This window comes from Nitrincola sp. A-D6 (assembly GCF_000764495.1).
Taxonomy (GTDB): Bacteria; Pseudomonadota; Gammaproteobacteria; order Pseudomonadales; family Balneatricaceae; genus Nitrincola.
In genome coordinates, this window is the sequence record NZ_JRLB01000031.1 from 1 (window position 1) to 94,376 (window position 94,376).

General features: G+C 49.8%; 88 protein-coding genes, 1 tRNA gene and 8 pseudogenes. 56 read left to right on the top strand and 41 right to left on the bottom strand.

Annotation, left to right across the window (positions count from 1 at the left end; translation table 11 throughout):
• The 9 genes from LH51_RS20760 to LH51_RS22290 all read left to right on the top strand — a co-directional run.
• A partial coding sequence (locus LH51_RS20760) for a hypothetical protein (RefSeq protein ID WP_052063494.1) occupies positions 1 to 446 on the top strand: 446 nt, incomplete at its 5' end.
• A gap of 228 nt (positions 447 to 674) precedes the next feature.
• Positions 675 to 1,850 (top strand): extracellular solute-binding protein, encoded by a 1,176-nt coding sequence (locus tag LH51_RS06050; protein ID WP_235263561.1) that lies wholly within the window; start codon positions 675 to 677, stop codon positions 1,848 to 1,850.
• A gap of 6 nt (positions 1,851 to 1,856) precedes the next feature.
• Positions 1,857 to 2,942 (top strand): ABC transporter ATP-binding protein, encoded by a 1,086-nt coding sequence (locus tag LH51_RS06055; RefSeq protein WP_036520726.1) that lies wholly within the window; start codon positions 1,857 to 1,859, stop codon positions 2,940 to 2,942.
• Positions 2,935 to 3,822 (top strand): ABC transporter permease, encoded by an 888-nt coding sequence (locus LH51_RS06060; protein WP_036520728.1) that lies wholly within the window; start codon positions 2,935 to 2,937, stop codon positions 3,820 to 3,822. Before LH51_RS06055 ends, LH51_RS06060 begins: the two co-directional genes overlap by 8 nt.
• A 79-nt stretch (positions 3,823 to 3,901) precedes the next feature.
• A complete protein-coding gene (locus tag LH51_RS22275) occupies positions 3,902 to 4,150 on the top strand; it encodes an ABC transporter permease (RefSeq protein WP_235263562.1) in 249 nt (82 codons plus the stop codon).
• Complete coding sequence (locus LH51_RS22280; RefSeq protein ID WP_235263563.1) at positions 4,144 to 4,644, top strand: ABC transporter permease; 501 nt, start codon at positions 4,144 to 4,146, stop codon at positions 4,642 to 4,644. Before LH51_RS22275 ends, LH51_RS22280 begins: the two co-directional genes overlap by 7 nt.
• A gap of 38 nt (positions 4,645 to 4,682) precedes the next feature.
• Entirely contained in the window at positions 4,683 to 5,414 is a 732-nt protein-coding gene (locus tag LH51_RS06070; RefSeq protein ID WP_036520730.1) for a glycerophosphoryl diester phosphodiesterase, read from the top strand.
• A 63-nt stretch (positions 5,415 to 5,477) separates the two neighbouring features.
• Positions 5,478 to 6,356 (top strand): glycerol-3-phosphate dehydrogenase, encoded by an 879-nt coding sequence (gene glpD / locus LH51_RS22285; protein ID WP_235263564.1) that lies wholly within the window; start codon positions 5,478 to 5,480, stop codon positions 6,354 to 6,356.
• 32 nt (positions 6,357 to 6,388) lie between these two features.
• Positions 6,389 to 6,973 (top strand): glycerol-3-phosphate dehydrogenase C-terminal domain-containing protein, encoded by a 585-nt coding sequence (locus LH51_RS22290; protein WP_235263565.1) that lies wholly within the window; start codon positions 6,389 to 6,391, stop codon positions 6,971 to 6,973.
• A 17-nt stretch (positions 6,974 to 6,990) separates the two neighbouring features.
• On the opposite strand, the gene rluF is transcribed toward LH51_RS22290, so the two are convergent.
• From rluF to coaE, 6 genes and pseudogenes are all read right to left on the bottom strand, one after another.
• Complete coding sequence (rluF, locus tag LH51_RS06080) at positions 6,991 to 8,016, bottom strand: 23S rRNA pseudouridine(2604) synthase RluF (protein ID WP_052063495.1); 1,026 nt, start codon at positions 8,014 to 8,016, stop codon at positions 6,991 to 6,993.
• 145 nt (positions 8,017 to 8,161) lie between these two features.
• A complete protein-coding gene (locus tag LH51_RS06085; RefSeq protein ID WP_036520797.1) occupies positions 8,162 to 8,371 on the bottom strand; it encodes a cold-shock protein in 210 nt (69 codons plus the stop codon).
• A 674-nt stretch (positions 8,372 to 9,045) separates the two neighbouring features.
• The gene (gene cls, locus LH51_RS06090; protein ID WP_036520732.1) at positions 9,046 to 10,485 is read right to left on the bottom strand and encodes a cardiolipin synthase; all 1,440 of its coding nucleotides are present in this window, start codon (positions 10,483 to 10,485) and stop codon (positions 9,046 to 9,048) included.
• A 54-nt stretch (positions 10,486 to 10,539) separates the two neighbouring features.
• A pseudogene (galU, locus tag LH51_RS06095) lies at positions 10,540 to 11,411 on the bottom strand (UTP--glucose-1-phosphate uridylyltransferase GalU).
• A gap of 24 nt (positions 11,412 to 11,435) precedes the next feature.
• A complete protein-coding gene (locus LH51_RS06100; protein ID WP_036520734.1) occupies positions 11,436 to 11,642 on the bottom strand; it encodes a DNA gyrase inhibitor YacG in 207 nt (68 codons plus the stop codon).
• Between the two features lie 15 nt (positions 11,643 to 11,657).
• Complete coding sequence (coaE, locus tag LH51_RS06105; protein WP_036520745.1) at positions 11,658 to 12,266, bottom strand: dephospho-CoA kinase; 609 nt, start codon at positions 12,264 to 12,266, stop codon at positions 11,658 to 11,660.
• A gap of 116 nt (positions 12,267 to 12,382) precedes the next feature.
• Here coaE and LH51_RS22295 point away from each other — a divergent pair, with 116 nt between their 5' ends.
• The 5 genes from LH51_RS22295 to LH51_RS06125 all read left to right on the top strand — a co-directional run bounded on the left by LH51_RS22295 (position 12,383) and on the right by LH51_RS06125 (position 18,347).
• Positions 12,383 to 13,219: an MATE family efflux transporter gene (locus tag LH51_RS22295; RefSeq protein ID WP_235263566.1), complete on the top strand. Its 837-nt coding sequence runs from the start codon at positions 12,383 to 12,385 to the stop codon at positions 13,217 to 13,219.
• 47 nt (positions 13,220 to 13,266) lie between these two features.
• The gene (locus LH51_RS22300; protein ID WP_235263567.1) at positions 13,267 to 13,731 is read left to right on the top strand and encodes an MATE family efflux transporter; all 465 of its coding nucleotides are present in this window, start codon (positions 13,267 to 13,269) and stop codon (positions 13,729 to 13,731) included.
• 119 nt (positions 13,732 to 13,850) lie between these two features.
• Positions 13,851 to 14,933 (top strand): zinc-binding metallopeptidase family protein, encoded by a 1,083-nt coding sequence (locus LH51_RS06115; RefSeq protein ID WP_036520748.1) that lies wholly within the window; start codon positions 13,851 to 13,853, stop codon positions 14,931 to 14,933.
• 136 nt (positions 14,934 to 15,069) lie between these two features.
• Positions 15,070 to 16,293: an ATP-grasp domain-containing protein gene (locus LH51_RS06120; RefSeq protein WP_036520749.1), complete on the top strand. Its 1,224-nt coding sequence runs from the start codon at positions 15,070 to 15,072 to the stop codon at positions 16,291 to 16,293.
• A gap of 32 nt (positions 16,294 to 16,325) precedes the next feature.
• Entirely contained in the window at positions 16,326 to 18,347 is a 2,022-nt protein-coding gene (locus LH51_RS06125; RefSeq protein ID WP_052063497.1) for a hypothetical protein, read from the top strand.
• A gap of 61 nt (positions 18,348 to 18,408) precedes the next feature.
• Here the strand turns inward: LH51_RS06125 and LH51_RS06130 are convergent.
• A pseudogene (locus tag LH51_RS06130) lies at positions 18,409 to 20,107 on the bottom strand (L-lactate permease).
• A 328-nt stretch (positions 20,108 to 20,435) separates the two neighbouring features.
• Here LH51_RS06130 and phbB point away from each other — a divergent pair.
• On the top strand, positions 20,436 to 21,185 hold the full coding sequence (gene phbB / locus LH51_RS06135; RefSeq protein WP_036520750.1) for an acetoacetyl-CoA reductase: 750 nt from the start codon (positions 20,436 to 20,438) through the stop codon (positions 21,183 to 21,185).
• A gap of 43 nt (positions 21,186 to 21,228) precedes the next feature.
• On the opposite strand, the gene LH51_RS06140 is transcribed toward phbB, so the two are convergent.
• The 4 genes from LH51_RS06140 to LH51_RS06155 all read right to left on the bottom strand — a co-directional run bounded on the left by LH51_RS06140 (position 21,229) and on the right by LH51_RS06155 (position 25,418).
• The gene (locus LH51_RS06140; RefSeq protein WP_036520751.1) at positions 21,229 to 23,220 is read right to left on the bottom strand and encodes a DUF349 domain-containing protein; all 1,992 of its coding nucleotides are present in this window, start codon (positions 23,218 to 23,220) and stop codon (positions 21,229 to 21,231) included.
• A 134-nt stretch (positions 23,221 to 23,354) separates the two neighbouring features.
• Entirely contained in the window at positions 23,355 to 23,627 is a 273-nt protein-coding gene (locus tag LH51_RS06145; protein WP_160173686.1) for a hypothetical protein, read from the bottom strand.
• A gap of 127 nt (positions 23,628 to 23,754) precedes the next feature.
• Positions 23,755 to 24,927, bottom strand: a complete 1,173-nt coding sequence (locus tag LH51_RS06150; protein ID WP_052063498.1) for a hypothetical protein — start codon at positions 24,925 to 24,927, stop codon at positions 23,755 to 23,757.
• Positions 24,928 to 24,989: 62 nt separating this feature from the next.
• Positions 24,990 to 25,418 (bottom strand): YchJ family protein, encoded by a 429-nt coding sequence (locus tag LH51_RS06155; protein ID WP_036520753.1) that lies wholly within the window; start codon positions 25,416 to 25,418, stop codon positions 24,990 to 24,992.
• Between the two features lie 99 nt (positions 25,419 to 25,517).
• Here LH51_RS06155 and sbcB point away from each other — a divergent pair, with 99 nt between their 5' ends.
• Genes sbcB through LH51_RS06165 form a run of 3 tightly spaced genes read left to right on the top strand, consistent with a single transcriptional unit; the run spans position 25,518 to position 27,547 of the window.
• Positions 25,518 to 26,189 carry an exodeoxyribonuclease I gene (sbcB, locus tag LH51_RS24090; RefSeq protein ID WP_327124414.1) on the top strand — a complete coding sequence of 224 codons (672 nt, stop codon included), beginning with the start codon at positions 25,518 to 25,520 and terminating at the stop codon, positions 26,187 to 26,189.
• The gene (locus tag LH51_RS24095) at positions 26,168 to 26,974 is read left to right on the top strand and encodes a hypothetical protein (RefSeq protein WP_327124416.1); all 807 of its coding nucleotides are present in this window, start codon (positions 26,168 to 26,170) and stop codon (positions 26,972 to 26,974) included. Before sbcB ends, LH51_RS24095 begins: the two co-directional genes overlap by 22 nt.
• A gap of 3 nt (positions 26,975 to 26,977) precedes the next feature.
• Positions 26,978 to 27,547 (top strand): hypothetical protein, encoded by a 570-nt coding sequence (locus tag LH51_RS06165; RefSeq protein WP_036520754.1) that lies wholly within the window; start codon positions 26,978 to 26,980, stop codon positions 27,545 to 27,547.
• Here LH51_RS06165 and LH51_RS23465 read toward each other — a convergent pair whose 3' ends face one another.
• From LH51_RS23465 to LH51_RS23475, 3 genes are read right to left on the bottom strand one after another with little or no spacing between them, the layout of a single operon-like run.
• Positions 27,548 to 28,939 (bottom strand): insulinase family protein, encoded by a 1,392-nt coding sequence (locus LH51_RS23465; RefSeq protein WP_327124447.1) that lies wholly within the window; start codon positions 28,937 to 28,939, stop codon positions 27,548 to 27,550.
• On the bottom strand, positions 28,873 to 29,514 hold the full coding sequence (locus LH51_RS23470) for an insulinase family protein (RefSeq protein WP_327124448.1): 642 nt from the start codon (positions 29,512 to 29,514) through the stop codon (positions 28,873 to 28,875). Before LH51_RS23470 ends, LH51_RS23465 begins: the two co-directional genes overlap by 67 nt.
• Entirely contained in the window at positions 29,427 to 30,368 is a 942-nt protein-coding gene (locus tag LH51_RS23475) for an insulinase family protein (RefSeq protein ID WP_052063501.1), read from the bottom strand. Before LH51_RS23475 ends, LH51_RS23470 begins: the two co-directional genes overlap by 88 nt.
• Before the next feature lie 276 nt (positions 30,369 to 30,644).
• Here LH51_RS23475 and LH51_RS22310 point away from each other — a divergent pair, with 276 nt between their 5' ends.
• The 3 genes from LH51_RS22310 (at position 30,645) to LH51_RS06185 (ending at position 33,594) form a co-directional block, all read left to right on the top strand.
• A complete protein-coding gene (locus tag LH51_RS22310) occupies positions 30,645 to 30,890 on the top strand; it encodes a DUF6394 family protein (RefSeq protein WP_235263573.1) in 246 nt (81 codons plus the stop codon).
• Positions 30,891 to 30,892: 2 nt separating this feature from the next.
• Positions 30,893 to 32,584: a potassium channel family protein gene (locus LH51_RS06180; protein WP_036520755.1), complete on the top strand. Its 1,692-nt coding sequence runs from the start codon at positions 30,893 to 30,895 to the stop codon at positions 32,582 to 32,584.
• 131 nt (positions 32,585 to 32,715) lie between these two features.
• Positions 32,716 to 33,594: a Tim44 domain-containing protein gene (locus LH51_RS06185; RefSeq protein ID WP_036520756.1), complete on the top strand. Its 879-nt coding sequence runs from the start codon at positions 32,716 to 32,718 to the stop codon at positions 33,592 to 33,594.
• A gap of 84 nt (positions 33,595 to 33,678) precedes the next feature.
• On the opposite strand, the pseudogene yaaA reads toward LH51_RS06185, so the two are convergent.
• Together yaaA and LH51_RS06195 are read right to left on the bottom strand one after the other, a co-directional pair.
• Positions 33,679 to 34,451 (bottom strand): annotated as a pseudogene (yaaA, locus tag LH51_RS24670) (peroxide stress protein YaaA).
• A gap of 44 nt (positions 34,452 to 34,495) precedes the next feature.
• Complete coding sequence (locus LH51_RS06195) at positions 34,496 to 34,729, bottom strand: DUF2789 domain-containing protein (RefSeq protein ID WP_036520757.1); 234 nt, start codon at positions 34,727 to 34,729, stop codon at positions 34,496 to 34,498.
• A 145-nt stretch (positions 34,730 to 34,874) separates the two neighbouring features.
• Here LH51_RS06195 and LH51_RS06200 point away from each other — a divergent pair, with 145 nt between their 5' ends.
• Both LH51_RS06200 and LH51_RS06205 read left to right on the top strand, forming a co-directional pair.
• Complete coding sequence (locus LH51_RS06200) at positions 34,875 to 36,152, top strand: tryptophan--tRNA ligase (RefSeq protein ID WP_036520759.1); 1,278 nt, start codon at positions 34,875 to 34,877, stop codon at positions 36,150 to 36,152.
• 1 nt (position 36,153) lies between these two features.
• The gene (locus LH51_RS06205) at positions 36,154 to 36,558 is read left to right on the top strand and encodes a tetratricopeptide repeat protein (protein ID WP_052063502.1); all 405 of its coding nucleotides are present in this window, start codon (positions 36,154 to 36,156) and stop codon (positions 36,556 to 36,558) included.
• On the opposite strand, the gene LH51_RS06210 is transcribed toward LH51_RS06205, so the two are convergent.
• The 7 genes from LH51_RS06210 to LH51_RS06240 form a co-directional block, all read right to left on the bottom strand.
• A complete protein-coding gene (locus tag LH51_RS06210) occupies positions 36,548 to 37,375 on the bottom strand; it encodes a DUF4139 domain-containing protein (RefSeq protein WP_036520761.1) in 828 nt (275 codons plus the stop codon). The two genes, LH51_RS06205 and LH51_RS06210, sit on opposite strands and share 11 nt — an antisense overlap.
• Positions 37,333 to 37,956 carry a hypothetical protein gene (locus tag LH51_RS20765; protein WP_036520763.1) on the bottom strand — a complete coding sequence of 208 codons (624 nt, stop codon included), beginning with the start codon at positions 37,954 to 37,956 and terminating at the stop codon, positions 37,333 to 37,335. Before LH51_RS20765 ends, LH51_RS06210 begins: the two co-directional genes overlap by 43 nt.
• A 16-nt stretch (positions 37,957 to 37,972) precedes the next feature.
• Positions 37,973 to 40,042, bottom strand: a complete 2,070-nt coding sequence (locus tag LH51_RS18900; protein WP_052063503.1) for an SUMF1/EgtB/PvdO family nonheme iron enzyme — start codon at positions 40,040 to 40,042, stop codon at positions 37,973 to 37,975.
• A gap of 34 nt (positions 40,043 to 40,076) precedes the next feature.
• Positions 40,077 to 40,925 carry a 3-deoxy-8-phosphooctulonate synthase gene (gene kdsA, locus LH51_RS06225; protein ID WP_036520765.1) on the bottom strand — a complete coding sequence of 283 codons (849 nt, stop codon included), beginning with the start codon at positions 40,923 to 40,925 and terminating at the stop codon, positions 40,077 to 40,079.
• Positions 40,926 to 41,011: 86 nt separating this feature from the next.
• Complete coding sequence (locus LH51_RS06230) at positions 41,012 to 41,932, bottom strand: GIDE domain-containing protein (protein ID WP_052063504.1); 921 nt, start codon at positions 41,930 to 41,932, stop codon at positions 41,012 to 41,014.
• A 9-nt stretch (positions 41,933 to 41,941) separates the two neighbouring features.
• Positions 41,942 to 42,514 (bottom strand): LemA family protein, encoded by a 573-nt coding sequence (locus LH51_RS06235; RefSeq protein WP_036520767.1) that lies wholly within the window; start codon positions 42,512 to 42,514, stop codon positions 41,942 to 41,944.
• Between the two features lie 73 nt (positions 42,515 to 42,587).
• Complete coding sequence (locus LH51_RS06240) at positions 42,588 to 42,788, bottom strand: DUF2788 domain-containing protein (RefSeq protein ID WP_036520769.1); 201 nt, start codon at positions 42,786 to 42,788, stop codon at positions 42,588 to 42,590.
• Positions 42,789 to 43,023: 235 nt separating this feature from the next.
• On the opposite strand from LH51_RS06240, the gene dauA reads away from it, so the two are divergent.
• Positions 43,024 to 44,676 (top strand): C4-dicarboxylic acid transporter DauA, encoded by a 1,653-nt coding sequence (gene dauA, locus LH51_RS06245; RefSeq protein WP_327124430.1) that lies wholly within the window; start codon positions 43,024 to 43,026, stop codon positions 44,674 to 44,676.
• Positions 44,677 to 44,740: 64 nt separating this feature from the next.
• On the opposite strand, the gene LH51_RS20435 is transcribed toward dauA, so the two are convergent.
• From LH51_RS20435 to LH51_RS06260, 4 genes are all read right to left on the bottom strand, one after another.
• A complete protein-coding gene (locus LH51_RS20435; protein WP_327124450.1) occupies positions 44,741 to 46,714 on the bottom strand; it encodes a putative bifunctional diguanylate cyclase/phosphodiesterase in 1,974 nt (657 codons plus the stop codon).
• Positions 46,711 to 47,946, bottom strand: a complete 1,236-nt coding sequence (locus LH51_RS20440) for a DAHL domain-containing protein (protein ID WP_052063506.1) — start codon at positions 47,944 to 47,946, stop codon at positions 46,711 to 46,713. The genes LH51_RS20435 and LH51_RS20440 overlap by 4 nt, the downstream gene beginning before the upstream one ends.
• Complete coding sequence (locus tag LH51_RS06255) at positions 47,946 to 48,926, bottom strand: cytochrome-c peroxidase (RefSeq protein ID WP_144244193.1); 981 nt, start codon at positions 48,924 to 48,926, stop codon at positions 47,946 to 47,948. Before LH51_RS06255 ends, LH51_RS20440 begins: the two co-directional genes overlap by 1 nt.
• Before the next feature lie 121 nt (positions 48,927 to 49,047).
• Positions 49,048 to 50,784 (bottom strand): DEAD/DEAH box helicase, encoded by a 1,737-nt coding sequence (locus LH51_RS06260; RefSeq protein ID WP_036520770.1) that lies wholly within the window; start codon positions 50,782 to 50,784, stop codon positions 49,048 to 49,050.
• 84 nt (positions 50,785 to 50,868) lie between these two features.
• Between LH51_RS06260 and LH51_RS06265 the strand changes: the two genes are divergently transcribed.
• Entirely contained in the window at positions 50,869 to 51,354 is a 486-nt protein-coding gene (locus LH51_RS06265; RefSeq protein ID WP_036520772.1) for a GNAT family N-acetyltransferase, read from the top strand.
• A 123-nt stretch (positions 51,355 to 51,477) separates the two neighbouring features.
• On the opposite strand, the gene luxS is transcribed toward LH51_RS06265, so the two are convergent.
• Both luxS and LH51_RS18910 read right to left on the bottom strand, forming a co-directional pair.
• Entirely contained in the window at positions 51,478 to 51,999 is a 522-nt protein-coding gene (luxS, locus tag LH51_RS06270; RefSeq protein WP_036520774.1) for an S-ribosylhomocysteine lyase, read from the bottom strand.
• A complete protein-coding gene (locus LH51_RS18910) occupies positions 51,927 to 54,797 on the bottom strand; it encodes an EAL domain-containing protein (RefSeq protein WP_052063507.1) in 2,871 nt (956 codons plus the stop codon). Before LH51_RS18910 ends, luxS begins: the two co-directional genes overlap by 73 nt.
• Before the next feature lie 238 nt (positions 54,798 to 55,035).
• On the opposite strand from LH51_RS18910, the gene LH51_RS06280 reads away from it, so the two are divergent.
• The 4 genes from LH51_RS06280 (at position 55,036) to LH51_RS23480 (ending at position 60,888) form a co-directional block, all read left to right on the top strand.
• A complete protein-coding gene (locus LH51_RS06280; protein WP_052063508.1) occupies positions 55,036 to 57,108 on the top strand; it encodes a putative bifunctional diguanylate cyclase/phosphodiesterase in 2,073 nt (690 codons plus the stop codon).
• Between the two features lie 113 nt (positions 57,109 to 57,221).
• Positions 57,222 to 57,929 carry an SDR family oxidoreductase gene (locus LH51_RS06285; protein WP_036520776.1) on the top strand — a complete coding sequence of 236 codons (708 nt, stop codon included), beginning with the start codon at positions 57,222 to 57,224 and terminating at the stop codon, positions 57,927 to 57,929.
• A gap of 119 nt (positions 57,930 to 58,048) precedes the next feature.
• Positions 58,049 to 60,403, top strand: a complete 2,355-nt coding sequence (locus LH51_RS18915; protein WP_052063509.1) for a bifunctional diguanylate cyclase/phosphodiesterase — start codon at positions 58,049 to 58,051, stop codon at positions 60,401 to 60,403.
• The gene (locus LH51_RS23480) at positions 60,388 to 60,888 is read left to right on the top strand and encodes an EAL domain-containing protein (protein ID WP_052063510.1); all 501 of its coding nucleotides are present in this window, start codon (positions 60,388 to 60,390) and stop codon (positions 60,886 to 60,888) included. The genes LH51_RS18915 and LH51_RS23480 overlap by 16 nt, the downstream gene beginning before the upstream one ends.
• A 19-nt stretch (positions 60,889 to 60,907) precedes the next feature.
• Here the strand turns inward: LH51_RS23480 and LH51_RS06295 are convergent.
• Together LH51_RS06295 and LH51_RS06300 are read right to left on the bottom strand one after the other, a co-directional pair.
• A pseudogene (locus tag LH51_RS06295) lies at positions 60,908 to 61,890 on the bottom strand (calcium/sodium antiporter).
• A 44-nt stretch (positions 61,891 to 61,934) separates the two neighbouring features.
• Positions 61,935 to 62,282, bottom strand: a complete 348-nt coding sequence (locus LH51_RS06300) for a metalloregulator ArsR/SmtB family transcription factor (RefSeq protein ID WP_052063511.1) — start codon at positions 62,280 to 62,282, stop codon at positions 61,935 to 61,937.
• 111 nt (positions 62,283 to 62,393) lie between these two features.
• On the opposite strand from LH51_RS06300, the gene LH51_RS06305 reads away from it, so the two are divergent.
• The 9 genes and pseudogenes from LH51_RS06305 (at position 62,394) to LH51_RS06335 (ending at position 68,681) form a co-directional block, all read left to right on the top strand.
• Positions 62,394 to 62,481 (top strand) — tRNA-Ser (locus LH51_RS06305).
• A 176-nt stretch (positions 62,482 to 62,657) separates the two neighbouring features.
• Complete coding sequence (locus LH51_RS20445) at positions 62,658 to 63,797, top strand: hypothetical protein (RefSeq protein ID WP_144244194.1); 1,140 nt, start codon at positions 62,658 to 62,660, stop codon at positions 63,795 to 63,797.
• Positions 63,737 to 64,201 (top strand): autotransporter outer membrane beta-barrel domain-containing protein, encoded by a 465-nt coding sequence (locus LH51_RS19915; protein WP_081960701.1) that lies wholly within the window; start codon positions 63,737 to 63,739, stop codon positions 64,199 to 64,201. The genes LH51_RS20445 and LH51_RS19915 overlap by 61 nt, the downstream gene beginning before the upstream one ends.
• A 397-nt stretch (positions 64,202 to 64,598) precedes the next feature.
• The gene (locus LH51_RS23485) at positions 64,599 to 66,167 is read left to right on the top strand and encodes an autotransporter outer membrane beta-barrel domain-containing protein (RefSeq protein ID WP_144244195.1); all 1,569 of its coding nucleotides are present in this window, start codon (positions 64,599 to 64,601) and stop codon (positions 66,165 to 66,167) included.
• Complete coding sequence (locus LH51_RS06320) at positions 66,146 to 66,742, top strand: autotransporter outer membrane beta-barrel domain-containing protein (protein WP_036520780.1); 597 nt, start codon at positions 66,146 to 66,148, stop codon at positions 66,740 to 66,742. The genes LH51_RS23485 and LH51_RS06320 overlap by 22 nt, the downstream gene beginning before the upstream one ends.
• Before the next feature lie 173 nt (positions 66,743 to 66,915).
• Positions 66,916 to 67,193: pseudogene (gene ppiC / locus LH51_RS06325) on the top strand (peptidylprolyl isomerase PpiC).
• Positions 67,194 to 67,330: 137 nt separating this feature from the next.
• A complete protein-coding gene (locus LH51_RS19920) occupies positions 67,331 to 67,582 on the top strand; it encodes a TIGR03643 family protein (protein WP_081960702.1) in 252 nt (83 codons plus the stop codon).
• A 1-nt stretch (position 67,583) separates the two neighbouring features.
• On the top strand, positions 67,584 to 68,387 hold the full coding sequence (locus LH51_RS06330; RefSeq protein WP_052063514.1) for a CLCA_X family protein: 804 nt from the start codon (positions 67,584 to 67,586) through the stop codon (positions 68,385 to 68,387).
• Positions 68,388 to 68,453: 66 nt separating this feature from the next.
• A complete protein-coding gene (locus LH51_RS06335) occupies positions 68,454 to 68,681 on the top strand; it encodes a hypothetical protein (protein ID WP_327124438.1) in 228 nt (75 codons plus the stop codon).
• Positions 68,682 to 68,806: 125 nt separating this feature from the next.
• On the opposite strand, the pseudogene LH51_RS23495 reads toward LH51_RS06335, so the two are convergent.
• The 4 genes and pseudogenes from LH51_RS23495 to LH51_RS06345 form a co-directional block, all read right to left on the bottom strand.
• A pseudogene (locus tag LH51_RS23495) lies at positions 68,807 to 69,714 on the bottom strand (ATP-dependent DNA helicase).
• 41 nt (positions 69,715 to 69,755) lie between these two features.
• On the bottom strand, positions 69,756 to 69,986 hold the full coding sequence (locus LH51_RS22320) for a hypothetical protein (RefSeq protein WP_235263568.1): 231 nt from the start codon (positions 69,984 to 69,986) through the stop codon (positions 69,756 to 69,758).
• The gene (locus LH51_RS22325) at positions 69,983 to 70,861 is read right to left on the bottom strand and encodes a hypothetical protein (protein WP_235263569.1); all 879 of its coding nucleotides are present in this window, start codon (positions 70,859 to 70,861) and stop codon (positions 69,983 to 69,985) included. The genes LH51_RS22320 and LH51_RS22325 overlap by 4 nt, the downstream gene beginning before the upstream one ends.
• A 150-nt stretch (positions 70,862 to 71,011) precedes the next feature.
• Entirely contained in the window at positions 71,012 to 72,784 is a 1,773-nt protein-coding gene (locus LH51_RS06345) for a VRR-NUC domain-containing protein (RefSeq protein WP_200881887.1), read from the bottom strand.
• 39 nt (positions 72,785 to 72,823) lie between these two features.
• Here LH51_RS06345 and LH51_RS24675 point away from each other — a divergent pair, with 39 nt between their 5' ends.
• From LH51_RS24675 to LH51_RS06370, 7 genes are all read left to right on the top strand, one after another.
• Complete coding sequence (locus LH51_RS24675; RefSeq protein WP_081960704.1) at positions 72,824 to 72,967, top strand: cold shock domain-containing protein; 144 nt, start codon at positions 72,824 to 72,826, stop codon at positions 72,965 to 72,967.
• Positions 72,968 to 73,082: 115 nt separating this feature from the next.
• Positions 73,083 to 73,442, top strand: coding sequence for a DUF1294 domain-containing protein (locus LH51_RS19930; RefSeq protein WP_081960705.1), 360 nt, complete (start codon positions 73,083 to 73,085; stop codon positions 73,440 to 73,442).
• 117 nt (positions 73,443 to 73,559) lie between these two features.
• Entirely contained in the window at positions 73,560 to 73,793 is a 234-nt protein-coding gene (locus LH51_RS24680; RefSeq protein WP_160173690.1) for a DUF1016 N-terminal domain-containing protein, read from the top strand.
• Positions 73,702 to 73,998 carry a DUF1016 N-terminal domain-containing protein gene (locus LH51_RS18940; RefSeq protein WP_442934815.1) on the top strand — a complete coding sequence of 99 codons (297 nt, stop codon included), beginning with the start codon at positions 73,702 to 73,704 and terminating at the stop codon, positions 73,996 to 73,998. The genes LH51_RS24680 and LH51_RS18940 overlap by 92 nt, the downstream gene beginning before the upstream one ends.
• Before the next feature lie 38 nt (positions 73,999 to 74,036).
• Positions 74,037 to 74,453, top strand: a complete 417-nt coding sequence (locus LH51_RS06360) for a YccF domain-containing protein (RefSeq protein ID WP_200881889.1) — start codon at positions 74,037 to 74,039, stop codon at positions 74,451 to 74,453.
• 199 nt (positions 74,454 to 74,652) lie between these two features.
• Positions 74,653 to 75,735, top strand: coding sequence for an efflux RND transporter periplasmic adaptor subunit (locus LH51_RS06365; protein ID WP_036520783.1), 1,083 nt, complete (start codon positions 74,653 to 74,655; stop codon positions 75,733 to 75,735).
• Positions 75,735 to 78,773: an efflux RND transporter permease subunit gene (locus tag LH51_RS06370; RefSeq protein ID WP_036520785.1), complete on the top strand. Its 3,039-nt coding sequence runs from the start codon at positions 75,735 to 75,737 to the stop codon at positions 78,771 to 78,773. Before LH51_RS06365 ends, LH51_RS06370 begins: the two co-directional genes overlap by 1 nt.
• Positions 78,774 to 78,793: 20 nt before the next feature.
• On the opposite strand, the pseudogene umuC reads toward LH51_RS06370, so the two are convergent.
• Positions 78,794 to 80,073, bottom strand: a pseudogene (umuC, locus tag LH51_RS06375) (translesion error-prone DNA polymerase V subunit UmuC).
• 5 nt (positions 80,074 to 80,078) lie between these two features.
• Complete coding sequence (umuD, locus tag LH51_RS06380; RefSeq protein ID WP_052063517.1) at positions 80,079 to 80,525, bottom strand: translesion error-prone DNA polymerase V autoproteolytic subunit; 447 nt, start codon at positions 80,523 to 80,525, stop codon at positions 80,079 to 80,081.
• 186 nt (positions 80,526 to 80,711) lie between these two features.
• On the opposite strand from umuD, the gene LH51_RS21240 reads away from it, so the two are divergent.
• From LH51_RS21240 to LH51_RS06395, 4 genes and pseudogenes are all read left to right on the top strand, one after another.
• On the top strand, positions 80,712 to 81,101 hold the full coding sequence (locus LH51_RS21240; RefSeq protein ID WP_200881890.1) for a hypothetical protein: 390 nt from the start codon (positions 80,712 to 80,714) through the stop codon (positions 81,099 to 81,101).
• On the top strand, positions 81,044 to 81,535 hold the full coding sequence (locus tag LH51_RS21245) for a hypothetical protein (protein ID WP_200881891.1): 492 nt from the start codon (positions 81,044 to 81,046) through the stop codon (positions 81,533 to 81,535). Before LH51_RS21240 ends, LH51_RS21245 begins: the two co-directional genes overlap by 58 nt.
• Before the next feature lie 181 nt (positions 81,536 to 81,716).
• A pseudogene (locus LH51_RS21255) lies at positions 81,717 to 82,207 on the top strand (LysE family translocator).
• A 30-nt stretch (positions 82,208 to 82,237) separates the two neighbouring features.
• A complete protein-coding gene (locus LH51_RS06395) occupies positions 82,238 to 82,480 on the top strand; it encodes a hypothetical protein (protein ID WP_036520787.1) in 243 nt (80 codons plus the stop codon).
• On the opposite strand, the gene LH51_RS19935 is transcribed toward LH51_RS06395, so the two are convergent.
• Both LH51_RS19935 and LH51_RS18945 read right to left on the bottom strand, forming a co-directional pair.
• Positions 82,437 to 82,850 (bottom strand): antitoxin Xre/MbcA/ParS toxin-binding domain-containing protein, encoded by a 414-nt coding sequence (locus LH51_RS19935; RefSeq protein ID WP_081960707.1) that lies wholly within the window; start codon positions 82,848 to 82,850, stop codon positions 82,437 to 82,439. The two genes, LH51_RS06395 and LH51_RS19935, sit on opposite strands and share 44 nt — an antisense overlap.
• The gene (locus tag LH51_RS18945; RefSeq protein ID WP_052063518.1) at positions 82,847 to 83,521 is read right to left on the bottom strand and encodes a TetR/AcrR family transcriptional regulator; all 675 of its coding nucleotides are present in this window, start codon (positions 83,519 to 83,521) and stop codon (positions 82,847 to 82,849) included. The genes LH51_RS19935 and LH51_RS18945 overlap by 4 nt, the downstream gene beginning before the upstream one ends.
• Positions 83,522 to 83,544: 23 nt before the next feature.
• On the opposite strand from LH51_RS18945, the gene LH51_RS06405 reads away from it, so the two are divergent.
• The 4 genes from LH51_RS06405 (at position 83,545) to azu (ending at position 88,178) form a co-directional block, all read left to right on the top strand.
• Positions 83,545 to 84,555, top strand: a complete 1,011-nt coding sequence (locus LH51_RS06405; protein WP_144244196.1) for an efflux RND transporter periplasmic adaptor subunit — start codon at positions 83,545 to 83,547, stop codon at positions 84,553 to 84,555.
• A 31-nt stretch (positions 84,556 to 84,586) separates the two neighbouring features.
• Positions 84,587 to 86,650 carry an efflux RND transporter permease subunit gene (locus tag LH51_RS06410; RefSeq protein WP_235263570.1) on the top strand — a complete coding sequence of 688 codons (2,064 nt, stop codon included), beginning with the start codon at positions 84,587 to 84,589 and terminating at the stop codon, positions 86,648 to 86,650.
• A gap of 94 nt (positions 86,651 to 86,744) precedes the next feature.
• Positions 86,745 to 87,626 (top strand): efflux RND transporter permease subunit, encoded by an 882-nt coding sequence (locus LH51_RS22330; RefSeq protein ID WP_235263574.1) that lies wholly within the window; start codon positions 86,745 to 86,747, stop codon positions 87,624 to 87,626.
• Between the two features lie 123 nt (positions 87,627 to 87,749).
• Positions 87,750 to 88,178: an azurin gene (gene azu, locus LH51_RS06415; protein ID WP_036520788.1), complete on the top strand. Its 429-nt coding sequence runs from the start codon at positions 87,750 to 87,752 to the stop codon at positions 88,176 to 88,178.
• 49 nt (positions 88,179 to 88,227) lie between these two features.
• Here azu and LH51_RS06420 read toward each other — a convergent pair whose 3' ends face one another.
• Positions 88,228 to 88,839: a DUF938 domain-containing protein gene (locus tag LH51_RS06420; RefSeq protein WP_036520790.1), complete on the bottom strand. Its 612-nt coding sequence runs from the start codon at positions 88,837 to 88,839 to the stop codon at positions 88,228 to 88,230.
• Positions 88,840 to 88,921: 82 nt separating this feature from the next.
• The gene (locus LH51_RS06425) at positions 88,922 to 89,815 is read right to left on the bottom strand and encodes a ZIP family metal transporter (protein WP_052063519.1); all 894 of its coding nucleotides are present in this window, start codon (positions 89,813 to 89,815) and stop codon (positions 88,922 to 88,924) included.
• A 235-nt stretch (positions 89,816 to 90,050) separates the two neighbouring features.
• Here LH51_RS06425 and LH51_RS18950 point away from each other — a divergent pair, with 235 nt between their 5' ends.
• The 3 genes from LH51_RS18950 to LH51_RS06435 all read left to right on the top strand — a co-directional run.
• Positions 90,051 to 92,057 carry a bacteriohemerythrin gene (locus tag LH51_RS18950; protein WP_052063520.1) on the top strand — a complete coding sequence of 669 codons (2,007 nt, stop codon included), beginning with the start codon at positions 90,051 to 90,053 and terminating at the stop codon, positions 92,055 to 92,057.
• A complete protein-coding gene (locus tag LH51_RS06430) occupies positions 92,057 to 93,346 on the top strand; it encodes a putative bifunctional diguanylate cyclase/phosphodiesterase (protein ID WP_052063521.1) in 1,290 nt (429 codons plus the stop codon). The genes LH51_RS18950 and LH51_RS06430 overlap by 1 nt, the downstream gene beginning before the upstream one ends.
• 256 nt (positions 93,347 to 93,602) lie before the next feature.
• Positions 93,603 to 94,376 (top strand): hypothetical protein (locus LH51_RS06435; protein WP_144244197.1); only part of this gene is annotated, 774 nt, incomplete at its 3' end.

Genomic DNA, 94,376 nt, shown 5'->3' on the forward strand with positions numbered 1-94,376 from the left:
CTAAAGAAGCCGTTAAGCTTCAAGTGGAATTTCTGAAAACACTGGACTCCAAATTTACCGATGTTGCTGAAAAAGAACTGGCAACTCTGACAGACGCTAAAGACAAAATCACCGACATCGTTGAAAAAAGCATGTCAGAGCTGGGTGATGTTCCCTTTATGTCAGAGTTAAAACAGTTTGATCTGAGTAAATTTGATCTGTCTAAACTAATTCCGGGCAACACCCAAACCAAGCCAAAAGCGGCCAGCAAGCCAGCTGCAGCAGCCAAACCTGCCAGCAAGCCAGCAGCCAAACCGGCTACTGCACGCAAGGCAGCAGCCCCAGCTGCAAAACCGGCTGCACCGGCAGCAAAACCAGCTGCAAAACCAGCAGCGGCAGCTACTCCTGCTGCCAAGCAAGAAGCAGCTCCTGCAAAGCCAGCCGCCAAGCCTGCTGACAAAGCCTGATCTTATTGATATTCAGTAGGAGCTGGAGGTCTTCGTGCGAATTTATCGCCGAGGACCCTGCTCCTCTCTCCCCTCTTTCTTAATCGCTCCAATCCCCAGCCTTTAAAATCAAAATACTGATCATTCAATTCTCATTTGTGCCCGTTATTTAACAAAAACTTCACTTTAGTTAAATATGATCTAGTCTTGATGGATAACTCTACGCTTAACTAACATCAGGAACTCGCCATGACAGTCTCTAGACGCCAATTTTTAAAAGGTGCGGCTGCTGCCGGTACCTTAGCAGCGGCTACCCCGTTTTTTATTAACTCCACCCTGGCCGCTTCGAAAGAGCTGCGCATTTATGCCTGGGCTGGATATATTACCGACGAGATGCTCGCCGACTTTAAGCAAAAGACCGGTATTAATGCGACCTTTACCCCCTACGGCACTAACGATGAGTTGATGAATTCGCTGCGTGCTACCGATGGCACTGGCTTTGATATCATCATGCCGACGGTTGACCGGGTTCCAGGTTATATTGAATATGATCTGGTGCAACCACTGGATACCAGCCGCATCAACTGGGATGGTGCTCTGGACAGTGCTATTGCAGGCTCGGAAGTCGGTGGTGTTATAGATGGAAAGCGCTACTTTGCGCCCTCCGACTGGGGTACTGAAGCCATCTGCTACAACAAGGAGCTGACCAATATTGATCGTAACAATCTAAGTTACGGTGATCTGTGGACACCTGAGCATGGTGATGGCGTAACAGTTCGTGGGCACTCGGCACTGGTCGGCATTGGCCTGTGGCTGGAAAAAGCAGGCAAGCTCCCCTTCCCACTGCTGGACTCCTACAAAAGCGAACAAGCCATGCGCGCCAACTTTGATGTTATTCTGAAAGTGGCCACTGAACACAAACACATGATTGCGCAGTTCTGGTCAACTGAAAACGAAGCGCAAGGTGCCTTCCTGGCTAATGGTGCTGTGATCGGCCAAACCTGGGACAGCACTGCGTTCAACCTGATTAAAGAAGGCGAACCCATGGGTTATGCGGCACCTAAAGAAGGTGCCATGGCGTGGATGGAGGGCTTTGTCATTCCTAAAAATGCCAACAATGTGGATGCTGTATACGAATTCATTAACTGGTATTACACCCCTGAAGCTGGCGCCATGTTCGTTAAGGCTACAGGATATAACTCTACCTCCAAAGGTGCATCCGATTTACTGCCGGAAGAAACCAAGCAGTTTTTCCTGGACTCTTACACCGAACAGGATTTAAATAATCTGTGGTGGTGGCCCATTCAGGAGCTTGGTACGTTGCGCTACGCAATGAATATCAGGATCGTTACCTCTCCGCCTGATGCAAATCTGATCTCTCTGACACATGACCCGATAGCGGTCATGTGCACTGACTCACTGTGAGACTTTATGGATAGTAGTGTTCACCTTGATAATGTCATGATGCAATTTGATGACTTTGTAGCGGTTCAAACCACCGATCTGAAAATCGAATCTGGCGAATTTTTCAGCTTTCTGGGCCCATCCGGCTGCGGCAAAACCACACTACTGAACATGATTAGTGGCTTCCTTGATCCAACTGAAGGTTGTATTCATATTGGTGGTGAAAATATGCACCACATACCGGCCAACAAACGTCCCACCTCAATGATCTTTCAGAACCTTGCGCTTTTTCCGCTCATGACTGTTGCAGAAAATATTGAGTTTGGTCTTGAGGTCCGCGGTATTAAAAAAGCCGAACGCAAAAAAACCTCTGATCGCCTGCTTAATCTGGTTGCCCTGCCGGAATGTCGCGATAAACGCATCGCTGACCTCTCTGGTGGTCAGAAGCAGCGCATTGCTATCGCACGCGCGTTAGCGGTTGAGCCCAGAGTACTGCTGCTGGACGAGCCCCTCTCCGCACTGGATCTCAAGTTACGCCAGCATATGCGCACTGAATTGAAAGCGATCCAGCGTAAAACAGGGATCACCTTTATTTATATTACCCATGACCAGGGCGAAGCACTGACCATGTCTGACCGGGTTGGCGTCATGTCTGCCGGCAAGCTGCAGCAAGTAGCTGATCCTGTCACCCTGTATCGTGCACCAGCAACCCCCTTTACGGCGTCATTTGTGGGTGAGAACAACCGCATAGAGGGTAAGGTAATCAGTATAGATGCCAATCGGGTTAACCTGGATTGTGGTGATTTGGGCCTGTTGTCAGGAATCAGCGTGCATGAACTGTCTGTTGGTGAAAACGCCCTGCTGTTTATCCGCCCCGAGCTCCTTAACCGTCGAACCACAATCAGCGAAAACTGCTTCACCGCACAGGTACAGGAACTAAGTTTTGAAGGAGCCTACCTGATGATGGAGGCCACACCGATCAATGCTCAAAGCCGTATCCGTGCGCAGCTGCTCAGTGATGTGAATATAGGCGACCTGTCCATTGGCAACCAGGTTATCTTTGGCTTTAATAGTCAGGATGCCATTATCATGGCGGCAAAAAGCGATGTATAAACAACTTTCACAACGCTTCGGCCCCCTGATTACCTTCGGCATCCTGCTACTGATGCTACTCTGGCTGGTGATGCTGGTTATCCTGCCGCAGATCCTGATGATCGATTATTCATTCAGTCCCAACCTGCCCCCAAGTCAGCTAGGCGGACCCGATGATAACTACACCCTGAGCAACTACGCGACCTTGCTTGATAACCAGATCCATCAGAGCATTTTCTTTAAAACCATCTGGTCAAGTGTACTGGTTACCGTCTGTACCCTGATGCTCTGCTACCCGCTTGCATTTTATCTGGCCAAGGTGGCTACGCCCCGACAAGCAGCACTCTGTGTTCTCCTGCTCATTATTCCGTTCTGGATCAATGAAATCCTGCGTACGTTTTCCTGGTATATCATTCTCTCCTATCGTGGCCCATTAAATGCCATGCTACTCAGTCTTGACTTGATTGATCGCCCCATACGCTTTTTATCCGGTGATGCTGGTGTCATTATCGGTATGGTCTATGCCTACATTTTGTTCATGGTGTTCCCGCTTTACAATGCCATAGAAAGCCTGGATGGCAATCAGATCAAAGCGGCCAGAAACCTGGGTTCAGGCTGGATCAGAACCCATTACCGCATTGTCATTCCACACGCCAAACCCGGTATTGCTACGGGTTGTATTATGGTATTCATGCTCTCTGCTGGTAGCTATGCTGTACCGGCACTTCTGGGCTCACCCGGAAGCCGATGGTTCACGCAAATTATTTACAACTGGTTTTTTGAAGGCGGTGACTGGAACCAGGGGGCGGCCTATGCGTTTATTTTGCTGCTGCTCTGTATCGGTTTTATTGTGCTGGTGATGCGCCTGTTTAGGGTTGGGCTGGGAGATATTGCACGATGACGTCCAATAGCATCCTGAAATGGGGTATCCGCTTCTATATCACCCTGTTTTTTCTTTACCTCTTCACCCCCTGATTATCATGTCGGCGGCCACATTTAATGACAGCCGCTTTCCCACCATATCACCCTGGCGCGGTACTACACTTAAGTGGTTTGAGGAGCTTTGGCAGGATTCCGGTATGTGGCAGGCACTGAGCAATAGCGCCATGATTGCTGCCGGCGTTCTGGTGATCGCCGTACCTATCGGGGTAGCCTGCGCGCTGTTTCTATCCACCTACCGGGGTGGCGGCAAGAACTTCATTTATGGTTTGATGCTATCCCCTTGCTGACACCCGGGGTCATCATTGGTATTTCAACACTGATTTTCTGGCGCAGCATGGGTGTCAGTGGCGGTATTTTGCTCACTATCATTGCGCAAACCACCTTTATCGCGGCCTATGTCATGCTGATGATCCTGGCGCGTATGCAGCGTTTTGACCGCACCCTGGAGAACGCGGCATTCAGCCTTGGTGCCACTCACCTGCAGGTATTCAGACGCATCACTCTGCCCTATCTGATGCCCGCCATACTCTCGGCAGGTGTCATCGCTTTTTTACAGTCCTTTGAAAACTACAATACAACGCTATTCGTCAAAGGTCATGACACAACGCTCACGGTGTATATCGCGTCAAAAGTCAGAACCGGCCTGACCCCGGCTGTTAACGCGCTGGGACTCGTTCTGATCGTCATTACCATCCTGCTCGCAGCGGCCTATGAGCTAAGGCGTCGACACGAAGTAAAAAGCGCTGAACTAAGAGCAGTACAAATTGAACAAGCTGACTGAAGCCTTAATAATTTAATAGTCTACCTGCAGGAATCACTATGCTCGCTAGTCGTATAATCGCCCACCGCGGCTGTTCCTTACTCGCACCCGAAAATACACTGGGTGCTATGGCACTGACTAAAAAATTGGGCGTCGACTGGGTGGAAATAGATGCGAACCTGTTGGGCGATGGGACGGTGGTGGTATTTCATGATGACCGCCTTGAACGCCTGACCAATGGCCGGGGCAAACTGATGGATCTGGGCATCAGGGATATAGCCGGGCTGGATGCTGGCAGCCATTTTTCGCAAACTTTCCAAGGTGAGCCTATCCCCACCCTGGATCAGATGCTGATACAGCTGGATCGGGATCAGCTAGGCCTGAATCTGGAAATTAAATGCTACCCCGACTTCACGCCGAAACAGATTGTTATGCCGGTTATCGCTTCTCTTGAACGTCACTGGAAGGCGTTTGATCGCCTGATTATTTCCTGTTTCGATACACAGGTACTGACATTGATTCGACAGCATAAACCAGACTGGCAACTCGGCCAGCTATGGGAAGCGTTACCGAGTGACTGGCAAACAACCGTGGCTCAACTTAATGCGGTCAGTGTGCACCTGGACCATAGCACTTTAACCAACGCACAAGCCACAGCGATTAAACAAGCCGGCCTGGATTTATACGTTTATACCGTGAACGACAAAGTGACAGCAGAGCAGTTATTTGCAATGGGTGTTGATGGCGTATTCACGGATGACCCACCCTGTTTTAGCTATTTTCTTTGTTAACCCTTTTTTTTGTTAACTCTATAGTCAGCAACTAGCCAGCCAGTTTGTTTGGAGCACAAATACATGAACGAAAAACTTCATGACCTGATCGTCATCGGTGGTGGTATCAATGGCGTGGGTATTGCGGCGGATGCTGCCGGGCGTGGATTGTCGGTGGCTTTGCTGGAAGCTGCTGATCTTGCCAGTGGTACCTCATCCTGGAGCTCCAAGCTTATTCACGGTGGCTTGCGTTACCTTGAAACCTATCAGTTTCGTTTGGTAAAAGAGTCACTGGCCGAGCGTGAGGTGTTATTAAAAATGGCACCCCACCTGGTAACGCCACTCAAATTCAAAATGCCCCATCATCCCGGCATGCGCCCAGCCTGGATGATCAGTATCGGGTTGTTTTTATATGACCATTTGAGTAAACGGGTTTCATTGCCTGGATCCAAACGTATTCGCTTTGCGGCTGATAGCCACCTGCAAGCCAAATTTAAACACGGCTTTGAATACAGTGATTGTCGAGTAGACGATGCGCGCCTGGTGGTAATGAACGCCAAGCTTGCTGAGCAAAAAGGTGCTGCAATCCTTACACGCTGCCAGGTAACCGGGGCTAAGCGACATAAGGGTATTTGGTTGATTTCAGCAAAAACACCTGAGGGTGACGTATCAACATTTAAAGCCAAAACCCTGGTGAATGCAGCGGGCCCTTGGGTCAGCCAGGTAATAGCGCAAATCCCGGAGGTTAGCCATAAGCATCGGCTGCGCCTGGTAAAGGGCAGCCATCTGCTTGTGCCGCGTATTCATGATGATCCAGCCGCCTATATCCTACAGAATGATGATGGACGAGTTGTCTTCATTATTCCCTATCTGGACGACTACTCGCTTATAGGCACAACCGATGTTGATTATGCCGGTGACCCCGTACTGCAGAAATTGACGATGCTGAAATTGATTATCTGATCAAGGTAACTACGGATTATTTTCCTTGTAGCTTGACCCGCGAAGCGATCGTCTGGACCTTCTCCGGTGTACGTCCACTGATGCAAGGTGAGCACGAAGCCAGTAAGTCTGCCACAAAAATCACCCGAGATTATCAGCTTGAACTCGATCTGCAGGCAAATCAGGCGCCGCTGTTATCGGTCTTCGGCGGCAAGCTTACTACCTATCGAAAACTCGCAGAAACAGTGATCAACAAGCTGCAACCCTACCTGCCTCCTATGGCTGAAGCCTGGACAGCGTCTGCAATCTTACCGGGTGGCGAAGGCGTAAGTTCGCCGCATGCCTACGCCCAGGAACTGACAAAGCATTACCCCTTTTTGGATCAGCAACAAGCACGTCGCCTGGCGTTTACCTATGGACGTCAATGTGAAATCTGGCTGGCAGGGGCGGCTTCGCTGACTGACTTAGGCCTTCGCTATGGGGATTTATTTGAGCGGGAGGTTAAATACCTGATCGATGAAGAGTGGGCACAGAGTTGTGAAGATATCATCTGGCGTCGCACTAAAGTGGGTATCAGCCTGTCTGAAACTGATACACAATCCCTGGAACGATTCGTCAAAACCTACCGTAAAGGGTGATTCTAATCTATAACGGATTAACGTCTTGCAGATTTTGGCTTTGCCGACACGGGTCTGGACGCGGATCTGGCCTTTCCTTTTGTGGCGCTGGTCCTTTTTGCAGAGGTCGACTTGATACCAGGACGTGCCGCTTTTTTCGGATTAGCGCGTGAATCACTTCGTCCTCGGGCACTGGACGCAGATCCGGAACTTCGGGACTTAGCCTGACCTGCCGAGACTGGCTTGCGTGAGTTACCGGACGCTTTTTTAGCCGTTTTAGCTGTTTTTTTAGATGCCGGTGCCGCCTGAGTATCTGACTGGGCGGTTAGCTTGGCGATAGTGTCAATTTCAGCACTGGTTAAATCACGCCAGTCTCCCAGCGCCAGGCCTTTTAACGACACATTCATAATGCGTACACGTTCCAGGCGGGTGACCTGATAGCCAAAATGCTCGCACATACGCCGGATCTGGCGATTAAGCCCCTGCACCAGAATAATTTTAAAGACAAAGGTCGAAACCTTTTCTATTTTACATTTTTTGGTTACCTGCCCCAGGATGGGTACACCAGACATCATCCCCTGTAGAAAGCTATCTGTTATCGGCTTGTTAACTGTAACCATGTATTCTTTTTCGTGATTATTACTGGCCCGAAGAATCTTATTGACCATATCACCATTGTTAGTCAGGAAAATCAGCCCTTGTGAATCCTTATCCAGGCGTCCAATCGGAAAAATACGCACACCGTGATTCACAAAATCGACAATATTGCCCTTTTCTGATGCCTCGGTAGTACTGACAATCCCCACGGGCTTGTTCAGGGCAATAAACACCAGGTCATCTTCTTCATAGGGCTCGAGTGTTTGACCATTCACCTTGACGATGTTGCCAGGGAAAACCTGATCTCCGGTTGTCGCGCGCTTACCATCAATAAACACATTACCCTGCTCAATATAGCGATCAGCTTCACGACGCGAACACATACCACTTTCGCTGATGTACTTATTGATACGAGTTGATAGTTTTAAAAACCATATAACCTTCCGAATAGGCACACAACTAAGCATACACCGCTCCTGCACCCACGGCATATAGCGCCACGGACGGCGCCTATGCAGAAAATGCAGGAGCAGTTTTCTGTCCGTACATCCTGTACATAACTAAAAACGGGCCACTAGGGCCCGTTTTTTATAGCGTCGCTGAACTCGGGGTTCAGATCGCTACGATGTTTTCCGCCTGAGGACCTTTCTGGCCCTGAGTAACAGCAAACTGTACTTGCTGACCTTCGGTCAGGGTTTTGAAACCTGAACCAGAGATGGCGCTGAAATGGGCGAAGACGTCCGGTCCAGACTGCTGTTCAATAAAACCGAAACCTTTAGCTTCGTTGAACCATTTAACTGTACCAGTAGTGACGTTTGACATAATATTAATCTCGATCAAAATATATAAATTGTGAATCAATAAGCAAAATTGCTATAAGGATTCGGTCATGCTTTAAGTAATGTAGAACTTATGGTTTCAGAACGAGGGTCATACTATGATGCAGGACGTCGAAATGGTGCATAAATACAAGCTACTTTAAAAACAAGTTAAGTATACACCCTATTTTGTTGTTGTCAAAGCTTTATTTCACTATCAGTTAAGGATAGTTGCGATATCTTTCATTAGCCCATAACAATGAAACCCAAGACCACTTTTACTCCTGTGCTAATGGGCCAGATCTGGCTGACACGCCATGAACACATCCCTGTGGGCTCCAGCGCGCCATCCCTGGCGCACAGGGTCAGCCAGATCCGATCCCATCAGCCCTCCCAAACCTGGGTGCCCGCGTACAGACGGTTTCAAATCGGTATTTGCGCAAATCTCTTATCAGACTGAGAGTTTGAATCTCAATTCAACGATCTATGCCGTGGCCATGCTGCTTGCTCTGTCCCAATCGATAGTTGGACTGGCACTGGGTTTTGGCGGGGTGGTGGTATCGCTTTGGAGTGACCGTCTGCCGCCAGGACGGCGGCAGTCGAGCGGCCAGGGATGGCGAAAAGCGCGTCACACCAAAGCGATACCACCACCCCAGCGTGGCACTACCCAACGTGGCACTAAAGATAAGGTGACAACAACCCCGCCGCTGCATTACGCAAGCGTATTGGCAGGGATTGTTGTTGCAGGTCACTCAGTGTTACAGGTGTGGCTTGGGCAAACTGCGTATCAAAATGCTGATTCAACTGCTGCGTCAGCCAGTTATCATAACACTCCACATTACACTCAAAATTCAACGCCAGGCTGCGGTTATCCCAGTTGGCTGAGCCGAACAGTGTCCAGCTCTCATCCAGCATAAACAGTTTGGAATGAATAAAACGCTCTGAGCTGAATCTGACTTCCACCCCCTGACGGACCATTTCCAGCAGATGGTGACGGCACGCCCAATCGACCAGTTTAAGGTTGTTGCGTCCGGGTAACAGCAACTGGATTTGGATGCCCCGTAGCGAGGCGGTAATCAGGGCTTCTTCCAGGCTGGCATCTGGTACAAAATAGGGAGTCATGATGCGTATCCGGGTTTGCGCTGACCCTATCGCCCCCAGCATCAGCTGTCTCAACATGTTAAAGCGATCATCCGGGCCATCAGCAATTGCGCGAGCGAGGGTGCTGCCGGGTGTTTCTGGGGTACTGAACCAGAGAGCACCCTCTAGCTCTTCACCAGTGCTTGAATACCAGTCTTCAGCAAAGATACTTTGCAACTCAGTTACGACGGGGCCTTCAACTAAAAAGTGAATATCTTCAATGGGAATGCACTGACGGCTATCACGGCAGTGATGGTCGCTGATATTCATGCCACCGGTAAAGCCTGTGCGGCCATCTACGATGAGTAGCTTACGGTGGTTGCGCAGGTTGAGAAAAGGAAAGGTACGCGGCCAGTTAGGCGGCATAAATTCAGCATATTGCAGACCGGCCTTTTTAAGGCGTTTTTTCAGTGTTGGAAAGGAATAGCGAAAGCCCATGTAATCCACCAGCAGGCGAATGGATACCTGGCGTTCGGCCGCTCGACTCAACGCATCAACGAATTGCTTGCCAAGTTTGTCATTACGCAGAATAAACGTACTCAGCGTGATGCTGTGTTCAGCAGAGTCAATCGCTGCCAGCATACGTGGATAAGCCTCATCACCGTTGAATAGTGGTGAAATCGCATTACCAGCCAGCAGGGGTTGATTGGAGACCTTGTCAGCCAGTCGCGACAAGGTTTGCATGGGTTCAGGTACGCATTGTGCGAGCATATCAGGTAGAAATGGCTGTAGGCTATCACGGCGGTTATCGGCCAGCTTTTTTTTCCATTCATTGGCACGAGAATGCAGGCGATTGATACCAAATAGCAGGTAGGTTAACGCCCCCAGTACTGGGGCAAGCCAAACCAGTCCCATCCAGGCAATGCTGGCGCGACTGTCACGTTTGGTCAAAAGGATGTGAGTTGAACAGACCAAGGACAGAGCGAGCGGAATTCCGACTAGTAGTAGGATTATGAAAAGGTCGAATAAACCAGTCATTTCATAAGGAAGTTATCAATTGGGTCCGACCCCGCTACGGGGTCGGATTGGCATTTACAGTGTGTCAAGATAAGCGCGCAGCGCATCAGCTGTTTCAGGGTGTTGCAGGCCAAAGGCTACATTGGCTTGTAACAGTCCAGCTTTGTTGCCGCAGTCGAACAGTTTACCTGCCATGGAGTAGCTTGGAGGCCAGATTCTGAAAGCAGAGTCTGCAGAGCATCAGTTAACTGTATTTCGTCGCCGGCTCCTGGCTGAGTATCCTTGAGCAAAGACATGATACGCGCAGGTAAAATGTAACGTCCTACAATGGCGAGATTGGATGGCGCGGAGGCAACATCCGGTTTTTCAACCATGCCGCGGATATCGGCACTTTCGCCAGGGCTTACTGCAACACCGGCACAGTCGACGATGCCGTAGCGCTGTACCTGGTCTTCTGGTACGCCTTCAACCATGATCTGTCCCAGTCCGGAAGTTTTCCAGGCGGCTGCCATAGAGGACATATCGCGCTGTTGACCGGCATTATCAATAAGCATATCCGGTAACATCACCGCAAAATCCTCGTTGCCGACTATCGGCGCGGCGCAGAGTACCGCATGTCCCAATCCCAGTGCCTTGGGTTGTCGCACGCTAATCACTTCAACCCCGGCGGGTAGAATGTCACGAATACTTTCCAGCAGCGCGGTTTTACCCTTGCGGGCCAGCTCAGCTTCCAGCTCATAGTGATGGTCGAAGTGATCTTCAATAGCCTGCTTGCCACTGCGAGTAACCAAAATAATCTCTGTAAAGCCTGCGGCAATAGCTTCTTCAACAACATGCTGAATTACCGGCTTGTCAACCACGGTCAGCATTTCCTTGGGAACAGCTTTACTGGCAGGTAACACCCGGGTCCCGAGTCCGGCTACGGGAATAACAACTTTACTTAACATCCTTGGCTTCCTTGTGGGTAGTATTTAATGACGTGTGAGTGGCGGGTGCTCAATATCAGCCGATGAAAAGTCATCCAGACTGGGTTCTACCGGTATCTGGTAACTTTCACTGGCCCATTCACCCAGATCGATTAAACGACAACGTTCACTGCAAAAGGGGCGCGAAAGATTCTCTGCTGCGTAGAGTGTTGGTTTGCCACACTGTGGGCAGGCGATTTCACGTTTTGTCATAATAGTCCATGTACATCATGTGCTTTGGTTAATGGCCCTGGTTATAAGTTGTTGGTGAAGCGCGTTTACCTGTGCTTCAAGACTGGTCAGGCTACCGCTATTATCCAGAATATAGTCGGCGCTTTCCACCCGTTGCTGCCGGGGCATTTGTGCAGCGATAATTTTACCTGCAGCGTCTGTCGTCATTGCATCACGCATACAACTACGCTGTAGCTGAAGGTTTTCGGGCAGATCAACCACTATAACAGCCTGTGTCAGCAAGTGCTGATCGGTTTCCAATAGTAGTGGGGAAGCTAAAATAACATAACTTTCCTGCTGCCGGGATGCTAACCAGTCAAGGATTTGCTGACGTATCAACGGGTGTAATAGCGCTTCAAGCCAGTGGCGTTTGTCTGGATGATCAAACACCTGTTGGCGCAGCCAGCGCCGGTTCAATTGACCGGTGTTATCCAGTGCCTCCTTGCCGAATTCGGCTTGAATAGCCATCAGGGCCGGTTCATCCGGTGCGACGACATCACGAGCCACCTGGTCGGCATCAATCACGGCGACGCCCAATTGTTCAAACAGTCTGGATGCAGCACTTTTACCGCTGCCGATCCCACCGGTTAATCCTACAGTCAACATACAGTCTAACACTCCTTGGTTAAGGGCAAGATTAGCATTTAAAGCATTACAGACAAACTGCATTGGCTGTTTTTAAATGCTAAAATAGTGCATTTTCTGTTGGGTTACCCAGGTTAATGAACCGCTCTCCTGATCTTTTGAACGGACCGATGCGCAGTGTGTTGGTGCAGATGACCATCCCGATGATGTTCGGGATTGTCAGCATTATGCTGTTCAATCTGGCCGATATCTGGTTTGTCGGACAGTTAGGTACCTTGCCCATGGCAGCTTTGGCTTTTACCTTTCCGGTTTCCTTTGTGGTAATCAGCCTGGCGATTGGGTTGGGAATAGGAACGTCAGCAACATTGGCGCGGCGCATCGGTCAGGGCGATACCGGGTCGGCGGCACAGGTAGCTACCTCAAGTTTGTTTATAACCACGATTCTGCTGGTGATCGTGGGTTTTGCCGGGCAATTTGCCATTGAGCCCGTGTTTAAGTTGATGGGTGCCGAAGCAGAACTCCTTCCCCTGATTCGCGCCTATATGCAGATCTGGTTTGCAGGTTCCGTGTTTATGGTGTTGAACATGGTATGTAACAGCATTTTACGTGCAACCGGAGATGTGCGTGGCTCGGCGATGATTATGCTATTGGCTTCACTGTTGAATTTTATATTAGATCCCTTGCTGATCTTTGGTTTGGGTCCATTTCCGGCCTTGGGTATACAGGGTGCAGCCCTGGCCAGCGTCATCGCTTGGGGGATCACTACGCTAGTTGCATTGCACCTGTTACATCATCGTCGCCATATGCTGACTTTACGCTTTCCATCCCTGCTGACGCTGCTACGCTACTGGCGTGAACTCTTCAGTATTAGCGTGCCAGCCGCACTCTCCAATATCACTACACCGGTTGCTAACGGGGTGCTGACCGCTATGGTCGCCCGGCACGGTGCTGAGGCGGTGGCGGCCTCGGGGTAGGGAATCGTATTGAATCCCTGGCATTGCTGGTGTGCCTGGCTTTATCCATGAGCTTGCCTCCTTTTATTAGTCAGAATTTCGGTGCGTCCCAGCTGCTACGGATTAAAAAAGCCTATGCGCTGGTGATTCGCTTTGCATTAGCCTGGCAGGTAGTTATTTACTTATTTCTATTGATTTTTTCGGCACCGTTGGCGGCGCTTTTCAGTGATGATCCTGAAGTGACCCGGCTTATCCGCTTATGGATATTGATAGTGCCGTTGGGCTTTGGTTTTCAGGCGACAACCTTCCTCAGTGCATCAGCTTTCAACGCCTTGCATCAGCCTCTGCTGGCACTCAAAGTCAGCCTGATCCGCTTGTTTCTGATGTATTTACCCTTGGGCTGGTTAGGTAATCAGTTGTTTGGATTGGAGGGACTGTTCAGCGCGCTGGTGCTGGCTAATATACTCACAGCAATTATCGCCTGGTCGTGGATGCGGCAGAAGTTGACTGGCCTGCTTCATGCCGGGGCTTAGGTACGCTGAAGATAGGTTCGCTGAAGATAGGTGCGCTGTATAACTGTCGCCGGGTACATGAAGCGAGTAGGATGGGGTTTTGGCTTTTGCACTGTTGCAAAATCTAGAGGCCTGTTCCAATGAAACTCTTTACCTGTACGGCTTGTGGCAATTTAATCTACTTTGACAATGTGTGTTGCACGCAATGTGGAGCCACCCTGGGGTTTCTGCAGGATACTCAGCGTTTAAGTGCCCTGGTACCCGCTGGAAATGGACTCTGGCAACCTGTTGGTGATACGCGCCTTTACCGTATGTGTAACAATTATACAGGTGCAGGGGTGTGTAACTGGATGATAGAAGCTGAAAATGAGCAGCATTTCTGTCGTGCCTGTGATTTGAATCAAACCATTCCGGATCTGTCTGTACTCGGTAATACCGAACTTTGGCGTATTATGGAAACAGAAAAGCGCCGTTTGGTGTATTCCTTGCTGCAACTCAATCTGCCGTTAATGTCACTTAAACATCATTATCGTGGTATGGCATTTGATTTTCTGGCAGACCCTCATCCAAGCTTCAGTGAGCGCTCTAAAGTTTTGACCGGTCACGATCAGGGTTTGATTACCATCAATCTTGCTGAAGCCGACCCGGCAAAGCGTGAACAGATGCGCGAGCAGATGGATGAACCCTATCGCACCATATTGGGCCATTTTCGGCATGAATCAGGCCATTATTATTGGGACCGCCTGGTAAGAGACAGTCAGTGGTTACTTCCTTTCCGTGACCTGTTTGGCGATGATACCCAGAACTATGTGCAGGCGCTGGATAATCATTACCGCTTTGGTGCTCCAGTCGACTGGCGCACACGTTTTGTCAGTGCCTATGCCAGTTCTCACCCTTGGGAAGACTGGGCTGAAACCTGGGCTCACTATCTGCATATCGTCGATACGCTGGAAACCGCTTACGAATATGGCCTGCAGATACACCCACGTGTCGGCAGTCAGCATTCCATGAAAGTCAGCCATGATTTTAATGCCTATCATGAGGGAGCATTCGATACTCTGATTGAGCATTGGTTGCCCCTGACGTATGTGATGAACAGCCTGAATCGCAGCATTGGTCATGATCATGCTTATCCCTTTGTACTGGCACCGGCTACCATTGAAAAACTCCGCTTTGTGCACCGTGTTGTGCATGGCAGTAACCTGACTGCAGCCCCTGAATAAGAATAACTTTACCTTGACAGCTGGGGGGGCTGGCTTGTTAGGGTCTAAAGGCAAATTCTTAATTAATGAAGTTTATTGGCTCGTATAAAGTACTTGATAGGAGTTATTTGAATTTTCAGGCTACAGGAGATACATAATGGAAAAGAATCTGGATAAAGGTTACATAGCCCTGCTGGGCTGGAGCCTGAGTGCTGTGGAAGCGGCAGAGAAATTTGATCGCAGGTATGTGGTTGTAGCCCCTGATTGGGCTGAAGAATACTGCACACAACACAATATTCCCTATGTTGCCTGGAATTTTGAACGCCTGAATGACCGTTCAATGGAAATTGCTGAAACCCTCAAAGAGATGGGGGTGGATGTAGCCATTCCCATTTTTGAAGAAACTGTGGAGTGGGCTGGTGCCATCAACTCGGTACTGCTGGATAATCCGCGCTTGTTAGGCCAGGCGATGTTGATGCGTGATAAATCTCTGATGAAACGTCGTGCTCAACTGGGTGGGATTCGTGTCGGTATTTTTGAGGAAGCGCATGATCGAGAAGATGTCGTGCGTTTTCTGCGCCGCGTTAATCAGACGTTGCTGAAGCTTGATGGCGACCCGAATGACCCAATTCATTTCAAGGCGTTTGATAAGGCTGGTTGTTTAGGGCACCGGGTGGTGCGCACACCGGATGATGTTGATGCTATTCCCGATGATGAGTTTCCAGCGTTGATGGAGTCCCATCTGGATGGCTGGGAATTTGCCGTTGAAGCCTGGATCCATAATGGCAAAATTTGTTTTTTGAATATTTCTGAGTACGTCACGCTGGGATATTCCGTGTTTGTACCCGCTTCACCGGAGCTGGAAAAATACCGCGATCAAATTAAACATCAGATCGAAAAACTGGTCAAAACCTTTGATATTGAATTTGGGATGATTCACCCTGAATACTTTGTCACCAGCGATGGTGAGATGTACTTTGGCGAAGTGGCTTATCGTCCGCCTGGGTTCAAAGTGTTTGAGCTACTGGAGCGGGTGTATGGCTTCAACGCTTATCAGGCCAGTATGTTGGTGTTTGATCCGAAAACGACTGAAGACGAGATCCGGGAGTTCTTTCCGAAGGAAGTGGTCGATGCCAAGGGGTTTGCCGGTTGCTTTGGTGTTTACCCTCGACGCCGGGTTGTCAGCCGCCTTGAGATTCCTGAAGAAACCGAGGATCACCCCTATTTTGAGTCACATGAATTAACCACGCCGGCTCAGGAAACCGTGACTAAACGCACAGCGTTTGGTACGCATTGGGGCTTGGTGTATTTTGTCGGGTCTGAAGCTGATGAAATGAAACGTTTACTCAAACATCAGGAAGAGCTGGATTTTTATATCTGATGTTGGATCGGTAGTCATAAAAGGATGAGCAAGTGAGTCAGGGTATTGAAGAAGTAGAGCAGACTAACCCGAAGCTTGATGCCTTGCTGCAAAAGCTGGATGCAGGTATTGAGCGCCTGGCGCAGGCACCTGAGTTTGCCAAATATGACAAGCTGGTGGTTGTGCTGGATCTGGTCAGGCGTGTCTTGCTGCAGCCAGGTGGCTGTGCCGCGTTAGAAAGCCGAGCTGAAGGGATAGAGCAGGCTGGCGTGTTTGCCGGTTCTGACTGGCAAACGCCGCAGTTTTTGGTGCCTTCTCTGACCTCACATTCATTGCAGAGTGCGGATGCCAACTTGCTGGTGATCGAGTCACTGAGTGAAATTCGTCTTCTGGCAGTTGCCATGGATGGCTATCGCCATCCACTGATCTCTGCTGAACAGGCTCACCACTACCTGACACAGGTCATGGCGATTAATCTGGCCTTGTTATTCACACCACCCAGTGAAGCCGAGCGTGAAACTCAGGGGCGTTTAGCACAAATCCCACGGCTATTGTTCGAGTATCTGGCGCATCGGATAGGTTATGAGCATGTAATTGATCAGTTGGTTGATGAAATCTGGCGCATCCTGCAACAACGCCCAATTCAGGTGGATGCGGTCAAACGCATGGTGACTCAGATTGCGATCTGCCAGCATAATCCGGATATAGATCTGGGTAGCAGTGGGCAGGGGGCGGCCCGGTTAGTCAGTAGTCTGTTTGGCACCACTCAGGCGTGTCGTGAAGATCCGGGTGTTGATGTCTACAAAGACAGGCTAGCGAGTATGGATAATCAAGCCTTGCAGTCAGAAGCAACTGGCTTTGCCAGAGCCATGCACGACACAGGTTTGGTGTCACCTTATCATGCTGTGTTGCTGCGCCACCTGCTGGCGGTGGATGACTACTTGCTGATTGAAGCGCTGGGCTTGTCTTCAACCGGTCGGGATTGTTTTATGTGTTTCCGCCAGTTGATCCAGGCACTGATCCGTCAGGTGATTCTCCCGGCTACGGCTCAAGGCATTTACGGCCTGTCATTGATGCTGGAGCGCGGCATTCTCTATCAGCCTCCGGTCGCACCGGCGCTCTGGCGGCAGTTAGGTCTACCCTTGTGCAAAGCAGCGCAAACACGCTTAACCTTAGCCTTTGGCGATCAGGTATCCGTCAATGCGCGTTTACTGGAAGGCGTGCTGTGTATTCTGGGGCAACCACTGGGTGTTGGACAGGGTAACAGTCCAACCTGTCAGTCAGCCCGAGCCCTGTCCATGTGGGCTTACAATGATCCGGATTATCTGTTGCAGATGCTGGTCTGGGCGGCCAGGGATGATGAAGTAGTTATGCACTTTGAGGGTCAGCCTATTTCATCTCGCGATTGCCAGGCCGGCATTGCTGGAGAAACGCCCATAGATCTTGATCCGGTTTCCTTGCTGTTGGTCCCCCATCTTGATCGTATCTACGCCGAGATGGGGCGCCGCTGTATTGGTCGGGAGGGCGATCCACATCGCTGGGTCAACCCCGAGTTTCATGGCTGGTGGTCAGGACGTGGATTTCGCATCAATGTTGATGTTGCCACCGGTAAGTTTCAGGATCTGGATGAGTTTATCCGGGCATTTTATGCCTGTTACCATCCTTATTTTAACGGCAACCAACCACTGATTCATCCGCAACCTGCCGGTATTGCCATTACTGACTCAGCCGCGCGTTTTATTGGCTGGCATGCAATCACTCTGTTGCGTGTGGCACTGGATCCTGAGGATGTCATGCGGGTGTATTTCTATAACCCGAATAATGACAGTGGGCAGAACTGGGGTGATGATGTGGTAGTGAGCACGGCGGGAAAAGGTGAACGCTTTGGTGAAGCCTCTTTGCCCTTTGCGCAATTCACGTCACGTTTGTATATCTTTCACTATGATCCACTTGAAGGCGGGGCTTTGGCAAAAGTGCCGCAGGATGAGCTGGATGAAGTACAGGGTTATATGCTAAGAAGTTGGGGAATGGACCGTCAACCTCCTGATGTAGCGTTGCAAGCGGCTGTACAATAATCTACTGATATTGAACTGAAAAAGGGGCCATCCATGAATGGCCCCCGGCAATACAGGCTTGTTATTGCGCCATCAATGGATCACTCATACCTACCAGATGCAGAGCGATGAGCGTAATCAGGCCTGCCATGATCAGATAATAAATCGTCGGAATAATGGTCAAACGGATTGTTTGGCCCTCACGTCCGAGCAAGCCCACGGTTGCTGAAGCCGCAACGATGTTGTGGATGGCAATCATGTTACCGGCAGCGGCACCGACAGCCTGAGCGGCGATCAGCATGGCGCTGGAAACACCGATTAACTGGGCTGTGTCAAACTGGAACTGCGCCATCATCAGATTGGATACTGTGTTTGAACCGGCGATGAAGGCTCCCAGCGCACCCACAGTGGCAGCAAAGAAGGGGTAAACATCACCGACACTGCCGGCCACCAGTTCTGCCATAGCACGGGGCATGGAGGCAAGTCCCCCAGGTTAACGCCTGAGTTAATCAGGATACGCACCATCGGGATGGTGAACAGCAACACAAATCCGGCTCCCAGCAGCGTTTTGGACGACTCGCTTACCGCTGCGCGTAGCTCACCGAACTGCATCCGATGGAGCAGGAAGGTAGCCAGTACCACCATAATCATGATGCCGCCTGGCAAATACAGGAACTGTATACTGCCGGATACGCCAGCTTCACCGAGAATATTCTGCCAGCCCAGTACCAGGTTTTGGGTGAAGAAGGCCTTTACATCCGCATTGACGCGGGATAAAACCAGTAATACACCCAGCAGCAGGTAGGGAATCCATGCCAGTGCCATCGACATGGGTGCTTTAGCCGTCAGACTATCGAGTTTAATTTCGATATTTCCCATCCACTCCACTGGCCAGTCTCTGGCATCAGCAAAGTCCCAGGTCTTTTTAGGTAGCAAGAAACCGGCTTTAGCCGCAGGAACCACAATAATCAGGCCAACCAGGGCGCCGATCATGGATGGGAATTCCGGCCCAAGGAATACACCGGCTGCAGCATAAGGAATAACAAAAGCGATACCGGCAAACAGGGCAAAGGGCGCCATTGCCAGACCTTCACGCCATGAACGGTTTTTACCGAAAAAGCGCGTCAGCATCATGACCATAAACAGTGGCATAAGCACACCGATCAGTGCATGTATGATGGCGACTTCGGAGGTAATCAAACGATAGAAGGTGTCCCAGTCAGAGCCCTGAGCAATCAATGCTTCAGTAATGCCTGCACGATCCAGCCCGCCAGTCACACCTACGACGATCGGTGTACCCACCGCACCGAAGGACACCGGCGTAGACTGAATCATCATGCCTACCATGACTGCACCGAGGCAGGGAAACCCAGAGCAACCAGTAACGGGGCAGCTACAGCGGCTGGTGTGCCGAAACCGGAAGCCCCTTCAATAAAGCAGCCAAACAGCCAGGCTACAATGATGACCTGAACACGGCGGTCCGGGCTGATATTGGAAAACCCACCACGAATCGCGGTGATAGCACCGGAATGCTTAAGGGTGTTTAGCAGCAGGATGGCGCCAAAAATAATCCACAGGATGGCACCGGTAAGAATTAAGCCTTGTAGGGTTGAGGCCAGTACGCGGTTAAACGTCATTTCCCAAGCGGTGAGGGCGATCACAGCGGTAACGACAAAGACTACAGGCATGGCGCGTTTGGCAGGCCAGTGCAGTCCGACCAGCAAAATAGCCGCCAATACAAGCGGTGCAAATGCCAGCAACGAGAGCAGGGTGGAATTCATAAAACGTTCTCTAGTCCAGTTAATTGTGTATTTATACTTAGTTGGGTAAATTGGTATTACCAATTTACTCGTGTAGGCAATAAGGTTAGGGGCTTGTTACAAGCGAGTCAATCAATCTGAGCCAAACTTAGACCTTTGTCTAGATTAGTGAATATCCATATTTTTTTCTCAATATAGACTAGTCCCGTCATGATTGAGGGGCTATGCTTAAAGGGAAAGGCTTGCAAAAGATTGAGTTGCCGTACCTCGGTATGAAGTGCAATGCTTCGTTATGCCCTCAATGGCCGGCAATAACAATAAAACCGACAGTGTAAATGGGATGTGAACTATGACAAAAAGAGTGGCTTTGGTTACAGGTGGTACAGGCGGTTTGGGTACCTGGATTTGCCGATCGCTGGCAGATGCTGGTTTTCGCGTTGTGGCGGGTTATAACAGTGGTGGTAATCACGATAAGGCTAAAACCTGGCAAGAAGACCAGCGTCGTGATGGTTATGAAATAGATGTTGCCTACGGTGATGTGACCAATTCAGCTTCCTGTGCTGATTGCATCAAAACCGTAGAAGAGCTGACCGGTGGCAGTATTGATGTATTGGTTAATAATGCCGGTATTACCCGTGATGGCATGTTCAAGAAAATGAGTTGGGAGCAGTGGAGCGAGGTATTGTCAGCAAACCTGGACAGTATGTTCCATATGACCCGTTTGGTGATTAACCCAATGCTGGAAAAAGGTTTTGGTCGCATAATTAATATCTCTTCCGTTAATGCACAGAAGGGTCAGTTTGGTCAGTGTAACTACTCGGCAGCCAAGGCGGGTATTCACGGTTTTACTAAAGCGCTGGCGCAAGAAGTGGCGGCCAAAGGCGTTACTGTGAATACTTTGTCACCCGGTTATATCATGACGCCAATGGTGGCAAAAATTTCTGAAGATATTCAGGCAAAAATCACTTCAACCATTCCGGTTGGACGCTTTGGTTACCCGGAAGAAATTGGTCGCGCCATTGCTTTTCTGGCAGACGAAAACTCCGGCTATATAACCGGTTCGGACTTGTCGATTAACGGCGGTCTGCACATGAGTTAATTGGCCCCGGCCATCTGCTACGAGTAAGCCCCGTTTACGGGGCTTACTCGTTATGTGTCAGTAATGTATTGAATCGTTCGTGTAAACACTCGAACTGTTCAGCGAAACCCCCTTCATGCCATTCTTCAATAACCTGTTGAACAGCAATTTTGCGTTCAGTGTCTGAGCAGGGTTCAAGGGCTTCCTGCAAACGCTGCATCTGATACTCCATCCGCAGGTACTGGTCATTATCCGGGCTGGGTTGATTGAAAAGTATTTCCAAACGTATACACAAAAGCCGTGCAGCTGTTTCAGGATTCTCATCAGTAGGATGCTGATCTGAGGAATGCTGATCTTGTGACAGCGTCCTGATTCGGGCAAAAATTTGATCGCCGTGGCTGCGAAAAGCTTCCCAAAGTTTGCGTTCCTTGTGCTTGGCGGTGCTATCAATGCTTTTCCAGGCCTGTTGCAGGGCTTTGATACCTTCAGCTGCAGCAACTACATCTTCATCTTGAGTCAGTCGCTGAGCCTCATCAACCAACGCCTGTTTTTGAATGGCGCAATGGTTACGGTGAGCTTGCAGTGCTTTATCAGCCTGGTCGATTAACTGCTGAAAGCGTGCCTGCAACAGCTTTCCAGGGGCGCGATCCACGGGTGAAAACTCCCGCCATTCATGCTTGGCTTTTTTCAGTATCTGTTCCAGTGCCCGCCAATCGGGTTGTGACCAGTTTAGTGTGCTGAAATAGGTTTCCAGGTGCTGGCAAATCAGTTCACGCTGCGACAGGTTCCAGGCACGTAATCGACTGAGTTCCTTATAGTAAGCATCACAGGGTTGATAGGCCTGACGTGAGGCTGCGTGAAAACGCTCCCAGAGATGTTTGACTGGAGCAGGGGACTGTTGATCTAACTGCTTCCATTGCTGCTGCAGTGCACGTATCTGCTCTGCCAAAGCCGCAGGTGCGAGGTGGCTGTCTATCAATGCTTCCATGGCAATGCAGAGTTGCTCTTTCTTGGAAATAGCCGCAAATTGTTGCCACTCGGACATCTCATTGACCTGGGCTAAAAGATTTCGAAATTGCTGCTGCAGGGCTTCGGATAGTGGTTGTTTTTTGACCTGTTTGCTTAAGCTGTCAAGTAATTCCTGTGCTTTCAGGGTTTCGCCTTGCTTAATGTGAGCATCGAGCACACTCAGCTGCTCTTCAATCACGGCCTGTGCAGTCTGGTCTTGCTGTTTAAACTCTTGCAGACGTTTTTCAACTTGTTGGCGCGTTGCTGTCAAGGCTTTAAGGTCCAGCACAGAGTGCAGTGCCTGTGGCCAGTTGTATGACTTCAGTGCCTGATTAATAGCCTGCTGGCTTTGCTGTAGCGTATGCACATCACCTGCCGCATTCGCCTGCTCAATTACGCTGCGAAAACCTGGGTTGTGTTGTTGCAATGCCCGCAAAGCCTCAATGATTGTAGTAATTTCATCTATTTTTTGGTGTTCGGCGTTTGTCAGATGGGGAGCATATTCTGTTAATAGCTGTTGTATTTCGTTCTCTGGTTTGACCCAACTGAGTTCTGTGTCATTTTGATCAATCGAGAATTGCTGCAATTGGTCTAACTGTTGGGTAATCATATTTTGGCATAGTGCAAGCCGCTGACGTGCCATCGCCAGGGCCTCTTCGGCCTCAGCCTCGGCGTTCTGTTTAGCCACTTGTTGTTGCAGGATCAGTTCGGCCTTGCTGGCCAGTTGCTCATACGCTTCTGTCTCACCGCTTTGCTGATGATTTGGTAGCTCATTCCATTGGTTTTGCAGGGCCTGGAAACGGGCACTGAAAAACTGCCTGTCCGGGCTATTTATCAGATTATGCAGATTGTCCAACAGGGTAAGGCGCTGTTGCTGTATGGCCTGCTGTTCCAGCTCAAGCTGGTGCCTGCGCTTTTGTGTATCACGCGTAATACGATAAACCACCTTGTCATGATCTTTGGCAAAGTTACGCACTTTTTCAAGACAGTCTGGATCATTGAGTTGAGAGGCTGCCAGTTGACGCGTTGCGGTGAGTGGGGCGCGCATGGCAATGTCAGACAGTAGTAATTCGTTAATTATGCGAGGAAGTAGCGCGTGATGCAGTGCTTCACTCTGGCTGTGACGGATGAGTAGGCTGAGTGCAGTTTCAGACTGAACAGATTCAAGCTGTCTTGGGTTGATCAGCCCTGTTCTGTCAAGGTGATCAGCCTGGATGCAGCCAGGTCGGCAAGCGCTGGATTGGCACTCTGCTCAAGCAGTTCAATTAGAAGCTGCAAATCCGTCAGGCGTGTTATAGCAACGCTCCGGACTTCGGGGTCCGGGTCGTGATAGGCAAGCTGCCTAAGTTTTCCGGCATCAGATTTTTTGTTGGGGTTGAGTTTTGTTGCCGCAAGACTGCGCACAGCAGCACTCGGATGACGCCATCTGGGTTTTAACAGGTCTACAAACATCAATCACCGTAACCGGACGTTAAGTCCGGCAATCCTTAAATATGGCTAAGCTAACGCTAAGGCGGACTATTCTACCGGTGCGAGGTGTTGCAATAAAAGCCTTGATTGCAGCCTAAGTCGAAATAGTTGCTCAGACACTCAGGTCAACATGCTGGATCAAGCCTGCCTTGCCTTGCTCTGACAAGTAGACTCCACTGGAGCGGATCACTCCCAGACGCTCTTCACCTAGTGAACTGTTCAATGTAAAAGGTGTATCGGCATTACCCAAATAAATAGCGCCTATACCCGCATCTTTCAGGCTTATCAGCTGCTGACTGCTACCCTCGCCAGGTTTTAACCAGAGCTGCAGGTGTTCAAAAATACTATCGCTTTCATCAATCCAGCCATTACCATCAGCGTCATATCCTGCCAGTTCCGCAAAGCCATCACCGGTCGTTGCACCAAACAGCTCGCTACCATCATTAATGACACCATCAGTGTTTTTATCCAATGCCAGGAATGCGGCATTGCCAGCCAGTTTTGGAATCAGGTCTTGCTGACCATCCAGCGTTAAGTCGAACTCAAAGCGCTCCTGACTAAGCTCCGCGGCGTTACCATCAAAACTGATCACCAGTGGGTCTTTGAGGGCGGCACCCAGTTGTAATGAGAACTCTCGATGCTGTAGCAACTCACGGCTCATATTCAGAGAAATATCGATCTGGATTTGCTTGCCGTCGGCCGTAGTGATCCGTCCACTGGCCTGAAAGCTTGTTTGCTCTTGCTGGTAAAAAGTTTCTGAAACCTGGTAGTCCAGGTTGGCTTGAGCAGGTGCTTCCTGTGGCTGTTCAGTTGCTGCACTTGCTTGCGGTAGCGCGGCTTCAGCAGGTTGCTGTTTGGGTATACGAAGGTCAGTGATGGAAAATTCCACTTCCTTGCCAGTAAGACTGCTGAGCAAGGATTGAATCAGCGAAATACGTAGCCGGTCTTCTGCTGAAAGTTCCAGAAAATCGTCATCTTCGTCGCTTGGATTAAGCTCTGTCGAGGCTGTATTGGCCGCTGATTGATTACGCTCGTTCGCTGCAGTAACCTGTTGTGACAAGCGCTCTGCTTTTAGTGCTAACGCCGGGTTTCCCGCCTGACGTCGTAACTCGGCATAGGTCATAAGTTGAGTTGTTTCTGTACTCTGCTGGCTGTTGTAACTCAGCTCAGTAGTCTGGCCCGTTGGGCCGTTCGGAAGGCTGACCTGTAGCTGTTCGCTACGTTCGTAACGGCTAAATGCTTGATGTGATGATGTGAGCTGCAAAAAAGACGAATCGATACGCATGCTGATAACCTCAATCTATTCTGAGGTTATCGACCATGGTGTATAAATCTTAACCCAAAAACTCAGGTGAGGATGAGTTCCAGATCACCATCAACGTAATACCAGCGTTCCCCATCGCGTCGGAAACGTGATGTTTCTCTGAGTATGCCGTTGCCGTCTGGGCTTTCAAAGTGTGCCTCAAAGCTAACTTGACCTTCTGTATCACCGGACTGGCCTACCTGTGCCTCAAGAATAGTCAGTTGGGTCCAGTTGGTAATTTGTGATTGCTCAATCAGAAGCTCACGGTCTTCTTCCCGGCGGGTTTCCGGTGCCGTGGACTCGATCAGATAGTCAACGGTACCGACAAAAAATGCTGAATAACGTGAGCGCATCAGCGCTTCAGCCGTTTTGGCCGGTCGACTGCCATTGATGGCCGGACCACAACAAAAGTTAAAAGGCTTACCCGATTGACATGGGCAGAGTTGATCGCTGCTGGTTTGATCCTGCAACATAGGATGATCCCCGGATTATTAACTGATACTCTTCAGCATAACACGATAGGATAGCCGTATGAACGTTACGGATAATCGACTATAGCATGAGATGGTGAGATGGCACAGGCACAAACGGGTAGCTTTTTTTGGCATGATTATGAAACCTCCGGCACGGATCCCAAGCGTGACAGGCCCTTGCAGTTTGCCGGGGTGCGCACTGATATGGACTTTAATGTTATCGGTGAGCCATTGGTGCTGTACTGTGCTCCGGCCGATGATTTTCTGCCACACCCCATGGCATCATTGATCACCGGTATTACGCCGCAAAAAGCCATAGCGGAAGGGGTTTGTGAAGCCGAGTTTATCAGTCGTATTCATGCTGAACTATCTCAACCAGGTACCTGTAGCGTGGGTTATAACAGCTTGCGTTTTGATGATGAAGTGACGCGCTACACGCTTTACCGCAACTTTTTTGATCCCTATGCACGTGAATGGCAGAATGGCTGCTCACGCTGGGATATTATTGATATGCTGCGTCTGGCACGGGCATTGCGTCCTGAGGGTATTGTCTGGCCCACCTATGAGTCAGGCGCTCCCAGTCTGCGCCTTGAAGATCTGAGTCGTGCTAACGGGCTGGCACATGAGCAGGCGCACGATGCCCTGTCAGATGTCTGGGCAACATTGGCTCTGGCGAAGCTGGTTAAGGAGAAACAACCCAAACTGTTTGATTTTGTGTTTTCCCAACGCTCCAAACAAGCGGTGCGCAGATGCTGGATACCCAATCCATGAAGCCGGTACTGCATGTGTCTTCGCGCTACCCGGTGGAGCAGGGTAACCTGGCTGCAATTGCGCCTCTGGCACAGCACCCGGTTAACAGTAATGCCGTGATTGTCTGGGATCTGCGTCATGATCCCTCACCCTTGCTTGATCTCACGGTTGAGCAACTTCGCACAGGTCTGTATACCCGTCAAGATGAACAGCCAGTCGATGCGCCCAGAGTGGCTCTGAAGTTGGTGCATGCTAACCGTTGTCCGGTACTCGCGCCAGCAACAATGCTCAGCCCTGCCGAGGCGCAGCGACTCACTATTTCCGGTGACGTGTGTCGACAACACCTGGCTATATTACGCCAGAGTCGTGCTGTCTGGCAGGACAAGTTACAGGCTGTTTATGCAGAATCCGGTTTTGATGCTGAAAAAAATCCGGACCATATGCTTTATAGTGGTGGCTTTTTCAGTGATACAGACCGGCATCTGATGGAAGAGGTTCGGCAAACACCGCCGGAGTTGTTGGCTGGATTGAAGCTGCCTTTTCAGGATCAGCGTTTGCCGGAACTGTTGTTGCGCTATAAAGCACGCAACTTTGCTTTCAGTCTTACCGATGACGAGCAGCAGCAATGGGAAGAGTATCGCAGTCGGCAATTACTGGGCCCGGATAATGATGGCTGCCTGACCATAACAGCGTTATTTGATGAGCTAAATCGTATTGCAGCAGAACGTGAGCTAACATCAAGGGAGCAACAGATACTTGAGGATCTGGCAACCTATGCTGAATCTATCTATCCGATGGAGTTCTGACCGGTGAATAAAAGCCTGCTGTGGTGTCTACTTGCATTCATGTCGCTGACAACCCTGGCAAATGAACGTCCTGACTACAGGGTGATAGAGCCAGAAGGCTACGAAGGCGGGCGTTTTCATGCCCGGGATGTATTTGAGGGACGTGACTGGGGTGACTATGATCCAGAGCCTATGCCGGAAATTTATCCGTCCGAACCCGCTGAGCCGTTAGAACCAGTGGTCATTATGTACTCTGAACCTGATGAAGTCTTTGAAATAAAAGAGCTGTTTAACCAACCCGAAGAACCACAACCCCTGACAGGAGAAGATCGTATCTTTTCTGAAATCACCGCGGATATCCGTGAGCAGCAGTGCTTTGCGTTAGGGTTGAGTCAGGGCTGCGATCCGGATGTCGGTTTTACCGGTGAGTTGACTTTTGAAACAGACACCGGGCAGTTGGTCGGTGAAGAGATGCTTGGCGCGGGTAATTTTTACCGACGCCTGGAAGCGCTGGAAACTGAGCCTGAACCGGAAGAGCGTTTCAGGCTGCTGGAAGAGTCATTTACCCCGGATTTAAATGTGTTGTTCAAGTGATTAGTAGAAGCGACTCTCAATACGTTGCTGTTGCAAACGTTGGTAGCCACTGAAATCCGGAATAATCGGCGCAGCATCACTTTCTGGAAGCAGGGCGCCAAAGCTGCGGATCTGGTATTGCCGTGTTTGTAGTTGCTCTAGCAGGTCTAGCAGATCTTCACGGGTAATATCAGATACCTGTTCGGCGATCTGATAGTGTGTTGTGAATGCACCATCACGATCCAGCTCCCGCCAATAGCGTTGAGAACGTTCAGACAACCGGGTATCCGGCTGTAATAAACGTGAACGCAAGCCCTGCCGAAAATCAGCTAACCGCGCATCACTCAATTGCTGCAGTTGGCTGTGCATATCGATTAAAAATTGATCAAAATAAGATTCCAGTTTTACCGGGTCAGCGACGGGTGATTGCACAATAAGTGCCAAACCAGGCACATCGCCCATGGGCAGGTAGTTAGCAAAAACGATATAACCCAGCTGCATTTCAGTGCGCAACCGTGAATAAAATGGTGTTGATATAATCTCATTCAACAGGGCGACACCTGCGCGCTGCTTGATGCTGTGGTCATCTGCCTGTAAATAACGAACCAACGTAGCATCGTTGTGTGCCAGTTTCAGTGTATCAGTCAGTTGGCTGTTCAGCGGGATTTCAACCACAGGCACCCGGATTCCGGAAACCGGATGGGTTTCAGACAGGAGTTTAGTCTGAATTTGCTGCGCCATACTCAGGGCCGTATCCGCGGTTATATTGCCATGTGCCAGGATACGCACTTCCGCTTCGGTATATAACTCTGCAAGAAACTGCTCTAACTGCTCAGGTGTCACCTTGGCGAGTGCTTCCAGCCGGTCTTCCGTACTCCAGCGTGACATAAGTGCAGTAAAGAGCTGCTGCATGGCCAGCTGGTAAGGGCCTTCCTGACGTTGATTAATCAGGCGTTCTTCAAATTGCTGGCGTACCCGCTCAAATCGGGCAGGGGTGATTTCAGGCTGTAGCATCTCCTGCAGCAGATAATCGAGCAGCAGGGGCTGTTTGTCATTGTAACCGGAAATTTGCAAAGAGATGCCACGCAGGTGCGGGTAGAGTGAAACATTCAGCCCGGCCTGAGATGCATCATAGAGCATCTCATTCATCTGATCATTGAGTATCCGGGTGTAGAGTTCCAGCATAACGGCATTTTCGGCACTCGCAAGTGCCAGATGAGTCATCATTGCAAAGTAAATATCGGCACGCGGGCGCAGGAACTGCTGGTCCTGTTGATGCCACAAGCTGAAACCGGGTTCATCCCGCAAGGTTACCGGTAAATCAGTCTGCGTATCAGAGCGTTCAGTTAACGCCAGTGAATCGGGAATAAACAGATTAAGCTTGCGCAGATGCAGATCGCTATCAGGGCTGATTCACGCCACAGCGTCAGACGTTGCTCGTCGATAGGTGCAAACCGGTAACCCGCGTTATAACGCTTTTCGGTGAACTCCGGCGTGACCTGGTCATGCTGTAACGTCAGTAATAGATTATCTGGATGCAACTGGCGTAAATAGGTATCAATCAGCTCGGCTTCAAAGCTTTCCAGCAGATAGTTGGCATTCAGCAGGTTTTCAACCGGATAGCGCTGCTGCATCTGTGCCAGCATCATAACTTCATGAATGGCCTGTGGCTGATCACGAAACTGAAACTGTAACTCTGCCAACTGGCTTTCTTCCTGGTACAGGCTTTCGCTCAGGCCCTGCTGTTGCAGTAAGCTGACATAGCCAAAGAACAACGCGGTAATTTGATCAACCTGATCAAGGCCATCATCGGTTAATTCGATATTCACCTGGAAACTTGCCTGGCCGGGCAGGTCGAGGCTGGTGAAGGCTGAAAGTCCTGTTGCCAGCTGCTTTGATTTCAGCAGGCTGAACAGGCTGCCTTCACCTTCATACCCCAGGAGACTGCCAATAAAGTACAGTGGCTTGCTGCGCCAATGGTCACGAATGGGTCAATCGGAAAGGTTAGCGACAGGGTACGTTGCTGACGCAAAGTTTGAATTTCAAGCTGCAAGGGTAGCTGGCCTTCATCGAACAGTGGTGCCTGATCCACATAAGCGTCAGCCTGAAAATTGGCTATATCACTAAAACGCATTTCCACCAGCTCACGCAGCTCGTCAAGTGATTGGGGACCACTGATCACCAGGCTCATTAGATTGGCTGAGTAGTACTGCTGGTAGAAATCAATCAGCGCGTCGCGTATGCGGACATTTTCACTATCTGACAAGGAGCGCAGGTCTCCCACGGCAAAGTTACTCCAGGCATGCGCAGCATTCATTACCTGTTTGGTAACCTCGTGTACGCGGCGGCTGTCATCCCGGCGTTTGGCTTGAAACTCAGACTCAACAGCGTGACGTTCCCGCTCCACATACTCAGCAGAAAATAATGGGTCAATAAAAAACCGCGAAAAGCGATCCAGGGCACCTGTGAGGGACTCAGGACGTACATCAAAGAAATAGTTGGTGTTCTCATACGCTGTGAAAGCATTGTGTGAGCCACCGTTGGCACTGATGAACGCCTGGTAGCTGTCAGCTTCCGGGTATTTTTCTGTACCCAGAAACAGCATATGCTCCAGAAAGTGTGCCAGACCTGGAATTTCTGCGGGATTAGCACCAGAACCAACCGCTACATCCATTGAAGCCGCGGCTTTTTCGGCTTCAGGATCAGAAATCAACAATACTTTAAGCTGGTTGGGTAAAGTGAAGGCTTCAAATGCGCGGTTGTCATAGGGGCTCTGAATGACCTGAGCTGAAACGAAACCGGAAAAACTGAGCAGAAACAATAAAAAAACAACGCGGAACATTTTGAATCCTGTAACCGGTGGCATAAGATACCTGTAAGTCTTTGAAGGCTTATGTTGATGTTCGATAAGACTGAAGAGTAGTCAGATAGTTCCTGACTACCGCTTGGCGTTAATTCCACTCTGTCACGGAAATATGTCTATGAACCGGGAAAAAGTGATTTTTGCATTTTTTATTATACTGCACTGACATTAAATTTCGGCTTTTTTGTTGGTGAAATCGATAATATTGATCATCATGATGTCTGGGAGCTGTTTGCGGCCCTGGTTGTCAGCCTGATTTGTACCGTACTTAAGTTTGGGGATCGTACCCATCTTGGTGCGCTGATGTTGGCGACCAGTCTGGTGGCAGATCTGCAGTTATTGATTGCAGCTTGCACCTGGGGCTATGGCGTGAATATTCATGCAGGAGGCATGACGCCTTCAATTACCGCCAGTATGGTTTCTTTCGCAGCGGGCGCTCTGATTGCCAATGTGGTGTCGGTGATACTGCTAATGGTTGAGACCATTATTGTGCGGCGCTAAGCATGCAAAATATACTGTATCTGCTATTGCGGCGTCTGCGCACGCCCTTGATCATGCTGATAGTGGTTTATGCCATTACCATCGCAGGCTTCGTGCTTATTCCGGGGCAGGATGATCAGGGTGAGCCCTGGCGGATGGGCTTTTTTCACGCCTTCTACTTTCTTTCTTACATGGCTACCACGATCGGCTTTGGTGAAATTCCTTTCGCCTTTACCAATGCACAGCGTATGTGGGCCATGGTAAGTATTTATCTGTCTGTTTCAGCCTGGCTGTATGCGATTGGTGCTACCTTGCAGGTTTTTCAGGAAGCGTCATTTTTACGCCTGATTCGCTTGCGCCGTTTTATTAAATCTGTGAACGCACTGGATGAACCCTTCTGGTTAATTTGTGGCTACGGCGTTACCGGTAGCCTGATTGTAAGGGAGCTGGCTGCGCAGCAAATCAGATCTGTGGTTCTGGATGTTGATCAGGCGCGAGTGGATAGTCTGGAGCTTGAAAATGCTCTTGTGCCTATTCCAGTATTCTGTGCCGATGCTTCCCGGCCGGATAACCTTGAGTATGCAGGTATCCGGCATCCCTGTTGTCAGGGTGTGATGGCATTGACCAACAATGATAATGCCAATTTGTCCATTGCCATTGCCAGTAAACTACAATACCCCAAACGCCAGGTGTTCAGTCGCACGCAATCTGCACAGCATGCTGCAAATCTGGCTTCATTTGGGACAGATCTGATTGTAGACCCGTTTAAAGTCTATGCTGAGTACCTGGCACTGGCTGTGAGTTCCCCGAAAAAACATCTGGTATTTGATTGGTTAACTAATCCGCAGCATCGTGCCTTATCCAGTCTGTATAAAATACGTCAGGGGCGTTGGATTATCTGTGGTTATGGACGCTACGGACAGGCTTTGTACAAGGCTTTAGTGCAAGTGGGTGTTGATATCACGGTGATCGAGCCGGATATCCAGGGCCGGCATACGCCTGATGATAGTGTTGAGGGCACAGGGACAGAAGCAGGTACCTTACGTCAGGCCAGAGTGGAAACGGCTGTGGGTATTGTGGCCGGAACAGCCAATGACGCCGATAATCTCTCCATTATCATGACCGCACGCGAACTCAATCCAAAATTAACCTGTGTAGTGCGCCAGAATCGACACTCAAACGAGCGGGTATTCCAGCATGCAAATTGTGATTTTGTGATGAAGTCAGGTGCCGTTATCGCCAGTCGGATTATGGCTTACAGCCGCTCAAGCCTGTTATTGGTTTTTATTGAACATCTGTTGCAGCAGTCTGACGTTTGGGCACACACGCTGCTGAATCGCCTCAATCACCATGTTGGTGATGAACGCCTGGAAACCTGGGAGGTGGTTATCAATGAGGATAAAACGCCCGCTGTGTGCAGCTTTATAGCAGTTGAAGGGAGTCTTCAGTTAAAATATCTGATGAAAAATCCACATGACCGACAAGTGATGCTCGATTGCTTTCCACTGCTGTTGCAGCAGGGAGATGATCTGGATTATTTACCCGGTGAGTTACAGGTGTTACAGCCAGGTGACAGGGTGTTATTTTGCGGCCGTGCAGAGGCAAGCCGTGAGATGGAGTGGAATTTAAATAATTATAATATGTTGCATTATTCTGTCACAGGAGATGATGCGGGCCATACTGTTTTGGCCCGGATACTGCGAAAATTCATCTAGTTCAGTGAGTGTCTCACTACCAACTATGTGGTTAAAGTCAAGACTATCAATTAGTCGTATTTGCGCTTATATTTGAGCTTGATGATTACATTAGAATCCATGCGTTTAAGTGTGTACACAGTGAGGTGCTGATGAACCGTTTTACACTTCCTCTTTTAACCCTTCTGATCGGACTGTTTTTGTTACCCATGGAGGCTGAGGCAAAACGCTTCGGTGGAGGCATCAGCGGTGGAAAGTCTTTTGCTGTGCCTCAGCGTCAGGCGACCCCTCCTGCACAACGACAACAGCAACGTCAGGACGGTGCTCAGAATCAGCAGGCGGCGCGTCCCGGTATGGGTGGTTTGATGGGTGGCTTGCTTGCCGGTGGTTTGTTGGCTGCGTTGTTCATGGGCGGCGCCTTCGACGGTATTCAGTTGATGGATATCTTGTTGATCGCCGGAATCGGATTTTTGATTTTCAAATTTCTTAAAGGTTTGCGAGGTAACACAGCTAATCCTCGAACCGCTTATGCCGGGCAGAGTTCACCTGCTGCTTTTGCTGCTGGCCCTGACCAGCCGACTATGTCACGTAGCGGGTTTATGCCCGAGCCTCCTGTGTCCGGGTTGGCTACAGGCTATATGATGGAACCACTGGATCTACCTGAATGGTTTGATCAGGACGCCTTTCTGGAGGCGGCCGGAAAACACTTTACTCACCTGCAAGGTGTTTGGGATCTTCAGGATTGGGACGAAATTGCCACCTATACCTCCGCTGAAATGTTGGCCTTGCTACAGCAGGAACGCGCCGGATTAGCGCATGATCAGCATACGGAAGTGGTATCGGTAATGGCTGAACTCATTAACTTTATCGATAAGGGTGATCGTGTGATTGCCAGTGTGAATTTTTATGGTTGGCTAAGGGAAGAAGATCAGGGTGATGCAACTGAGTTCAGTGAGATTTGGCACCTTGAGCGTAGCATGCAGGAACAGCCGGGTAACTGGATAATCGTAGGTATTGAGCAACCGGCCTAGGCGACCAGCGTTAAACATTTGTATTTAGTAACTGTATTCAAAACAGGCAGCCATTGATGAATCATGGCTGCCTGTTTTGGTTTATCAGTTATGATCGCGTAAAAAGACAGGTGCTTCTGCACTCGAATGCTCGGGGCTATAGTAGTAGCCATCCAGATCAAACTGCAACAAAGCATCCGTTGACTCTATCTGATTCTGGATCAGATAACGGCTCATCAAACCACGTGCTTTTTTGGCATAAAAGCTGATGATTTTGTACTGCCCGTTTTTCCAGTCTTTGAACACGGGTGAAACCAGCTGACCCTCCAGGCGTTTTTTATTAATAGCACCAAAGTACTCATTCGATGCCAGGTTGATGATCAACGGATCACTGACCTGGGCCGACTCAGCATTCAACTGCTCAGTGAGGCGGTCTCCCCAGAAATCATACAGGTTATTACCCTTGTCTGTTTTTAGTCGGGTGCCCATCTCCAGTCGGTAGGGTTGCATCAGTCTAAGGGTTTTAGTACACCATAAAGACCGGATAAGATGCGCAAATGCTGCTGAGCAAAGGTAAAGTCGCTGTCAGACAGGCTTTGGGCATCCAGGCCGGTGTAAACATCGCCCTTGAATGCCAATATGGCCTGACGCGCATTTTCAGGTGTATGTTGGGCTTGCCAGCTTTCATAGCGCGCAACATTTAGACTGGCGAGCTTGTCACTCAGTTTCATCAACTGGGCAATATCCTGTACCGCATAGTTTCGAAGTTGGGTAATCAGCTGTTTCGCTTCGTTAGTAAACTGCGGCATAGATGACTGGTTAGTCACGGGCTTTGAATCAAAATCCAGTGTTTTGGCTGGTGATATCAAGATCAGCATAGTGGCAGAAAAAATCCTGTGTCAGTTAAAGTTTCAAGTCCGTATCAGCCACGCAAGCGACTGTTCAACTCATCAACTACCTCAGCCCAGTCAGAATCACTGGAGATAGCATCGCGCAGAAAGCTGGCCTGTGCGTCATTCCAGAAGGTGGCATCTTCCAGTTTTATCTTGTCTGAGAAAAGCTTGTGTGTGTTGATGAACTGATCGATGTGTGCATCAGTTGATGCCAGTCCAAGCTGTTCGAACAAAGTATTCATTGTATGCGCAGACGTGTCCATATTCACCTCCGGTGAACTTATATGCAGTTATTTTCATGGTAAGTCTTGGTCACAGGTGTGACTTTGTCAAAGCGCTGGTTAACCCGTAAACGCCTTTCGTGTATGCTTAGCAACTTCAACTTAAGTCACGTTTTACAGGTCTGTAATGGGTAAAAAAACAGTTTTAACCGGTATCACTACGACCGGTATACCACATATTGGCAATTATCTGGGTGCGATCAAACCAGCGATCGAAGCCAGTCTTAATCCTGAGTATAACAGCTATTTTTTTCTGGCTGACTACCATGCGTTGATAAAATGTCAGGATCCGCAACGTGTTGCTGAGTCAACCCGCGCTATAGCGGCTACCTGGCTGGCACTGGGGCTGGATACGGATATGGCCACTTTTTACCGTCAAACCGATATTCCTGAAATTCCAGAACTGACCTGGATACTCACCTGTCAGACCTCCAAAGGGTTAATGAATCGTGCGCATGCCTACAAGGCCGCTGTCGATGCCAATCGTGAGGCTGGCAAAGACGACCTGGATGATGGTGTGACCATGGGGTTGTTCAACTACCCGGTGCTCATGGCGGCTGATATTCTGATGTTTAACGCCGATATTATTCCGGTGGGTAAGGACCAGATACAGCATATTGAAATGGCTCGCGATATAGCCGGGCGCTTCAACCACCAGTTTGGATCGCTGCTGACCTTGCCAGAAGCTCAGGTTGATGAAGACACCCAACTGATCCCGGGCCTGGATGGACGAAAAATGTCCAAGAGCTATGATAATACCCTGCCACTGTTTGCCAGTGCTGATGAGTTGTATCGGTTGATCAAGTTGATCAAGACAGACTCACGTCAACCAGGTGAGCCCAAAGATCCGGACAGCAGCACCTTGTTTCAACTCTATCGTTGTTTTGCCAGTGCCGATGAAACCGCACAGATGCGGCGTGAATTTGAAAACGGGATTGCCTGGGGTGATGCGAAGAAACAACTGTTCGAATACCTGGATGCCACGCTATCAGCACCGCGCCAGCGTTACCATGAGTTGATGGGAGATCTGGACTATGTTGAGTCCATACTGCACAAAGGCGCTGAGAAGGCCCGTGCTCAGGCGGCCCCTTTGCTTAGCCAGGTGCGTGTCGCTGTGGGTATTCGCCCTCTGACCTATGTGGCGCCTTCAGCAGCGGCTGCAGCGCAGAAAAAAGAGAAATCCTCAGAAGCCCAGGAGCGGGCTGAAGCGGGACGTAAGCGCGCAATTTTATTGCAGTTACAGCCCTTGCTGGAACTAGTGGCTGGCGCGGAAGATAAATCCAGTGCGGCACAGGCATTGATCGCTGAGAAAACCGCTGAAGTGGAAACTCTCAAGAAAAAAGCCCGCCAGAAAGCTCAGAACGAGCTGGAGCTGCTGCAGGAAGCCTTGGCGGAGTGGCTTTAATATGCGCACCCTCGGGCGTTTGCTGGCACCACTGATCTTCTGGATCGCCTATGCGTTGTTCCGCTCGCCCTTTGCCCGAAGTGGTAAAGGGCGCCATGATTATGTGATGAAGCTGTTCCGTTATGCCGCCGATCATCAAAGCCGGCGGGCATTGTCGGTGTATGGCCATCTGCTGCATTTTCGTGGTGAAGGGGTGAGCAATCGGATTCAGGGTGCGATCTATCTGCAGCAAGCTGCTGACCTGGGGGATATGAAAGCCCAGTATCAGATGGGACGAATTTTCGAAAAGGGTTTTGAAGGCTACTTTCGAGAGGACGGTATCAAAGCACGCCACTATTATTCTCTGGCAGCGCGTCAGGGTCATAGCCTGGCCCTGACGCGACTGGAAGAGGGCGTTAACGATTAATGCGTTTTTTCATCTCTACGCTAAAGCGCATGGTTTCTGTGCCACCGGCTGGAAGGTGCATGCTCCAGGTTAGTTGACCGGCACCATCTTCCTGCATGGTATGGCTCGATTCTTTTAGTTCCCACTCCTGCTGAAATCCAGCGCTCAGATCGACACGGCGTCCTTCGTTTCCAGCGTTGGTGATGCTGACCTCCTGCTGTACCGTAACACTATCAAACCCATCGCTGAACAGGGTTTGCTTACGGCTGATGTTCAGGTCGAAAGCTCGACCCAGCGACAGAACGGCTTCTTCACCCGCCGCCAGGTTATCTAGTTGTGCGGCGCCGATAAACTGCAGTTCACCTTGACGATCCGGACGAAATACTCTGGCCTGCCCAGCCGGTAAAGGTGAGTTACTCTCATCCAGTGAGGGCGCTTCAAACACCAGTTGCACTTCGGGTTGAGACTGGTGGCGCTGTTGATCCATCGCTGGCCAGATGTTGAAGTGGTGGCGATAGGTCATTTTCACCGGCAGGTCATCAAACTGTACCAGGGGCAACTGTTTGGTTTCGTCGTGCTTTAGCGTGACTGGGTAGGGAAGACGGTAGAGGTAAAAGTCCTGCATCTGCTCTGGTGCATTGGCCTGGCCACCCATGGCATCACTCATTGCCATCGCACGCATCATTTCAGGACGTTCTTGGGTCGGTGTGTTGATATCGCCAGCCATCAGGCGCAGGTCAGCATCCTGAAAACTACTGCCGCTGCGGTTATAAATAGATGCCAAACCCTCAGCCGCTAACGACTTGCCATGACTGTCCAGGGTAAGTACATAGTCCATCTGCCAGCCGAGGCCACGACTGAGGTAGTTGAGGTGTGCCGTGCTCTCTGTGTTTGTACCAGCGCTGACAAACTGCAAGCCGGCTTGCCCTTGCAAATTATCAGGCAGTTCAGAAGGAAGATAAAGCGCCATTCTGAGCTATGCATCGGAATGGATTCAATCCGCCCATCACGTCGAATCAGTGTTTGCTGTTCAATGCTGAGCAGTTCGACCGTGCTGATGGTTTCCTGCCCTGTCGCCTGGTTGACCCGGGCCAGTTGAATAAATTTGCCCAGATGCGCTTGTAGCAAGGCATGGTAGCTTAAAGGACTTTGTAGCAGGCTTTGTTCCAGAATCTGGCCGGCCCCTTGAATGCGCAGTGTTTCCGGCAGCATCTGATGGCTCACATTGTCAACGCGGATACGTTGCCCGGGTGACAAGGCTGGCAGGCGGCGTTGATCCTGAATCATTGCCAGGTCCTGATTATAAAGAGTCAGGGTAAGGTGTGATTGATCGGCTGCAGTAATCATACCCGCCTGTAACGGCAGGGACGCCAGTCCGAGACTTAAACAAAATGAAGAAATATTCAAAAAACCACGCATCACAAGGCTCCTGTGACTAAGGTGAAGCGTTAGAAATCGGGGTGGGAAGATCTAGTGCGACTCGAAACCCCCAAGTGTTGCGAGCGGTATCTTCCGGGTGACGGTAACGGCTGGATGAGCGTGTGAGTCGGGCCAGATCAAACCAGGAACCGCCGCGTATAACCCGATAGCTGCAGTCGCCACCGAGCATCGCTGATCCATCTTCTGGAGCATCGCGGTAATTATCACTGTAGCAGTCCTGCACCCATTCATCGACGTTACCGTGCATATCTTTCAAGCCCCAGGCATTAGCGGGCAGCAGTCCAACGGGAGCAGTTTGTTGCCCATCCCATTGTGTTCCACATTCATCACAGACTGCCATAGCGGGCACAAGTTCATTTCCCCACCACCAGGCTGAGATGGTACCGGCCCGAGCGGCATATTCCCATTCGGCTTCAGTGGGCAGGCGATAGGGTTCACCCGTAACCGCTGCCAGCCAACGGGTGTAGGCTTGTGCATCCTGCCAACTGACATTGATAACCGGTCGTTTTTCGCGTCCCCAGCCTTCATCATCAGGCAGAGACCGGTTGGTTGCCAGAGCAAATTGATCATACTCATCAAAGGTGACTTCATGCACACCAAGCGCAAAAGTGTAATCAAAACTGACGGTGCGTACGGGGCGCTCGTTATCATCACCCATACGATTCAGGTCCCCCATTAGAAAGTCATCCTGTGGTAGTGCCTGCATGACAGGTGCATGACCATTTTCACCAAAATGATCTCTAAAGCGGGGTCGGCTGTTTTGCGGGTCCAAACTTTGTCGTGAGGTGTCTTGTGCAGCCGCAGGAGTGACTTCGGCGTCGGATGAGGTTGGTAGCGGTTGTGCCAGATCCTGTAAGCGGGACTCGGTTATCTGTTCGGATATAGCCGGTGGGTCAGCCTGAATCTGCGCAAGTTCCTGCTGCAGTTGATCGCGCTGCTCAGTCAGCGTGCGAATCCTGTCCTGCTGCTGGGGGTCTGACTTGGGCATTACTAGCAGGCTGATCAGCAGGCCGAGAATTAAACCGCCAATAAATAGCAGTGGGCCCGTCAGTCGGGGTGAAACTGGTATTTTTTGTAGTAAGCCGGTTAGTGGCTGAAGGCGTTGCAACCAGCCACTCGGTATAAATTTTCGTAGGGCTGAGAAGAAGCCCTTAATACGGCTGCTCTGCGCGGGGCTGGTGGCTGAACTGGCGAACTGAGAGTCCAGCGAGGGTGTATCTGCAGTAGTTTCCTCTTCACTGAATAATGCTTTCAATAGCTCAAGAATAGAGGCAGGTCTGCTTTGTTGATCCGGATTTAGCGCGGCCTGCAGTGCACTCCACTGTTTTGTCGTCAGATTGCTGGGAGCCTTCAGTTCGCGCTGAAAGCGGGACTTCTCATCATCTTCGGGCAAAAAAGCGGGTTTTCCAGCATAAAGTTGGTAGGCCAGTGCAGCAAAAGCATACACGTCAGAGCGCAGGTTGGTGGGTTGTGGGTCAAAGCCTTCTGGCGCCTGGTACTGACGGTATCCTGGCCTGCCGGGCATAAGATCAAAATAATCATCCACGATATGACGCCAGCTGATCATCATCACCCTGACGCCACGTTTGCTGCTGATAAAGATCAGTTCAGGCGCCAGGCTGGCGTGGCTTTTGTGGATTTCCCGGTGAAAAGAATCCATCGCCTTACCTATCTGAATCAGTAATCCCTGCTTTTGCTTAGGCTTGAGCTTTGCGGCTTTATCCGTCGCAAACATATCAGCCAGTGTGAGTCCATCCACGGCTTCGAAGGCTATAAAAAACAGCCCATTGAAATTAAACAGGCCGTAACAGTCCAGTGCGTTAGGGTGCTTGCATTTACGACAGATAATAATCAGCTTGCGCAAGCGCTCAATAAAGTCAGGCTGACGGGTCAGGAGGTCGGGGAGAAACAGCAGCGTTACTGTGGGTCGTCCAGAAGAGGCCTGGTCCTCTGCTTGCCAAAGTGTGCCGTAAGCATGTGCACCGATTTCTGTAGTCAGGCGAAAGCGATGTCGCTCCGGACCGACAAGTAACCCGGTTTCAAGTACAGCACCAGAATCATCCATGTCACTCACCTCAGGCTCCCGTTGTCACAGTTTGTTAACTGGCTGTATCCAGTGGTGGTAGCGATTTGATTAAGCCGTCCAGTGCTTTCATCTGAACCAGATAGTCGTGTAGTTTTGCCAGAGGCAGGGCGCAGGGACCATCACATTTTGCCTTATTTGGCTCCGGATGCGCTTCAAGAAATAGCCCGGCAATTCCTTGGGATAATCCGGCTCTGGCCAGTTGTGCCGCCATTGCCCGACGGCCATCCGCTGAGTCAGGCCGGCCCCCTGGCATCTGCAACGCATGGGTGGCATCAAAGATAACCGGGTAGCCGAACTCTTTCATTATAGTAAAGCCGAGCATGTCGACAACCAGGTTGTTATAACCGAAGCTGGTACCGCGCTCACATAACATTAGCTGGTTGTTACCGGCTTCTTCACACTTATGCAGTATGTGCTGCATTTCTTGGGGTGCCAGGAACTGGGCCTTCTTGATGTTGATTACCGCCCCTGTAGCAGCCATCGCCTGTACCAGGTCGGTTTGGCGTGATAAAAAGGCGGGTAGTTGAATAATGTCACAGACTTCAGCCGCGGGTGCCGCTTGAGAAGGTTCATGCACATCGGTAATGACCGGTACCTGAAAGGTTTCCTTGATCTCCTGCAGGATTTTCAGTCCCTCTTCCAGTCCAGGTCCGCGATAGGAGTGCAGGGAGGAACGATTGGCTTTATCAAAGGAGGCTTTAAAAACATAGGGGATGTCGAGCTTAGTGGTGATCTCGACATAATGTTCGGCAATGCGCAGAGCCAGGTCACGTGATTCCAGTACATTCATACCGCCCAGCAAGACCATAGGCTTGTCATTACTAATGGCCAGCTTACCTACCTGAATTGTTTTTTGTTTCATTTCAATATCCTGTGAAAGCAAAAGTTAGTTAATTATAGGGGGCCAGGGGAGTCAAGTCTGCCTGGTTCTGATATTTCATCCATTTACTAGGATACCTGAGCTACCAGCAGTTCTATACAAAACCAGAGGGCTGCACAAATATAGATCAGGCACAAGAGTGCACGCAGTCTGAAGCGTTTTATCAGCCTGGCTTCATCCTGCGTGGAAATAAGCAAGGGGTGGCCTGGCTGCCCCGGGTTGGTAAGAACATGCATATCCGGTAAATTAAGCTGGTGTTGGCGTTGCTGCCGGGCTTCTTCCAGCGCTGCTTCACGTACCGCTTGCCATTCAATGGCTGAAAACTCAGTGGCTCCGGGGGCGGCAAAATGTGCCAATAATTGCTCATGGTTGCGTTTCCAGTCACGAATAATATCCGCTTGCAGGCTGCTTGTTGTGGCTGTGTTGCGTCCCCCGCCGACTGTCTGAAACTGCCCCAGCGCATAGACTTGTTCATGCTCCATGATCAACTGTTCTGTATAGCGGTAACGACCCGTGGTGAAGCTGGGTGAACCCAATGAAGTGGCGTATTTCACTAAGGCCGACGGGTTGGGACTATGGCCATGCCAGATACTCCGTTGAGCTACATCTATTTCAGCCTTGTCAGGATCGATCAGGCAAACACCGGTACCATCATTGATCTGAAACCAGGCATCAGACATGCCTCGTTCCAGCAGTTTCCAACCCCCCTTACCCTCATCACCCTGACGATCAATACGGTAGCGGTACCAAACACAAGGCCGGCCGGATAAAGGCGCGTGCAACAGACCGCCCTCACCACAAACCACATGGCCAATAATTTCCACATAGCCTTGTGGTGCAGAGCGAATCATGGCAGTCGGTGTGTCGGCAATCAGACGATAACGGCGCAAGTGCCGGAACATAAAAAACACTGCTGCCAGAATGCTCAGCCCACAGACGGCAAGCCCCAGTAACTGCTCTTGGCGGTCGATATAGAGGTCCAGAAACATCGGTGTAGCTTAGCTAAACAGCTTTTTCATGTCCGCATCTTTCAAATCAGCTTCATCAAATTCCAGCAGTGTCGCTGGTAGAAAACGCAAGCGCCTGGCAATGATAATGTCGGGAAACTGTTCAATACGGATATTCAGGTGATTTACACAATCGTTATAGTATTCACGACGATCGGCGATGCCGGATTCAAGGGAGGTAATGCGGTTGTGCAGGTGCTGGAATGACTCACTGGCACGCAATTCCGGATAGGCTTCAGCGACCGCAAACAGATTGCCCAGTCCAATACGCATCTGCGTCTCAGCCTGGCCTAATGCCCCCACATTGCCAGCCTCACGGGCACTGGCAACAGCTGAGCGGGCTTGCATCACTTTTTCCAGCGTATCCTGCTCGTAGGTCATGTGCTGCTTACAGGTTTCTACCAGTTTGGGTAGTTCGTCATGACGTTGTTTCAACAGCACGTCAATGTTTGACCAGGCACGGCTGACATTATGCTTAAGACGCACCAGATTGTTGTACAGAAAAATGCTGTAAAAAATTGCCAGCGCCAACAGTACTAATACGATCAGCCAGAAAGGGTCCATAGCGTAACTCCCTGAGTAAGTGAAGTTCTACTATAACTGAATCCACGAAGCTGAAAAATACGCGTGACACATGTCAGAGATCAAAGAAGTAGACAACCAGGTTTTTAATCAGAAAGACGCCCAGGCCCATGCCCAGGGCAAGAAACAGGATAAACGTACCGAACTTGCCGGCTTTAGACTGTTTAGCCAGGTCATAAATAATAAAAAAGATAAACGCACCAAAGGCAGCTAAACCCACGTTAAGTATAATGATTTCTACTTCTGCGAGCCGCATAGATATTCCTCTGGATTGTTCAAGTGTGTGTAGTGTACAAATTAGTGTACAAATTCAATTTGCTGATTGGATACTGCCCGGTGGTTGAAGTTCAACCTGATGACTAAAAATAGCCGCACAACATAACACCAAGGTTTAACAAGGGGTAGATTGTACAGATTAGAACTGAGCGTTATAGTGTTTGCTTATAAAAAACTCGAACAATTAATAATATTTAGTTATAGATAAGGTAAGTATGTCTTCATCACGTGCTCGATTACATTCGCTGGGTATTGCCAGTGCTCTGCGAGAAACTTTTCGTGAAGGGTATTCACGCCGTGATTTTTCCGCTGATCTGATTGCGGGTGTTACCGTCGGTATTATTGCCATTCCATTGGCTATGGCACTGGCAATTGCCAGTGGTGTTAAGCCGGAATATGGCCTTTATACTGCCATCATAGCAGGGTTTCTGATCGCACTAAGTGGTGGTTCACGCTACAGTATTTCCGGCCCGACGGCGGCTTTTGTGGTGATTCTCTATCCTGTGACCCAAGCCTTTGGGCTGGGTGGTCTTCTGGTTGCCACTCTTATGGCCGGTGCGATTCTGGTGGCTTTGGCTGTTGCCCGCCTGGGACGTTTGATCGAGTATATTCCTGAATCGGTTACTCTGGGCTTTACGTCCGGGATTGCGATTGTAATAGCTGTATTACAGATGCGGGATTTTTTTGGCTTACAACTCAGTGTGGTGCCGGAAAGTTTTGTTGAACGTATCCTGCTGCTGTTTTCGGCACTGCCTGGTTTGAATCTGGCCAATACCAGTGTGGCATTGTTCACACTGCTGGTATTGATTTTCTGGCCTCGCCTTAAGCTGCCAGTGCCTGGACATCTGCCAGCACTGCTTGGCGGCACCTTTCTGGCCTGGCTATTTATTCAAACGGGTATGGATGTCGATACCATTGGCAGTCGCTTTAGCTATGAGCTGCCAGATGGCACCACAGGGCAGGGAATACCGCCGTTTTTACCCGCATTTGAATGGCCGTGGATGCGTCCCGGAGCGGATGGCGAGCCGTTGAACTGGTCCTGGTCAGTAATCAGAGAGTTACTGCCAGCCGCTTTTTCAATTGCCATGCTGGGTGCAATTGAATCCCTGCTTTGTGCTGTTGTACTGGATGGTATGAGCGGTCAGCGTCATCATGCTAATGGAGAATTGCTTGGTCAGGGTATGGGTAACCTGGTAGCGCCTTTTTTTGGTGGTATCACTGCAACGGCAGCGATTGCCCGTTCAGCCACGAATTATAAAGCCGGTGCCAAATCACCCATCTCGGCGATGATACATGCACTGGTTGTGCTGGCCGGATTGTTGATTCTGGCTCCCTGGCTGTCCTGGTTGCCGATGGCCAGCATGGCGGCACTGCTGGTTATTGTGGCCTGGAATATGAGTGAAGCGCACAAGGTCATAGCGCTTATTAAGCGTGCTCCGGTCGGTGATATCCTGGTGTTGATGACCTGTATGTCATTAACGGTATTGTTTGATATGGTGCTGGCGATTTCCGTGGGTATTGTTATGGCTTCTATCCTGTTTATGCGTGATCTGGCGGGTATGACGCGCTTTCAGGATATTTCGATGCAACGCAAGCATGTACCGCAGAACCTGCCGGAAGGCTGGACGGTGCTGAAGTTATCCGGGCCGTTGTTTTTTGCTGCTGCAGAACGGGTATTTGATGAACTGGCTGAAAGTGTGGAAGGGAACCAGGGTGTTGTACTCTATATGGATGGTGTGCCCTTGCTGGATGCAGGTGGTATTAACGGCTTTGATCGCTTCAGCAATTTTTGTGAGCAGCAGGGGATTCGTCTGATCATTGCAGATCTGCAGTTCCAGCACTGCGCGCCATGGCGCGAGCCGGGATGAAGCCGACTGAAAATCTCAGCTTCACCGCTACTCTGGAAGAAGCCCTGGAACGACTGAGCGCCGCTTAGCTCAGGCGAATGGGCTGGTAGTCTGCCATCCATGCCACCAGGGCTTCGGCTGGCATGGGCTTGGCAAAATAATAACCCTGCAGAAACTCACATCCCAGGCTGAAAAGTACATTGCGCTGTTCAGCCGTTTCGACGCCTTCAGCGATCAGTCGCAGCTTAAGGCTTCGGGCCATGGAAATAATGGCTTCCACCAACAGGGCATCTTCGTTATCCAGTGTCAGGTCGCGTACAAATTCCCGATCAATTTTCAGTGTGTCTATGGGGAAGCGCTTCAGGTAGCTCAGTGCTGAATAGCCGGTACCAAAATCATCAATCGCCAGGTGCACGCCCAGATCACAGAAGGATTGTAGCCAGGCAATGGTTTCCTCACTGTTTTCCAGTAACATGCCTTCGGTGATTTCCAGCACCAGCTGTGCGGCTTCAAGCCTGGACTCTTGCAGAATACGGTGAAGTAACGGGGCATCCATACCCAGATTGCGTTGACGCCCGGAGATATTCACCGACAGGTAGAGCTTCAGTCCCTGTTGTTGCCATAGACTGATCTGTTGACAGGCTGTTTCCAGTACCCACTGACCGATCGGGCCTATCAAGCCGGTATCTTCTGCAAGTGGAATAAATTGATCTGGTGAAATCATCCCCAGAGTTGGATGGTGCCAGCGCAGCAAAGCCTCTACACCAGTGACACGCCCTGACTGCGCCCGAACCAGTGGCTGGTAATGAACTTCCAGTTGGCCATGCTCCAGGGCCTGGCGCAGATTCTGCTCCATCTCCATCAGTGTGTTGGCATGTTCCTGAAGGCTGCTGGTGAAAAACTGGAAACGGTTACGGCCGGTTTGCTTGGCGCGGTACATGGCCAGATCAGCATTACGCAGCAGGGTATCGGGATCGTCTGATTCCCCTGGATACATGGCCAGTCCAATACTGGCACCGATGATAATGTCACGGCCTGCCAGAGTGAAAGGGTCAGATAGCTTGCGAATGATCTTCTCAGCTACCAAGGCTGCATCCCGATCAGACTGTATGTTGTGCAGCAGGATGACAAACTCATCACCGCCAAAGCGGGCTACTGTGTCACTTTCGCGCACACACTGTGTCAGGCGTTTGGAAACTTCCATCAACAGCTCATCACCGTGCTCATGGCCTAGCGTGTCGTTCACGTATTTGAAACGATCCAGATCGATAAACAGGACGGATATCATTTGTTGATCCCGCTCTGCAGTAATAATGGCCACTTCCAGTCGGTCCAGCAGCAAGCTACGATTGGGTAGCTGTGTCAGTGCATCATAGTACGCCTGATGACGAATATTCGCTTCGGCCTCCTTACGGCTGGTAATGTCGGAGAACACGGAAACAAATTCAGTAATCTGACCCTCGTCATCATGCAGTGCTGAAATCGATAGCCATTCCGGGTAGACACTACCATCCTTACGCCGGTTCCAGATTTCACCTGACCAGCATCCTTCAGTATTAAGGCTTTCCCACATGGCATTATAAAAGAAACGATCATGTCGGCCAGAGCTGAGTATGCTGGGATTTTGCCCTTTAACTTCTGCAGCGCTATAGCCGGTAATACGTTCAAAGGCCGCATTGACCACTTTTATCGTGCCCTGATGATCGGCCACCATAATCGCCTCATTACTGGTTTCGAATACGGCTGCGACCATGCGCAGCTGCTCTTCGGCTCTGAGGCGCTCGGTAATATCTTCCTTAACTGCAATAAAATGACTAATTTCACCTGTATCAGTTCGCAAAGGGGAAATGGATGTGGAATCCCAGAAAAGCGTTCCATCCTTTTTGCGATTGAGTAGTTGGCCTGACCAGATGTTGCCTTCACGCAGCTGTTGCCACATATCGGTAAAAATATCAGCGGATATCTCACCGGATTTAAGAATATTATTATTTTGCCCCAGTAGCTCCTCCGAAGAATAGCCAGTCATTTCGGAGAGCTTCGGGTTGATGTATTCAATTATACCTGGGTGTCAGTGATCATGACGGCACTGGGGCTTTGCTCCAGTGCACGCCCGAGCTGTCGAAGCTTCAGATGCGTTTGCTGGGTTTCGGTAATGTTGGTACGTACACTGGCAATCCCGCCTTCGGCTGTGGGGTTGTTGCTAGCCTGATACCAGCTGCCATCCTGGGTATGCTCCAGGTAGTTCTGGGTGCTATCCAGAGGCACAGCAATCGGTGAAGACGTAGTCACCCCCTGAGACTTATTCATGCTTTGCAGGGTTGACCAGTCAGTGGCATTAGTCTGCTTCAGCCAGGGATAGAACTCGATCCAGCGTTTGTTATACAGCACCAGCTTGCCATGTTTGTCGAACAGTGCAAAGGCTTCAGATAAGCTGTTTACTGCATCCTGCAGGCGTGTGCGGGCCTGTTCCGAGCGGTGGTTGAGTTGTTGTAAGCTTCTGAACATACTGCCAAGCAGTATCATCAACAGGCAGGTTAGTAGCAATAGCGCCAAGGTAAAGGCCTCGGCATGGCGTGAGCTCTGGTTGTAATGATCCTGGTAACTTTTTTCCAGAGCACGTAACTGGCGGCTGGTATCCACAGCATTAAATTCATTTCGGTACTGGTGCAGACTCTTCAAATGACGCAGGTTGCTGCTTGCCTGGCTGGCAAAGGATAACAGTGACGGATGCGCATCAGCCTTGATCTGACTGAGAGGCTCGATGGCCTGGGTTAGCTCAGTGAGTCTATTCTGCTCCGGAAACAGGTGGTAGCGAAACAGCTGACTCATCAGTCTGGCAGCAGCATCCCGCTGAGGGTGATTCTGTTCGCGTAGCTCTTGAACCAGTGTTGGCATATAAAGTAAGGCGTTTCGTATCAGCGCGGCATAGTGTTTTATCTCTTCGGTCAGTGCATATTTATGCTGCTGATCCTGATAATAACTTTCCAACAGTTTTATGGATTGTGGATTGAGCCCCTGATTGAACGAGCTATCGGTGTTGAACATGCGGCTCATCAGTTGATCATGCTGACGCCGATAGTTTACCTGCGTATCATATTGATGCTGCACACCTGTAGCGATTAGCAGGGTTTGCTCATCCAGGGCGGCATCCAGTTCGCGTAACTGCAGGAACTGATCAAGTCGCTGAGTATGATCAACACTGTTGATCGCGCGTGTCTGAAAAAACAACAAGATAAGAATAGCGACCGTTAGTGCCAGTAGTAGCAGAAATGGACGGGATAAGGACTGCATTAGTGTTTCACCCGATCAAGCCGAGGGTGTTCACCGGTGAGTGATTGAATAAAAGCCGCAATCTCGGTGATATCCTCTTGAGTCATTTCACGTCCAAGCTGAAAGCGGGCCATGGTGGCAATAGCGTCTTCCAGAGTATCTGCACTGGCGTCGTGAAAGAAGAAGCTGTTCAGTGATGCAGTACGTAATCCGGGTACCTTGAATACATAACGGTGCTGGTCTTGGCCAGTTACATTGAACCGCCCTAAATCGGCCTGAGAAATAGCCTCGCCCTTGAGAGCAAAATAGTTTTCCAGGGACCCCATGCGGGCAAACATATTACCTCCGACGTTGGCACCTTGGTGACAACTGATACAGCCATAGTCACGAAACTTTTGATAGCCCCGCTGCTGTTGCGCCGTGATGGCGGTTTCATCACCTTGAAGCCAGCGGTCAAAGGGTGCATCAGTGAGTACCAGTGTACGCTGAAAACTGGCCAGTGCACTGCGTATATTGGTTGGGGTTATACCATCAGGGAAGAGTGCATTAAATTGCTGCTGCATGTCCGAATCCAGCATTAGCTTGGCAACCACTTCGTCCCAATTGCTGGCCATTTCTACCGGGTCATGCACCGGGCCATCTACCTGCTCTTCCAGATCGCGGGCCCTGCCATCCCAGAACTGTACGTGGTTAAGCTGACTGTTATATACGCTGGGTGAGCGAATGTGCCCCAGCTTACCGCCAACGCCCACGGAAAACGGACGTCGGTCAGCGCCGTTATGTGCCAAGTCATGACAGCTGGCGCAACTGATGGTGTTATCAGCGGATAAGCGCACATCATGAAACAGCTGGTCGCCCAGCTGTACTTTGCCAGTATGCTCATTAGGGGCTTCGGGCACTGGTAGTATGGCATTGTTTGCAAAAAGCACAGTACTGAACACGAGGCTAACACATAAGGTTGCCAACTGACGTAAATGTAAGGGCATAGCCTGTAGGATCAAACGTATCTCCTGCACCTGGTGTGCAATACATGGGGCTGAAACTTAATGATCCTTCTTGTGTAGGCAGAATTCAACACACCTTTGGTCGCTTGATTGCGCTGTATCAATAAAACGTTGGCTTTTAGTACAATTCATAAGCTTTGCGGTGTCTACCTACATAATCAAACAGTTTTTCATTAATTGACCAGTAATGCTTGTGCTTTCTGGCGATAACGAAATCAGGGTGTTTTAACCGATCTGCAACCTTCAGTGCCTGTTGTGCTGAATGGATACGGGTGCGTTGCGTACCATCATGCCAGCGGCTGAACACACGATTAAACACTTTCAGTTGTGCCGGTTGGTTTAGATCAAAGTATTCACTGAGTGTTTTGCCATCTTCATCATGGTAGGTTACTCTCAATTCTCTGCCTTGTAATGTAAATGTCATCCCGGCACAGCGCAGAATCCGTGTATCCTTTAGTGATAATGCCCGTTTCAGCAGATCGTCATGATCAATCAGTATCCCCTTGCACTGCTCACAGCGTCTTGCGGTAATATCGTTTTCGGCGTTGCAATGCGGACATTCGCGAAAGCGGAAACGAAAACGGCACTGGTCAACCAGAGTTTCACCGACCAGCCCCTGACAGCGTCGACCAAAGTGTTCTACAACCTGGCCCTGGTCATCGGTTCGCCCCCAGAAGGTATTGGCAAAGCTACACTCCGGGCAAAATACTTGTACCGGCTTTGTATTCGCTGCAGGTTTGGGTGAACCTACCTCGGGACTGAACAGGTTAAAGCCATTCGCCGCATAATCTATGATCAAACAGTCGCTTTTGTCTGGATAGAGTCGCAAACCTCGTCCAGCTATTTGCTGATACAGGCTGACTGAGCGGGTTGGGCGTAAAATAGCGATGAAATCCACATGCGGTGCGTCAAACCCGGTGGTCAAAACCGATATATTAACCAAATACTTGATCTGTAGCTGCTTAAACGCCAGCAGTGTCTGGTCGCGCTCGGTTGTATCTGTATGGCCTGTAATCAGGCTGGCCTGACCCATAGGAAGATAGGTCATTATTTCCTGGGCATGATCGACACTGGCGGCAAAAATCATCACGCCTTTGCGTTTGACAGCCTGCTTGACGATCTCTTCACAGATAGCCTGAGTGACTCGGGGGTACTTGTGCAGAAGCTGATTAACCTCTTCAGTATCATAATCGCCTTTACCTTCTGCACTCAATTGGGAAAAATCATAATGGCGGGTTGCTGCATCAATACAAATCGGAGGCGTCAGGTAGCCTTCACGAATAAGTTGACTAAGTGGCAATTCATAAATGCAATGCTCAAAGGTGGCACTCAGTGTATCTCTGACAAAACCACGATAATCCCGACGGTAAATCCAGCCCTCACCCAGCCGGTAGGGCGTAGCCGTCAGACCGAGTAGTTTCAATTTGGGGTTGTGCTGGCGCAGGTGGGTCAGCACTTGCTGATATTGGCTGTTCTCATCAATGCTGACACGGTGGCATTCATCAATGATCACCAGTGAAAAGGTTTCACTGAATAACTGTGTATGTCCGGCCAGGGACTGAATGCTGGCAAAGGTAACCTGATGTTGATTGTCCCTGCGTTGTAGTCCGGCCGAAAAAATACCGGCTTGCAGTCCCAGCGCCGCATATTTGGCATAGTTTTGCTCGACCAGCTCCCTGACATGGGTGAGTACCAGAATACGTTGGCGTGCAAGGCGTGCCAGTTCGGCAATTACCAGGCTTTTACCGGCACCTGTCGGTAACACTATTACAGCGGATTCCGTGCTTTGCCTGAAATGAGTCAGTGTTGCTTCGACTGCCTGGCGCTGGTAATTACGTAGTATAATTGGTTGCATTTAAAGCCTTGTCAGGGCAGTTTGTCAGGGGCCAAAAGGTGCCGCTGGGAATTCGCCATGAATGAATATAGGAAGCAATCGACCATGATAACAATTGTAAAAGCTGATCTCACCCATCCTGAGCATGCCGATGCACTGGTGCAGTTGCTCAGTGAGTACGCCCGCGATCCTATGGGAGGAGGGGAGCCCTTAGCTGAAACAGTGGTTGAAAATCTGGTTACAGAGATGCAAAAAAGACCTCATTTGCATAGTTTTATCGGTTTCTCGGGAGATGAGCCGGTAGCCTTGATGAATACTGTCGAGGGCTTTTCGACCTTTGCGGCTAAACCCCTGTTGAATATTCATGATGTGGTGGTCAGTCGTCCTTACCGGGGGCAAGGTATTTCACGCCTGTTGTTTGAATCAGCTGAAATCTTTGCGAAAACACTGGGTTGCTGCAAACTGACACTGGAGGTGCTGGAAGGAAATGCGATAGCAAAGAAGGCCTATAGCCGTCTGGGCTACGCGCCTTATCAGCTTGATCCGGACGCAGGAAATGCACAGTTCTGGGAAAAGAAAATAGAGAAATAATTCTGTTTTTTCTGTTTTATATTTGTTAGAATTCTGTTTAATGAATCGCTTCAGCGAGATTCAACAGGAGATCTGAGTCACACCCCAGGGAAGGCGGTATGACTCACTGTAACGCAGGACTTTTTAAGCCTGCGTTTCTTTTTCCTGCAAAAACTCTTCACTCAGATACAGCTCATCATTACTGTTTACACCCACACCCCGATTGATAATATCGCTAGCGATTTGTTGTGCTTCGGTGAGTGAGTGCATTGTATACGTGCCGCATTGATAGGCATTCAGTTCTGGAATCTCTTCCATTGATTTAACCTTGAGTACATCCTGCATGGCACCCGTCCAGGCATCGGCAACTTGCTGCTCGGTTGGTGTGCCTATGAGGCTCATATAGAAACCTGTGCGGCAACCCATGGGTGAAATATCGATGATTTCAACTGAATCACTGTTCAGGTGATTACGCATGAATCCGGCAAACAGGTGCTCCAGTGTATGGATGCCTTTCTCTGAGAGGATTTCACGATTGGGAATACAAAAGCGCAAATCATACACGGTGATCGGATCGCCGGATGGCGTTTGCATCATTTTGGCGGTACGAACCGCAGGGGCTTGCATACGGGTATGGTCAACACGAAAACTGTCAAGTAAGGGCATAGTCTACTCCTGATTACATTTACACTTAATGTAGCATATACGCTGTCCAGGCGGTATTCAGATGCCTGATCATCTGCTGCATCTGCAATGCAGATACGTAACTGCTGATCCGATAGCGGCCTACTGAAATAGTAGCCCTGGTAGTGGTGGCAACCGAGTGCTTCAAGTTTTTGTAGCTGCTGTTCGGTCTCTACTCCTTCAGCAATCACATTCATGCCAAATGCCTCTCCCATGGCCAGTACGCTACGAATAATCGCTTCATCGCTATGATTATTTAACAGGTCATGTATGAAGGCTTTATCCACCTTGATTTGATCAAAGGGCAGTTTCTTGAGATAGGAGAGCGAGGAAAACCCTGTGCCGAAATCATCTAAAGAAAAACAAATTCCGGCCTGTTTCAATTGGCTCATTTTTGCAACGGCTTCATCTGAGTAGTCAATCAGCAGACTTTCAGTCAACTCAAGTTTAAGCCGGTTAGCGGGAGCGCTGGAGTCGCTGACATGCTGCAGTACCCGTTCGACAAAATCATTGCATTGAAACTGGCGGGCACTGATATTAACTGCCAGTGTCCATTTCGCCGTGTAGGGATGCTGTTGCCAGGTAGCCAGGGTCTGGCAGGCTGTAGCAATCACAAAATCCCCTATCAGTAGTATCAGGTCAGATGATTCAGCCAGAGGGATGAAGGCGGCCGGTGAGATGAGCCCCTGAGTCGGGTGCTCCCAGCGTATCAGTGCTTCACACCCGGTGATCAGCCGGTGGCGATTATATTGTGGCTGGAAAAAAAGCCGCAGCTGGTTTTTATCCAAAGCATGGCGCAGATCATTTTCAAGTTGTACCACCTGATCCACTTGCTGCTGCATAATCGGGTCGAAAAAGCTGACGTTATTATGGGTGTTGAATTTGGATTGATTTTTGGCCAGGTCAGCACGTTTGAGTAACTCATCTGCACTCGTGTCAGCATCAGCACAATGTACGATACCGATATTCGCCTGGGTGTAAACCGGTTTATCCTGAATAGAAAAGGGGGTGATGAAAATCCCCTGTATATCCTTGATCAGGTGTTCTATATCAAACAACGCCTGTTCGGCTGAGTGCTCCCGAAACTCACATAGAATGACAAACTCATCCGCGGCCAGACGGGCAAGGCTGGAGTAGATGGGTAAAGCTTCGGTTAGCCGTGCGGCCACATCACATAGAAGTTGATCACCAGCACTACGTCCCAGGCTGTCATTGACCAGCTTGAAATTTCTTAAGTCGATCAGTATCAAGGCAAAGCTGTTATTCTGCATTCGAGTACGCGTCGATGCCGACTGGATGCGATCACGCAGCAGGTCGATATTGGCCAGTCCGGTGAGTTGATCATACAGCGACAGGTGCTCTATTTTCTCTTTGGACTCTTTTGCCTGGGTAATATCAGCAAAGGACGCAACAAAATAAAAGTGCCGCGGATGTGTGCCAGCGACTTTGGTGATACTGAGGTGTTCTGGAAAAATTTCTCCGTTTTTACGCCGGTTCCAGATTTCGCCATCCCAGTATCCCTGCGTATTCAGGGCGTTCCACATGGCCTTGTAAAAATCCTGGTGGTGATAACCCGAGCTAAACATAGAGGGATTACGTCCGATAACTTCTTCTTCGCTGTATCCGGTGATACGTGTAAAAGCATCATTTACACGCAGGATTTGGTTATTTTCATTGGTGATAGTGATCGCTTCATTGGTTCTGAAAGCGGCCGCAGCAATACGCAGATCTGCTGCACGTTTCTGGCGCTGGCGAATGTCGTAACTCACCCAGGTTACCGCCAGCAGGATACTCAATGTCAGGACTAGAATGATTTCTGCAAGGTACTTGTTCACAAAATCACGCATATCAAAGTGAGTGATGCGATCTGGATGTACGCGCAGTTCCAGCAATATGTGTTCCAGGTTGGCATAGTCCACCGGTGGTATAAAGCCAAAGTATCCACCAGTAAGCGCTGCCTGTGAATCGGGTGGAATGGAATACAGTGCCTGTGTTATGTCACGAACGACCAGTGGGTCCAGTGCTGGCATTGCCGCAAACGCCCACTCTGGAATCAGTGGGGTGGAGTGAATCAGGGGGAACTCAGGATGTTGTTGTTGGTTAATTACCTGCAATTGATCAATCGATAGCTTGCCTGACTGGATCATGGATTCCATGACGCCTGAGCGAATGAAGGCCACATCGGCCTGGCGGTTAAGTAACATCTCAATCGCTTTGTCCTGAGGCTGTCCGGAATAGGTTACTTTGTTTACATCCTGGGGAAGACGTATGCCCGCCTGGTTAAGCGTCCAGTGCTGAATACGGTAGGCACCCAGGGAGTTGGGGTGAACGGCAACTATATGCTGCCCGCGTATAGCGCTTAATGAATTTAGCTCAGGCCTGTCTGCAAGGGCGACTATAACACCAGCAAAGCGCTCCAGAGGCTGATCGTTGAAAGTCGGCATGAGTGTTGCTGATGCTGAAACCCCTGCAGATGATCGCAGCAGTATGTAATGTTCCGGCTGGGTAAGAATGAAGTCTAACTGCTGTTGATTCACCGCTTCAGTCATGCTGTCCATAAACAAAACCTGAAGCTCAAGTTCGTACTGAGGCAGTGTCTTATTTAGATGATTCAGTGTTTCCTGCCACTGTTGTTGGGTGGCGTCCAGACTGCGAAAAGCCAGAATACCGATGCGCAACTTCTCTGTCTCAGCGGCAGAGACAAGTTGAGCGCAACTGATCAGCAGCAAAGAAAAAAACAAGCCAAAAAACTGCACTGCAGGCTTGGTTGGGTTATGCAACAGCCAGTACTCCTTCAATGTTCAAAAAAATAGGGTTCAAAATGAACATACAAGCTTGCCGGTCAGTATAGTGTAACTGGTGTTTGAATAACTTGTTGTGTGTCAAATACTAGAGACATCTATAGGGAAAAACAGTAATTTATATGTGGAAAATGTACTAAGCTATGAGTAGCACAGCCTTGCCAATACCTGGCCTTACTCAGTATTAATAAATTCAATGATATATACAGATAACGACATGCTTTCCCAGTCTCCTGAATACTTGCTGTTGTTAAAACAGCAAGGGCATATCCTTGAAGCGGCCAATGAAATGATTGCCACGGTATCATTGGATCAGCGCTTGATTTTTCTTAACCAGGCAGGTCGGCAGATGTTGGGGGTCTCGCTTGAAAGAGACTTGATCGAAGAGCCTTTGTATGTGGCTGATTTCCACTCACCTGAAGTGTATGCGCTGCTTAGTGATCATGTTTTTCCTTCACTGGTAAAAAATTTGACCAGGTGGAAGGGTGATATTGAGTTCAGAGATTTAAATCAGCGAGCTATTCCGGTGCACCTGACGGTGATCCCTCATGTGGATGATGAGGGTAAGGTTGCCTGGATGACAGGTCTTGCCAAAGACCTGCGTGAAGTTAACGCATTAGAAATTCAGCAGCGCCTGGCTAAACGGGTATTCGATAACACCATTGAAGGCATATTCGTGACGGATGCCTTCGCACGTATTTTACAGGTGAATCGTGCGTTTACTGAAGTTACGGGTTATAGCGCTGAAGAGGCCCTGGGTAAAACACCCCGCTTGCTACGTTCTAATCATCATGATGCCGCCTTCTATGAAAAACTTTGGGCTGAGGTGGCGCTTAGCGGCAGTTGGCAGGGTGAAATCTGGAATCGTCGTAAGGATGGCAGTGTTTATTTACAGTGGTTGTCTATTAACTGTCTGAAAAACAGTCGTGATGAAACTGAATACTACGTGGCTGTGTTTCATGACCTTTCTGAGCTGCGGGCGCGAGAAGCCGAAATTGAGTATCTGGTTAATCATGATCCACTAACCGGGCTGGGTAATCGCAGCCAGTTTCGCGATCGTATTGAGCAAGGCATCCGTGGCGGCGCCGGGTCACATAGCCGAATGGCGGTAATTAAAATTGATCTGGGTGAAATCCAGCTGATCAATGACAGTCTTGGCCATGCCTGTAGTGATTTTTTGATCAAAGAAGCGGGTAGCCGTCTGAAAGATTTAATGTCCCGCAGAGATTCGCTGGTGCGCTTGGGGGCCGATGAGTTTGGTGTTGTGGTCAGTGACGTTCGGCAGATGCTAGATATCAGTCAGATGGCGTTTGATCTGAAGGTGCAATTACAAGCGCCCTTTATAATAGGGGGCGAAACTCTGTACATGAATCCCTCGATGGGAATATCTTTCTATCCGGATGACGCTGACAATGTTGAAGATCTGTTGCGTTGTGCGCGCACAGCATTACAAGAGGCCAAAGCGACGGGTCGCAACACCTTTTGCTTCTATAATCAGGATATGAGTATTCAGTCACGCGACCGCTTGGTGCTTGAACAGGCTCTCAGGGAAGCGGTGTTGGGTAATGGTTTAAGCCTCAATTTTCAACCGAAGGTGTTGTTGGAAACCGGGAAGATCTATGCGGCTGAAGTGTTGGTACGTTGGCGCCATCCTGTACTGGGGTTTATTTCTCCGGCTGTGTTTATTCCGATTGCAGAGCGTTCTGGCCTGATTGCGGAATTGGGGAACTGGGTTATGCAGGAAACCTGCCGTCAATTGGCAATAATGAAAACTGCCGGACTGACAGTGCCTCCGGTGGCAATCAATCTATCGGTTTATGAGCTTGAGCGTCCCGGGTTCGCTAAGCATTTAATGGATCCCGTCATCAAGTTCGGGTTGGACCCGGGTTTGTTCGAGTTTGAAGTAACTGAAACAGGATTAATGTCACGTGAAGAAGCTGTCATAGATTCACTGAAACAGCTTCGTGATGCTGGCTTTAAGGTCGCTCTGGATGACTTTGGCACCGGTTATTCCAGTCTGTCGTATTTACGCAAATTGCCACTTTCCACGTTAAAGATAGACATGGCTTTTGTGACTGATATGACCACGGATAAGGTCGCGGCCAGTATTGTTAAAACGGTAATAGCACTGGCAGACAGCCTGGAGCTGGAAGTGATTGCCGAGGGCGTTGAAACCACTGAGCAACAAATGATGCTATTGGATCTTGGTTGCAGTAAAGCCCAGGGCTTCCTGTTTTATAAGCCGCTCAGTGTAGATCACTTCCGGGATTTGCTTGTTAATGGGTACTAGGAGGCTGTTCGAGAATAGACTGATCTACTGTCTTGTAGCGAGTGAAGGTTTGTCAGTTGCGGATATTCATGCTTCACTGAGATGTGAATTGTCAGGTATGCAGAGGCAGGAAAATGGCAAATACTGTGTTGATCACCGGTGCCAGTCGAGGCATCGGACTTGAGCTGGCCTATCAGTATGCGCGTGACGGGGCACAAGTTCATGCCTGTGCCCGGGATTTGCTACAGGCAGAGCATTTGCAGGCGCTGGCCGCAAAGTTCCCCGAGCAGATTGAGTTGCATTATCTTGATGTGACTAGCGACAGTCAGATCAAGGCATTGGATCGTGCACTGGGGGATACAAGTATTGATGTGCTGATACATAATGCGGGCTGTTATGGTCCCAGGCGGATTAAGTTTGGAGAAATAGATCGGCAAATATGGCGTCAGGTGCTTGAGGTAAATACGCTGTCACCCCTGATGCTGTCCCAGGCACTCTATGCTAGGGTAGCGGCTAGCCAGCAGAAAACCCTGGCAATGATTAGCAGCAAAGTTGGCAGTATTACGGACAATCAATCAGGCGGAGGCTATTATTATCGCAGTTCTAAAACGGCTTTAAATCAGGTGGTCAAGAGCTTATCTATCGATCTCTCTGGTTTTGGTGTGCGTGTGATAGCCTTGCATCCTGGCTGGGTTCAAACAGCAATGGGTGGTCCTAATGCATTAATTACCACAGAAGAGAGTGCTAAGGGAATTATTCAAGTAATTGAAGATAAAAATAACTATGTCTCTGGAGGGTTTTATAATTACAACGGAGATCCGCTGCCTGGTAATCTTAGTTAAACACTTGTGTATTTTATACGACTAATTTTATCTGTGAATCTGTGGAGGCTTCGGTTAATATCCAGCAGTTTTTTAAGTATATTAAGTTGTCTTCGTCGCCCGTTGTTTAAGGAATTTTTTTGCGTAATTCATTATATCTTCCTGCTTTAATACTCTTGGCACTTGTCTATGCTGGTGCAGGTATATTGGTTGCTGGTACTGGGTTGCATGACCAGATCATTCCTTTATGGATTCCTGCTGGTATTGGGCTGGCAATGGTTATTCGCTTTGGACCGTCTTTTCTGCCGGGCGTGTTTCTGGGAAATTTACTGTTTAATATCTGGTTGCCACTGAGTTGGCAGCAGATTTTTGTTCCTGAAGCTGTTTTTGCTGCCATTCTGATTGCATCCGGGGCCACACTACAGACAGCGCTGGCTGCTTATCTGATTAAAAAAAATCATGCTCATCCATTGCGGCCTCAAAGTGGTCGTGGTCTGGTTAAGTTCATTTTATTTGCGGGCTTTTTAACCTGCACCTTAAATGCTTCAGTTGGCACACTTTCTGTGCACATGGTGGCTGATTCACAGGGCAGTGCCGGCTTTTTAAATGACTGGATAAGCTGGTGGATGGGCGACGCCTTCGGCGCCATCCTGGTTACGCCACTCCTGTTGGTATTGTTGGAGCCCAAAGCGCAGCTCAATACCAAACTTCGTTTGCGCCTGTCCGCACAGCTTGCGCTGGTCATTCTTGCGGTCTTGATCATCAATAAGATTTTCTTATCGCACCTGGATCAGCAACTGCGGCGTAGCTTCGAGCAGGATGTCAAAGTACTGGATGCGCAGGTACAGGCGGTAGTGCAGCAAAATCTCGCCGACCTGGCTCGTCTGGGTAAAGAGTTCTCCGGCCCGTTAGACGCCAATCCAGATGTATTTCGGGATATGGTGGCTGATATTCAGCAATATAATCCTTCCGTGCGTGCGTATTCCTGGGATCCGGTCGTAGCCAGGGACGATCTGGATGAATTTGAAGCAGTTACCCGTAAATTGTTAAGTGAGCCCGAGTACCGGGTGTATGGAGAGTCCTTGCGCCCGGAGGATCCGCTGATTCCGGTACAGATGGTCGAACCACGGGATGCCAACCGTGCGGCACTGGGATTTAACCTGCTCTCTATAGAAGATCGACGACGCTGGGTGGTTCAGGCACAAGAGCAGGGGCAGCCAGTCGCCACACAAATACTCAATCTGACCCAGGCTCCGGATGAGCCGGGAATGCTGATTTTGCATCCAGTGTATGTATTATCTGATCAGCAAAACCCATTAATGGGTAATATGCTGCTAACCGGCTTTGTTGTCGGTGTATTTACTGTCGATAAAATGTTCTCTGCAGCTTTGGAACTGTCTGGCATTGAGCATATCAATTTCAAGCTATTCGAAGCGGATTCCGAGTCTCCTTTTTTTACTACAACGGCTGCATTGGCAGCCCGTTCCCTGCTCAATAAACAATTTCAGGTCACTATCGCGCAGCAGACCTGGGATGTATACGCCGAGGCCGGACCAGATTATTTATCCATGCACCCAGCCAGTAATGCGCAGCTTATGCAGACCCTGCTGGTCCTGGTTGGATGTATGGGTGCAATGCTGGTATTAAGCATGCATGACCGTGAGCGACTGTTGATGGATCTGGTGACCAGGCAAACGCGAACTCTGGCACACCAGGCACGGCATGATGTGCTAACCGGCCTGCCCAATCGCTATATGTTGATGGAGCAAGTCAGTCAACGTATTCATGATGTGTCTGAACACAGTTTCAGTCTGCTGTTTATCGATCTGGACCGTTTTAAAATGATCAATGACAGCCTGGGGCATCAGGTTGGCGATAATTTATTGAAAGGTATGGCCAATAACCTCGGTCGTCGCTTGGTAAATGGCTGTGAGCTGTTTCGTACTGGCGGTGACGAGTTTATTCTTCTGGTGAGTGGTGATGCATCGCGTGCCGAGCAGGAGGCCGAGCGGTTTCTTAATCTCTGTACCATCCCGCTGCAGATAGATGGGCATAAACTGCAAATGACAGCCAGTATCGGCATCAGTCACTTTCCGGAGCATGGCCAGGATCTGGATACACTGATCAAGCACGCTGATACAGCTATGTATAAAGCCAAGGCTCAGGGTAAAAACTGTTATGAGTTATACAGCAGCCAACTAACCGCGCAGGCTGTGCTGTCGTTCCAATTGGAGCAGGATTTACGTATTGCACTGAATACACGCCAGCTACTGTTGCACTATCAACCACAGTTCTCGCTGAAAACAGGCGATTTATGTGGTCTGGAAGTATTAGTGCGCTGGCAGCACCCCGAAAAAGGCATGATGCCCCCAGGGGAATTTATACCCCTTGCGGAAGAAACCAACTTGATTGTTCCTCTGGGTTGCAGGTCATCGAGCTGGCGTGTGAGCAGATACTGGTGTGGCAGGAGCAGGGTAAAATGGTGCCACCTGTAGCCATCAATATTTCACCCAAGCAGTTACTGGAAGCAAATTTTATTGAATATATCAATGCCATTCTGGCCCGTTACGGCATAGCCCGTAGTCAGATTGAGCTGGAAATTACCGAAAGCCTGATAATGCAAGATCCGGATTATGCCATAGAACAGCTCAACAGCCTGCGTCATGCAGGTTATCGATTGGCGATTGATGATTTTGGCATGGGCTATTCTTCACTGAATCGTCTTAAACAACTACCGCTGGATCGACTGAAAATCGATTACAGTTTTACCCGTGATATCGGTGCCAATCCTAAAGATGAAGCGATTATCATCACAGTGATTGCGCTGGGCAAAAGCCTGAATATCGAAGTGTTGGCTGAAGGCGTGGAAACCGAAGCACAATTGGCGTTTCTGAAAGCGCAGGGTTGTGACAGTGTGCAGGGTTATCTGCTCGGGCGTCCAGTTCCCGAACAGGAACTGATCGCCCTAAGCGCGGCCTGATAGCCTTATTGCGGCTAGCCTATAATGATGCCGTAGCTGTAATGCTATACAGCAGGTAACCGGTATAGCTGATAAACACCAGCAATAAAGCACCACCCTCTATCCGGTTGATTCGGCCAATTCTGCCTTTAAAACCATACCCCATTATAAAGAGGGCGAAGGTGAGCGCGGCCATTACCGGCCAGTCCCGCAAGAGCAGAGCCGGGTCAACCTGTAATGGATGGATCAATCCGGCCAGACCGACAACCGCAAGGGTGTTGAACAGGTTGGAGCCGATCACATTACCCAATGCCAAATCATGCTCCCCTTTACGAATAGAAGCGAAGGCAGCCGCTAACTCGGGTAAAGACGTACCGACAGCAACAATAGTCAGACCAATAATCAGATCACTCACACCCAGTGACGTGGCAATATCAACTGCGCCCCAAACCAATACGCGAGAGCTTAGCATCAGCAGGATTAAACCCAGCAGCAGCCAGAATATCGCTTGTTTTAGCGTCATTTCACCGGCAACTTCCTCGACTTCTGTGGTCCCGATAATGGGTTCAGCGCGGCCTTTGAGTCCTTCGTGAATGCTCCAGCCCATAATGAGCGCAAACACTATCAGCATAATGCCTGCGTCCAGACGAGAAATCTGACCATTTAGCAGCAATAAACCGGATAGCAGTGTAATGCCTGCCAGTATGGGGAGTTCTTTACGTAAGACCGATGCATTGACTGCGATCGGGCTGAGTAGCGCGGTGAGCCCAAGAATCAGGCCGATATTGGCGATATTGGAACCATAAGCATTACCCAATGCCAGGCCAGGATTGCCCTGTGTGGCTGACAAGACAGAAATAAATAGCTCAGGCGCGAGGTGCCAAAACCTATAATGACCATTCCGATTAATAACGGCGGCATACCGGCATAGCGTGCTGTAGCAGCAGCGCCGTCGATAAAGCGGTCAGCACTCCAGACAAGCAGCGCCAGACCGAACACAATAGCAATAATCGGTATTAGCATGGAAAAAAACTCCAAGGTATCAGATGGATGAATAAGGGTAGTTGTTACAGAGTGATTTGTTGTCCACAAGGATCATCTGTTTGCTCGTTGAGCAGGTTCTGCTGGTCAGATATTAACTGGTTTCGCTCCCCCTGACTGCAAGCATTCAATATATCCGTGGCCCAGGTAGGTAAAGTCGGGTTAATCCGGTAGTAAACCCACTGCCCACGCCGCTCATCTTTGAGCAGCCCACAGTTACGCAATTGAGCCAGGTGACGAGAGACTTTAGGCTGTGACTCTTGCAGTGATGTCATCAATTCACAAACGCATAACTCACCCTGCTGCTGCAGCAGATTGGTAATACGCAGGCGGGTAGAGTCACTCAGGCATTTTAAAAAAGTAACAGTTTCCATTGTCTATCCAGTTGGCTTGATTCTGAAAAAAACGGATTATAACCTATATTTAGCGGCATTCCTCTTGTGCTTTGCAGTTAGTCTGCTAAAATGCGCCGCTCAATACGAAACGGTCAGGTGTCCGAGTGGCTGAAGGAGCACGCCTGGAAAGTGTGTATACGGCAACGTATCGAGGGTTCGAATCCCTCTCTGACCGCCAACTAAGAATGTATCAATAGCTCGCTCAAGTCTGTAAATTAGGAAGAATGTTTTTTCCTTGTTTATCACACAATTTTACCATACTCTTACAGCCTTTAATTGAATTTATTTTACTTAAAATCCTAAATGGGCAGAGTTGATTTAACATTGCTTAAGTTCACATAGATGAGGTTAGCAATGTTAAAGGCTATATCAAAATTTCGAAAAACAACGCTTAGCTTAGTGATTGGCTCTACCATTATATTTTCTGGTTTGGTTAACGCTGATTCTTTTACTGTTGACGGTACTAGCATTTCCTCCGATGGGGCAGGGTTTTCTCAGCAGTCTCCCAATACCTTCTACTTACCAAATACCAATAGTGAGTTAACAACGTTAACTTTTACTGATGGAAGAGGTATTACGGTTACTTCTACTAGTGAACTTGGTAATGGAAATTCAGCCAGAATAAACATTGTTGGTATTTTATCTGGCGGGTCTACTGTTAATGCAATTATTGGTCAGGGATATGCTTCTAATGTGACGATCGCTGATGCTGTTAGCGGTCAAAATCTTATTTCTGGAGTATATAGCAGTTTATGGACTGATTTTGACTACACTGGTTTTGCTCCGGCCTTTGTTTTTGACTATTCGAATGGAACCTTAACTATAAGGGCTGTTAACTCTAATAGCAAAAATAACCAAACGAGTGAAAGTATTAACAGCGATGGTAGCTTTTCATTTACAACTGGTCCGACCTATTTCTCATTAGGTAGTTTTTTACTTGGGCTATCTACAGTTACACCCGTGTATACTTTGGCTGATGCAGCTCCCTCACTTCTATCTTCCTCTTACGGATTGACTACAAATTTAACCACTACAAGCTTACTTGTTCATGGTGCTCATAGTCGACCAATGAGCCGTTATGTCGCACCTCAAGAAAAAGCATTTTGGGTTGCCGGTGATTTCGGTACTGATAATCATGGAGATCGAGATGGTCAGGTTGGGTTAGCTGAGTTTGGTGCTGGTTATAATTACGGTCCTTTTCAGCTCAATCTGGCAGTTGGGCAAACATGGGCTGATCAAAAGCTGATCAGCTCTGGTGAAGTAGATGCCGATGGCCTTTATCTCATGCTTGAAACCATCATTCCTTTGTCCGCTGAAAATGGTGTCTTTGCCACTATAGGTGCTTACAATCACTGGGGTGATATCGATATAAAACGTGGCTACTTAGTTGATGGCCTGCATAATTTCTCTTCAGGTAGTGTTGATAGCAACACATGGGGTTTACGTGCCGTGTTGATTGGGTTGATGCTTTTTCGGTTACAAATACGAGTATAAGTCCTTATGTTGATTTATCTTATAATCAATCAACGTTAGATGCTTACACAGAAAAAGGTGGGGATTTCCCAGCACAATTCGATAAGCGCAAAGATGAAATTACAGAGCTTCGTGTGGGGATCAATTCTGCAACACCTATAAATTCGATTAACATGAATTTTGTAGCTAACTTAGAAGCTGCTCACCGCTTTGATGGCAGAGCATCCAATACCACGGGGCAAATTTCTGAAGCTGGTTTTAGTTTTAATGTTGCCGGTGAATTATACAAGCAGAATTGGCTCAAGGCTGGTGTTGGTCTTGAAGGTGAGGTTGGTGTAGGAAAATTATCGGTAATGTTAAATGGAACAACTAAGTCTGAGAAATCTGATGCTTGGTTGGCCTTATCATATACTATGGCTTTCTAAAAGAATTTGGTTAGAAAACAGGTATGAAAATAAATTAGTATGATCTAATTTAAATAAATCATAAGAGGGGCTTAGTTCCCCTCTGTTCCGTTCTGTATCTTCGCTATAGTGTTCCTGGACATCTTCAGATCCTTGACTATGCGATACCCTTTACTCCTTCTGATGTGTTTCCCTGCCAAGCCAGCCTGCGTATTGCTGCATCTGTTCAGGTCTCGGTTTCCAGAATTTATTTTTCTATAAGTGCGGTAACGCACAGACGCGCTTTTACCACTCGTATTATATTCTCAGATGAAGCTTTGTGAAAATGGCGTTAATGCGAAAAAATTTTGACTTTCTCAATTGCCACGCTCCGTGATCGCCTGCCTAATAGCGTAACTAACCTAGTTGAGTATCCTTCTTGAAAGTAAAATTAATTTCAGCCGCTGTAGCGGCTGTCATCGTGTCTTGGGCGCCGCATAGCATGGCTCGCCAGTCAGTTGCACTGCCTTATCTCTTCGGTGACGCTCCAGGCGATAGTGTGGGGCAAGAAACCGGTGTCGATACAGCGGGCGCTGGACTTTTGACCATCAGGCCGGATATCAACATCAATAGTCTTAATGATGTTGGCGGTGGCATTATAACCGACAGTGTACTGCAAGATGCCAACATCCTGTTTGAAGGCAGTTCTACGGTGACGGGATTCACGGGTACGAGCGGTAATAGCTTTGGTACGATTACCGCAGGCGCTGCTGCAACAACGGTGAACTTTAACGGGGATGTTTTTGCAACTACGTTCAATGTCAGTGGCACCGGAACCGTTAACTTCAATGGTAACCTCAATTTTGGCGTTACGGCGGCAAACACCATTTTTCAAAGTGATGGTTTTATTAATATCGGTTCAGGTGGTCAGTTCGTTAGTGCTATCACGACCCTTACCGCTAACACCGGTACATTGACGCTTGGCGGGGGCAGTCTCGTTGATGGTGCCATTGGAGGGGCAAACGGCCTGAAACAAATCAATGTGGATGGTGGTAATGCCTCGGTAATTGGTGCCGTTCAAGCACGTTCATTCAACCTTGGTACGAATACCTTAAACATCGATGGAGCATTAACTACGAATGCTGGTGGAACGATTTCTACCACGTTTGCCAGCGATGCTGTGTTCGGAAGAATCGTCACTAGCGGTAGTTCCAACATTGATGCCGGCGGCATTACCGTGATCCCAACCGTCACTGGCGCACTGACAGAAGGTACCACCTACCGGATAGTGCAATCACCGTCGGGCACTGATGATGCACCGGTAAACGTTATCAACAATAGTCCGCGTTACACCTTTACCGGTTTACCAACGACCCTTGGTAATGTTGATCTTCAACTGACAGGAGTTGCCCCGCTGGACTCTCTGGTTACCGCGCCAGGCGCTCTGGCAGTAGCTTCGGTTCTGGATGTGAATGCGCCTGTTGGCTCTGATCTTCTGAGTGTCCAGGACGCCATAGCTGTACTTCCTACGGCGGATGCGATTAATGATGCGCTGGCTCAACTCGCACCTGGCGATACCAATCTGGCGGCACCCTGGGTAGCCGCTCAAACGACGCGATTGTTTGATGACATTTGGATGGCGCAAGCTGACCGGACTCAGACAATCTGTTGCGATACCAACTGTGAACCCAGTGAGTCCGATGAGCCGGTAGATTTGAATGCATGTATGGACGCCGAGCAAAAAGGTCAATGGTGGGCGCAGGGCTTTGGTAGTGAGGGTGAACAGGGCCGTATCAATAGTATGAACGGTTATGATACCGAAGCCTTCGGTCTGATGCTCGCCTATGACAAGCCATTGAACCACCAAACCCGCGTGGGTCTTGGCGGCGGCTATGCTAAGAGTGCAATCGATGCTAACAACGCATCGGGCAGCACTGATATCGATTCTTATCAAATCACCGCTTATTTACATCATGCACCGGTCCTGTGTTTGTTCAGGCCGCTGTGACAGTCGGTGTCAACAGTTACGAAAGCGAACGCAGCATCGTATTTCCTGGTGTTAATCGTACCGCGACGTCTGATTACACTGGACAGCAATACTCTGGCATCGTCAGCGTAGGTAGGCATTATCAGGTAAACGAAACAATTATTACGCCGATCGCCTCATTGCGGGCATCTCATGTTCGTGTCGACAGCTATACGGAAAAGGGCGCGGGTGATTTGAATCTGAATATTGATAGCCAGGATTACAACTTGGTTCAATCCACACTGGGCGTGAAAGCCGAGCGTATTATTCGTTCAGGTAGCAACTTCTATGCTCCAGAGGTGCATGCCAAGTGGATGCATGATTTCAACTCGACCACGATGTCACAGAATGCGGCATTCACTGGCGGCGGAGCAAGTTTCAACGCGCAGGGGATAGAGCAGGATAAAAATCTGTATAATGTTGGCGCGGGTATCACGTTTCTTTCATGCAATTGCGATACGGATACATGGGCGGTCAAGGCCCTTTATGACTATGACTGGAACGACAGCGAATACTCATCACATCAAGTGTCGCTTGTTGCCAGCCTGAAGTTCTAAACTGCCAGCGTCCTGAATAGAGCAGTAGCGCCAAGGCGCTGCTGTTTCCTCCCTTTCTGCAAAGTCTGTCTCACACCCGGCAGTACTCCTTTAAGTTTTACAAAAAACTAAACCAGCGCTTTGATGAAAAAGCCTCAGTCTATAAAATGATCAAAAATTCTATAGGTGCAATTATGGCAACGGCAAGCGCAGTACATATTTTAGTCAAAACCGAAGAAGAGGCGCAAAAATTAAAGGAAAAGCTGGCAAAAGGTGCCGATTTTGCTTCATTGGCGAAGAAACACTCTATTTGCCCATCTGGAAAACGCGGTGGGGATTTAGGTGAGTTTCGCAAAGGGCAGATGGTTAAAGCCTTTGATCAGGTAGTCTTTACCAAGCCTTGTACAAAGTCCATGGCCCTGTGAAAACCCAGTTTGGTTTTCATTTAATCAAAACACTCTACCGTAGTTAATGCGTTGGTGCATGCTCAGGTTTTCAGTAACATAGGGTACACAGGTTTTGGTACTTTTTTCAGGTGTGAAGGAAATCCAAACGCTCCTCGCAAAGCTAGTTGATTCCTAACAACACTTTTGTGAGATAGTTCCTGTTATGCACTTTTCTGAAGATGAAACATCAAGAGTGATTGAAATGGCCTGGGAAGACCGGACGCCATTTGAAGCTATTTATCAGCAATTCGGATTGACAGAGCCGCAAGTCATTGCGCTTATGCGAGGTCAGCTAAAGCGTTCAAGCTTCAGGTTGTGGCGTGAGCGCGTCAGTGGCCGTGTTACCAAGCATTTGCAACTACGCAGTCCCGAAGTTAGTAGAGCGTATTGTTCCAGACAATACAAACAACGCTAGTATGCCCAGATTTTATCGTCGTGGTCCTGATCACCGGTTTGGAGAGCTGGTTGATTTTGTGACGCTACGCAGACGTTTTAATTTCCGTAGTATTGAGATAGGTCGTTGGGTGAAGCCTGCTGAGAGCGAGCAGGCGGCGGTGCATTTTTACGATGCACTCTGTGACTTGATGCTGATACTAAATGCGAATGAAGAGGTAGTATCGCTCAGAGGCTGTCTGGCATTCCAATACGGTATTGGTGGTCGTCCTGGTGTTGCGGCGCATTATCAGCCAGCGACACGCTGCTTTTCATTAGCCAAGAATGCCGGTCCTGGCAGTATCGCACATGAGTGGTTTCACGCACTGGATCATTACCTGGCGGATAAGTGCTTTAGTGACGCTCCGCGTGGGCTATTTGCATCCAGTGCCTGGCTGCATGACTGGACCCGGATTCCTCATCCATTGAATGATGCCCTTTATGCCTGTTTTAAGGCGATCTTTCTGGATTCCACCGGAAAGCAACCGAGTGCGTTGTTCAAGGCCTCTGCTGCTGTGGATGAAAATCTCAACAGCATCTACTGGAGCTTGCCGGAAGAGATGGCGGCGCGTGCGTTTGAAGCCTTTGTGCAAGATCATGCTATTTGTAACCATTTTCTGGTGAAGGGTAGCAAAGCCTCCAAAGAAGCCGAGATGGGTTTGTTTCCACAGGGTGAGCAGCGAGTGCAAATTAATCAGGCATTTGAGGAGTATTTTCAGCGACTTGGAAGGGCGATAACTCAGTCAACCACTAAGCAAACTACAGCAGCGGCATTTGCTGACGGCTGACCCTGGCAGCTATCATCGCGAAAGTACTAATCTAACAAAATTAATAAAACAACGCGGAGTTATTTTATGTATCTGGTAGTTGTGTATGTCCCGGAAAGTCATGTTGATCGCTTGATCGAATCGATGTCTGCAGCCGGTGCCGGGCAGATTGGCGATTACGATCAGTGTGCCTGGAGGGTGCTGGGGCAGGGGCAGTTCCGACCTTGGCGGGGGCGAGTCCTCATATTGGATCGGTGGGGGCTTTGGAGCGAGTGCCGGAATATCGAGTGGAAATGGTATGTGAAGAGTCAATGATCAAGGCGGTGATGGCGGCCATGATCGCAGCTCATCCTTATGAAGAACCAGCGCATCATGTGTTGCCGATAAAGACAGCTGGCGATTGGTGAGTATTTCTACTTTGCAAAGGGGAGGGTTATTCATCACTCAAACCACCAACCCGGCAACAGTGGCCGCACTTGCTGACGGCCGAAACGATCATCTATCAACTCGATGATACCGGTATCTTCCGGGGTGCGAATGAGCCGCCCAGCGGCTTGAATCACTTTGCGAATGCCGGGATAAAGGTATGTGTAGTTATAGCCTTGGCCAAAGCGTGTCTGCAGGCGTTTGCTCAGTTGTTCATGAAAGGCATCGTAGGGTGCAGTCCCAGTGTGGCGATAAATACGCCGACCAGTGCATCGCCTGGCAGGTCGATCCCTTCCGAGAAGGCTCCACCGAGTACGGCAAAACCAACTTTTCCCCGTTCTGACCGGAAGGCTTGTATAAATTCATCTCGGGCCTGTTCGGTCATGCCGGATGACTGGGTAATAACAGGTATATCCGGGCAGTGTGTCACAAATTCATGCTGTAGCTGTTCCAGATAAGCAAAACTGCTGAGGTAGACCATGTAATTGCCTGGAACCTGCTGGTACTGCTGCCGGATACGCTGAACAATGGGTTGAATCGAACCCTGTCGGTCATTGAATCGAGTGCTGATGTGGATGATCCTTAGCTCCAGCTGTCTGGCTGAGAAAGGGCTTGGAATGGATTGCCAACGGGTCTTCTCCGGTAATCCCAACAGATCCTGATAGTAGTGTGCGGGATTGAGCGTGGCTGAGAAGAGCACACAGGCTTGGGCCTGGCGGAAACGCTGTGTCAGAAAGTCAGCCGGAATCAGGTTCTGTATCGATAGGCTGGCCTTGAACGCCGGGCGCTTTCCTTTACCTTTTTCCTGCGTCACTTTCAGTGTACAGAGTGAATGATCAGCAAAGAGTTCGGCCAATTTCATAAAACCTATCGAGTCCAGCAGCAAGGCTTGCAGTTCTGGCTGTACAGGGTGCTCTGTCATGTAGTCAGTCAGGTCCCGGACCAGACGTAGCAGGGCGCCATTCAACTCAGTCGGCACCTCAGGCAAATAAAACCGCACAGTTTGTAGATCAGAGCTGGCATGCTATCCAGATGGCATTTAATCAGTTGGTTCCAGGCCCGTTGAACCGCCCGAAAGGTGGTGCTGAGTTCCTTGGGTGCTGTGCGGGCTACCTGGCGAAACTGCGACTGACTGAGCTGGCTGGAGTACATGCCGCGGGCGCGATCAATCAGGTTGTGGGCTTCATCGATCAAGGCACAACCCGCCAGTCGTTTTGTCGGGTCAGGCCATAGAGCAGTGCCTGTTGATCGAAGTAGTGGTTCACATCACCGACCACTACATCTGACCAGCGTGCCAGTTCCTGGGCAAGATAGTAGGGGCAAATACGCTGTTCAGCTGCGAGCACTCGGATACTTGACCGGTCCAGCCAGCGGGCATTGACGGCGGCTTGTCGGGCGGCAGGTAATCTATCGAAGAAGCCATCCGCCAAGGGACAGGACTCGCCCTGACAGGCGCGATCCGGGTATTCACAGGCTTTGTCACGCGCGGTGAGTTCCAGTATTCTCAGAGGTAACTGGGTGTCCCTGGATGCCTGCAGGCCTTGCAGACTATCGAGGATCAACTGACGCCCCGTAGTACGTGCGGTGAGTATAAACAGCCTGTCGAGCTGGCGTCTGGGCATGGCCATCAAGGCCGGATAGCTGACGCCGATGGTTTTGCCGATGCCAGTCGGTGCTTCCAGCAACAGGGTATGTTCGGTGCAGATGCCTTTGTACACCGTTTCACTGAGTTGACGCTGATGAGGCCGGAAATCCGTGAAGGGGAAGGTGAGCGTCATCAACGCCTGATCGCGTAGTTGTCGATGCGCCGACTCCTGTTGGTGCCAGTCGCGATAACGGCTGCACAATAGCGTCAGAAAATCATCCAAATCCTGACGCTTCCATAGCTGCTCAAACGGGGTTTCCCGATCCTGAGCAATATCGTAGTACACCAGTCGAAGCTGGACCTGGCTGAGATTATCCCGTTGGCAAAGCAGAGCGCCGTATACCTTGAGCTGGGCTTCATGCAGGTGGTTTTGTCCGGGGCCAATACGGGTAAGATCACCGCGGTGGGTTTTGATTTCTTCCACCAGGGGCGTGTGCTCGTTCGACCTGTGATCGGGTAAGTAGCCATCGGCACGACCACGTAACTGAATGCCCAGACATTCACCTTCCAGCAGGTATTCGGTTGGTAGCCATTGGGTCTTCGGGACTGCAGGGTTCGGTGCCCTTTAATCCCTTCATCCGTTGTAGGTGAGGGCGTGTAACGATGTTCCAGGCTGCCTTCGCGTGCGGCAAACTCGCACAAGGAGCGTACGGCTACTTTCACACGTTTGCCTCATCCCAGCTACCTGCAACACACTCACCGGAATGTCGTGCTCCAGCATCGCCTGAATCCACAAACGCTGATGGTCCTGCAGACGATCCCCCGGGCCTTTCACTTCAATAAGGCGGTAGCACCCAGTTGCGCGGTTCAGTTCGATCAGATCGGGCAGACCACGGCGGTGGTGGCGGAGGTCGAGTAGCAGGTGTTGAAAAATCGCTTCAAGGTGCGTGGCCGGAATTAGCTCCAGTGCGGTTTCAATCAGTTCGGGTTGCAGGCTGGGCCAGTAGATCAACGCGCAACTGATACCCTGTTTTTGTTCAAAGTGCTGCAGGATAGTGTCCCGATAAGCACCCGTGAGCAACTGCTGAAAAGCTGATTCAATCAGCTCGGACCGACCTTCAGTAAAACCGGGTCGGAACAGATCGGCGGGGCCTGATTGAAAGGGGTTGAAAAAGGCACCGCGCAGCGGCGTATACAGGGCGGGCCAGATCAGCAGCGCAAACAGCCCGGTAAATAGCTGATTTTCGACATGAAACAACTGAGTGTCTGTATCCGACAGGTGTTCGATTACGGCGTTTTCGACTCGCCCATGTGCAGGTTTGGGCAGGGTCAGCGAATGGACCGGTACCTTGATGGATTCCGGTGGCCGATAATCCAGGCCAGCTTTACGTGCACAACGCTGCTGAATACGCTGTAATCCGACCCGTATTTCAGGCTGGAGTAACTGTGCATATGCTTGCGTTGCCAAGGTAAATACGCGTTCGGGTGATTCGCGTTTCCTTGGCAGTCTCAGCGTGCGTAGTTGCGCCTCACGATGTTGACTCTGCTGGTAAAGCTGCAATGCCAATTCAATCTGCTGGCGCCGCTCAGCCTCTCGTCCGAGTTGAAACAGCACTTTCTGATAGCGATAGTGAATCCAGTCACAGTCAATCGGCTCGGGCAGCGATTGGCTCACGGCCTCTATATCTTCACCGGCCACGACCTGTTCTCGTAACCGCTGTAACTGTAGATACAGGTCGACCTCGTCGCGGCGTTGAAACGGCCTGGACTCCGAGGTGAATAAAACCGGCTCAAACTGCTGCAGGCCCAGCTCTGTCAGCACAAATTCTGACCAACTTTGATAGAGGTTGCCAAAGAACATCAGTCGCAAACGGTCAAACAAGGAGTTGCAGCGCAGTTCCACCAGCTCAAAGGGCGGTTCTGGCCACCAGCTGTGCAGACTTTGCTGATCAGCGTCCTGCTCGAGGAGCACCGCCAGCAGATCCGATTTGCGCATGGACGCAGTCAATCTGTTCTCCGGCAGACGATGGCGTGCCAGCAACAAGCACTCTTCACGTCGGCAGAGATCACACAGTGCCTCTAGTGACAACACAGGTTGATCATCAATCAGCCCCGCTGCTAGCAAGTGTTGCAGTGCGGCTTGCAGATCAGGCACTTCGTTGTAGCTCAGATTATCCTGGCGAAACAGCACACCCTTACGCATCACCATGCGGATCAGCAAGGCCTGTGCTGGCTCATCCAGTGACAATAGCTGTTCCAGCTGCTTAATCTCGTCTGGCCGCAGCAAATCGGCATATTGGTTCAGACACAACTGGATTACCTGCTGGGCATTACGCAGGTAATAGAGTGGATTATCTAGTGAAGTGGGTGAAAGGGTAGTAAGGTTCATGGGGATATTGTACGGCAAGTCTTAACCTTGCAGCTATAAAGATTCGGAGTGTCGAGAATGCGTCAGAAGGGAAAAATCAAGGCTTGGAATGATGCTAAAGGCTGTGGCTTTATTCAGCCACTTATTGATGGAAAGGATATATTCTTCCATATCAGTAGTTTTTCCAACAGGAGACGGCGCCTGAAGTTGGACAGCTCGTAACATACAGCTTGGGTCAAGACTCCAGGGGCAGGGTTCGTGCTGAGCAGATTGCCTTTTCGGCTGATCAAATCAGAGCGTCGGTGCAAGCTGGTAATAAAGGCAGCCACTTTTCTGTATGGATTGCCTGTGTGTTTCTGGTGTTTATGTTATTGAGTGTGTTGTTTGCACATCTGCCGTTGAGACTGTTTTCTTGTATCTGGGATTAAGCCTGGCGACCTATGTACTCTACTGGATAGATAAGCGGCAAGCTCAAAATGGTGGCAGAAGGACCCCAGAGAGTACCTTGCACTTGTGCTCATTATTAGGTGGTTGGCCCGGGGCTGTATTTGCGCAACAAAGCTTGAGACACAAAACCCGAAAAGAATCGTTTCGTAATGTGTTCTGGATCACCTGTATTGTAAACTGCGCGGCTTTGGGTTGGCTGATTACTGAGCAAGGACAGCAGTTACTTCGATCTTTAGGCAATTTACTGTAGTTGGTATTATTTTTTGTGCAACTGCGTTCCTTTGAGAGTAAATAGTAGTCTAGTGGGCATTATTAATAGCGTGTAGACTGATCATTAGCTATAAATATTCTGGAAAGCATGGATGCTATGAGCAATCAGAAACCAATCAGCCAGCAAACGGACTACAAGCAGTGGCTGGGTCATATCAAAACATCGTTCCGTCAACGTCAACTCAAAGCCGCCGTAGCAGTTAACACTACCTTGCTGGAATTTTACTGGCAACTGGGCGGTGAAATCGTTGAAAAGCAAAAATTCAGCCAGTGGGGAGAAGGTTTTAGCTCAGCTCAGTCAGGATCTGATGGCCGAGTTTCCCAAGATTAAAGGTTTCTCAAAACGTAATCTGGAACTAATTAGGCAGTGGTATATCTTCTGGAATCAGGATGTTGCAATTACGCAACAGGCTGTTGCGCAATTAGTGCTCATTCCGTGGGGACATAATCAAGCCCTGCCTGAAAATCTGAAATCGAGTTTGCCGAGTGTTGAAGAGATAGAACAGGAATTGGCAAGAGAGTTAGATGATAATTAAAGTTCTGTATGCTTGGCTGAATAAGGAATAGGTGTTAGATGCTGCGACTACTGGGTAACATAATTTGGTTTGTGCTGGGTGGGCTGGTGATGGGTCTGGCCTGGTGGCTGGCAGGACTGTTGGCTCTGATTACCATTGTGGGTATTCCCTGGGCACGCTCCTGCTTTGTGATCGGTTTATTTACTTTCTGGCCGTTTGGCAAACAGGCGGTCAACCGTCGTTTCGTCAATGGCAGGGAGGATATTGGTACCGGTTGTTTGGGGATGATGGGTAATATCATCTGGTTTATCTTTGCCGGTATCTGGTTGGCGATTGGTCACTTGCTGGCGGCGTTGCTCTGTTTTGTCACCATTATCGGCATTCCATTTGGAATTCAGCATATGAAGCTGGCACTGATTGCGCTGGCGCCGGTGGGGCAAACGATAGTGGATATTGATCCTCAGCGTTGGCAGTGATGCTGTATAGGGTTATGGCCTGAAATATGGGTAAACAGGCTCAATTTAATAGACTTTTTCTCAATCCAGGCTCATGCTTTCTTCGTAGTAGTGCTATTAACTAAAACTTTGCATTACTGGCTAGGTTAGCTGTTTCCTGGTTGTGTTGTTACGACTGAAGTAGCTGAGGCTTGAGTTAAGAATGCAGGAGGCATATGCAATGACGCTATGGAAAAGTCGTTTTGTGGCACTTATCAAGTTTATAGTGCTGGCCCTTGTGGTTGGGTTTCTCTCTGCATGTGATTCCTCTACAGAGCCGGTTGCGGCTCCGGCGGAAGATATTATTCGCCCGGCACGCATAGAGACCGTTGAATCTGTCTCTGGTTCCAGCCTGGTTTTCAATGGCACGATACGATCTGCTCAGCGCGCTGAAATGGCGTTCAAGGTAGCCGGGCGTGTTGAAGCAGTGTTGGTCAATGAAGGCATGACGGTCCAGCGTGGTGATGAGCTGGCGCGCCTTGATGATAGGGAACTGAGAGCGGCTTTGAATTCAGCTCAGGCCGAATTTAATTCAGCCGATGCAGATTATCGGCGTGGTTTGGCTATTTTTGAACGCACTCAGGCTATTTCGCGCAGAGACCTGGAAAGGTTGGAGACTCAACGCAGTCTGGCCGCCAATAAGCTCAGTACTGCACAGCTGGCATTTGAAGAAACAGTACTTAAAGCACCATTTGATGGGGTGATAGGTCGTAAGCTGGTTGAGGATTTTTCTCGCGTTGCTGCAAATCAGTCTATTTTGGTCATACAGAATTTGCAGGATCTTGAAGTGGTCATTCAGGTGCCTGATCAGGTTGTGCTTCAATCTGCTCGTCGCAGTGGCGCTTTTGCTGAAATTCCTGGGTTGGAACAACCCTTTCCCCTGACACTCAAGTTTTTTTCCACTGAAGCTGATCCTGTAACCCAGACCTATCAGGTCATATTGGATTTACATGATAAGGGTGAAGCTAATATTTTACCGGGTATGTCAGCGCGTGTTTTTGCTTCACAACACGATGCTGAAAATTATGTCAGTATCCCCTTAAGTGCGATTGTACCTGACAATCAGGGAGGTCAGTTTGTATGGATGCTTGATGCGCAAAGTCGAGCGGTATTGCAGCCTGTGGAAGTGGGTGAGCTGGTCGGTGACCGCGTATTTGTGCGTTCGGGTTTGAATTCGGGAGACAGGATTATTACCGCTGGGGTGAGCCGTGTTCGTGAGGGGATGAAACTAAGACCACTGGATGGCAGTGGAGCTGAAAGCTGATGGATATTGCTGCTTATTCGGTTGCTAAACGCACCAGCCTTTGGGTTGTGATTGTATTGATTTTGTTGGGTGGTTATCTGAGTTATGAACAGCTGCCCCGGTTTGAAGACCCTGAATTTATTATTCGCAAGGCGGTTGTTATTACCACCTACCCGGGTGCCAGTGCTCAGGAGGTGGCTCAGGAGGTGACTGACCGGATTGAAGCGGCTGTACAGATGCTGCAGGAAGTGAAACAGGTCAAGTCGGTTTCCAAGCAGGGCTACTCCGAGGTAACTGTCGAGATCAAAATGGAGTTTGCTCGCAGCCATGCTGAGTTGCAGCAAGTCTGGGATATTCTCAGGCGCAAGCTGGCAGATGCACAACGCGGACTGCCGCCAGGTACAGGCCCCATCCTGGTCAATGATGATTTTGCTGATGTATACGCGCAGTTCTATGCTATTACGGCAGAGGGATTCAGCGACAGGGAGTTGTATCATTATGTGGATCAACTCTCCAAAGAATTGGCTCTGGTTCCGGGGGTGGCACGTACAGCTTTGCTGGCTGGCCCCCAAGAGCGGATATTTATCGAGCTGTCGCGAGAGCGCCTGGCGCATTTTGGGCTTAATTCTCAGCAAGTTTACCAAGTGTTACAGCAGCAGAACCTGATTACTGTTGCGGGCGATATTCTGGCAGATGGTTTGCGTGTGCCGGTGATTCCTCAGCGTAGTGTCAGTGATTTTACCGATCTGAAACAGCTGCAAATTGGTCTGGGTCCGGAAAATACGGTGCTGCGCTTATCTGATATCGCCAGGGTTGTACGCAGTTATGCCGAGCCGCCGGGTATGATGATGACGTTTGATGGTCAGCGGGCGATAGGTTTAGGCATATCCAATGTTCAGGGTGGTAATGTTGTCAGCATGGGAGCTGCCGTGCAGCAGCGCTTGAGCGAACTGGAGCATTTGCGTCCGGTCGGCATGGAGCTGCATCCGATTTCGTTACAGTCTGAATCTGTCAGTACAGCGGTGGCTGCATTTGTATCCAACTTACTGGCCGCCGTGGCAATTGTGTTTGTGGTATTGCTACTGTTCATGGGGCTGAGAGTGGGGCTGATCATCGGCTTTGTGCTCTTGCTGACGGTGGCAGGTACCCTGATTATCATGCTCATGGACAATATTGCCATGCAGCGTATCTCATTGGGTGCCTTGATCATTGCACTGGGTATGCTGGTCGATAACGCCATAGTAGTCAGTGATGGTGTGATGGTGCGTTTACAACGCGGTGAAGAGCGTAAAAAGGCTGTTTCAGCCGTTGTTCGCAGTACCATCTGGCCACTGTTAGGAGGCACTTTAGTTGGTATTCTGGCGTTCAGCGCTATCGGTTTATCACCCAGTGACATGGGAGAATACGCCGGTTCACTCTTCTGGGTCATTCTCTACTCCATGCTGCTCAGCTGGCTGTTTGCCATTACGGTTACCCCGATGCTGTGCTACCAGTTCCTGAAAGTACCGCGTCAGGTCGAAGGCGGTGGGCAAAGTTGTATAACCCGTGCCTATGCAAGCCTGTTGCATTGGGTGTTGAGTCATAGAGTGCTTTCGATAGCACTGCTGCTGGTTGCACTTATGAGTGCTGCATGGGGGGCACGCTTTATCACACCCGGCTTTATGCCAGACTCTGAACGTCCTCAGTTTGTGGTTGATCTCTATCTGCCACAGGGGAGTGATATCAGGCGCACGGCGGATATTCTGGCCTTGGCTGAGCAGCATGTCTCTTCAAAATCGGGTGTATTAAACACCACCGGCTTTATCGGTGGAGGTGGGCTGCGTTTTATGCTGACCTACTCGCCTGAACCGAGAAATCCGGCCTTTGCGCAGTTACTGATTAACGTGGATGATCAGGGGCATATTGCAGAGCTGGTGGAAAGTTTGCAAGGCGAACTGTCGGAGATGCTGCCGGATACCTCAGTCAAAGTGTGGAAGTTTATGCTCGGCCGTGGTGGCGGTAAAAAAATCGAGGCGGGCTTTACCGGGCCTGATCCGGTTGTACTGCGTCGTCTTGCTGAGGAGGCCAAAGCTCTGATGCAAGCCGATCCTGCACTGATTGCTATTCAGGATGATTGGCGTCAACAAGTGCCGGTCGCGCAGCCTCAGTGGCGCCAGGAACAGTTACAGCGCCTCGGACTGACGGGAGCGGATGTGAATGCAGCCTTGGCACAGACGCTCAGTGGTCGACAAATAGGTATTTATCGAGAAGGTGATGACCTGGTACCGCTGATTGTGCGTGCACCTGTGGCTGAACGTGAGCAACCCGGTGTGATTCAAAACACGGAAGTGTTCAGTCCGGTAGCTGGGCGGAGTGTGCCGGTGAACCAGCTGTTGGAGTCTGTTGATGTGGTTTGGCAGGATGCCATTATCCGGCGCGTAAATCGTGAACCTACACTCATTGTTCAGGCCGATCCGGCACCCGGCATACTGACCAGCGATGTGTTCAATCAGATCCGCCCTGTGATTGAATCTATTCCATTGCCACCGGGTTACAAGTTGCAATGGTATGGTGAGTATGACGCTTCGCGTGAGGCGAATGCGGGGTTGGCTGTTTCTGCGCCTTTTGGTTTTGCGGCTATGATCCTGGCAGTTGTGTTTATGTTTAATGCCTTTAGAGAACCCTTGGTGATCTGGATGACCGCTCCCTTGGCGATGATCGGTGTAGTGGTTGGCCTTGTTGTGTTTCGGACGCCCTTTGAGTTTATGGCGATACTCGGATTTTTGAGTCTGATCGGTATGATGGTCAAGAATGCCATCGTGCTGGTAGACGAAGCGGGTAGTCGTATCCGAGAGGGGCAGCAAGCGTATACGGCGGTTGTGGAGGCTTGTATTAGTCGTGCACGCCCGGTTGTGCTTGGCGCGTTGACTACGATTTTGGGTGTGGCTCCGTTGCTGGTCGATCCATTCTTCAAGAGCATGGCGGTGACGGTCATGTTCGGTTTGTTATTTGCAACGGCATTAACCTTGGTAGTGTTGCCCTTGTTTTATGTCATGGTGTTCAGAATACGCAATACATAGGTGGTTGTGGGTTTGGCATCTTAGTTAACCCAGGGTAAATCCTTCCAGCAGGTAGTATAAGCTGGCGACAGGTAGCCGCGTTTCATCTGCCAGTCTTTTTTCGTGCCTTGTACGGCAAAAAACACCCGGCCTTTGCCGCTGTGGTTGATTCTGTCCAGTACCGACATCAGCGCGTCGGCATTGGGGTGAGCGTGGTACTCTTCAAACAGGCTGGGCTGAAAGGTGCCTGGTTCATAGAAGTCAGATAACATCACCCCGGCTTTCATATAGCGGTAACCTTCACGCCATGCGCTATTTAACAGACGCACGGCAGCCGCTACCAGATCACGGGTATCATCGCTTGGCAGTTGCAGTTCCGTGGTGAGTGACGGCGTGTATTGCGGCTCGGCCGGGTTAAAGCGGTTGGTGCGCAGAAACAGAGTCAGCACTTTCGCGCGGCGTTGTTCCTGGCGCAGCTTTTCGGCGGCGCGGGCGGTGTATTCGCTAATGGCTTCACGCATCAGCTTGAACTCGGTAATACGCTCACCAAACGAGCGGCTGCAGACAATCTGCTTTTTGGTCGGCGCGATGCTTTCCAGTTCCAGACAGGACTCACCATTTAGCTCACGCACAGTGCGCTCGACCACCACGGAGTAATGGCGGCGAATCTGCTTGGGGGACGCATTCGCCAGGTCCAGCACCGTCTGGATACCCTCTGCTTTCAGGCGTTGAGACAAACGCCGACCGATGCCCCAGACCTCATCAACGGGTAATAACGCCATCAGCTTGCGCTGGCGACCCGGGGAGGTTAAATCCACTACGCCCCCTGTGCCTGGATAGTGTTTAGCCGCATAATTGGCCAGCTTTGCGAGGGTTTTGGTGGGCGCCATGCCGATACAGACGCTGATTCCGGTGCATTGATAAACGCTTTCCCGCAGTTGCTTGCCAAAGTCTTCTAGCGATAACAGGTGATCAATGCCGCTCAGATCGAGAAAAGCTTCATCGATGGAGTAAATCTCGACTCGCGGTGTTAAAGACTCCAGAATACTCATCACCCGCGCTGAAAGATCGGCATACAGCGCATAGTTGCTGGAAAAAGCGGTAATGCCATGCTGGCGTATCAGATCCTGCACCTGATAGGCAGGCACCCCCATCTTGATTCCCAGGGCTTTGGCTTCGCGTGAGCGCGCCACCACGCAGCGTCATTGTTCGACAGCACCACCACCGGTCGGTGTTTCAGGTCGGGACGAAACAGCTTTTCGCAGCTGGCGTAGAAATTATTACAATCCACCAGCGCAAACACAGCGGAGCGTTCAGGCATAGAGTTCAACGCCGCATCTGTCGGACGATATTGGTGACCACACCAAAGATCTCAAAATCAGACGCCTCCGTGATCAACATTACCGGATAGGCTGGATTGCGCGGTACCAGACAGGGATGAGGAGTAATGTTCAACTCCTTAACTGTCATTTCACCGTTGATACTGGCGATGATGATGTCGCCATGCCTGGCCTCCAGGGACCGATCCACCACCAGCACATCATTGGCAGCTATCCCGGCATCCCGCATCGAATCCCCCTGGACCCGCACAAAGAAGGTCGCCGCTGGATGACTGATACACAGCTGATTCAGATCCAGGGTTTGTTCAATATAATCCTGCGCCGGAGACGGAAATCCAGCCGACACACGTTCCAGATACAGCGGAATACGTAACTCTGATGCTTTAAGCAGATCTGTGTCTGCAAAACAGCCGATCAGTACCACAGCGCTCATGTACACCTCAATCAAATACTGTTTATATATACAGTATCGCTTAGTGGATGTGAAACAGGCAAGTGGTAAATATGATTCCGTGGAGGTAGTCTATTCGTTTTTCTGCTCCCGCCCAGAGAACGTTAATCTGAAAGGGGTGTGCAAGTGAGCAAAATTTTAAGATGCCTGTATAGCGGTACAACTTATATGAAAACAGATCACATCCGCACCTTCACACAAGCGAATAAGGCCGCTTGGGAGGCGTCTGCCCATCTGCATGGTCAAGGTAAGGAGTGGGACGAATTGCTGCTTGCTGCGAGTCAGCCTGATTTCAACGTGCTGGATGCTTGCCTGTCCGCTACTTTAACCGAGCTGGGCATAGCGGGTCGCAGCGCGGTTCAGGTAGGCTGCAATAATGCGCGTGAGTTGCTATCTTTGGCCTCGTTTGGTGCGCGTCCCTTGCTGGGCCTTGACCAGTCGGCTGCGTTTCTGGCTCAGGGCGTCCAGATTGCTAAGGCCTCTGGCTTAGCCCCCGTCTGGTGGAAGCGGATATTTATGCTCTGCCTGACGATCTGGGCCGCTACGATCTGGTGCTGATCACCATTGGTGTACTCAACTGGATGCCCGACCTTCCGCGTTTCTTTCAGATCGTGCGCGGGTTGATGAGTCCAGGTGCATTTTTGGTTATCTACGAAACTCATCCAATGTTAGAGGTGTTCAACCCTGGCAGCGCTAACCCCTTTGTACCTGAGAACAGCTACTTTGATAAAACGCCGGTGCGTATTGAAGAAGCCATTACCTATGATGGCAGCGATGGAGGCGCTGGGGAAACTGGCTACTGGTTTGTACATACTCTGGGGGAAATAGTTACTGCCTGTGTGCAAAGTGGGCTGCGGCTGCAGTGTCTTCAGGAACATCCTCACCTGAATCGTGAGGTGGAATACGCCATCTATGAAAACCAGACAGCCCAGATGCCTCTGTGCTATACGCTGGTTGCCGAAGCTCCCTGCGTGCCAAACACTAAGGCGTAAGCTATGCTAAAATCCATGCCCCTTGGCCAAAGGGTATGGGGATATCAGGAGTAACTGGCATGAACTATTTTGATATGCTTATGCTGTTTGTTGTGATGGCGGTGTTGGCACTTGTGCCCAGCAGTAGCGTCGCCTGGTGGTTGCCCGATCCTCAACCGCCGGGTTTTTGAACGGTGCCGCCGTGGCATTCGGTATCCTGGTTGGTGACCTGGTTTTTGTATTTCTGGCCATTTTTGGTATGACTGCATTAGCTGAAACGATGGGCAGTTTTTTCCTGATCTTGAGGTATGTGGCGGGTGCTATTTGATCTGGTTGGGTATCAGCTTGTTGAGGTCCAAAACCAGAATACAAGTTCCGACGGATCGCTCAGCATCAACAGTATCAGCAAGCCTTCTCTCTGGTCTGATTATTACCCTCGGTGATGTGAAAGCCATTTTTTTCTATGCAAGCTTGTTTCCTGCGTTTGTTGATCTGACGACCCTGGATACGTCAGACATTGCAGCAATTATTGTTTTGACGGTTGTTGCCGTTGGCGGTGTTAAACTGGGTTATGCTTATTCTGCTATTAGAGTCCTGTCATTAGCCAAGGGGATCAGAGCGCAAAGCGCTGTTAAAAAGACCGCAGGCGGATTTATGCTTGGTGCCGGCGCGTATCTCATGGTAAAAGCGTAATCAGTTAAAAACCCACTTTGGAGGTTGTAAATGGAAGATGATTTTGAAGTTGAAATGAGTGCTTTAAGCCAGGAACTGACGGCAGAGGGTAAAACTGTCCAGGTCGATATCTACCGTGGCGACACGGGAGGCTGGATTCTTGAAGTAGTTGATGAATCGGGTGTTTCGACAGTCTGGGAAGATGAATTCGATACAGAGGAGGCCGCTCTGGATGAAGTTAAGGCGACCATTAGAGACGAGGGTATTGATTCGTTAATTGGTATGGACTTGTAAATGGCGGCGAATTAATTGCATCCAGACAGGTCACTATTCGCATAAGCCCCTGAACGGTTTGTACCTGTATAGCAGGAACACCGCCAGTAAGCTTGTTCTGTGATCGCATGAAATGTTTGATCCAGACTTGATCACCCCCAGTGAGTGCAAAGAGTGCACGGGCGACTCTAATCAGTAGCAGGGCCAGCTCGCCTTGTTTACTTTCGGGGCGAAGGTCCAGATTTTGCTTCAAGCGGATTATCGCCGTTTTATGCACACCAATTACATTGCCCAGCTCATCTTGCTTGAGTGTCAGCTGTTTGGATGCATTAAGCAGTGCTTTTGACAGGACAACAGCTGGATCTGGTCGTTGTTTTAGTTGCGCTGTCATTTATTTCTCTCCCACAGCTTCCAACACTGCTTCACGACAGATTCCACATGTCTGTTAATTTCTTCGCCGGGTTGTCTGGGGGGGAGTTGATGCAAGGCGCGCACTATATCCAGCCCTGCAAGCATGCTCAAAAACAACTCGGCGGCACGCTCAGTATCAGCACAATCTATAAACCCGGCCTCATGTTGGGTTTTTAACCAACCACTCAAAGTGTTTAAGCCGTTTTGTACGCTGTTGTTGTACATGCTATGCAGTAGGTCCCGATCCACTTCGTGCAGGCTGCCCAGCAAACGCAGAAAATTGAGATGTTCATGGCTGAGTATGAAATGTGTCAGGTTTACTGCAAAGTCATACAGAGCTTGCTGGGGTGTTTGGATCTGCTCAGGGTCGATAACCAGGTGCTGAAGTAAGCTGTCGCATTGACGGTGAATGCAGGCCTCTATGAGAGCATTTTTTTCGCTAAAGCGGTTGTAAACCGTTACTTTTGAAACGCCGGCTTTGCGCGCAACCGCTTCTATCGAGAATTTAGCTGGGCCCTGGGCGAACAGAAGTTCAGTGGCGGCATCCAGAATAGCGACTTCTTTGCTGGGATCGACAGGTCGTCCCGATCGTGTATTACAAGGCACTTTTTTATCCATTTTAATTAGTGTACGATTGCGTTCATTAATCATAGTGTATTCTTGAGTCGATTACCATGCATAGACCTTTATTCTTTATGGCTATTGTGTTGTTAATACTGGGCTGTAGTCCAGATAATGGCACATCAAATGCACCGCAGTCTGCTGCCCCCTGGGTCCGGACATTGGTTGTGACCGATGCATCCTCTGCTTTTATAAAGCTATCAGGAACGGTAAAAGGGCGTTATGAAACCCCTGTTGCCTTTCAGGTATCCGGTCGTATTCTGGAACGTCATGTTGACGCAGGTCAGCGTGTCGAAGCCGGGCAATTGCTGTTCCAACTGGATCCGCGTGACCTGTTAGCCTCGGTACGTGTAGCTGAAGCCGAGATGAGAACGACTGAGGCCGCATTGGCTATCGCACGTAGTGAATTGCAGCGTCAGCAGAAGTTGGTGGAGGGCCAGTTTGTTAGCCGTCAAACTCTGGAGCGTTATGAGCTGACGCTGCGTGAAGCCATCAGCCAACATCAGGCTGCCAACGCGGTATTGGAGCAGACACGCAATGCGTTGGACTATGCTGAATTACGTGCTGAAAAAGCGGGCATACTGAATGCGGTAACCGCTGAACCCGGACAGGTGGTCACTATGGGACAGCCCCTGGCTACCCTGATTGATGACAGCTCACTGGAGGTCGAGGTGTACCTGGCTGAGGGTGTGGATGCCCCTGCTTCAGGTAGCGTATTAATTGAAGGAGAGCCACTGGTAATTGTGTTACGGGAGGTGGCAGCCTCGGCTGATCCTGACAGTCGCAGTTGGCGAGCACGTTATCGTATTGAGTCAGCTTCGGGTGACTTAAGCCTGGGCACAGTAGTGCAGGTGATGCTTGATCAACCGCTTCAGGATACCACCTTCAGTGTGCCCTTGGGCGCACTGGATGAGCGTAATCAAGGCCCTCAGGTTTGGCAGGTGATTGACGAACAGGTGCAGCCTGTTCCTGTTGAAGTGCTGGAGCTGAACCGTGAATATGCCGGATTCGTGCGCCTCTGGCAGACGGTGGCCGTATTGTTGCTCTGGGCACACATTTATTAACACCGGGTATGCAGGTCAGGGAGCAGGCGCGATGAATTTCCCCAATTTGTCAGCCCTGGCGGTGCGTGAGCGCTCGGTGACGCTGTTTTTTATCCTCTTGTCGGTGTTTGCCGGGGTGTATGCTTTTTCGTCTTTAGGGCGTGCCGAAGATCCATCCTTTACTGTGCGGGTGATGGTGGTATCGGCTATCTGGCCAGGCGCTACACCGACCGAGTTACAGGATCAGGTTGTTGACCGTTTGGAAAAACGCATTCAGGAAGTGGAATACCTGTATAAAATTGAAACCACGATACGTCCGGGTCGGGCTGATTTACAGATAGAGTTCGAGGATTTTTCACCCAGCGAAAAGGTACCTGATCTGTTTTATCAGGTGCGTAAGCGCATGCTGGATGAAGCAGGAAGTCTACCTGCCGGGGTGATAGGTCCGATCGTCAATGACGATTTTTCAGATGTGTATTTCTCGCTGATTTCACTGACGGCACCGGGTATGCCGATGCACAGTCTCACGCGTGAGGCGGAATCTATCCGTGATCGTTTGCAGCGTGTGCCGGGTCTGCAAAAGGCGCTGATACTGGGCGAGCGTAGTGAACGGGTGTATATCGACTTCGACATGAACCGCCTGAATAATCTGGGGTTGTCAGCGGAGCAGATTTTTGCCGCGATTGAAAACAGTAATCGTATGATGCCAGCTGGCTTTGTTGATCTGGACGGACCACGAGCCTACCTGCGCGTGGATGCTGATTTGGCGGATCTTGATCAATTGGCCGCTTTGCCGATACGCGTGGGCGACCATCTGTTAAAGCTGTCGGATCTGGCGGATATTCGGCGAGGTTATGAAGATCCGCCCTCGTACATGGTCAGGGCTGATGGTGAAGAGGCTATATTGCTGGGTGTGGTGATGCAGGCCGGTCAAAATGGTCTGGCATTTGGTGAGCGTCTGACAGCCTTTATTGATGCCGAACAGGCTAAGTTACCCTTGGGTATGTCTATGCATATGCTGACCAATCAGACGGAAGCGATCAGTCAGGCGGTTGATCTGTTTCAGATTAAGTTCCTGGTGGCGGTGCTGGTCGTTATGGCGGTCAGTGTACTGGCGATTGGCTTTCGTGCGGGTTTGGTCGTGGGCATTGCCATCCCTGTTACCATCGGTCTGACATTTCTGTTGATGAAGATAGCCGGGATCAATTTAGATCGCATCACGCTGGGCGCACTGATAATCGCCCTGGGGTTGTTGGTGGATGATGCCATTATCGCCATTGAAATGATGATCGTTAAAATGGAAGAGGGCTGGGAACGCGTCCGTGCCGCCAGTCATGCCTGGAGTGTGACAGCCGCCCCTATGCTGTTTGGTACATTGGTTACGGTAGCCGGTTTTGTTCCGATCGGTTTTGCCCAGTCAGGTGTGGGTGAATATGCCGGAAATATCTTTTGGGTGCTGGCCTTTTCACTGCTGGTTTCCTGGCTCGTGGCTGTCACCTTTACCCCTTATCTGGGCGTAAAACTGCTGCCTGTCTATACTAAGCACCAGACTGGAGATATCTATCAGACACGTTTTTACCAGTACCTGCGAGGAGTAGTAAAGGCCTGTGTGCGTTATCGTAAAACGGTGGTGCTGTCGACGCTGGTGTTGTTGATACTCAGTGGGGTGGGTATGGCAACGCAGGTGCAAAAGCAGTTTTTTCCAGGTTCAGACCGTCCAGAGGTATTGATCGATATTTACTTGCCTCAGGGGAGTGCCATCGCTACCACAGAGGCTACGGTAAGGCGATTGGAAACGATACTGGAAACTCTGCCCGAAGTGAAAAGTCTGTCATCCTATATCGGTGCTGGCGCACCGCGCTTCTTTATTTCATCCAATCCGGAGCAGCCGGATCCGGCCTTTGCCAAGATCATTGCCATAGGCCATGATGCTGATGCACGTGATCGTATTATGGCGGAGATGAATCGTCACCTGGACGCTGGAGAGTTTCCCGAAGCACGGGTGCGTGTCACCCGTCTGTTATTTGGCCCACCGGTTATCTGCCTGTCAGCTTCCGTGTATTGGGCCCCGATACCGAAGTGCTGCGCTCTATCGCGCATGAGGTGCGTGGCCTGATGGCGGAGCATGCCAATATTGTGATGCCGCATCTGGAATGGGATGAGCGTACGCCCAGCTATTATCTGGACATGGACCTGATCGTTTGCGGCTAATGGGACTGACACCGACGGATGTCGCACAGCAGCTGGCGTTTCAACTCAATGGTTTTAACGTCACGGATGTGCGCCAGGATGTTCGCAGTGTGCAGGTGATCGCACGCAGTGCGCGCGAGGGTGTACTGTTACCTGAAGATCTGGAGCTTAAAACAGCAGATGGACGTAAGGTGTTGCTCAGTCAGTTGGGCGAGTTGAGTATTCGCTATGAAGATCCGGTGATTAAACGCTATAACCGCGAACCCTTCCTGGCGGTGCATGCGGATGTGCAGGGTGCTCAGCCGCCTGATGTGACTGCAGCGATCTGGGCGGACATGCAGCCACTGCTTGCTGAATTACCACCGGGTTACCGTATTGATATAGGTGGATCAGTCGAACAGTCAGGTAAAGCGGATAGCTCCATCCAGAAGCTTCAGCCGCTGATGCTGGCGCTTATGCTGATATTCATCATGCTGCAGATGCGCTCATTTACCGGCACATTTGTAGTGGTTGCGACGGCCCCGCTAGGGTTGGTAGGAGCGGTGGCAGCGCTGCTGCTGTTCAATCAGCCGTTTGGTTTTACCGCTCTGCTGGGATTGATTGGTTTAAGCGGTATTTTAATGCGCAACACCATGATACTGGCACAACAGGTGCAAGATAACTTCGATTCCGGTATGCAGGCGGGCGCCGCTGTAGTTGAGGCGGCTGTACAGCGTTCCCGACCGGTGGTGCTTACTGCTCTGGCGGCGATGCTGGCTTTTATTCCGTTGGCCATGGACCTGTTTTGGGGGCCGCTGGCCTATGTGCTGATTGGTGGTGTAGCGGCGGGTACACTAATCACCTTGCTGTTTGTTCCGGCACTCTATGCGCTGTTGTTCAAAGTGAAAGCCAGCGACTATTGAGCTTCTAACTATCTGCAGATGTTTCTCAATGATATTTGACTTTGTATTAAATAAAAACTATTGTCATTAAGATTAACTTTTAATGATGTTCTATATCTGGGAGACGATACAATGAGAGTCTTGATGTTAGCGTTTGTACTGCTGTTCTTGCCTGTGCTGGCTCAGGCATCCAGTTGTGAATTGAGTATTGATAGCACAGATCAGATGCGTTATTCCGCCGCTGAACTGACGGTTCCGTCGGGCTGTGAAACCGTTACCTTGACACTGACCCACAGTGGCAGTTTACCGAAAACCTCAATGGGGCATAACTGGGTGTTAGTTGAAACAGATCAGTTGAATGATCTTGCTAAAGACGCCATGGCAGCGGGACCTGCTAATAACTACGTGCCAGTGGGTGATGACCGTGTTCTGGCGGCGACTGAGTTGGTTGGTGGCGGAGAGAGTACTTCGGTTGAGTTTTCTGTTGCTGAACTGCAAGGTAAGGACCTGAGCTTTTTCTGTTCCTTCCCGGGTCATTTTGCGTTGATGAAAGGCAAGTTTATCATCGAGTAAACACAGCCCTGCGCTAGCTTAGTGAGTAGAGTGGTATCGCTGTACTCACTTATTCCTTCCGATACACCACCGATAAATTGTTGGCTGGCATGGTAATGATGGCCTGTTGAATCAGTCCATGTGTTTTTGCCAGTTGCGTGACTTCTTCCAGATCCCGGATCCCCCAGAGTGCGTTGCGCTGACGCAGTGACATATCAAATGCCAGGTTACTTTCGGCGGGCGTCACATCGGCTTGCCAGAAGGGGCCGTACAGGTAGAGTATGCCTTTATCATCGAGCAGTTTTTTTGCCAGTTGCATCAGCTTCGGTAGCGGTCCAAGGGATATATGGATCATGTTGATTGCCAACAGAGCGTTGTAATAATCCAGTGCAATATCGACAGGTGCTGTTACGTCAAGGTGTTGTGCTGGAAGCAGTTTGGGATGTTGCTCACTTTGGCGCCAGGCTTCAATGCTGCTAATCGCAGTTGGATCAATATCGGTGGGCTGCCAGTGAATTACCTGCGGCAGATTAGAGGACAGGTATACGGCGTGTTCCCCTGTACCTGAGGCCACTTCAAGCACTCTGGCCGGGTTGGGTAAACAGGTTTGTAAGACCTTGAGGATGGGTTCTCTGTTGCGTTGTGTGGCAGGTGCATGATGAAAAAGCTTGGTTGGCTTCACGGTGTGTACGACTCCCTATAAAACAAAAGGCCCTGTATCAGGGCCTTAATTTACTGCAAACAAGCGCAGGGGTCACGTCTGCTCAGAGTGACGTGTCGAGTAGCATCATCAGCACAAACCCCAGAACGAGTCCGTTGGTGGCAAAAAATTCGTGGCCTTTACGGTGTGATTCGGGAATGATCTCATGGCTGATGACAAACAGCATGGCTCCCGCCGCACCTGCCAGTCCCCAAGGCAGGAGGTGAGTGCTGAACTCTAGCAGAGTGGCACCCATGACCGCCATGGCTGGTTCTGCAAGGCCTGTTAATACACCGATAGTGATTGAGAACAGGCGAGTGTAACCCACGGCTATCAGTGCCATGGCAACCACAAAACCTTCCGGCATATCTTGAATCGCAATGCCGGCTGCTAATCCATGGCCGTTATTGGCTGCATAGGCGGCACCAATTGCCAGCCCTTCCGGAAAGTTGTGCAAAGCAATAGCCAGTACAAACAACCAACTCTGGCGCAAACGCGTGCTGGAAATGCCGTCAGAACCCTTGATAAAGTGCTCATGAGGGACTAATTTTTCAATTACCAGCATCATGGCGGCACCGAGCAGCACGGCCAGGGCAACCTGACCGGAGGCCATAAAACTACCGCTGCTTTGGCCTTCCATCATTTCCATTGAAGGCAAAATCAGTGAAAAAATGCTGGCAGCGAGCATTACACCGGCACCAAAACCCATCAAACTATCGATAAAACGCTCAGAGATGCGGTTGGTGAATACGGCCAGGCAGGCACCTGCGGCGGTAGAAGCCGCCGCTACCATACCGGCATAAAATGCATAGCGAACCAAGTCCCGAGTCTGCAGCAGTACGACCAGTTGGTAGATCAACAAAGCCAGACCCGCAATTAGAATCAAAGCTCCCAGTAGCTTTTTTAATGGGAGTCTAGAACCAGCGGAGCGGGTGGATGTCAGAATTCGGGTATTCATGGGTGCTCCTTATGTTTATTTAATAATAATCATTATCATCTAATAGAGTGCAAGTCTCCAGTAGAATTGCTTAATAGCCTGATTAAATTTTGGCTATGATCTGCGAGGGAAAAAATCCTCTATAAACAATATTGATATTGACTGCATTTACACCTTTATAAATATAAGGTTATAGTCCGCTGGACTATAATGATCGTTAAAGAAGTATAACATCGGCTATAAGGCTGCTTTGGCTATGACCCCTACTCCAGATGATGCAAATACAGCGTTTGAAATCTTTCCCTGGAGCCCGCAACTTGAGACGGGCATTGCGATTATTGATGATCAGCATCGTAAATTGGTGGTCTTACTTAACAAGCTGGGTCAGCAGTATGTACAGGGTGTTTCCGAACAGGCTATTGAGCAGATCCTGAAAGAGTTGTCCGATTATGCTGACTACCATTTCCAAACTGAGGAAGCTATCTGGGAGGCTTCGTTAGGGGGCGATGAATGGTTCTCGGGTCATGTTAATAGCCATCAGCATTTTTTTGACGAAATTCAGTTATTACGCAACAGCGATTTACCCTTTCATTTGCTGCTCGAAGAGCTGTTTTCTTTTCTTACGCAATGGCTGGCTTATCATATTCTGGATAGTGACAAGCGTATGGCTAAGGCTGTGCATGCCATAAATGAAGGCTTGAGTGTCGTTGATGCGCGTGATCGTGCTGATGACGAGATGAGAGGTGCCACGGCTGTACTGATCAAAACTGTGCTGTCCATGTATGAGAAGCTGTCTTCTCAGGCCATGCAGTTAATGCAGGAAAAACATGCACGTCAGCGGGCTGAAGCCGCATTGGATTTAAGTGAGCAACGTTGGCAGTTTCTGCTGCAGGGTGCTCATGAAGGTTTTTGGGAATGGGCTGAACAGGATGCAACTCCCTTATTACCGGATCAGATAGCGCAGTCGTTATTACACCAGGCAGAAGCTGACCAAGGTGAAATACATGAGGATGACTTGCCGCAACTCCGTTCGGCATTAGCCGATTTGTGGCAGCCAAACCATGGCGAGTTAAAGGTCACTTACCGCATAGTACTTCCCACTGGCGCGCTGCGCTGGATGGAGTTACGTGGCAAGGTGATTCAGCGGGACAGTGAGGCAAAGCCGCAAAGACTGATAGGTACCCGGGAAGATATTACCGAGCGCGAGCTGATTAGCCATGTCATCAGCCTGGGACATGAAGCCCTGTTCATCACTGATACAAAAAACCGGATAACGGCGGTTAACCATGCGTTCATTGCACTGACCGGCTATACAGAAGAGGCTGTGCTCGGACAGCCTCCCAGCATGCTCGCATCCGGTCTGCATACACAGGCGTTCTTTAGCCGTATGTGGCAAGTACTGCAAAGGGATGGGATTTGGGAAGGTGATATCTGGAATCAGCGTCCTGACGGGGAACGCTACGCCTTGCATCTGTTTATTCAGCGTCACAATGGAACGGATGGCTCACCCAGTCACTATGTGGCTACCGGTTATGATGTGACTGAGCGTAAACACTATGAAATGGAGTTGCAGGATCAGCGTAAGCGTTTGCAGACAGCGTTGGAATCGGTACATGCAGGCACCTGGGATTGGGATCTGACGACCAATGTGCTCATTTGCGATACGCGCTGGTGGGAAATGCTCGGCTTAAGTGTGCATGATGCGAGTTCGACTACGATTCAGTTTTGGCAAGATACTGTGCATCCTGACGATGTATCCCGTGTGTTGACACTCATTGATGAGCATATCCTTAACAGTGATGAGCTGTGCGAAGTTGAATATCGCTTGCAAACCCAGTCAGGTGACTGGATCTGGGTTCGTTCTTTAGGGCGTGTTATGCAGCGTGATAAGGCTGGGATTGCCACTCAGGTCGTGGGGATCAATATCGATATTACCCAGCAAAGAAACCATCAGCAGCAGCTTGAATATGTTGAGCTGCACGATGTGCTGACTGGATTGCCCAATCGCAACCTGTTCTTGCAGTTGCTGAAAACCACCATGCAGACTTCGGAAGATGCCAGAAGACTGATGGCGGTAATTTATCTGGATATCGATAATTTTGCGGAGATTAATGATCAGTATGGGATGGAAACGGGTGACCGTCTGATTGTAGCGATCAGTCAGCGCGTGCGTGATTCTGTCAGAGAGCATCAAAGTCTTGCGCGTATTGGTGGTGATGAGTTTGTGCTGATACTTTCCGGCTTCAGCAGGAAGGCGATATAGTGTCACCGGTGAAACGTTTGTTAATGCACCTGGCTGAGCCTATGCTGATTAATAACTACTCGCTGGAGTGTTCTGCCAGCATTGGTATCGCTTTTTACCCGCAGACACACAAAATTGATGCTGATGGCTTGATTCGACAGGCCTCACAAGCGCTTTACCAGGCCAAACAATCGGGTAAAAATCGCTATGCGGTGTTTGACCCGGATACAGATTCAATGACCCGCAGAAAGCTGGAGCAAATTGAAGCTATTCGTCAGGGATTGTTGCAGCAGCAGTTTGTGCTCTACTATCAACCCAAAGTGAATATGCTCAGTGGAGAAGTGACGGGTGCTGAAGCGCTGATTCGCTGGCAACATCCACAAATGGGCTTGCTACCTCCCAGTTACTTTATTCCTGTTATCGAACAGCATCTCTTATCAGTAGAGATAGGTAACTGGGTGCTTGAGTCTGCTTTTCAGCAACTGGATCAATGGATAGGTATGGGGCTGCCCCAGAGCTTTGTGGTTAGCGTCAATATCGGGGTGGTGCAGTTACATGATGCCTCATTCAGTGAGTTTCTGGTTCAGTTACTCAAGCGTTATCCCAGGGTGAGTGCAAATCAACTGGAGCTGGAGATACTTGAAACCGGTGCTATTGAAGATATGTCTTATGTCTCCGGTTTGATTTTAAAACTACAAAGCTATGGTTTTACCTGCTCCCTGGACGATTTCGGTACGGGGTATTCTTCGCTGACTTTCCTGAAAAATATTCCGGCACGAACGATAAAAATTGATCAAAGCTTTATTCGAACGCTGCCGCAAGATCCCGAGCACTTCATGATTATTAATAGCATCCTGGGTCTCGCCAAGAGCCTGAACCGGCAGGTAATTGCTGAAGGGGTTGAAAGCATTTTACACGGTGAGCTGTTGCTGGAGTTAGGCTTTACTGCAGCGCAGGGCTTTGCCATCGCCAGACCCATGCCAGCAGCAGAATTACTTGAGTGGATGGCGGCCTGGCAACTACCTGCAGCCTGGCAACGTTGTATAGCCTTGCCTGCGGATAAAATACCGTTACTTTTGGCGGAAGTGGAGCAGCGTAGTTGTATGGAAGAGCTACAGCAGTATTTTGATGGCCAAGTGGATTGCCCACCTTTACTCGATAGCAGTGAAAAGGTTGAGGGAATCTTGCCGCAGATGTGCCTGAATCAACCCAGTGTTGATGCGGTGCATGGCAGCGTTTGCAGGGGAACTACCAGCAGTTACTGGAAGAAGCGAAATCGCTGGTCTCTCTTTATCGTCAAGGACAAATAGACCAGTTACAGTTCCGTTTTACCGGATTTAAAACAGCTGATAAGCAATTTATTGACCAGTTGCGTTTACTTAGAAGGGCGGTCTGATTGTGCTCTAAGCATACATGCTGCTGCACAAGTGGGGTTGGCCAAAACTGGAAATTATAAACAGCCCCACAGTTAAGCTCAAAATAATCTTATTCATTTAGACATCGGCCACGTAAAATAACTGTGTATTTATATTTAACGGTTCCTGAAGTAGCATGAGAAGTTAGCATTTGAACCTATCTCGTTTTAAACCTCCTGGTCGTATTGTGAAGCATTGGCGTTTGGTTTTGTTGTTTTCAACCCTCCTGTTTGCGCTTTGTTCCGCTGTTTTTCTCAGTCTATGGAGTAGCTTCAAACACTCTATGGAGCAGACACAGCAGCGTATCATTTTCGAGAGTCAGCTATTGGAGCGTAGCGTGACACGGACGCTGGATTCCGTTGAGTCGGCGATGGTGTCGCTGGATATGCTATTTGCTCAGCAAGCCGATGTCGCTGTGTCCACTTTGCCCGCTGAAAGGCTGCGTCAGCGCGTAGATGAGATGATTCATCTTGCGCCACATATTCGTCAGGTGATTGTAACTGAAGGAACTCGGGTGCTGGTAGACAGTGCGGCCAGAGGGGAAGGGCAGGAAATAGATGCACAGCGTCTCGGGCTGGACTTCAATTCATCCAGTATGTCCGGGCAGTCGGGATTGAGGATTATCAGCAGACTGAATCAACAATTTTTGCCTTTGATTGACCAGCAAGAAACCCAGTCCACGCACAGGGTAGTAGTAACAGGACTGCGCTCCGGGTTTCATTCATTAACAGGAGAGCCATACTGGATTTTGGTGGCGCTGAGTCCGGAATACCTGACCGGGTACTTTTTGCATGATCGGCCGCCGCAAACTACACAGCGGGCGGTCAGTTTACTCAGTTTTGATGGGGACCGGATTGTTTCAATGTTGCCCGAAACCTCGGATTTACCAGCCGTTAGTGAGTTTCTAAAGTCTGGTCAGAGTCAA

Excerpts from the sequence above, each read along its gene's own strand:
- kdsA (WP_036520765.1), bottom strand. The coding sequence starts at position 40,925 with ATGAAACAAAAAACAATTCAGGTAGGTAAGCTGGCCATTAGTAATGAC.
- LH51_RS06185 (WP_036520756.1), top strand. The coding sequence starts at position 32,716 with ATGAACCGTTTTACACTTCCTCTTTTAACCCTTCTGATCGGACTGTTT.
- LH51_RS22300 (WP_235263567.1), top strand. The coding sequence starts at position 13,267 with ATGAGCTTGCCTCCTTTTATTAGTCAGAATTTCGGTGCGTCCCAGCTG.
- LH51_RS06410 (WP_235263570.1), top strand. The coding sequence starts at position 84,587 with ATGAATTTCCCCAATTTGTCAGCCCTGGCGGTGCGTGAGCGCTCGGTG.
- azu (WP_036520788.1), top strand. The coding sequence starts at position 87,750 with ATGTTAGCGTTTGTACTGCTGTTCTTGCCTGTGCTGGCTCAGGCATCC.
- luxS (WP_036520774.1), bottom strand. The coding sequence starts at position 51,999 with ATGCCCTTACTTGACAGTTTTCGTGTTGACCATACCCGTATGCAAGCC.
- LH51_RS06365 (WP_036520783.1), top strand. The coding sequence starts at position 74,653 with ATGACGCTATGGAAAAGTCGTTTTGTGGCACTTATCAAGTTTATAGTG.
- LH51_RS06265 (WP_036520772.1), top strand. The coding sequence starts at position 50,869 with ATGATAACAATTGTAAAAGCTGATCTCACCCATCCTGAGCATGCCGAT.
- LH51_RS06155 (WP_036520753.1), bottom strand. The coding sequence starts at position 25,418 with ATGTTGCAGGATCAAACCAGCAGCGATCAACTCTGCCCATGTCAATCG.
- LH51_RS06330 (WP_052063514.1), top strand. The coding sequence starts at position 67,584 with ATGCCCAGATTTTATCGTCGTGGTCCTGATCACCGGTTTGGAGAGCTG.
- LH51_RS06395 (WP_036520787.1), top strand. The coding sequence starts at position 82,238 with ATGGAAGATGATTTTGAAGTTGAAATGAGTGCTTTAAGCCAGGAACTG.
- LH51_RS19920 (WP_081960702.1), top strand. The coding sequence starts at position 67,331 with ATGCACTTTTCTGAAGATGAAACATCAAGAGTGATTGAAATGGCCTGG.
- umuD (WP_052063517.1), bottom strand. The coding sequence starts at position 80,525 with ATGAGCGCTGTGGTACTGATCGGCTGTTTTGCAGACACAGATCTGCTT.
- LH51_RS06285 (WP_036520776.1), top strand. The coding sequence starts at position 57,222 with ATGGCAAATACTGTGTTGATCACCGGTGCCAGTCGAGGCATCGGACTT.
- LH51_RS06115 (WP_036520748.1), top strand. The coding sequence starts at position 13,851 with ATGAAACTCTTTACCTGTACGGCTTGTGGCAATTTAATCTACTTTGAC.
- sbcB (WP_327124414.1), top strand. The coding sequence starts at position 25,518 with ATGGCACAGGCACAAACGGGTAGCTTTTTTTGGCATGATTATGAAACC.
- LH51_RS20765 (WP_036520763.1), bottom strand. The coding sequence starts at position 37,956 with ATGCGTGGTTTTTTGAATATTTCTTCATTTTGTTTAAGTCTCGGACTG.
- LH51_RS06085 (WP_036520797.1), bottom strand. The coding sequence starts at position 8,371 with ATGTCAAACGTCACTACTGGTACAGTTAAATGGTTCAACGAAGCTAAA.
- LH51_RS06280 (WP_052063508.1), top strand. The coding sequence starts at position 55,036 with ATGCTTTCCCAGTCTCCTGAATACTTGCTGTTGTTAAAACAGCAAGGG.
- LH51_RS06100 (WP_036520734.1), bottom strand. The coding sequence starts at position 11,642 with ATGACAAAACGTGAAATCGCCTGCCCACAGTGTGGCAAACCAACACTC.
- LH51_RS19935 (WP_081960707.1), bottom strand. The coding sequence starts at position 82,850 with ATGACAGCGCAACTAAAACAACGACCAGATCCAGCTGTTGTCCTGTCA.
- LH51_RS18945 (WP_052063518.1), bottom strand. The coding sequence starts at position 83,521 with ATGATTAATGAACGCAATCGTACACTAATTAAAATGGATAAAAAAGTG.
- LH51_RS06425 (WP_052063519.1), bottom strand. The coding sequence starts at position 89,815 with ATGAATACCCGAATTCTGACATCCACCCGCTCCGCTGGTTCTAGACTC.
- dauA (WP_327124430.1), top strand. The coding sequence starts at position 43,024 with ATGTCTTCATCACGTGCTCGATTACATTCGCTGGGTATTGCCAGTGCT.
- LH51_RS06120 (WP_036520749.1), top strand. The coding sequence starts at position 15,070 with ATGGAAAAGAATCTGGATAAAGGTTACATAGCCCTGCTGGGCTGGAGC.
- cls (WP_036520732.1), bottom strand. The coding sequence starts at position 10,485 with ATGACTGGTTTATTCGACCTTTTCATAATCCTACTACTAGTCGGAATT.
- LH51_RS22330 (WP_235263574.1), top strand. The coding sequence starts at position 86,745 with ATGGGACTGACACCGACGGATGTCGCACAGCAGCTGGCGTTTCAACTC.
- LH51_RS06335 (WP_327124438.1), top strand. The coding sequence starts at position 68,454 with ATGTATCTGGTAGTTGTGTATGTCCCGGAAAGTCATGTTGATCGCTTG.
- glpD (WP_235263564.1), top strand. The coding sequence starts at position 5,478 with ATGAACGAAAAACTTCATGACCTGATCGTCATCGGTGGTGGTATCAAT.
- LH51_RS23480 (WP_052063510.1), top strand. The coding sequence starts at position 60,388 with ATGGTGCCACCTGTAGCCATCAATATTTCACCCAAGCAGTTACTGGAA.
- LH51_RS06235 (WP_036520767.1), bottom strand. The coding sequence starts at position 42,514 with ATGGACCCTTTCTGGCTGATCGTATTAGTACTGTTGGCGCTGGCAATT.
- LH51_RS06200 (WP_036520759.1), top strand. The coding sequence starts at position 34,875 with ATGGGTAAAAAAACAGTTTTAACCGGTATCACTACGACCGGTATACCA.
- LH51_RS19915 (WP_081960701.1), top strand. The coding sequence starts at position 63,737 with ATGGGGTTTACGTGCCGTGTTGATTGGGTTGATGCTTTTTCGGTTACA.
- LH51_RS21240 (WP_200881890.1), top strand. The coding sequence starts at position 80,712 with ATGAAAACAGATCACATCCGCACCTTCACACAAGCGAATAAGGCCGCT.
- LH51_RS24675 (WP_081960704.1), top strand. The coding sequence starts at position 72,824 with ATGCGTCAGAAGGGAAAAATCAAGGCTTGGAATGATGCTAAAGGCTGT.
- LH51_RS22295 (WP_235263566.1), top strand. The coding sequence starts at position 12,383 with ATGAACCGCTCTCCTGATCTTTTGAACGGACCGATGCGCAGTGTGTTG.
- rluF (WP_052063495.1), bottom strand. The coding sequence starts at position 8,016 with ATGCTTAGTTGTGTGCCTATTCGGAAGGTTATATGGTTTTTAAAACTA.
- LH51_RS06150 (WP_052063498.1), bottom strand. The coding sequence starts at position 24,927 with ATGCGTATCGATTCGTCTTTTTTGCAGCTCACATCATCACATCAAGCA.
- LH51_RS22275 (WP_235263562.1), top strand. The coding sequence starts at position 3,902 with ATGTCGGCGGCCACATTTAATGACAGCCGCTTTCCCACCATATCACCC.
- LH51_RS06210 (WP_036520761.1), bottom strand. The coding sequence starts at position 37,375 with ATGGACTATGTACTTACCCTGGACAGTCATGGCAAGTCGTTAGCGGCT.
- LH51_RS06240 (WP_036520769.1), bottom strand. The coding sequence starts at position 42,788 with ATGCGGCTCGCAGAAGTAGAAATCATTATACTTAACGTGGGTTTAGCT.
- phbB (WP_036520750.1), top strand. The coding sequence starts at position 20,436 with ATGACAAAAAGAGTGGCTTTGGTTACAGGTGGTACAGGCGGTTTGGGT.
- LH51_RS06195 (WP_036520757.1), bottom strand. The coding sequence starts at position 34,729 with ATGGACACGTCTGCGCATACAATGAATACTTTGTTCGAACAGCTTGGA.
- LH51_RS24095 (WP_327124416.1), top strand. The coding sequence starts at position 26,168 with ATGCTGGATACCCAATCCATGAAGCCGGTACTGCATGTGTCTTCGCGC.
- LH51_RS23475 (WP_052063501.1), bottom strand. The coding sequence starts at position 30,368 with ATGTTCCGCGTTGTTTTTTTATTGTTTCTGCTCAGTTTTTCCGGTTTC.
- LH51_RS06070 (WP_036520730.1), top strand. The coding sequence starts at position 4,683 with ATGCTCGCTAGTCGTATAATCGCCCACCGCGGCTGTTCCTTACTCGCA.
- LH51_RS06405 (WP_144244196.1), top strand. The coding sequence starts at position 83,545 with ATGCATAGACCTTTATTCTTTATGGCTATTGTGTTGTTAATACTGGGC.
- LH51_RS06205 (WP_052063502.1), top strand. The coding sequence starts at position 36,154 with ATGCGCACCCTCGGGCGTTTGCTGGCACCACTGATCTTCTGGATCGCC.
- LH51_RS06230 (WP_052063504.1), bottom strand. The coding sequence starts at position 41,932 with ATGTTTCTGGACCTCTATATCGACCGCCAAGAGCAGTTACTGGGGCTT.
- LH51_RS18950 (WP_052063520.1), top strand. The coding sequence starts at position 90,051 with ATGACCCCTACTCCAGATGATGCAAATACAGCGTTTGAAATCTTTCCC.
- LH51_RS06360 (WP_200881889.1), top strand. The coding sequence starts at position 74,037 with ATGCTGCGACTACTGGGTAACATAATTTGGTTTGTGCTGGGTGGGCTG.
- LH51_RS19930 (WP_081960705.1), top strand. The coding sequence starts at position 73,083 with ATGGATTGCCTGTGTGTTTCTGGTGTTTATGTTATTGAGTGTGTTGTT.
- coaE (WP_036520745.1), bottom strand. The coding sequence starts at position 12,266 with ATGTTGACTGTAGGATTAACCGGTGGGATCGGCAGCGGTAAAAGTGCT.
- LH51_RS06370 (WP_036520785.1), top strand. The coding sequence starts at position 75,735 with ATGGATATTGCTGCTTATTCGGTTGCTAAACGCACCAGCCTTTGGGTT.
- LH51_RS06060 (WP_036520728.1), top strand. The coding sequence starts at position 2,935 with ATGTATAAACAACTTTCACAACGCTTCGGCCCCCTGATTACCTTCGGC.
- LH51_RS20445 (WP_144244194.1), top strand. The coding sequence starts at position 62,658 with ATGTTAAAGGCTATATCAAAATTTCGAAAAACAACGCTTAGCTTAGTG.
- LH51_RS06050 (WP_235263561.1), top strand. The coding sequence starts at position 675 with ATGACAGTCTCTAGACGCCAATTTTTAAAAGGTGCGGCTGCTGCCGGT.
- LH51_RS06300 (WP_052063511.1), bottom strand. The coding sequence starts at position 62,282 with ATGGAAACTGTTACTTTTTTAAAATGCCTGAGTGACTCTACCCGCCTG.
- LH51_RS18900 (WP_052063503.1), bottom strand. The coding sequence starts at position 40,042 with ATGGATGATTCTGGTGCTGTACTTGAAACCGGGTTACTTGTCGGTCCG.
- LH51_RS20440 (WP_052063506.1), bottom strand. The coding sequence starts at position 47,946 with ATGCAGTCCTTATCCCGTCCATTTCTGCTACTACTGGCACTAACGGTC.
- LH51_RS06180 (WP_036520755.1), top strand. The coding sequence starts at position 30,893 with ATGCAAAATATACTGTATCTGCTATTGCGGCGTCTGCGCACGCCCTTG.
- LH51_RS06260 (WP_036520770.1), bottom strand. The coding sequence starts at position 50,784 with ATGCAACCAATTATACTACGTAATTACCAGCGCCAGGCAGTCGAAGCA.
- LH51_RS06055 (WP_036520726.1), top strand. The coding sequence starts at position 1,857 with ATGGATAGTAGTGTTCACCTTGATAATGTCATGATGCAATTTGATGAC.
- LH51_RS06140 (WP_036520751.1), bottom strand. The coding sequence starts at position 23,220 with ATGCGCGCCCCACTCACCGCAACGCGTCAACTGGCAGCCTCTCAACTC.
- LH51_RS24680 (WP_160173690.1), top strand. The coding sequence starts at position 73,560 with ATGAGCAATCAGAAACCAATCAGCCAGCAAACGGACTACAAGCAGTGG.